Source organism: Thermanaeromonas sp. C210 (assembly GCF_013167955.1).
GTDB lineage: Bacteria > Bacillota > DSM-521 > Neomoorellales > Neomoorellaceae > UBA12545.
In genome coordinates this window covers 221,185-336,527 of the sequence record NZ_BLWF01000002.1, presented here as the reverse complement: position 1 = coordinate 336,527, position 115,343 = coordinate 221,185, and the positions used below count along the sequence as shown (strand labels likewise).

Here is a 115,343-nt window from a genome sequence, read left to right as displayed (position 1 = left end):
CTTCCCCCTCCACCACATCCGCGTTTAGAGCGTAGCCGCGCAGGTCCTTATCGCTCTCGAGGAGCTCTTGGAGCTTTTTCTTGAGTTGCGCGTCTTCTTGGCGGGCCATGTCCATCCCTTCCCCTTAGACGAATATACTCGGGTATTATTTTGCCTCCTCCGGCCCCTTTTTAGCACGAGGGGGCAGGAAAATCTTTTTCGGCGGCGAATAATACCACTACCGCAGAGTTGTATACCAGCTACCCCGGGGGTGCCCGCAAGGGCTGAGAAGTGCTGCGGCACTAACCCTTGGAACCTGATTCTGGGTAATACCAGCGGAGGGAAGTGGGGCAATAGGAACTGATCAAGAGGCCACCTGTTTCCCGGGGTGGTTTTTTTGTACGCAGGGGCCAAAATAAAAAGGAGGCGTGGTATACCAAATGACCCAATTAGAAGCTGCCCGGCAGGGAAAGATAACTCCCCAGATGGAGCGCGTAGCTGCTAAAGAAGGCGTGGACGTCGAAGTGATACGGCAGCGGGTGGCGGAAGGCACTGTGGTAATTCCTGCCAACCTCCACCATACCAACCTGGATCCCTGCGGCATCGGCCAAGGTTTGAGAACAAAAGTTAACGCCAATATCGGCACTTCTACGGCTTTTCCGGATATAGCGGAAGAGCTGCGGAAACTGGAGGCTGCCCTGGAAGCGGGGGCCGACGCGGTGATGGATTTGAGCACCGGCGGGGACATCAATGCCTGTCGTCGTCAGGTGCTGGCCCGCTCCCCGGCGGCGGTAGGCACCGTGCCCATTTACCAGGTTACGGTAGAAGCGCAGAAGCGTCACGGAAGTATGGTGGGCTTTACGGCCGATGAATTGTTTGACGTGATTGAAGCTCAAGCTGCGGATGGCGTGGATTTTATTACCGTGCACTGCGGCGTCACCCTGGAAGTGGTTGAGCGCTTGCGCCGGGAAGGGCGGGTGGCGGACATCGTAAGCCGGGGGGGTTCCTTCCTGGTGGGCTGGATGCTCCATCACGGGGAGGAAAACCCCCTTTACGTCCAGTTTGACCGGCTCCTGGACATTGCCCGGCGGTACGATGTGACCTTGAGCTTGGGCGACGGCCTGCGGCCCGGCTGCCTGGCCGATGCCACGGACCGGGCCCAGATCCAGGAACTGCTTGTCCTGGGCGAATTGGTGGACCGCGCGCGGGCCGCGGGGGTGCAGGCTATGGTAGAGGGACCCGGCCATGTACCGCTGAACCAGGTTGAAGCCAACATCTTGTTGCAGAAGCGCCTCTGCCGTGGAGCCCCCTTCTACGTTCTGGGGCCGATTGTAACCGACGTGGCCCCGGGTTATGATCATATCACCGCCGCCATAGGAGGAGCCATAGCAGCGGCCGCCGGGGCGGATTTCATTTGTTACGTCACCCCTTCCGAGCACTTAGGGCTTCCCACGGTAGAGGACGTGCGGGAAGGTGTTATAGCCGCCCGCATAGCCGGCCATGCCGCCGACCTGGTCAAGGGGGTCCCGGGGGCCTGGGAATGGGACCGGGCTATGGCCAGGGCCCGCAAGGCCCTGGACTGGGAAAAACAGATAGAGCTGGCTTTAGATCCTGTGAAGGCCCGGCGTTATCGGTCCGGGCGTAACGAAGCAGAGGCCGAGGCTTGCTCTATGTGCGGCGACTTTTGTGCCATGCGCATAGTAGGGGAATACCTGGGCAAGACTATGGAGAAGTGTTAGGGGAAGGCTTTGGGCCGGCCGGCGGCGGGCCACTTTAGGTCCCGGCCGCCGAACAGGCCAGCAGTACTTGGTCGGCTCCCGCCATGCCCACACGGGCCAGGCTGGCCACATTGTCCAGGGTTTGGTCTACGGTTTCGGCAATGAGGCCTGAAGGAGAGGCCGTCAGGCCCTGGAGGGTGAGGAGGGCGGTTTTCAAACCCGTTTCCACTCCTACCATAACCTTCAGGCTGCACGAGGGCTTGGCACCGTCGCAGATTATACCGCTTAAACTGCCGGCCAAGTTGCACAAAGTGCGCGTCACCGGGGTAGAATCGCTCCCCAAGAGCCAGAGGCTGGCGGCGGCGATTCCCCAGCTCCCTGCAAAGGCGCTCCCGCATACCCGGGAAAGGCGTCCCAGTTTGTTTTTGGCCCACAGGGTTACGGCGGCAGAAAGGGCCAGGGCCTGGAGCCCTCGGCCCTGCCCAGCCCTGAGCCCCTTGGCCACCAGCCATACGGGCAGCAGGCTGGTGATGCCCTGGTTTCCGCTACCCCCCAGGGTGGCCACCGGTAGGGGCACACCGGACATGCGGGCGTCTACGGCCGCGCAGGCCACGGCTTGGGCGGCCAGGCACACGCCTGCCCAGTTAAAATCGTGGCGGCCGGCGGTTGCAATTTGGCGGGCGATATGCAGGAGGCCCCGGCCTGTACCCAGGCCGCTGCCCTTACGCAAGCCGTGCCGGGCGATGGCCAGATTGGTCTTCGCTGCTTCCTGCAGGAAGGTTAACTTGCCGGGGTCCAGTTGGCTGGCCAGGTGGAAAAGTTCGGTAAAGGTAGTGTTTTCCCAGATACTTTTCGGGGGCTCTGGCCAATTAACGGGCTTAAGGTTATGATGGTTAAGACAGGGGCCTTCTAGGGCTACCAGATTGGTATGATGGTGGCGAATACAGGCCCGGGCCCTATGTACGTTATTCCTAACCTGGGCTTCGATATATAAGTCCTGGAGGGAAGAATCAAAGAAGGCCCTCGCGCGGCCGCTGCGGAACAACTCTTCGGCCTTCACAGCGTCGCGGGGGTCCAGGTCGGCAAAAAGGAGGAGTTCCTTTTGGGGGCTTAAGAAGGCTCCCAAAGCAGCGCTCATGGCCGGGCCTTTTAAAGAAGTATAGGGTAAGCCCACGGCAAGGGCATTGCGGTAGGTTTGGGGATCCAAGACTACTTTGATTTCATGGGGTGGGGCGCCCAGGGCGGCGGTGGCGTAGGCCACGGCTAGGGCGATGGCCGCCGGTTCGGTGCACCCGATGGCCAACTTTATTTCCTTCCGCAGTTCTTCCAGTAATAATTCCCCGCCCATCATATGTTACTCATCCTTTTCTTCAAAAATTAACTGTAACTTAATTATAACACGATAAATGATATAATGTCCATAATTAATCGGTCGTCAGGCTGGTGAAGTTCGAGTGGCAAGGGTGCGGCTCAAGAGAAATGAAGAAATGCGGGTTAAAGACGGTCACCCCTGGGTTTACAGGACGGAGATAGAGGAGATTTATGGCTCTTTTGAACCGGGCGATATAGTGGAAGTAGAGGATAACCGCGGCAGATTCTTAGGCCGGGGATACATAAACCCGGTCTCCATGATCACGGTTCGCCTGCTGACTTATCAACGCGACGAAGAAGTTGATGAAAGCTTCTGGCGGCGGCGCCTGTTGGCTGCCTGGAATTACCGCCAGCAGGTCCTTAAGGGGGCCGATACGGATTCTTACCGGGTGGTATTCGGCGAGGCAGATTTCCTGCCCGGTTTGATTGTAGATAAGTTCGGCCCTTATCTTGTGTTTCAGACCCTGGCCCTGGGGATCGACCGTTTCCGGGAAACGCTGGTTGAGCTCTTGGACGACATAATTAAGCCTGACGGGATTTATGAGCGCAACGATGCGGCGGTGCGGGAACTAGAGGGTCTGGAACTGCGCACCGGCTTCCTCAAGGGCCGTTTTGACCCCCTGGTGACCATTCGGGAAAACGGGATTAAGCTGTACGTGGATATGGCTCGGGGCCAGAAGACGGGCTATTTTCTCGACCAGCGGGAAAACAGGGCGGCCATAAGACCCCTCGTCGGAGGAGCACGCGTGTTAGACTGCTTCTGCCATACCGGAAGTTTCAGCCTTCACGCAGCCAGTTTTGGCGCGCGGGAAGTGCTGGGCCTGGATATTTCGGAAGAAGCCGTGGCTATGGCGCGGCGCAACGCCGCCCTAAACGGTTACGAGGGCATCTGCTCGTTTGAGGTGGCCAATGTATTCGATGCCTTAAGGGAAATGGACCGGTCCGGCGAGAGATATGATGTGGTTATTTTGGACCCGCCCGCCTTTGTCAAAAGCCGAAAAGCTTTAGAAGGAGCCGTCCGGGGCTATAAAGAAATCAACTTGAGGGCCATGAAGCTTTTGTCTCCCGGTGGATTCCTGGTGACCTGTTCTTGTTCTTACTATATGCCGGAGGACCTTTTCTGGGGGGTCGTTTTCAGCGCGGCCCGGGACGCCCGTCGCCGACTGCGCCTTGTGGCCCGGCGGGGCCAGGCGCCTGACCATCCCGTTCTTATGGGTTACGATGAGTCCCGTTACCTCAAATGCCTGTTCTTCCAGGTGTTATGAGGAAGTGGGGGCGTGAGCGGGGAAAGAGTATCATGGGGGTTCCTTTACCTGAGGAGCTTTACGCGGCGACATTCCTAGATAGGCCCAATCGCTTTACGGTAAGGGCCTGGTGCCGGGGAAGTGTGGTCCAGGCCTTCCTGGCCGACCCCGGAAGGCTGGTCGAGCTGTTGCAGCCGGGGGTGGAACTCTATCTCACCCGCCGGGAGGTCCCGGCACGCCGTACCCAGTTCGATGTAGTGCTGGCGCGCCACGGGGAGGTGCTGGTGGCCCTGGACAGCCGTCTGCCCAATAAGGTTTTTGCCCAGGCGGTTCGAAGCGGGGAGCTACCCGAATTTGAAGGCTATGACCGCCTGCAGCCGGAAGTTCGGGTGGGGGACAGCCGGTTGGATTTCCTGCTAACCGCCCCGGGGAAACCACCCTGCTACGTTGAAGTGAAATCCGTCACCCTGGTCATTGATGGGGAAGGGCGTTTTCCCGATGCGCCTACTACCAGGGGCAGCCGCCACTTGCAGGAGCTGATGGGGCTTAAGGCCCGAGGTTACCGGGCGGCGGTGGTCTTCCTCATTCAGCGGGAAGACGCCGGCAGGTTTGCTCCCAACGAGGGGACGGATCCCCTGTTTGCCCGCACTTTACAGCAGGCCGCCGGTCTGGGGGTGGAGGTGTGGGCCTACCGCTGCCGGGTGGACCTGAAGGAAATAAGACTGGGGCGGCGGGTAGAGGTTAATTTGTGAGGCGGCCGCTGTTTTCTTAACAATTTCTTGATAATTTCTTGATTGCTGTCCCATAAGGGCTTTCCATACTAACAACTGGGGGCAGGGAATAACCTGCCCGGAAAAATTGCGAAGGGGGTCAAGTATATGAAACGCCCATGGTGGATTGCCGTTCTCTTGGTGCTGCTGCTGGGTCTCTTCCTCACTCCAGCCTTTGCAGGAGATTCCGGCAGCAGCAGGCCCGGTTGGGGATTGCGACTGGGACGGGTACAGGAGGGTCTAGTGGCAACTGTCGCGGATATCCTGGGGTTGGACCGGGAGAAAGTTTTAGAGGAGCGTCATTCCGGCCGGTCCCTGGCGGAGATTGCCGAAACCCAGGGGGTCGATAAAGACCAGCTCGTGCAGAAAGTTTTGGAGGAACGCCAGGGGATTTTAGAGCAAATGGTCGCCGAAGGTCGCATTACCAGAGAGCAGGCTAATCTCTGCCTGGAAAATATGAAACGGCGCGTTGAGTATACTATTAACCGTACCTCTGTAGGGCCGCCCTCGTGGGCCGGGAAAGGCTCTGGTAACGGGCAGTCTGCGGCTAGAGGCAACGGCTTTGGCCAGGCCGGGATGGGCCGCGGCCTTGGACTGGGGAATGGAGGAAACAGCAGGTAATTGTAATTGGGCATATGGGAACAGGCGGGGGTTACCAGCCCCCGCTATACTTGTATAAAAAAGATGCGGGGTTTAACGGCCACTTTAAGGTCTGTGGAGCACCTGCTGCCTCAAGTAGCCTTGGAATCGTACTCCTGGGAGGGTTAAAATAGCAATTAGCCGGGGATTTTGCGTGGGATGAGAGAGGGCATACCAGGGAGGGCAGTTAAAAAGATGGGTGCGCCGTTAATTCTGGTAGTAGAAGACGAAGAAAAGATCAAGGACATGGTGGCCGGGTACCTGACCAGGGAAGGATTTCGAGTTCAAACGGCAGTTACAGGTCTTGAAGCCCTACAGCTTTTGGAACGGCATAAATTTGATCTGGTGGTCCTCGACTGGATGCTGCCAGGGCTAAGCGGTTTAGAAGTTTGCAAACAGGTGAGGCAAAAATCCGATGTCCCTATAATTATGCTAACCGCCAGGAGTGAAGAAGTGGATAAACTTCTGGGCCTAGAGCTGGGGGCGGATGATTATATAACCAAGCCTTTTAGCCTGCGAGAGCTGGTGGCACGCATAAAAGTGGTATTGAGGCGGAGCAAAGGGCAGGAAACATCCCGGCAGGAAGAACTAACCATTGGCGATCTTTACATAAATTTCACTACTCGGGAGGTAAGGATAGATCAACGCGAAATAGAACTAACTCCTACCGAATTTGCCCTTCTTTCGGTTATGGCTCGCCATCCGGGCCGGGTCTTTAGCCGCATGCAGCTATTAGATTTAGCTCTGGGGGAAGCTTTTTTAGGTTACGAGCGCTCAGTGGATACCCATATAAGCAATTTACGCAAGAAGATCGAAAAAGATCCCGGGAATCCCGAATACATACTTACCGTTTACGGGGTGGGCTATAAATTCAGGCCCAGGTGAGGTATGAGGCTGCACCTTAAAATTACCGCTGCTATGGTGGCCGTAGCTGTAGCAGCTATAGCTTTGGTAGCTGTCACTTCCAATAGAATTGCCGGTCGCTCCTTTAACACTTATTTAAACCGCCAGAAGGAACTCAGGGTGGGGGAATGGCAGTCTATTCTGCTTTCCTATTACCGCCAGAATGGAAGTTTGGAAGGTGTTCAGTCGTTATTCAGTTATCCCCGGCCCGGGTGGGGACGGGGTGGGCCAGGCTTTCCGGGACGGGGAGGCCTGGAAAGGATTGTAATCACAGATCAGGACGGAAGAGTAATCGGGGATTCGGAAGGAACCTCTCTGGGCCAAAGGTTAAGTCCGGCTGAACTAAAAAGGGCTGTTCCCTTAAGTTATGACCAGAGCACTATCGGCTATTTGTTAATAACTACCAGGTCCGGAACAGGAATCCGTTCCCTAGAACAGGAATTTCAAAACAGTGTGTTACTGGGCATCATCTTAAGCGGTTTATTAGCCTCCCTGCTGGCCATGGGCCTGGGATTATTTCTTGCCCGCCGGCTTACTTCGCCTCTGAGGGGATTGGTATCTGCCGCGCGAAAAATTGCCGGCCGCCAGTGGAAACACCGGGTGACCATTACCAGTCAAGACGAAATAGGAGAGCTGGCCGCAGCCTTTAACTCCATGGCTGAAAGCTTGGAGCGTTACGAAGATGCGCGCAAGAATCTGATGGCTGACATGGCCCATGAGTTGCGGACTCCATTGGCCATATTAAGGGGCAACTTAGAAGCAATACAGGAAGGAATATCTAAGCCTACGCCGGAACTCATGGCTTCCTTACACGATGAAGTCTTGAGGCTTTCCCGCCTGGTGAAAGATTTGCAGGAACTCAGCTTGGCGGAGATGGGAAAACTTAATCTCCACTTCCAGGAGGTCTCCCTGGAAGAGCTGCTGGAAAGGGTAACAACTACCTTTGCAGCTGAAGCTGCTGCCCGCGATATAAACTTCCAGGTCCAAATAGATAAGCCTCTGCCACTGATGAGTCTGGACCCCGACCGTATAACCCAGGTTTTTTTAAACCTGTTGTCCAATGCATTACGCTACACCCCTCCAGGAGGACTAGTTAGCCTGCAGGTGGAAAAAGAGAGAGATTTTCTTCACTTTCGGATTAGTGACACTGGGCCGGGTATAGATCCTGAGGATTTGCCCTATATCTTCGAGCGCTTCTACCGCTCTCGAGTTTCCCAATCACAGGCTGAAGGAGGGACAGGCCTTGGTTTGGCCATTGCCAGAGAGATTGTGGTGGCTCACGGGGGTCGTATATGGGCGGAGAGCGCACCCGGTCAGGGTAGCACCTTTCATTTTGTTTTGCCGCTTAAGACCGTTAAGTCACTCTGATTTCGTCAAAGTAGCTCTGGCGTGGAGCCTGGCTCACTCCGGGAACCTATGGTACCGGTGTTGCTGAACTGGTCCAGGCCACCAGTGCCTGGGAGGACCAGAAGGACCTGGTGGATACTTACATGAACCGCATGTCCTACATTGACGGGAAGACCGTTTATGGCTTGCCGTCGAAGGAGGTTTTCCAGGAAATCCTAAAAAGCGTGGATATTGCCCTAAGGAAGCTCTATCCTATCTGTCAGGGTTGTCCCAAGCTTTACGCAGTAACACCGGAAAAGTAAACAGGCAGCTTGACCGGCCGAGGCGAGCACCCGAGCTCGCCCTGTTGCTTTTTCTTCCGCAAAAAGCAATAATTTTATTGACATATGGTCATAATAGGAATACAATATAAATGAACTAATGACCATAACTCGAGTTGAGGGGGGCAAATACACGGTGAAAGTGGCTATAACAGCCCAAGAACCAAACTTGGACTCCACCGTAGAACCGCGCTTTGGCCGTTGCCCTTATTTTATTCTCATGGACACCGAAAAAAACGCTGTAGAGGCAATTGCCAATGATGGCGCTGGATCTGGAGGCGGGGCAGGTATCGCTGCTTCCCAGGCGTTGATCAATCGAGGCGTGAAGGCGGTAATCACTGGCCAGGTAGGTCCCAAGGCCATGCGAGTTCTCCAGGAAGCGGGGATCAGGGTTTACCATGCGACTTCAATGACTGTCCGCGCGGCCCTGGAACAATGGCAGCAAGGGAAGTTAACGGAGATTTCTTAAACTACCGAAAGGTTGGCTTAATAGCCGAGGGGGAGGTAAAAGAATTTGAAGATAGCAGTAGCAACTGAGGGGAATATGGTGGCCGAGCATTTTGGGCACTGTTCCCAGTATACTTTATTTGAAGTTGAGGACCAGAGGGTAATCAGTAAAACAGTTATCCCTAATCCCGGCCACCAACCGGGATTTTTACCGGGATATTTAGCTAATTTGGGCGTAAAATGTGTTATTGCCGGCGGGATGGGTGCCAGGGCGGTGGAGCTGTTTGCCGAACGCGGTATCCAGACCATTACCGGTGCCAGCGGTCCAGTAGATGAAGTAGTCCAGGCTTACTTGAGGGGTAACCTGCAAACCCGCGGCGGCGTTTGTGATCACGGACATCACGGATGTTAATTTAAAGGCGGGAGGAAGATGACCATGGCTGTACGGGTGGAGGCAGAAAAGTGCACGGGGTGTGGGAGCTGTGTGGATGTATGTCCCATGGCTGCCATTACGGTGGAAGAGGTGGCTGTGATTAATGAAGATGAGTGTGTGGAATGCGGTACCTGCGTAGAGGAATGCCCCAATGGAGCGCTAGTCTTGGAATAGAGAAGGTGGTGGACAGCCTGTGAGGGTGGCGGTGGCCAGCGGCAAGGGCGGTACGGGGAAGACGACCATAGCCGTCAACCTGGCCCTAGCCCTGGAAGGGAAGGTACCGGTTCGTTTTTTGGATTGCGATGTGGAGGAACCCAATGCCCACCTGTTTCTTAAGCCCAGCTTCGATCACGAACGAGTGGTCAGCATACCGGTGCCCGACGTAGAGGAAGCCAAATGTACGGTTTGCAAGAAGTGTGGGGAAGTCTGCGCCTTTAACGCCATAGCCGTGGCAGGGGGCAAGGTCGTCACCTTCCCCGAACTATGTCACGGCTGCGGTGCCTGTGCCCGGTTTTGCCCCTCGCAGGCTATCAGGGAGAGGTCTCACCGTATCGGCATACTGGCCACCGGCCGGGCAGGCTCTATAACCTTTGTACAAGGGAAGATGGACGTCGGTACACCGCTGGCCCCGCCGTTGATTAAAGCAGTAAAAAAGGAGATGGGAAGCGAGGAAGCGGTAATAATCGATGCTCCGCCGGGGACTTCCTGCCCCGTCGTAACTTCCGTGTACGGGAGCGATTTCTGTTTACTGGTAACGGAACCCACTCCTTTCGGGCTACACGATTTAAAACTGGCCGTGGGTATGGTCCGGGAATTAGGTATTCCGTGTGGGGTCATTGTCAACCGGGCCACTTTGGGTGACTTTCATGTGGAGCGCTATTGTTACGAGGAAGGGATCCCGGTACTTCTGAAAATCCCTTTCGACAGGCGTTATGCCGCCTGCTACTCCCAAGGGGATTGCCTGGTTAAAGTTTATCCAGAGTGGGTTCCGGTTTTTGCCGACCTTTGGCGACAGGTGAAAAGGATGGTGAAGCGGGGTGCAAGAGCTCTTGGTAATCAGCGGTAAGGGCGGAACCGGCAAGACCTCTCTGGCCGCAGCTTTTGCCGTTTTGGCCCGGGATAAAGTACTAGTAGACTGTGATGTGGACGCGGCAGACCTGCACCTCCTTCTCCGTCCCCAGATCCAGAGCAGTAACGAGTTTTGGGGGATGCCCAAGGCCTTCATCAATGCCGAGGATTGTAATAAGTGCGGGCTGTGCCAGGAAGCCTGCCGCTTTGGAGCTATTGAAGATTACCACGTTAATCCCCACCTATGCGAGGGTTGTGGTGTATGCAGCCGTCTGTGTCCGGCAGGGGCCGTCGTAATGCGCGATCATTTGGCCGGCCACTGGTATGTGGCCCACACCCCTTACGGCCCTATGGTCCACGCCCAGCTGGGAATTGCCGAGGATAATTCCGGCAAACTGGTTACCGTGGTACGCCAGGCGGGCCGCGAGCTGGCCCGGGAAAGGGGCCTGAATCTTATTATCATTGACGGGCCGCCCGGGATCGGCTGTCCGGTGATTGCGGCCCTGTCAGGGGTATCCTTGGCCCTGGTGGTCACCGAGCCCACGGTGGCCGGCCACCACGACCTGGAAAGAATAATGCAGTTGGCTGGCCACTTCCGAGTGCCGGTAGAGGTTTGTATCAACAAGTTTGATCTTGCCCCGGCAAAGAGTCGGGAAATAGAAGAGTACTGCCGGGCCCAGGGCGTGGAGGTTATAAGTAAAATCCCCTTTGATGAAGAGGTTGCCCGGGCCGTATCCAGGGGTGTGCCCCTGGTGCAGCCCAGGGGAGGTTCGCGGGGTGGCGCCGCCAGAGCCGTAAGGTCACTGTGGGAAAAGCTTGCTGAACGGCTGGACGTCCTCGCGAGGCGGCCGGGACATTAAGGGCCGGAGCCGGCATCCCCGGTAGGGGGAATCTTGGGGAAACACGAATTTTAGGGAGGGGGAAACATGGCAGTCGGGATGAGGGAGAATTTAGAACGCCTGCAGGAGCACGAACGCCGCCTTACTCCCCAGCGAAAGGCCGTTCTTCGGGCTTTCTTGGAGCTTTCCCAGGAACACCCGACTGCCGACGAAATATACCGGGCGGCCAAAAATCATTGTGCCACCCTGGGCCTGGCCACTGTTTATCGTACTCTGGACCTCTTCGTTCAACTGGGTATTATTCAAAAAGTGCCCTCGGTGGACGGTATTGCCCGCTACGAGGTAAATAGTCTTTCCCACAGCCATTTTCTCTGTCTAAAATGCGGCCGCACTTATGAACTCGAGGAAGAAGGAGTAAATTTGCCTGTTCCCCAGCGTCTCTCCACTTCCGGCTTTGAAATATTAAAGTGCTCCCTGGTAGTCGTGGGTTTTTGCCCTTCCTGCCGCAGAAGTATATAACTCGGGAAAGGAGGGTTGGCATGCCTGAATTCGAATATAAGTGCAGGGACTGCGGCGCATTGACTTTGTTTTATAAGCGGGAAGAAGCCACCAGGTGTCCGGTTTGCGGCAGCAGCGGACTGGTGAGGGTATTTTCCCCGCCGAATATAATTAAGGGCAGCGGGGGCACCGGTTCAAGGGGGTTGTGTTGCGGGAGGGAAGAGCGGCCGGATACCTGTATTCCCGGCAGCTGCTGCCGAGATTAGGAGACATACACCAACAAGGCCAAGAGGTGTGCTTTAAATGTATAACAACAGCGTTTTGGAACATTTTCTTAACCCTCATAATGTTGGTCGCCTGCCGGATGCCGACGGCACGGGTATGATAGGAGATCCTGATTGTGGCGATTACCTCAAGATTTATATTAAGGTCCGGGATGAGAAACTAATAGACGTGAAGTTTGAAATTTTCGGCTGCCCTGCAGCCATAGCTACCGCCAGCATACTGACTGATTTAGCCAAAGGGAAGAGCGTGGAAGAAGCTCTGAAAATAAGCGACCTGGACGTCATAAAGGCTTTGGGGGGTTTGCCTGACCGCAAAATTCACTGTTCCAGTTTAGGTGCGGAGGCCCTGCATAAAGCAATTGAGGATTACCTGGCCAAGAAGGAGTTTAGGCCGAGTTTAAAACAGGATGGTGAGAACCTTGGCGAAAGAAACGTGCGAAACCTGCAACCCTGAAAGCTGTACTTCCACCACTTGCGAGGCCAAGAAACCCCAGAAAATACCCTCCAATGAGATGAACCACATAAAACATGTAATCGCTATTATGAGCGGTAAAGGCGGGGTCGGCAAATCCTCGGTGACCGCCTTGCTGGCCGTGGCCCTGGCGAGGGAGAACTCCCGGGTGGGTATCCTGGATGCGGATATTACCGGCCCCAGTATTCCCAAAATGTTTAGTATTCGCCGGCCTCCTCAGGGAAGCGAGCTAGGTATGCTCCCTGCCGAAAGTTCGCTGGGCGTTAAGATCATGTCCCTGAACCTGTTGTTACCCCGGGAAGACGATCCCGTCATTTGGCGGGGACCTTTGATCGCCAGCGCCGTGAAGCAGTTTTGGACCGACGTATTTTGGGGTGAGCTGGACTATCTATTGGTCGATCTGCCGCCGGGTACCGGAGATGCGCCCCTTACGGTGCTCCAGTCCCTGCCCCTGGCCGGACTGGTGATTGTCACTTCCCCCCAGGAACTGGCCAACATGGTGGTCCGCAAGGCCATCAAGATGGTGTCCATGCTGGAAGTAAAGATACTGGGCCTGGTGGAGAACATGAGCTACATTCTGTGCCCGGGCTGCGGTAGAAAGTTTTACCCCTTCGGGCCGAGCCGCGCCGAAGAAGCGGCGGCCAGGGCGGGCATCCCCCTACTGGGAGTCCTACCCCTGGACCCGGATTTGACTGCCCTGTGCGACCGCGGGGAGATAGAGAATTATCACGGCATGCTATGGGAACGGGTGCGGGATTTTGCGGCTAAGATGCAGTTGTGACCTTGCCCGGATCTCGAACAAAGGAGGAGGCAAGGGTGGCGAAGGCCGTTGAAATAGTTACCCTGGTAGACAATGTGGTATTTAGGCGGGGGCTGTTGGCTGAGCACGGGCTGGCCTTTCTTATTCGCGCGGGAGGCCGGACCGTTTTATTCGATACGGGCGCCGGGACCGCGGTAGTGCATAATGCTTTGAGCCTGGGTATGGACCCCCGCGATATCAATGCAGCAGTCTTGAGCCACGGCCATGACGATCATACAGGAGGCTTAAAGAAGATTTGCGAGATTACCGGGCCTCAGCCGGTCTATGCCCATCCCGACGCCCTGGCGGCCAAATACCGGGTGAAGCCCGGGAAAGAGCCGCAGTATATAGGAATTCCCTGGTCGCGGGAAGAGTTGGAGAAAACCGGGGCCATGCTTCATTTACACAGGGAACCGGTGGCGTTGGCTGAAGGTGTCGTGGCCACCGGTGAGATTCCGCGCGTTTACGGTTTTGAGGCCTTGAGCCCGGAGTTTTGCGTTCTTGCGGGAGGAGAGTATGTTCAGGATAGGCTGTTGGACGACCAGGCCTTGGTTCTGGATACGCGGGAAGGATTGGTTGTGATTCTCGGTTGTGCTCATGCTGGCCTGATTAATACCCTGGAATACATTCTGCAACTTACGGGTTCCAGCCGGATATACGCCGTTATCGGTGGCACCCACCTAAAAGATGCCGACGCCGAACGCCTGGAGAAGACCGCCAAGGAGTTGTCCCGCTTCGATCTGCAGTATTTTATAGCCGGCCATTGCACGGGATTGGCCGCCGGTGCGGCCTTGTACCGGGCTTTAGGCGACAAGTTGCTCTTTAACGAGGTGGGCCGCGTGTTTAAAGTGGGGTAAGAAAACGCCGAGCCACTTTTTTCCCGGGGGGAGAAAAGGGATGAGACTTCTGGAAGATGTGAGGAAAAAGTTTATTGAGCTGGTCACCGCCCATGAATTATTAAAAGAAAGTATACAAGTCGTAGACGCCAGGCCTTTAAAGCCCGAAGAAGCAATTGGCCGGCCCGACCGCCAGGACTATCCGCTGCTAAAGGGCAAGGAAGTGATGCTCCAGGCACAGTTCCGGTCCGGCCGTGGGCAAGCCTTTACCGATATGCCGGGCAACTATGAGGGTACGATAAAAGAGGTACTGGAACTCCCGCTAAAAAGTAATTTTGCCAGGGCCGTCTTTGTGGCCACCCTCAACGCCGTAATGCGCCACTTAAACTTGATAGACAGGACGGTCCACTGCCGGGACCGGGAGCCGGAGGAGTGCGCCGGCCAACTGGTAACTTATATCCGAGAGCGTTTTGGAAATCCTCGCATTGCCTTTATCGGCCTCCAACCGGCTATGGTCGTTAAGCTGGCGGAATGTTTTCCCCTGCGGGTGGTTGATTTGGACCCGGAAAACGTGGGACAGCAAAAGGGTAGAGCCATCGTAGAAGATGTTTCCCGCACACCCGAAATTATAGAATGGGGCGATATTATAGTAGCCACCGGGACCACGGCGGTAAATGCCACCCTGGAACCTTTGCTGGGCAAAAAGCCGGTTGTCTTTTACGGGGTTACGATTGCCGGTATTGCCTACCTCTCCGGCCTTGAGCGCTACTGTTTTTGCGGCCACTGAATTTAACGCATAACATTATTGACATATGACCATAATAGGTGTATACTACAATTGAAACAAACATATGACCATAACAAAGGAGGGAGTGTCAATGCCGAGGGGTGACAGGACAGGTCCTTGGGGTCTGGGCCCTATGACCGGCAGAAGGGCCGGTTACTGCGCCGGCTTTCCCGTCCCAGGCTTTATGAACCCGGGTTGGTGGGGCGGCTTCCGCAGGTTCTGGGGGGGCCTGGGCCGGGGGTGGCGGCACATGTACTACGCCACGGGACTGCCCGGCTGGATGAGAGGCGGGTGGTGGGCCCCACCCTTTCCCGGTGCGGCCCCTTACCCGGAGGAGTTTCCTGAAGTGGAGGTACTGAAACAGCAGGCCAGCCTCCTGGAGCGGCAACTTCAGGCCATCAGGGCCCAGATAGAGGCTCTGCAGCAGAAAGGAAAACAGCAGGAAGAAAAAGGCGAATAACGTCTCCTACGGTGTATGGCCGGGTAGAACCCGGCCCTTTTTGCTTTTCTTTTGAGTTGGCCCTTAAGGGGATGGGGGATGGCCGGAAAATTAAGGATTTGGATAGGGGAAGCGCCCTTCGGCCCATTTTTTAAGCTCTGCCAGGAGGGCCTCCCGCGTGTTAAGAGAGGGCTCTTCCAGCACGCGCTCGAGGAGGTAATTTAGAGCCCTGCCCACTTGGGGTCCGGGGCTCAGATTCAAATGCTCCATGATGTCGTAGCCGTTAACGGCCAGGTCTTTAAGGCCGAAGGCCGGTTTTTGATTTTGTATTTCTGCCAGGCGCCGCCGGAAACGGTCTAGCTCCTCGGTTCCAGCGCCGGGAGCAGTGGCCAGGATGTCGGCCCGGCGCAGTTCCAGGAGGTCTTGGACCAGGTCCGGCCCGACCCGGCGCAAGAAGCGCCTCACCCCGGCGTCGGTGGTCGGGTAGGTGAACATGTGGTTGGTGATGAGACGAAGGAGCCGCTCCTGAAATTCGTTGCTGAAGCGCAGGCGTTTTAAGATGTCTTGGGCCAGGGAAGCGCTGAAGTCCTCATGGCCGTAGAAATGGACGGCATCTCCCACTTCCACCCGGCAGGCATACTTGCCGGTGTCGTGGAGCAGGGCGGCCCAGCGCAGGAGGGGTGAGGGGTTAATAATCCTGACGGCCTGCAAAATATGCTCAAAAACGTCTAACTGGTAGTGCCGGTTGCCCTGGAATACCCCCTTATTCCGGCTTACTTCGGGTAAGATGATGTCCAGCAGGCCGGTTTCCTGCATCTTGTCCAGGCATTCGTCGGGATTGGGACCCAACAGGATTTTGGTCAGCTCGTCCCGTATGCGCTCGGCAGATACCCGGAGTATTTTGCGGCGGCTTGTACTTATGGCCTTCAGGGTTGCTTCGTCCCAAGATACCTCTGCTCCGGCAGCTCCCGCCCGGGCCATAAGGTAAAAGGCCCGCAGCATCCTTAAAGGGTCCTCTTCAAAGCGCTCCTCGGCATCCCCCACCGCTTTTATTTCCAGCTTTTTAGCTGACAGCAGGGTAATGACCCCGTAGGGATCGACCCATTTTTCCCTCAGGGGATCATAGGCCAGAGCATTGACGGTAAAATCCCGCCGCGACAGGTCTTCCTCGAGGTTTACCCCGAGCTCGATCTTTTCGGGCTTGCGTTTTGTTGTGTAGCCTTTTTCCCGGCGAAAAGTGGTGATTTCAAGGGGCTGCCCCTCCAGTAGCACCGTTACCGTCCCGAACTCGAGACCGGAAGGGAAAGCCGGGTCGAAAAGGGCCATTACCTGGTCGGGCATGGCGCTGGTGGCAATGTCCCAATCCTTGGGTTTTAGTCCGAGCCAGAAATCGCGCAGGGAACCGCCCACCAGCCAGGCCTGGTGGCCGCCTTTCTGTAGTATCTCCAGTGCGTGGTAGACAAAGGGCGGAACATTCATTTTTCAGGCTCCTCGCCAAGATTTCATCTGGAGCTAATAGGGGCTAATAACATTATAATTTGCTGCCGGCCGTGGGCACAACCGGCCGGAGCCAGCGAATTGCCCATGGGTTCCGTGCCGGGTTCCCTTCCGGCTGGCGTTTAGCAAGACCCGGGTCCTGCTTCAGCAGGGCATAAATGGGCCGCGGCAGGCATAAGGTTATCTAGGTGAATGCAAACTATTTGCATCTTGGCTCTTCTATGTTATAATTTAAATGCAAATGATTTGCATATACCGGGGTGACATAGTTTGCTCAGAGCCCGACTTAAGCAGTCCCTTGCCGAGAGGGGTTACAGGCTTACGCGCCAGCGGGCTGCGATTTTGGAAGTTTTAGCGGGTACGGGAGAGCACCTTACGGCGGAAGAGGTTCACCGCCGGGTACGATTCCTGTGCCCCGATCTCAACCTGGCCACGGTTTACCGCAACCTCAACCTGATGGCCCGGCAAAAAATCATCGGCAAGGTGGATTTCGGCGACGGGCGTGCTCGCTTTGAGGCGAGGGCCGATCACCACCACCACCTGTTCTGCCTCAAATGCGGCCGCGTTATAGAAATCCCCGATTGTCCAGTGAGCCTGGACGAAGTTGTCGCTCGGGAACACAACTTCAGGGTTATCGGACACCAATTCGAGGCCTACGGCTACTGCGCGGATTGCGAAGGCAGAGAAAATGGAGGATCCCCAGTATGAGCCACCTCCATCTTCCTGACGGAGTCATACCCCCGCTGTGGATTATATTGGGCTTCGTCGTGACGGCCATCCTGCTGGCGCCGGCGGTTTGGGAGTTGCGCGGAGAGGAGGCCAGAGTTCAGGTTCCGCGGGTAGGCATCACCAGCGCCTTTATGCTGCTGGCTATGGGCGTACCCCTCGGCCTTCTTCCCCTTCACCTGAACCTCGCGGTACTGGCGGGGATTCTCCTGGGACCCCGGGCAGGGCTGCTGGCAGTTTTTATAGTGAATCTTATCCTGGCCCTTATGGGGCACGGGGGAATCACCGTGGTGGGCCTCAACACTCTGGTAGTGGGTAGCGAGGCGGTGCTGGGTTATTACCTGTTTTCCGTCTTCAAGAGGAAAATAAGGGCCGGTGCAGCTGCGGCTGCCGCCACGGTGGTGGCCCTGGTGTTTTCCCTGTCCCTGATGATCGGACTGGTAGGCCTAACTCAAGTGGATCCGGCCACCCTGGTCTACCACGATAGCCACGAGACGGAGCACCCGGCGGCGGGCCATCAACATGAAGGATTCCCGGCCCTCTCTTTGAGCCAGTTTGCCCAGATCGTTTTTTCCCTGGGCTCCGCGGGCATAGCCGCGGAAGCGGCGGTGACCTCTCTGGTAGTGGGTTATTTATTAAAGGTCAGGCCAGGCCTTATCTTTGAACAAAAATCCGCAGATAGCCAGGTTGAGGATGGGAAATCTTAACGAGGTGACCTTTAATGCACCTGGCCGATATGGACTACCTGGCCTTCCGGGGCGAAAGCCTGTGGCACAGGGCTTCGGCCCCGTCCAAGATATTTTTTACCCTGGCCGTAATTGCCGGCGTAGTAGCTGCGCAAAGTCCCGTGCTGCTGGCTTCAATCCTGGTTTTACAGCTCGGCTTGTTGCAGACGGCCGGAGTTCCCCTGCGCCGTTTCGGCCACCTGTTGTTTTACCCGGCCTTTTTTGCGGGTCTTTTTGCCCTGAGTTGCCCGGCTAGTTCATGGGCGGCAATATTCACGGTCGTTATTAAATCTCTCACGGCGGCCAGTTCGCTGCTGCTACTGGCGGCGACCACCGGTGCCCCGGTTGTCTTTGGGTGCTTGCGGTTGTTTCTGCCGGCGGTGATAGCCGATGCCCTTTTTCTTACTTACCGTTCTTTCTTCATCTTGTCCGGCCGGTTGGGCAATTTCCTTACCGCCCTAAAGGTGAAGGGAGGCTATTCCCCGGCCAAGATCCTCCTTAACCTCCGCAGTGCTGCTGGCGCCCTGGGAGTGCTGTTGATCTATTCCCTGGAAGCTAGTGAACGCATGGATAAGGTCCTTGCCTTACGGGGTTATCGCGCCGGGATTTTCTTAAGCGGTAGTTGGTACCGGCCCACCAAGTACGACCTGGGGCCGGCCCTGGCCGGTCTGGCAGTCCTCATAGGGGTAGTGATGTTATGAACCAAGTGGTTAAGGTGAAATGCCTGCGCCATGTGTATCCGGATAAAACTGAAGTGCGGCTGTGCGGGCTGGAATTCGTGGTCCGCGCCGGCGAGAAAGTTGTGATCCTGGGGCCCAACGGGTCCGGCAAGACCACTCTGCTGGCTCATATCATAGGGCTGCTCAAGGCGGTGGAGGGGGAGATAAGCGTACTGGGTGCGGACCCGGCGAAGAACTTTGCAACCCTGCGGAAGCGGATGGGGGTGGTCTTGCAAAATGCCGATGAGCAGATTATCGGCCCGACGGTATGGGATGATGTAGCCCTGGCCCCCCGAAACCACGGCTTAAGTACGCAGGAAGTCAGCCAGAGGGTGGAAAGCATCCTCCGCGAGGTTGGTATCTTCCACCTCAAAGACAAAGTCCCCCATTACCTGAGCGGCGGAGAGAAAAAGAAGGTGGCACTGGCCGGGGCCATGGTGATGGGTCCGGAACTCCTTGTTCTGGATGAACCCTTTGACGGTCTGGACCCCAGGTCAAAAAAGGAGATTATCGGCCTGCTCTGGAAATTTAACCGGCAATTCGGCACCACCATAGTGATGACCGACCACGATGTGAACCTCATCCCGCTAATTGCCGATCGGGTGTACGTGATAAGTGACGGTATGATAAGATTTCACGGCACGCCCCGGGAACTCTTCAGCCGCCCGGACCTGCTGAGGCAAGCCAATCTGGAACCCCCTGTCTTGGCGGAACTTTTTGCCGGCCTGGCCAGGGAAGGCGTGCAGGTAGAGGTGCCCTTGACCCTGGAAGAAGCGCGCCAACAGCTTTGGTCGTTGCTGAAGGCTCCCTTCGGTTATGGCCGGCGGGGGGATGGGGGAGAAGAAAAAGTGGTGGGCATAGGCGGTTAAGGAGCTTTACTCCCAGAGTTATCCCCACTTTTCGCTGACTAAGCCTGCTTAGGCTTTGGAAGCGAGCGACTAAACTGAGCGGCAGTCAAACTTAACGAGGCCCGAAGCGAAGGCGGGGGCGAGGACAGGACGTCCGAGACCGGCCCTATCGACAGGGATGCCGGCTGACGAGGGAACCCCGCCTGAAGTTTTGGGGCCGAGTGATAGTTTGGCCCGCGAGAGTTTCTGGAGGCGAGCGCAAGCCAAGCAGGCCTGAACTCAAGAGTAAGGATAACTCAGGCTTTACTGCCTGTTGACGCTCAGGGGAGATTGGCATATAATTTAGACAGATCTAGCAAAGGGGAGTAGCTCTTAGGCCTTAAGGCCTAACGGCCAAGGCGTCAGGACGCTCGGCGGAGAGCCGCCTTGGTCCCAAGGGGGATTACTTGGGAGCAAGACCTTTGTTTGGTGTTACTTGAGGCACTGAACAAAGGTCTTTTTATTTGGGATACTAATACGGTAAAGGAGGCGGTGCCATCCCTCACATCTTAAGCTGGACGCCACCATGTGGACTATGAGCGGGGCAAGAGTAACCCGGTCAAACATGGCCAACGCGAAGATACGAGATCTTTCTTTATGACCATTTTTATGCCATGGCGAGGGGGAGCTAAATTGTCAAAAAAGCCCTGGTATGCTATGAGCATGGACGAGATCTGCCAGGAATTAGCGACCGACCTTACCCGGGGATTATCCCCAGAGGAAGCCGGGAGCCGTCTCGCAACCTACGGCCCCAATTCCCTAAAAGAACCCCCACCCCGCAGTCTTTTTTCCATGTTCATGGGCCAGATCAAGGAAATACTTGTGTTGATTCTCCTCGGCGCTGCGGTCGTATCAGGCCTTCTGGGGGAATGGATGGACTCCATCGTTATCCTGGTTATTGTCGTGCTGAATGCCGTCCTGGGGGTGTACCAGGAGCACAAGGCGGAGCAGGCCCTTAAAGCATTAAAAGAGATGACCAAACCGTCGGCCAAGGTGCTCCGGGGCGGCAGGGTAATTCAGGTGGATGTTGCCAGCCTGGTCCCCGGCGATGTGGTGCTGCTGGATGCCGGTGATTTTGTCCCGGCCGATGGCAGGTTGGTGGAAGTGGCCTCCCTGGGAGTCAACGAGGCGGCTTTAACCGGAGAGTCGGTGCCGGTGGAGAAGGAAGTCACCGTCCTCGAAGAAGGCGAAGTTCCCCTGGGAGACCAGAAAAACATGGTCTTTATGGGGACTACGGTCACCGGCGGCCGCGGCAAGGCCCTGGTGGTGGCCACCGGCATGAACACCCAGCTGGGCCGTATTGCTCAGCTGCTCCAGGAAACGCCCCCTGAACCGACCCCCTTGCAACGGCGGCTGGCCGAGCTGGGTAAAATTTTAGGAATGGCTGCGGGGGCTATTGTGGCCCTGGTTTTCCTCGCCGGGCTGTGGCGGGGCGGCGACGTGTTAGAGATGTTTATGATAGCCATTAGCCTGGCCGTGGCCGCGGTCCCGGAGGGTTTACCCGCCGTGGTGACCATTGTCCTGGCCCTGGGCGTGACCAGGATGAGCCGGCGGCGTGCGGTTATCAGGAAGCTCCCGGCGGTGGAGATCCTGGGCACCGTCACGGTTATTTGCTCTGACAAGACGGGCACCCTTACCAAAAACGAAATGACCGTCACCCGTATATATACCGCCGGCGACCTGTGGCAGGTCACCGGCGTGGGCTACCAGCCGGAAGGACGCTTTATAACCCCCGGCGGCGAGGAACGCAATCCCCTGACCGATGAGAACATGAGAATAATGCTTTTGGGCGGGTTGCTGAATAATGACGCGCGGCTCCAGGAGGGCGACAAAGGGTACCAGATAATAGGTGATCCCACCGAAGGCGCTCTGGTAGTCGCGGCAGCCAAAGCAGGTTTGGCTAGGGAAGAGGTGGACAAGACCTACCCGCGGCTGGGAGAAATCCCCTTTGATTCGGGCCGGAAAATGATGACCACCTTCCATCCCCTGGAGGGAGAAGTCTGCTCCTTTACCAAGGGAGCTCCCGACGTCCTGCTGGCCCGCTGCGCTACCATGATGATCGGCGGGAAAATAGAACCCCTAACCGACGAAACCCGAGCCCGTCTCCTGGATGTAAACTCCGAACTGGCTTCCCAGGGACAGCGGGTCCTAGCCCTGGCCTTCCGCCGTTGGCCGGAGATGCCCGCCGATCTTTCCTCCGAAACCGTCGAGAAGGATCTGACCTTTGTCGGGTTCTTCGCCATGATCGATCCTGCCAGGCCCGAGGTCAAGGAGGCAGTGGCCGTCAGCCGCGGAGCCGGCATTCGCCCGGTAATGATTACTGGAGACCACCCGCAAACCGCATTGGCCATCGCCCGGGAACTGGGCATATGGCAGGAGGGCGACGGCCTCCTGACCGGCTCGGACCTGAGGACCATGGACGAAGCCCAGCTCAAAGAGGCCGCTCCCCATACGTCCGTTTATGCCCGGGTATCGCCAGAGGATAAGCTGCGCATTGTGGAGGCCTTAAAGGAACACAACCATATAGTAGCCATGACGGGCGACGGCGTTAACGATGCCCCGGCCCTTAAACGGGCCGACATAGGCGTGGCCATGGGGATTACCGGCACGGAAGTAGCCAAAGAGGCCTCGGATATGGTGTTGCTGGATGATAACTTTGCCACCATCGTCAATGCGGTGGAAGAAGGGCGGACCATTTACGACAACATCCGCCGGGCCATCCATTACCTGCTTTCCTGTAATGCCGGTGAGATAGTAGTCATCTTCACTTCCATATTGCTGGGATTGCGCAGTCCCCTTACGGCCCTCCAGATCTTATGGGTTAACCTGGTAACGGACGGGCTACCAGCCCTGGCTTTGGGCCTGGAGCCGCCCGAAAGGGGCGTCATGAAGAGGCCGCCCCGCAAACCGGGTGAAAGCGTGTTTGCCGGAGGCATGGGCACAAAAATTCTGTGGCAGGGCGCCCTGATTGGGCTACTGTCCCTGGCCTCTTACTGGCTGGCCCTCAGGGAGGGACGGACCCTGCAGGAAGCCCATACCATGGCCTTTGTAACGCTGGCCGTGTCGCAACTGGTCCATTCCTTTAACGTCCGGAGCATGACCCAGTCCCTGTTTACTATCGGCTTAACTACCAACCGGAATCTGGTATATGCTTTCTTGGCCTCCCTTTCCCTCCAACTGGCCGTGATATTTGTGCCCTTCCTCAGGAACGTTTTTGAAACCGCAATGCTCCGGCCGGGTGACTGGGTGGTTGTCGCAGCCTTAAGCGTTGTCCCCCTGGTGGCGGTGGAAGCGAGCAAGCTCTTGGGCAAGCTCCTTATGAAGCCGCAAGAAGGAGCTCATATTCAGTAGTTCCCAGGTCCAGACTTTTACGAGAAGGAATTTTTGCATTCCCGGCGAATTAATATTTTGTTAAACGGCCCGGCGAGGAGCCGGGCGCCCGGCCGGAGGACCCACGGAGGTCGGGCCGCAAGTGCTCTAAAGGCGAGGAAAATAAGGACTAACCGGAACCATGGAGGTTCCCTGTGAAGAGGCGAAGGGAGCTTCCATGGTTTTTTATTTGCCGGAAAGGAGTGTGTTTAAAGCCATGCACCGTCCTCAGAGCGACTGGGAAAGAGCGGTGGAATTTCACGGTCACACCTGCCCGGGGCTGGCCGCAGGCTACCGGGCGGCCCAAATTGCCTTGCGGGAGCTCAAGGCGGAGCGCGCCCAGGATGAAGAGCTTGTGGCAGTGGTGGAAACCGATGCCTGTGGAGTGGACGCCGTACAGGTATTAACGGGATGTACCCTGGGGAAGGGCAACCTGCTTTACCGGGACTACGGCAAGCACGTTTTCACCTTTATCTGCCGGGACAGCGGCCGGGCGGTCCGCATAGCCGTAAAGGCTTCGGCCTGGCGGCAGGACGAAGCCTACCGGGAGTTGAGAAAAAGGGTGTTGAGTCAAGAAGCAGGCGAAGAGGAGAAGGCCCTTTTCCAGCACTACCAGGAGGAGCGCACGCGGTACATCTTAGAGGCGCCGGAGGAAGAGATTTGCACCGTACGAAAGCTAAAGTTGGAACCTCCTCCCAAGGCCCGGCTCTTTGACTCGGTAATCTGTTCGGTGTGCGGCGAGCCGGTGGCCGAGGTGCGGGCCCGGGTGAGGGAAGGGCGGCCGGTCTGTATCCCATGCGCCGAACATTACAGCCGTGGGTGGCGAGGCAAAAACAAGGAGACATAGCTAGGGCGGTGGAAGGGAGAGGGAGATGATAATGATAAAAAAAGTCTGGCATTTGGTTGTGGCCGCCGCAGGTCTTCTACTGCTTTTTTTGACAGCGGGGTGCGGAGCGCAGAAGGCAGAAAATCAGGCCGTATATACGGTAGCAGATAGCACAGGGGATTGGGGTTTCCCCACGCCTTACGGCCATTACCCTCGGGGTCCGGGTTATGTGCGCATGAGCTTAGTTTTTGATACATTGGTGTGGAAAGACGCCCAGGGTTTCGTCCCGGCCCTGGCCAGGGAGTGGAGATACGACCCTCAGGAAAATGCTTATATTTTTCGCTTGGCGGAAAATGTTACCTGGCATGACGGACGGCCTTTTACCGCTAAGGATGTAGTTTTCACCATCGATTACACCCGCCGGCACCCCTACCAGTGGGTAGATACTTCGATTATACAGAAAGCAGAGGCCCTGGATAATTACACGGTTAAGCTGAGTCTAAGCCAGCCCTATGCTCCTTTTTTGAGCGACATAGCGGGGACCCTGCCGATTTTACCGGCCCACATCTGGCAGAATGTGGAGGAACCGGAGAAATTTCAAGATAAGCAGGCGGCCATCGGCACGGGACCTTTCAAACTGGTCGATTACAACCGGGAGCAGGGTACTTACCTGTATGAGGCTTACGACCAGTACTACCGGGGAAAGCCTGCAATACAAAAGCTCCGGTTTGTGAAAGTGGCCGAGGAAGTAGCCGGCGCCGCCCTTGAGAAAAAGCAGGTAAACGCAACTTCTGTACCCCCTGAAGTGGTGGATGATCTGCGTAAAGAGGGCTTTAAGGTTCTAACCGGTAGCCACGACTGGGTGGCCAAGCTCATGATCAATCATAGGAAAGAGCCTTTGTCCTCGAGGGAATTCCGCCAGGCTCTAGCCCTGGCCATTGACAGAAAGCAGCTGGTGGAAGTGGCCCTGCGGGGGCATGGTCTACCCGGCAGCCCCGGCCTTATACCGCCGGATAGTTCCTGGTATAACCCTGGTGCCGAACAGTACGGGTATAATCCTGCGCGAGCGCAAGAGCTTTTAGCCGGCCTGGGTTATACCCGGCGGGGGGATTATCTTACCCGGGACGGGCAGGTTTTAGAGTTAGAGCTCCTGTTCAGGGGCACGGGGAGCAGCATGGCCGAACAGCGGGCGGCCGAGCTCGTAAAAGAACAATTGGAGCGTATAGGTATAAAGATAAACTTGCAGAGCTTAGAGGCCAAGACCCTGGACAACAGGGTTAAAGAGTGGAAGTTCGATCTGGCTTTAAGCGGCCACGGCGGCCTGGGAGGCGACCCGCGCATCTTGAACAGGGTTACCCTGGAACAGGGGATAAATAGCGCAAGATACACCAACAATGAGGAATTATCCGCCGTATTGGCCCGGCAGCTGCTAGAAATGGACTTAGAAAAAAGGCGGCAACTGGTCAACCGGGCACAGGAACTTTATGCTAGGGAGATGCCGGCCTTGCCCCTATATTATCCCACCAGTTACTGGGCCCATGATGGCCTGGTGGGCCTGTATTATACCTGGGGCGGGGTGGGTTCAGGCGTGCCTATACCTTTGAACAAGTTGGCCTTTGTAAGGTAATGCCTCCAAGAGGCGGGAACGGCAGCTACTAACCCGGAAGAAGGGGGCGGGGCCCAAATAGAATAATGGGTAAAGCAGCCAACTATGCGGTAGCCTTCTTTCTCATATTGGCCCTCAATTTTGTACTGCCGCGTCTTATGCCGGGGGATCCTTTGACGGCCATATACGGCGGTGAAGCCCTGGTGGCTATGACGCCGGAATTAAAGGCCGAGCTGGTCCGACGTTTTGCCCTCGACCGTTCCCTGGGCCACCAATTTGCGGCCTATATGGGGGCCCTTTTACGAGGCGACCTGGGTTATTCGTATTACTACCGCGCGCCGGTAATGTCGGTGGTCTTGCGGTATCTTCCTTGGACCTTATTGCTGGCTGCGCTGGCCTTAATCTTTTCTACTTTGGCCGGATTCATACTGGGTGTAGAAGCAGGTTTTAGGCGCGGCCGGCGAGTAGATAATTTCTTGTTAACCGCTTTGATGTTTTTAAGCGGCCTGCCCGACTTTTTTGTAGGGGTTTTGTTCCTGCTTTCGTTCGGCGTGGTCTGGGGCCTGTTTCCTTTGGGCGGGGGTTTGACGCCCTATGGCGGCTTTACCGGCCTTTCCTTGGTGCTGGATATCTTGCACCATATGGTCTTGCCCCTGGCAACCCTCGTGGTGGTGCGGCTGGTCGGTACCTTTTTGTTAACCCGCAGCAGCATGATCATGACCTTAGGCGCGGCCTTCATCCTCACAGCACGGGCCAAGGGCTGTACAGACGGCCGGGTGCGCTATTATCACGCCGGCCGCCACTCCCTTTTGCCGGTAGTCAGCGCTGCCGGGCTTCACTTCTCCCATTTGATCAGCGGCACCCTTTTTGTGGAGGTTGTCTTCTCTTATCCTGGGCTGGGGTCCCTGCTTTATAATGCCCTTCTGGTGCGGGATTACCCCGTTATCCAGGGAGTTCTATTGGTGATTACCGCGGTGGTAATGGCGGTTAATTTGATGCTGGACTTACTTTATCGGAAGCTTGACCCGAGGATAACTTATGCACGTTAACTACTGGCAAGAAATAAAAGAAAACCGGCTGGGACGGGCGGGGTTATGGCTTTTCTTGGTTATCGCCCTGGGGGGTGCCCTGGCGCCCTTTTGGACCCCATATCCGCCGGAAGCCCGGGTGGGGGCTGCCTTTAGCCCTCCTTCGTTGCAGCACTGGTTGGGGACCAACGATGTAGGCCAGGATGTCTGGTCGTGCCTGCTCTATGGAGCTCGGACTTCCCTGGTAGTGGGGTGCACAGCAGCGTTGCTGGCCGGGATAATAAGCGTTGTGGTGGGCACTTCCGCGGCCCTGGCGGGCGGTCTTTATGACAACCTCTGTATGCGGGTAGTGGATGCCTTTCTGGTTATTCCTCCCGTCCTGGTGGCCATACTCGTGGGGGCCTATCTTAAGCCTAATCTTTTCATTTTAATCCTCTTGCTGGCAGCTTTTCTTTGGCCCGGCGGGGCCAGGATAATAAGGGCCGAGGCCTTATCCTTAAAAGAGAAAAAGTCGGTGGCCGCGGCTCGGACCTTCGGCGCAGGCTCCTTTTATATCCTGGTCCGTCACCTAGTTCCGGACCTGGGCCCCGTTTTGCTGGCCGTCATGATACAGGATGCCCGGCGGGCCATCTTTATGGAAGCGGGTCTTTCCTTTTTAGGGGTGTGCGACCCCACCCTCCTCAGCTGGGGCAAAATGATGCAGCAGGCCTTAAAGTTTACTTATTTGGAGGCCTGGAAGTGGTGGCTTATACCCCCGGGTGTAGCCCTCTCTTTGACGGTTACGGCCCTGACCCTGATAGGTTATGCCCTGGAGGGTGTTTTGAATCCCCGCCTGCGAGGAGAAAGGTAAAATGCTAGTCGTTAAAGATTTGCATGTATCCTTCGGCGAATCTACGGTGCTTACGGGTATTAACCTGGAGATGAAAAAGGGGGAGGTTTTAGCCCTGGTGGGGGAATCCGGGGCAGGTAAGACTACCCTGGGGCTGGCTATAATGGGGCTTTCGCCGGGCAAGTGCAGGGGGCAGATTTTGTTTAAAGGCCGGGATCTACTCCGTTTGCCCGGTGAGGAACGGCGGCGCCTCCGCGGAAAAGAGATAGCCATGGTGTTCCAAAACGTAGAGGATGCCCTCCACCCCCTCCATCCGGTCATGGAGCAGGTCGCGGAAGCCGTTCTCGTGCACAGACCCAAAGACAGAAAGGCCGCCCAAGGGAGGGCGGCTGATCTCTTTGAGTTAGTTGGGTTAAGGCCGAACCGGTGGCGCGCCTTTCCCCACCAGTTAAGCGGCGGGGAAAAACAGCGGGCTTTGATAGCCCTGGCCCTGGCCAATGATCCGGAGGTATTGATTTTAGATGAACCCACCGCCTCCCTGGATGCCTTAACGCGGGGGGAAATCATAGGTCTTCTCAAAAGGCTGGTGGAGGATAAAGCCGTTTTGCTGATCACCCACGACCTGTCTACGGCGGCCAAATTGGCTACCCGGGTGGCGGTTTTGTATGGCGGTCGGATAGTAGAGCTGGGTCCTACCCGAAGTCTGTTTACCTTCCCGCGCCACCCCTACACCCGGGGGCTTTGGCGTTCTTATCCCAACATGACCACGGTTAAGGATCTACAGGGAATCCCCGGGCCGCCCTTTAGGCCTGTGGCCGGGTGCCCTTTCCATCCCCGTTGCACCCAGCGGCTGGTCCTCTGTTCCCGGGAGGCCCCGGAGCTAAAAGAAGTGGAAGACCGCCTTCTGGCCTGTCACCGGGGAGGAGTGGTGCCTCTGCTGCAGGTAAAAGGCCTCGCCAAATCCTTTAACGGCGTGCGGGCCGTACAGGACGTGGATTTGACCCTGTACGAGGGAGAAACCCTGGCCCTGGTGGGCGAAAGCGGGTCGGGGAAGACCACCCTGGCCCTGGCCATTATGGGCCTGCTGCGGCCGGATAAGGGCGAGGTGTGGTTGGAAGGCCAAAAGGTCTTGCAAAGGGACCGGGAGTTTTACCGGCGAGTGCAGATGATCTTTCAAAATCCCCGGGAGTCCTTAAGCCACCGCCTGAACGTCCTGCAGTTGGTAAAGGAGCCCCTGGACGTGCAGGATTGGGGCAGGGACGAGGAAAAGGTGGAACGCGTAAAGGAGGTCCTGGAAGACGTCGAGCTACCTACCCAAGAAGTCTTCCTGCACAAATATCCCCACGAGCTCAGCGGGGGAGAGGTCCAGAGGGTGGCCATAGCCCGGGCTTTGGTTCTAGACCCCAAGCTCTTAATCGCCGACGAACCCACTTCCGCCCTGGATGCCAGTGTGCAGGCCAAAATACTAAGACTTTTGCTGAACTTGCAGGAGAAGAGGGGACTGGCCCTGCTCCTCATCACCCATGATATCGCCCTGGCGAGAAAAGTTAGCGACCGGCTGGCGGTGATGAAAGAAGGTTTGGTGGTAGAACAGGGGCCGAGCAGCGAGGTCATAGCGAATCCCCAACATCCTTACACCCGGACACTTTTACGGCTGGCGGCCGACCTGACGGATAGAATTCCTTCCCGGGCGGCGGCCGGGACAGTATGGGAAGCGTAAAAGGTTATTCCGGCGCATCCCAAGTTTTTTGCTGGAAAGGCCGAAAGGCCTGCTTGGCTTGCGGTCGCTCGCTAAAAGTCTGAGCAGGCCACCCCGGAGCCAATATTATTTTTGACGGGGCTCCAACAGGAGCCGGTACAGACCGGATGCTTTTTCTACTTTTGCCGAGTAACCCTGGCTTTCGGCCAGGCGGCTCACGTTTTCCTTAGATGTTTCATTGTCGGTGAGGACCAGAAGGGGCTGGCCGGGATGCTGCTCCATAGCCTTCTTGGTTCTTACCACCGGTATGGGGCAGGATAAGCCGCGCACATCGATTTCTATCATACTGACAAAACCTCCTTTTTCGCCAATTCTTTTAAGGAACCGGGAATATGGTCTATAAGCTTCGCTACCGGCGTGGCCGGCGTGACGCCGGCCATTTTGCCGGCCAGCCTGTTGATACGGGCGCTTAAGAATGCTGCTTCCGCAGGCTCCCACCCGGCGCCCGTCAAGGCAACTACCATGCCGGTTATAGTGTCCCCTGTCCCGCCTATGCACTCCAGTTCGGGAACATTAGGTTCCTCTATCCTGGCCACTACCCTCCCCTCGGTTACAAGGTAATCTATGGCCCCTTTCACCAAGAGGATCCTGGCGGCTCCTCCGTGGCTATAAGCCTTCTTTGCCAGATCGGGTACATCCTGAACTCCGCTGTTGAAAAGGTGGCGGCTCACATAGGCAGGATGGGAAGCCTCCGGATCGGCCAGAAAAGCCATTTCACTGGGATCGGGAGTAAAAACATCGAATTGGGGTGCCACTCCGGCTGCCTTGGCCGCATACATGGCCCCGGCGTCGGCAATTAGCCAAGGCCGGGGTTGGCACCTCTCCAGCACCTCGCAGAGCTTTTGCATCAATCTTACTATGGGGAGGCAGTAGTGGAGGGCAAGAATCTGGGGCTTAAGATTCTTCACTTCTTCTACTAAATATTGATACAGGAGCCTGGTGCCCTGACCCCTGCCAATATCTCCGGCCAGAAGGGCGTGAGGGGGCTCTAAACCCAAAGCGCTTGTTACGGCGAGGGCCGAGCTGATCATGGCTCCTGTGCCCTGCCCGCAAGGGAAAGTGAAATCTTTGACCCGCAGCGAATCTCCGGCCCTGACTACTTTACCGTGGATAAGGCCGAGGTTTTCGGCAGGAAGGGTGCCCGCTATGAGAATCAAGTGGGCCTTCCCCCTTTCCATATGGCCAGGGCCTCCTCCCAGGCCCTATCCAGCATCAAAGCACAGAGGGTAAAACCTTTATGCCGCGGTCGCTCAACTTCATCCAGTTTGCGCCCTACTAATTGAGCATAAAGGTAAGGAACGTCCGGGCAGCCCCCGCCGGAAATATTGACGATGATCCCGGTGTTTTGGGCGAAGACCAGCTTCATATTGCCTGCTTTCACCATCACGTCTTGAGGGAAAAATACTACCTTAACGATCTGGAGCAGCTCGGCCGCTCCTTTAAGGGGATAAATACCCAGATAGGCTACCTTACCTTCCAAAGCCCGCGCCAGGGCCGTTTGCTCTATAAGCTGCACCTCCAGGGCCAAATCGCATCCCTGGCGCAAGCCCGGCGGGGGCGCCACCAGCTTGCATTCATGGCCTTCCTTTTTAAGTGTCCTTTCCCCCTTCAAGGCCTCTTCCACTGAGGGGAAAATAATTATTCCTCGGGTGTCAGGGAGTTCATGCGCTGCCTTGCCGGCACGGCCGGTCCTTTTAAAGAGCAACTCTCTTTATCCCCCTTATCCTTTTACTCTACCTTTTCCCGCATGAGCAGGCCTACGGCCAGGGCAAAGGCTAGCCCGATCAGTACGGCCACCGGACCCAGGGGACTTGGGCCTTGGGGGCTGGAAGCCAGGCCGAAATTATGGGCAAAGGCCGCTCCGGCTATAATACCCCAGAGGGTAATACCGGCGTCCGTATCTCCCTCCGCCGCCAGTATGGTCTGGCGCAGGGGACATCCACCCATGAGAGTAGCCGTAAGTCCGGCCAGAGTCATGCCCAGGAAGTTCCACAAGTGGCTATTGTGGGAGATGGGCTGGTTAACAAAACCCACGTGGATCTTGCCGAACAAAAGATTGATAATTAGAGCCCCTACGAAGAAAGCGGCTATACCGCTGAAAAGATAAGTATCTTTGACCAGGAAGAGGTCACGCCATCCCCCTACAAAGCACATGCGGGTCCTCTGGGCCAGGACCCCGAAGAGCAAGCCCGCTACCAGCGAGAGGATTAGCGGGGCTGTAGCTGCTCCCGGCCCTTCTTTGCTGGCCAGTATAAATTGAGGTTTAAAGATGGCCAGCAGCAGCAGGCCCAACATAAAGATTGGCATTATCCAGCCGGCAGCGACATGGGTAGGAGTAGAGCGGCCCAGGTTGAAGCCGTTTTTCAATAAATGGATTCCCACCAGAACTCCTACTACCACCCCGGCTATGCCGGTTAGTCCATTTAAGTCTCCTCCTGCCAGCCTCAACACCGCCCTAACCGGACACCCCAGGAAGACCATAGCGCCTACCATAAAGAAGACACCCAGGAAAAAGCGCACGAGAGGCGCGGAGCCTCCCCGGGCCCGGAATTCCCCGAAGACCAGGGCAGATATGAATCCCCCCAGGGCCATACCCATAATTTCCGGCCGCAAGTATTGCACCGTCGCCGCCCGGTGCAATCCTAAAGCGCCGGTTATGTCTCGGTAAAAACAAGCCAGGCAAATACCCATGTTTGCCGGGTTCCCGGCCACGGACATCAGTGCTGCTACAGCTCCTAAAACAAGTCCTGCGACGATCATTAAATATTTACGCGAAAGGCTACCGGTCATGGCCACACCTCCTGTTGTTTTTTCTCGTCTTTGCCCGGATACCGGTTCAACTATCTTTATTCTGGCTTCCCACCACGATTCCTTCATACTTAACATTCCAATTAGTTATAGTGTTCACATGTCGGGCTCCCTTACCGGAGGGCGGGCCCGAAAAAGTTGGGAAGTAAAGGCAGCGCAAATACCAGCGTCCTTGAGGAGAGAAAGTTATAACAAAAATTAATAAGGGGACTCATAGTCAGCATGGAGACCGGCCGGTCCCTTCAAGGCTCTGCTGTTTGCCTTTATCTGCTTTTAGAACGGCAAACCATCAGGATTTTAAAGAGGCTTCGCCGGAAGGGGATAAGTAATATACCCGGGCTGACGGCTGGCTGCCGGGAGGCCCGTAATAAAAATAGACCAGGGTAGGCTGACGGGCCGGGGCGTCCTCCGGCCGGCAGGGGAAAAGTTCTATATACCCGTGGCGCCGCAGCTCCGCCGAAGTCAGGCCGGCCAGTTCCGGGAGGTGCTGTCTCCGGAAGGCGGGGTCGGCGATCTTATCCATCCAGTCGGAACGCTGTCTTTCGGTGAGGGGAGAAGGCGGGGCCCAGGGGGGCCAGCGCCGGCTGCGGTCGTGGCGGCAGAGGTCGAATTTTAACAGGTGATAAAAAAGGCTTAGATCCATTCCGGTCCGGTAACCCGCGGCGAAGGCGGCCAGGTGGTTATATAAATCCACCCGGCTGTGGCCCCGGCGGTGAAGGCCCTTGGCTTCCCACCACCCGGCCAGGGCTTCATAGAAGGCAAAAGGACTGGCAAAACAAGTTGCCTCGAGGTACTTTATAGCATGGTCGGCCAGGTGGCTGTTCCAGTATTTTTCTACAAGATCGGCTATGCGGTGCAGGCGCAACATTTCCTCGTAAGGCAGGTCGCGGCTGGCCAAAACTTCGTAGGGAGGCTCGTCCAAAAAGATATATCCGTAAGCGGCAGCTTCCCGGCGCAGGGCGGTACCCTTCAAAAGCTTGAGAAAGCCCAGCTGAATCTCCTGGGGATGGAGGGAGTATACGGCGTTGAAGCTGTGGGCGAAGGAAGCATAGTTTTCCTCCGGCAAACCGGCGATGAGGTCCAGGTGCAGGCGGATATTGCCGTAAGACAGCAGCCGCCTGACGTTGCGGGCCAACCGTTCCCAGCTCTGGTAGCGGTGGCAGAGGCGGTTGACGCGGGTGTTGACGGTCTGGACGCCGATTTCCAGCTGAAAAAGGCCGGGAGGCACCCGGGAAAGGAAGTCCAGCATATCTTCGTCCAGGCGATCGCCGGCGATTTCGAAATAAAATCTGGCCTGGGGCCGTAAGGAAACGAGAAATTCCCAGATGGCAAGGGCCATTTGTTTATTGGCGTTGAAGGTCCGGTCTACGAATTTTATTTCCCGTACCCCGGCCTTAAGGAGCCGGGTTATATCTTCCTTTATGCGGTCTAGTGAAAAGTAGCGCACTCCTCGGGTGGTCGAGGAAAGGCAAAAACTACAGGCGAAGGGGCAACCCCGTGAGCCTTCATAATAAACAATGCGGTCGGCCAAAGACGACAGGACGGGCTCGTCATAAGGGGAGGGAAGGGGGTCCAGGTTTTCCATAAGGGGAGCAGAGGGGTTTAGCCGTATCGCCCGACCGGTACGGTAAGCCAGGCCCGGTACGCGAGCCAGCAGGGAAGGATCCAGGAGGGAATCCCTGTCCCTTTCCCGTTCTCTTTCCGCCAGCAGGGTCAAAAACCGGTTCCAGGGAACCTCCCCTTCACCCCGGATGACCAGGTCTACCTGGGGATAGGCCTCCATAAAGGCTTCGGTTTCAAAGGATACTTCCGGGCCGCCGCAGATAATCAGCAGTTCCGGTTTAACCTTTTTTAAAAGGGCGGCCACTTCCATGGTGGGCTTCAGGTTCCATATATAACAAGAAAAGGCTACTATATCCGGGTTTTGCCGGTAAATCTCAGCGGCTATATTATGGGGCCGGTCGTTTATCGTAAATTCTGCTATATCCTGGCGAAAGGGGAAGGCGCGGCCCACGGCTCCGAGGTAGCGGAGGGCCAGGGAAGAGTGGATGTATTTGGCATTGAGGGTGACCAGCAGGAGGCGCATACTAACCTTCCTCACAAACTCCTTACGGCCTGTAAGAGAACCCTGCCCGGTGAGGGGCAGCGGCTCCCTGCCGAGAGACGGTCTGGGGCACCGAAGGCCCGCGCCGCCCTTAGGGGAACCTGAGGTGCAATTTCTCAAGTCGGGAGCGGCCCGACATGGGCGGGAACAGGCTTAATCAATTTCTATTGTTTCCAGGTTTTCCAGACACTCCTGGACCAGACCTTCCACGTCCAGTTTTTCCTCTGCTTTTTCCACTTTCTCCAGGCGGGGTTTGGTGGCCGGATGGCGGGGAACGAAGAGGGTACAGCAGTCCTCGTAGGGCTGGATGGAAATCTCGTAGGTGCCTATTTGCCTGGCCAATTCCATGATTTCAGTTTTGTCCCAGGAGATGACCGGACGCAATACCGGCAGTTCCACTACTCTATTGATTACGGCTATGCTCTCCAGGGTTTGGCTGGCCACCTGGCCGAGACTTTCGCCCGTGAGGAGGGCCAGGGCCCCTTCACGGTGGGCTACCTTCTCCGCAATGCGGAACATCATCCGCCGCATAACGGTGACATAGAATTCCTCCGGGCAGTTCTGGCGAATGGCCTTCTGAACCTCGGTAAAATGGGCTACGACGAGGCGAAAGCCGCTAGCATAGCGGGCCAGGATGCGACCGAGCTCGATGACTTTCTCCTTGGACCTCTCGCTGGTAAAGGGGAAGCTGTGAAAGTGCAATCCGGTGAGCTCCAGACCTCTCTTTAATCCCAGCCACCCCGCCACCGGGCTGTCCAGGCCGCCGGATAAAAGGAGAACCCCCCTGCCGGTTATCCCGACCGGAAGGCCGCCCGGGCCGGGAATAATTTGGGAATATATGTAAGCCCCGTCGTTACGGATTTCCAGGTGAACCACCCGGTCGGGGTTATGCACGTCCACCTTCTGGCCGGTTCGGGCCAGGAGATACCCCCCCACGAGGTGATTGATCTCCGGCGACTTATAAGGGAAGCCTTTGTTTGAGCGCTTGGTCTCAACTTTAAAAGTGTAGCCGGGAGTGTTCTCCAGAACATATAAGGCCCTTTCCCGGATGGCGGCTATATCCAGGGGCGCTTCTACCACTGGACTAAAGGATACCACGCCGAACACGCGCCGGAGCCTTTCCTTTACTTCTTCCAGATCGTCCTTGAGCTCTATAAAAACCCGGCCAAAGGTCTTGCGGATTTTACGCGGAGGAAGGCCGGCCAGGGCGGTGTCTATATTGGTCAAGAGCCTCTGCTCAAAATCCGACCGGTTTTTGCCCTTCAAGCTGATTTCGCCATAACGAACCAGCACCGTCGAATACACGAGGGCGAGCAACTCCTTTCGTTCCTGTGACCTGCTTTACAGCCTGCGCAGTTCGGCCACACATTCACAGATGGCCCGCGCCGCTTCTTCTACTTCTTCGTCAGTGTTAAGGCGGGAAAAACTGATGCGGATGGACCCGTCTATACGATCTTTGGGCAGGCCCAGGGCTTGAAGGACGTGACTGGAGTTTTGGCGGCGGGAATGGCACGCTGAGCCGGTGGAAACGTAAATACCCTTTTCCTCCAGCATATGCACCAGGACCTCCGCCTTAAGCCCGGGAAAGGAAACGTTTAAAATATGCGGAGCGCCGGAGGTCGGCTCGGGACCGTTTATATAAGCATCGGGTATTCCGGTAAGGAGGCGTTCGGCCAGCTGCATTTTGAGCCGCCTCATCTTTTCTATGCTCTGCGGAAGAGATTTGCGGGCCAGGGAAGCGGCCACTCCGAAACCGGCTATGCCCGGCACGTTTTCGGTACCCGCCCGCAGCCCCCGTTCCTGATCGCCTCCTACCAGGAGGGGCAGCATATTGAGATTCCGGCGCAGGTACAAGGCGCCCACACCCTTGGGGCCGTGAATCTTGTGGGCACTTAAAGAAAGGGCGGCGATATTGAGCTTCTTAAGATTGAGCTGTACTTTACCGTAACCCTGGATGTGGTCAACGTGAAACAGGACCGGGCCCTTGGTCGCCAGTATCCGGGCGACTTCTTCCAGGGGCTGCACGGTACCCAATTCGTTGTTTACACTCATGATGCTGACCAGAATGGTATCATCCCGCAAAGAATCCTCCAGGGCCTCCAGCCGCACCGCCCCCCGGGAATCCACGGGAAGATAAGTAACACTGAAGCCTTCCCTTTCGAGCCCCCTGCACGCCTCCAGTACGGAGGCGTGCTCCACCTCAGTGGTAATAATATGGCGGCCCCGCCTCCGCAGAGAGTAGGCCAGCCCACGCAAGGCCCAGTTGTTGGCTTCCGTACCGCCGGAAGTAAAATAGATCTCCTCCGCCTCGACCCCCAAGAGTTCAGCCACCTCCTGGCGGGCCCGGCGCAGGATCCGTTCCGCCGCTACTCCCATTCCGTGGAGGGAGGAAGGGTTGCCGTAAACAGACACCAGGGCCTCCTTCACGGCTTCCACTACCTCCGGCAGGGCTACCGTGGTAGCGCTGTTATCGAGGTAGACGGTTTTCCCTTTGGTTTCCTTCATAGTCATATCTTTAGTATACTACTTCTAATTCTTTTTAGCCACCGGCCTCCATCCCATCCCCTTTAATCTTCACCTGGCCTAAAGGCCGGGTGCAACCCGGGTCCAGCTTAAATAAACCAGTGTAGGAGGATGTTTCAATCCTCACCCGGCCTAAAGGCCGGGTGCAACTTTACGTCGTCTGATAGGTTGGCCGGAGATTTAGGAGTTTCAATCCTCACCCGGCCTAAAGGCCGGGTGCAACTAAAGGGAGCATGGTGGAGTGGGACAGCGGTGGTGACGTTTCAATCCTCACCCGGCCTAAAGGCCGGGTGCAACACTTTAGACAAAAAACAAAAGAATGGGCAGAAGAGTTTCAATCCTCACCCGGCCTAAAGGCCGGGTGCAACGGCTTATGGAGGAGCGTCCCAAGCCTGGGCGGGCAGGTTTCAATCCTCACCCGGCCTAAAGGCCGGGTGCAACCATACCGCCTAGCCCAGGCTATGGGCGTTGATGTAGATGTTTCAATCCTCACCCGGCCTAAAGGCCGGGTGCAACGGGGAGAAAGGGGTAGTGTCATTGTGACAAGGGAAGTTTCAATCCTCACCCGGCCTAAAGGCCGGGTGCAACCGCTTGCACCGTCAACCCTTGCCCGGTGCCGTGTTGGCGCGTACCTTGCGCGAACCTGGCAATTCCGTGTGTTTTTGATCCCGCGAAAACGCGTCCGTTTGGCTTGAAAGCCATGAAAATCCTCCATCGCGAAAGTCCCGGGTTTTAAGACCTCACTAGGGGTTCGCGTAGGTACCAAACTATAATATTAACGGGCTTTCAAAATCCACGTATCGGTCCCGGCCATAAACCTTGACGGAACCTTCCCTGCCGCCGTGCAGTACGTAGATGCGGAGGCTGTCCTGTTTTTCATTCATTACTTTGCGGAGCTGGTGGATGAGCTCCTCAAGTTGTGCCGGTGTTACGCGGCACTCAAAGAGGGAGTACTGGACCCGCTGGCCGAAATTTTTACATATGGTGGCCACCTTGCGTAGGCGAGCCTGGCCCTCTTTGGTCTCCATATTTACATCGTAGGCCACTACTATATCTATCCGCCTCATCGGGCAACGAACGGCGCGTATTCGGCCGCATCTCCGCGAAGATGACGCGCCAGAAGGCGCGCTTGAACGTGAGGTAGAAGCCCTAAAGGGACTTTTTGCCCTAGCAGAGGATGGGCCACTTCCTCTTGTTTGCGTTTCTGGTAAGCTTCGAGGAAGAGTTGACGGGCCCCTTCGGTAAGATAGATGGCGCCTCCAGGGCGTTCTATGAAATCCTTGGGTGTTATCTGGCGGCGATTTAAGAGGGTGAGCACCAACCGGTCGGCGAAAAAGGAACGGAATTCTTCCATCAAATCTAAGGCCAGGGCCGGGCGTCCGGGACGCAGGGCATGGAGATATCCTATTTGGGGATCGAGACCCACACTTTCACATGCCGATATACACTCATTGGCCAGCAGAGTGTACGCGAAGGATAATAGGGCATTGACCGGGTCCCGGGGTGGCCTTTTGCTCCGGACTTCGAACTTAAAGGATGGCTCCTCGACGAGGATCAGAGACTTCAAGGCTGAAAAATATACAACGGCGGCCCGTCCTTCTATACCTCGTATCTCATCGAGGTCTTCGGAATTGTTTACCTCCTTTAAGGCTGTATCCAGCTCGCGGGCGCACGGTTCAAGCTGGGGCGCTAAACCTGGGTTATCGCGCATGCCCCGCAGCACCACATGGCGGGCATTTCTGATTTTGCCGGCCACAAACCGGCGGCCGAGGGCTGTACGCCGGTCTTCGTCTTGGTAGGCCTCGTGCTGTGCCCGGCGCAAGAGAACGTTTCCGGATACCGGCCCGGCAAGACGGGCCCGAAACTGGCCGTTCTGATCTAACCATACGACGCTTCGGCCGTCTTCGGCGAACCGGTGGATGAGAAAGGGACTGAGGGAGACATTGCCGAACACTACCAGACCGCCAAGGTGGTGCAACGGCAGCTGGAGGCGGGGAACCCGGTCGATTTCTACTTTAAGGGTGTCGTGGTCCAGGTGGAGGTAGGCGCCTTGGGACTGAACGTACAGGGTGTTCAGAAGTTGAAATATCACTTCCATTCACGCTCCAACCAGGTAGGGAGATTTTGCAGGACGCGGGGCATACAGATGTCCACCAGGGAACAGTCCCGGCAGCGGCCGTCCGCCACCGGCGGGGGCAGGGCGGCTTCCTGTAACAATTGTCGCACCGCCTTGGCCACCTTTTCTACTTGGGAGCGGAGTTCAGGGGTGAAGCGGACTTCCCGCCTGCGGCGGGAGCCATGGTGGTAGAGGGCACCCCGCATGACGGACCGGCCCGTCATTTCCTCCAGGCATATGCCTTGGGCACACAGCTGCACCTCGTCGGCCCGCCGGGCCCGTCGGGGACCGGCCTTATACTCCACCGGGTAGGGAGTCCCATCGGGGAGGAATTCCACTACGTCTGCCCTGCCGATTAATCCCAGGCGGTCGGACCACAGGGGGACGGCCCGCTCGATGCGAACGCCCTCTTCCACCTCCCGGTCGGGGATATCCACATTTTCGTGCACCCGGCGTCCCCGCAGGGTAAAAAGATTTTCCTCCCACACCTGCTCTAAGTGGATTAATGCGCATTGGCGCGGGCAAAAGACGTAATGTTGCAAAGCGCTAACAGGAATGTATTCCGCGTCTTGCCAACCCATGGGTTTACACCAGCCTGATAAGGGTGACGCCGCCCAACCCCAGGTCTTCCAGGGTTCCTTCAGGGGGAGTCTCGATCGCATAGTCCGCGAAGGAGCGGGGAATCTCTACCCCCTCCTTCCGCCTTACTTTTATAAGGTCAAACAGCTTGTGGGTCGGAGCATTGCCTTTCCTGTCCTCGTGGCGGAAAACAAAGATCCCGCGCACGTGCATTTCCCCCCTGGAGGCCGAACGGTCCAGCTCGAAAAGGTTACTAAGGGCCTCCCAGAAAGCCTCCAGGTCCTCTTGCGAGACCCCCGTACCTTCGGCTAGGAAGGGGTTATAGAAACCGTGGCTCCGGTATAGGCCGTAGGGAATGATGGGCTTTCTCCCCATCTCGGTTTCTCCGGTTTCCATACGCTCTTCGGTAGTCCTGGCCTTGCGGGTAATAGAGATGTCTAATGGTAGCACAGGGTCAATGGAACGGGCGAAGGTCAACTGCACGGGGCCGCGTACCTGGCCGGCGTTTAGGTCCCCGGTAGAGAGAACCGCACCAAACATGCGAATGTCGTAATAGCGCTTACACAACTCCTGGCGCACTTCCTCGTTGGGCACCCGGCTTTCGGCAATGCCCTTGGCTTCACCGGCCTGCCGGATTAAGGTATTCAGAGCCACCCTGCTCTGGATAAAGATGGGGATATTCTTCGTAACCTGTAGGTAGTCCCGTACTTTTCTTTTTAAAGCAACATCGCTGGCCAGGCCGTGCATGGTTTCCGGATCTACCCGCGGCAGGTTGCCTGCATCGGGGTCACCATTGGGGTTGCCATCCCGAACGTCGAAAAGGAAAACGAAATCATACCGTTTCTGGGGATCACAGATGAGGGAAAGCCCATTATTAACCGTCATTTTTAGTTTCCTCCTTCCTCACTAGGGGTACCTGTTTTACCTTTACTTCGGCCCGCGCGGAAATAGGCCCGCTGGTGGTAAAAGCCGAGGGCAAACTCCGCCTGCTGGGGTAAATTCAGAGTTCGGGGAAAGCCCCCGGCTTCGTCGAGGCGGGAAAGGATTTCTTCTACCAGGACGTTGATTTCCCGCCCGCCTTCCGGCAGGTGGGCCGTGGTGCTGAGGCGTAAAAGATTACCGAAGACCGAAGCTGGTGCGGTGGAAGCCGCCCCGTAGAAGCGGCCCACGAGGGTAGTCTTAAGTTTAAAGTTGGCCGCCCGCTGCTGGGCTTCCTCCAGTACGGCCAGCAACCGCCCGCAAAGGTAGGGCGGGGACCCATGGCCGGCATCAAGTTTTTGCATTTTAACAGCCTCCTCCCTTCCGTAGAACAGCACCAACTTTAGCAGGGCGGTAAGGTAGTAAATCTGTTGAAGCCGTTCCCAGTCCTCATCCGGTCGTTCCCTCCCTCCTCTAATCCAAAGGGCTTTCAGGCGCGGTACGGCCCGGGCCAGAAGTTCGGCCGAGGGTTTATACCCCAGATAGGCACACCGCAGTAAACCCCGGGGTAAATTGGGGTCAGGGGACCGCAACGCCTCCGTCATGGCGGCGATAGACACAGGCCGTAGTTCGTCGGCCCTAGGGGATACTAAGGTAAGGGCTTGTAGAAAACGGCGGAGGTTTTCCTTCAAAGCATCAAGGGAAACCGTAAACCACTCCCTGAGGGCAACGCGCCCCACATTGGGCGAGAGTACTCCTAGATAGAAGGAATAGGCATCGAGATTGAGGCCGGCCGTGGCAGGTGCCCAGGGCAGTTCCAGCAGGCGGCTCACCTGGACCAGGTCAGGAGGGGGCGCGGTCTTTTGCTGGGCCTTTTCCTCCGCCATAGGGCTCGCCAGCACGGCCAGGAGGTCGTCAAGGTTCAGGGACCGGCTTTCCAGTTCTAAGGAAGCTGGGGCTTTAAGCCAGAAGACGGCGATCTGGTTGGCCAGGCTGTCGGCCCTATTTTTGTCCCTGAACAAGTCCCTCCGGTGACGGGGGCTGCCGGACAGGTAATTGAAGGCCCTGGAGGCAGTATCCCCGCATGTAAAGCAGAGCCCTAGATGGATGTACTTGAAAGCCTCCCTGCCCGCGAAGTAGGAAACAAAGGCATCGGCGTTAAAGGAGTGCAGGGGTGCGGCGCTGAGGAGTTTGATTTTTAACGGTATCCTTGCCACCAGTGTTTCCGCAGTGCCGCACACAGAACACTCGCCTTTTACCGGGCGGCCTTGCGAGTCCAGCTGGGCGCTACGTTCCTGGGCTTCGGCTACCCAGAAAGCCTTGGTCTCGGGATGCTCGAACAAGTGACGCCCGGCAAGGGGGCCTTCCTCAGGCATAAAGGAGACCCAGTCCTTGGATTGGACCTTTTCAAACCGCGGGTCCTTTTCTACCAAACCCTTTTCCAGAACCTCGGCCACCCAGCCGGCCGCCTGGTGGAGAGCCCCATCCTTTATCAAGGGTGAAGCCATAAACTTCTTAAGCAATTCTTGAAATGCCCGGTGTTTTTCCCCGGCTCGCTTATCGGAACCCTTTTTTTGCCTGGAGACCCCCAGGGCATAAGCCCCTTCATCGACCAGGGGGTGTGCTCGTATGGCCGAAGTTCTCCCGTCGAAGGGACGGGGCAGGTACAATTCGACCTCCTCCAGCCATATCTTCAAGGGCGGGCCGGGCCAGATGTGTACTACCCAGCGTATCGGCTCCGTATAGTTGTAAAAGCCGACGGGCGGCAGTTTTCTTTGGGCTTCCAGTTCACGTCCGAGTTCGACCAATTCTTTAAACATATTCCTCGCCCTCCAGGCGGCATAGCTCTTGGTATTTCTCTACCGGTACTTTAAGCCACCCGTTTTCCAGGCGGGCCTGGAAAAACAGGGCCCGATGATGGCCAGCGGCCCGGCGTGGCCCCTGGGGGCCGTGACGGATAAATTGCATCTCAGGTCGCGACGGATCCTCTACAAAGGCTATGTCCAAGAGCATATTACCCAGTTCCATATTCAAGGGCTGGGGACGGTCGTCTTCCCCTGCCGGGGCAAAGTGGGCCGCAAACTCCCGGGTTCCCAGGTAAGGCCGGTGATGGCACTGGCCCTTTTCTATGCGGCGGTTGAATTGGTCGCGGTACTTGTACACGGGGTCTGTGGCCCACGGTTTCAGAACCATCTCGGCGCGTATCAGATAAGCCACGTCCTCTAGAATTAGGCTTGAGCGCTGCATACGCTGGTCTTCCACAAAAAGGGGACGATTTCCCTGCCGTTGGGAGATTTCGTTACGCAAGATTACGGTCGGGGAACCCATTTTCAGTACGCCGATGGCCCGAACCCGGTAGCGGAACTCGGGCTTCCAAAAGATTGCTTCCAACACTCCCCGGGCAGCCGAAGGAGTCATGACGGGGTAGCTTACCCTCTCTACCTTGAATTCCGGCCGGGTAAAACAGGCATATTCCCCCCAGACTTTAACCGTCACCAATCCCCTATGTTCCACTATATAGATCCTCCTTCCGTGGAATTTTCGCCCAGCCGCGGCGCCCGAGGGCCGGGGACCCTATCTCCCATCCTTGAAAGGGGGAAAGTATTTTTCTATACGATAAGATCATTCGGGTCGTACAAGGGACCTACCAGACCCAAGCGTTCGTCGTATCGTCCAATCCAGCGGTAGAAGCCTTCCCCCAGGGGATCAAGGAGGCCTTGTTTCTTAAACGTGGTCGCTTCATAGCGGAAAATACTGACCACATAAGGCTGCAGTTTTCTCCAGGTGTCACGGCCGGGATACCTGAGCCAATCCCTCAAGTGTTTTTCCGCTTCGCCGTAGGGCACTACTACCGCTACCGTTTCCTCTTCGATCAGGCGATAACGGCGGGCTACTTCCGGGTAGTCCAAGGCGAAGCGATATTCCTGAATTCCCTTTTCGTCCAGGTTGACGTCCTGGAACAGCCTCTGAAAATATTGCCGGTAAAGGTCTGGGTCATGGAGACTTTCAGCCGGCCGCTCCCTTAAAAGGAGGCGGGCTTTTTCTAGGCCGGTTTTGTAGGCGCCACGGGGTGTTCTACCTTCGGCGGGTTCAAAGACAACGGTAAGTCCCGCTGCCAGCCGCCCCTCGCGGTTGCACCTCCCGGCCGCCTGGACTATTCGGTCCAGGGGACCCACCGCCCGGTAGACCACGGGGAAATCCAAGTCCACTCCGGCTTCTACTACTTGGGTGCTGATGAGCCGAACCGGCTTCCCCTTCTGTAACCTTAGAGCCACTTCGGCCAGTACTTTTTTCCTGTGGGCACCGCAAAGAAGGGTGGACAGGTGAAATACGTCGGGCAGATCGTCCAGCATCTTAAGGAGATGGAGGGCGTCAAGGCGTGAATTGAGAATCACCAGTACTTGCCGAAGATCTCGGATTTCTCTCGCCAGAGATTCCCAAGAAATAGGCTCCTGGCGCAGCTCGTAATTTACTCTTCTCAACTGCTCAAAGTGTTCCCGGTACTGCGGTACTATCTCCCGCACTTCCATACAGCTAAATTCGTTGAGGTAAGGGGTTTCGTCAAAAGCCGGTTGGGTGGCGGTAGAGAGCACCAGGGTGACGCCGCAGTCTTCGACAAGGGCCCTCAATACGTCCAAGGTAGGCCGCAGGATTTCCGGGGGCAGGGCCTGCACCTCATCCAACAGGATCACGCTCCGGGCCAAATTGTGGAGTTTACGTGCCCTGGCGGGGCTGTCGGTAAAAAGGCTCTCGAAGAGTTGTACGGTGGTTGTAACGATTACGGGCGCGTCCCAGTTCTCAGCGGCCAGGCGGAAGCGCATGGTTGCGGAGTCTTGTTCCTCATTTTCAGACGGGACCACCTGGCTGTGGTGTTCCAAGACGGCTTCATCCCCCAATATCTTCCGGTAAACTTCCGCCGTTTGTTCGATGATGCTCGTATAAGGAATGGCTACAACGATTCGGCGCTTACCGTGCAACACTGCATGCTTTAAAGCGAAGGCCAGGCCGCTCCTGGTCTTTCCTCCGCCGGTGGGTACTGTGAGGCGCCAGACCCCCGGCGGTCCCTCGGCCGCACGCAGGCAGGCCTCGTATACTTCCATGCGTACGGCATCGGTGAGAGATTTAGTTTTCCTGGCGGCGATAAAAGCTTGTTGCTTTTCGATGAATCTGGACCAGAGCTGGTGAAGATCCGGCCATCCCTTTCTACTTGCAGCCAAATCCGGGGCGAAATGTTCTTCGGTGTCCAGGTAGTCGGCGTCCACCAGGGCGGAAAAGAGGAGGCGTATGAATAGCTCGCGCCGAGTGCCTTCCCCAGGGAGTGGGGGCAGGGGCGGAGGTTTGGGAAGGGAAGCCAGGGCTTCCCTCATGATGTCCACCGCGCTGCCGTTTTTCTGGAGGAACTCTTCGGCATCTTGGCCCAGGCGGCCTGCTGCCGGAAGGCCGGCATGGTGGCCGTATACGGGCATGGCTATATCCTTCCACAATTCTGGATTTTGGACGACTTTAAAAAGGAGTTGGTAGAGCATGGCTGCTCCCCATATGGCATGGGGTACCGGCGGGTGATTTTGCCCTTCATGCCGGGCTTGCAAATAGGTTTGGAAGGCGGGATTAAATTTACCCAGGTCGTGGAAAAGGCCAGCCCACGCCGCATAAGCTCCGCCTCCGAAAGGATCGGCGAAGGCTTTGGCCAGCTCGGCAACCTTCGTGAGGTGGGAAGGGAGATGGTGCCATTTGTCCTGCTGGTTAGGTGTGTGGGCGTAACACGGGAGATTAAGGGCCATACACATCCTCCTCACATCCATAAATTCTACATATTTCCGTTTTTTCCTACTCGCAACATCCCCTTTCTCCACCGTAACTTCCGGGACCAAAGGCCGCCGCCTAACATATGGATAAAGTAATAAGGCCCTTTTAAGGAGGGTTATGCCGTGGAACAGGTAAGGAAGGTCTTGGCCCGTTACGGGAGTGAACTATTGGAGCTTCCCCGGGTGGTGGGAGTAGGAATGGGATACAAAGCGGTGCGGGGAGAGGTGACCAAAAGGCCGGCCGTAGTGGTACTGGTAAGCGAGAAATTGCCAGTTACCCGGCTTAAGAGGGATGAGCGGATTCCCCGGGCGCTGGGCAGGGCGGAAACAGACGTCCTTGAAGTAGGGGAACTCAGGCTGTTGACAGGCCGCACAGAGTATAAACGGCCTGCCCAGCCCGGAATGAGCATTGGCCACTTCAAGATCACCGCCGGTACCTTCGGGGCGGTGGTAAAGGACCGGCAGACCAAGGAGCTCCTTATTCTTTCTAACAACCATGTGCTGGCCAACATCAGCAACGGTCGCGACGGCCGGGCTTCTCCGGGGGATCCCATCTTCCAGCCGGGGCCTTACGACGGCGGGAGCCAGGAGCAGATCATCGGGTACCTGGAGCGTTTCATCCCCCTGTACCCGGAGGTCGAAGAGGTGACCTGCAGCAAGGCCTTGCGGGCCGAGCGCCTGGTCAACGATCTGCTCCGCCTGGTCCGACCCGATTACCGGTTCCAGTTGCAAAAGCTGGTCCAAACTTCCAATGTAGTAGATGCCGCCGTGGCCCGGCCGGTAGACCCCCAGGCGGTAACCGATGAAATTCTGGGACTGGGCAAGGTTAAGGGCGTGCGAGAGCCCCAGATAGGAATGGCAGTGGTGAAGAGCGGGCGCTCCAGCGGGATTACCCGTTCGACTGTCAAAGTCCTCCAGGCTACGGTCAAGGTCATCCTGGACGAGGGGCTTAAAGGGGTGTTTGTAGATCAGTTCATCACCGGCCCCATGGCCCAACCGGGGGACAGCGGTTCCCTGATCCTGGATCAAGAGAATTATGCAGTCGGCCTGCTCTTTGCCGGTTCGGACAAGAGCACGGTGGGGAACCGTATTACCACCGTATTAGACCAACTTAACGTGGAATTTTGACTACATGGTCAGCTGACCACCGGGGAGATCGACGATCTTCATGACCTTTTCTTCCTCGCCCGTCAAGGCGTTAAAATACAGGAGGTAGCGTTCGTTGTCCAGGGAAGTTGTTACTTCGTAAGTAAGGATTTCCCGCCCGCCTGCCGTGGGTATGAGGGCGAGCCTTATGCCCTCTACCTTGAGGTGGGGCTGGACCTTCGCCCTGATGTCCTCTACGCCGACCGCAGGTTCTGGCAGGTTGCGCTGGTGATGGGCCATATAGTAGGGGGTGGCATCGAAGCCTATGATTTCCCCGTTGTCCAGGGCGACCTTCACCTTAACTTGGTCAGGGTAGAGGATGACCCCCTTTTCCCGGACGGCAAAGGTTATAAGCTGGGTGTTGCCCTGCCGCAAGGTATAGGTGGGTACCACTGCCGGAAAACCGTGGGCTTTCAGGAAGCTCACGGCGCGCTCGGCGGCTGCCTGGGCGTCCAGAGTGGCATTGTTGACGGGCCGGGGATTAAGGAAGGAGATGATGTGCCCTCCTTGCTGGCTCACATCTACCCGGCTCACGATGCCCGGCCTTTTATCGTCGACCAGGGAGATACCGAAGCAGGGTATCCGTCCGTTGACGGGGCTCACCACGGTAACTCGGCAAGGGGTACCGCTGGCGGACCCGGCAAAGGCCAGGGCATTTCTCTCCGCCTGGGGCTGGTCGATGGCCGTCCCGGTCAAACCGAGGGGCCTGGCCTTCTCCAGGTGATCGGAAAAGGGGCCGTCGTAATTCAGGCTGGGCAGGGTCTGCATATGGCGGTCGGTGTTGATGAACCCTTCCAGGCCCTGTGGTGTCGCTTGGGCAGGGACGGCTTCACCCAGGGCCATGGTCCGGGGGAGGGGGGGCATGCGGACGGAATAAAAGCTGCTCCACCGCAGGGCTTTACTTGCGACCTTGCTTTCGGTGTTATGGAGGTCGGCGGCCAGGCGGCCCATTTCCTGGCGCAGGCGGTTCAAATTTTGGATTTCTTCCTCGGAAAGGGACTGGCCGCGAGCTACCTTCTGGGCCAGGTAGTTACAATAATCTGCAGCCTGCGAGAGGAATTTGCGGGTAGCGGTCAGATTTATGCCGGGGGTGGGTAATTGGGTCAGGGCGGCCTGGGCAAAAGAAGCTTGGTTCCAGGCTTGGGTGAGGAGGGCCGCCTGCTGGGCGGGTGTGCTGCATACCAGGGATTTGCCCATACTCACTTCGGCCTGCTCTACCTGGCTCAAGAGGTTATAGAAATCCCGCTGGCCGCCGGCTTCTACCGCATGGGCCAGGGCCAGGCGGTTGGCCCTCTCCCAGAGTCCCCAGCCTAGAGCCGCCAGGAGGAGGAGAGACAAGGCAAGGGTACTCCATCTCCGCTTCATGATAATCAGGACCTCCTTTAAGTCTAGTCGTTTCTCCTTCGAGGTCACCGGCCGGGACGGAAGGGCAGGGACCGACCGGGCTCAGAGCGCAAAGACATGACTGCCGATCTGGGTAACTATGGTGCGGGTCCAGATCCAGGGACCGACCGGCTTGGCCGGATTCCAGAAAAAGAGGGCGCCGTAAGTAGGATCCCAGCCGTTCAGGGCGTCGATGGCTGCGCTGGTGGCAGTGGTCAGGTCGGTTCCCTGCCAGATCAAGCCGTTTTGTACGCTCTCAAAGGCCCAGGGCTCATAAATAACACCGCTGATGGTGTTGGGGAACAGGGGAGACCGTACCCGATTGAGGACCACGGCTCCTACCGCCACCTGTCCTTCGTATGGTTCTCCGCTGGCCTCGGCGGCAATGAGCCGGGCGAGGAGGTTGATTTCATCACTGGTCCCTACGGGGACACCGGCCTGGGTGGGCAACGTCCGACCGAGGGGGAGATACTGCCAGGCCCAGAGGGTTCCGGCGAGGAGCAAAAGGGCCACGAGAGCGGGCCAGATATAGCTCCAAGGTTTGCGCATTTCACGGAACATTCTCCTGGTCCCTCCACCTTGGCAAGAAATCTTCATCCTATATTTTGGCTAGGAACGGTGGAAACTATCCCCCCTCGGACATAAAAAATCGGGCGCTCAGCGGTGGCGCCCGGAAGTCGGCAAACTAGACTTTTCTTCGGGAGGTTTAGTCTCCGTAGTTTCCTTTTCTTTCGGCTTGCCCTCCTTCATGCTCATCAGAAGGTTAAGGAGAGTATTGACCAGGGCCGCGTTTTTAGCTGGGCTGGCGGCGCCGGCCACGGCCGCTAGGGACGCGGCCAGCTCGGCCGGATTGGGACCGCCTTCAGGGGCACCTGGGGCTTGCAGGACGGAGTTCAAGGCTTCCTGCAGCGCCGTACGTCCCTTTCCCTGGGCGGCCGGGGCACTTCCTTGCACGAGGCTTAGAATACCCATAAGGTCTATCAAACCCAAGACAGCCACCAGCTCGTTGGTGCTCATGTTCTGCAGCTGGTGGGTCTTCAGCCACGACAGCACCTGCACTAAAGTCAAATCGGTGTCTTCCACTATCCTACCTCCTCACCTGGCATTTTAACTTCCCAATCAAAGTATATGCCGGGCCGGGGGAACTGACGCCAGGCACCAATCTTTGCCGCAGCACATATTGTGAACCAAACAGAGTTTGGGGCGAGGAGGTAGAAGGATGACGGAAGAACTGGTAAGTGCCGATTTCCTAGCCTTGATCCGTAGTTTAAAACCCTACCTGGGGCCCCGCGGGGTACAATGTACGGAGCTGGCCGAAACCATATTAGACCTTTTGAATACCGAACAAGCCCGGAAGGCCCAGAGCGCTTTTTTGGCTTTAAGGGAAGAAAAACCGCAGTTTTCGGCCCTTAAACTCCTTCAAGGAAGGGCCAATGACCCCGAAAGCGGGCCTTGCGAAGAAAAGGATCCCTTCATCCTGTTCTTGATTCTAATTCTTCTGCTGCTATCAACCGGCGCCCTTTACAAGAAATGAGGGCCGTTTTACGGCCCTCATTTCTCAGCTTGCTGCCTTAACATCGCCCTTGTTTTCGCTCTCCGACTTCGCCTTTTCTTTATAGTCCTTGCTCCGGTAGTCCGTGGTGTGGAAGCCGGAGCCTTTATAAATTACGCTGATGTTGCCGGTGATCACCCGGTGGACGGGACTGCCGCAGGTTGGGCAAGATTCCAGAGCAGGAGCTGTAATCCGCTGTTCAGTTTCAAAGGTACCGCACTGAGGGCATTTATAGACGTATATGGGCATGGACCTTCACCTCCGAGCGTTACCGCGCTGTTATTCCCCGTCTAGGGTTTCCCTAGAAAATTTATACGCCAGGGGCCCTTTCTTTGTCAAGGTTTGGCCTAAAGTCCCAAAGGCTTGATATACCGGCCCCTTCGGCAGGGCCGCGGATAAAAAAGATTGACGCCAGTTGAGGGGGGGGCCTATAATCAAGGGGGAATTAAAGTGAGAGGAAGGGCTACGGGGCAGTGCAGAGATCGTGGCGCATTCTGGCGCTATTGATAATAGTGTTGTTAGGAGCCGCCGCCTCCCTGGGATCGGTGGCGGCACGGGTGCGGCTGGAAGCCGCCAACCGGACGGTTACGGTGGCCGTGGACTACCGGGAAGTGGCCAAGTTGGCCCGGTGGACAGGCCGGACGGAAAAGGAGGTCTTGGGCCTCCTCAGGGAGAAAGGGGTAAACGCCGTCCTCTTTAAAGAAGACACGGTCAAAGAGTTAAATCCCCAGCGTCTACGCGTCTACAGCGGCGACGAGGCAGCCTGGCTTTTTCCCCGGTATCGAGATCACTTCCGGGCCGAGTTCCTTTATTTTTTCCTTCGGGACCCGGCCGTGCTGGAACAAATCAAAGGGCAGTTGGAGTATAAACTCCCGGCGACGCCGGAGGTTATTCGTACCCCTGATTTCGTGGCCGTGGGCATACCCTTTATGCCCCAGGAAGAACTGGACGAATTGGGCCTGGGATTTCCCCAGGACAAGTTAAGGGAAGTTGCGGACCAGGGTTTCCTCCTGGTGTTACAGGTTAAGAGCTGGCCGGAAGCCACGGCGGCGGCCTTGCGTAAGGTATGGGATCCCCTGCAGCCCTTTAGGCCTTACCTGGCGGCGGTTCTTTTTAACGACAAGGTACTCCCCGGCTATCCGGAATCCTTGCCCGTCCTGGCAGAGGAGATAAGGGAGCTGGGTGTCCCGGTGGGATTAATCGAATTCAACGAGCAACAGGGGCTAAGGACCCTGGCTCTCCTGCTGGACAAGAAGGCCCTTCGCCTCCACGCCATTCCTCCGGAGAAAATGTCTTCTATTTCCCCGGCGGAGGGAGTGGAGCGCTTTACCCTGGCTGCGGCGGAGAGGAACGTCCGCCTGCTGTTCGTGCGCCTATTCTTCCGTCCGGATTCCTCCGACTGGCTGGGGGACAACTTGAATTACCTGGAGGACCTGCAGGTCTCCCTGGCCAGGGAAGGTTTGGTTATCGGCCAGGCCGAGCCCTTTTCTTCCTTCAGGTCCTGGGGGTTGCTGTGGTTCCTTGCCGGTGTGGGCGTAATTGCCGGCGGGATCCTCCTGATGGAAGGCCTGGGTTTCGGGCGCCTGGGCTGGTCGTTGGGTATTTTGGTTTGCCTGGGATGGCTGGCGGCTGTTGTTTTGGGCTACGGCCTTTTCCTGCGCAAGGTTATGGCCCTGGGAGCTGCCGTGGTATTCCCCACCCTGGCCCTGTGGGGTGCCCTGGTCGGCGAGCGATCATCCGGCCTGATATCCGCCATAAAGGTTATTCTACGGAGCACTTTAGTGTCCTTCCTGGGAGGGCTGCTTATTGCGGGCCTTCTGAGCGATACCGGCTTTATGCTCCAGTTGGACCAGTTTTCGGGCGTGAAGGTGGCCTTTGTACTACCCCTCCTTATTTTCGGCGTGGCGGCTATATATAAAGAGGAAAAAAGCAATTTTTCTTCTACAGTCAAGGGGTGGCTGCAGCAGAATATTACCGTGCTCATGCTGCTGGTCCTTGCCGCGGCGGCGGCCGTATTCGTAATCTATCTCAGCCGCAGCGGTAACGAGAGCATAGGCCTGCTGCCCCTGGAAGGGGAGTTGCGTTCCCTGCTGGAGAGGGCTCTGGGGGTAAGGCCCCGGCTCAAGGAATTCCTCCTGGGCTATCCCGCCTTTTTGTGGGCGGTAATGCTCCCGTACCAGCACCGGTTCCTCCCCTTATGGCTTTTGGCCCTTACGGGCCAGATATCGGTGGTGAATACCCTCTGCCATATCCACACCCCCCTGATAGTATCCCTGGTGCGCATTGTTAACGGTTTGTGGCTCGGCCTGCTGGTGGGGGCGGCGACCTTAGTTGTTGCTTACAGCTTTAAGGCCTTCTCATCCAGGCTGTCGGGCGGTTCGGGGAGGTAAGGAAGCAGTGGTGCGCGTGATGGTTTCCGGCTATTATGGTTTCGGTAACGCCGGGGACGAGGCCATTCTCTACAGTATGGTCCAGGCCCTCCGCGGGCTACACCCCGACGTAGAGATCGTTGTCCTGTCCTCTAATCCCCCTGCTACAGAGAAATGGTTGCCCGTAAAGGCCGTTAACCGCTGGCGGCCGGGGGAAATCGCCCGTGCTCTGTCCGGGGTGAACTTGTTTATCAGCGGGGGAGGCAGCCTTTTGCAGGATGTGACCGGGGCTAAAAGCCTCCTTTATTATTTGGGAGTCCTGGAAATGGCCCGCTTCCTTCGGCGGCCCCGCATGATTTATGCCCAGGGGTTGGGACCCTTACGGCATAACTGGTCCCGCCGCCTGACGGCGAGGGTTCTGGATAAGGTTCAGCTTATTACCCTGCGCGACAGCGAATCCAGGGCCCTCCTGCAGAGTATGGGAGTGCGCCGCCCTTCCGTCAGGGTGACGGCCGACCCCGTGCTTGGCTTGGACCCGAGTTCTTTGGACCTAAAATCCGGACGCCATAAACTCGTCCAGCTCGGCCTGGAAGAAGGGCGGAGGCCCCTGGCAGGAATAGCGGTACGCCCGTGGGAGGGGCTGGGGGTAACCCTGGAGGCGCTGGCGCGATTGGGCGACGACCTGATCGCCCAGGGGTGGGACGTGGTATTCCTTCCTTTTCATTTTCCCCGGGATGTCGAGGCCGGACGCCAGGTCCAGCGGCTCATGCAGGGACGGGCCGTTGTTGTCAAGGAGCGCTTGACCCTAGAAGAGCTAGTCGGCGCCGTAAGCTGCCTGGATTTGCTGGTGGGAATGCGGCTGCACGCCCTCATTTTGGCTGCCGTGTTGGGGATACCCTTCCTCGGCCTCTCTTATGATCCCAAAGTGGAGGCCTTCTGCCGGCAGGTGGAACAGCCCTACTTAAAGCTTCCCCTGCTGGAATATGAAGAGTTGGGAAGCAGGGTGAAAAGGATTCTCTACGAAGGACGTTACCTCAAGGAGAGCCTGGAGCGGGCGGTGGCCGAACTGCGGCCCCTGGCCCGCTGCAACGCAGAGCTGGCCCTGAGACTCGCCTTGGGCGGTGAAATATAGGTGGCCGGTGAGGTGAGGGTAGGAGCTGTAGCCCGCCTCGCGCGGGCCGCAGGTATCGTTCTGGTGCTGAACCTCCTGAGCCGGGTTCTGGGTTTTGTGCGGGATGCGGCCATTGCCGCCCAATTCGGTGCGGGCCCGGCCACCGACGCCTACATGGTGGCCTACACCATTCCTTATTTCCTGCAGACTATCCTGGGCATGGCTTTTCTCACCGTTATGGTTCCCACCTTGACGGCCTACCTGGTGCGGGGCGAAAGGGAAGAGGGCTGGCGGGTAGCCAGCGCCCTGGGGAGCTGGACGGCTTTATCCTTAACTACCCTGGCCCTTTTGGGGATGGCCGCCGCTTCGCTGCTGGTGCCGGTGCTGGCCCCGGGCTTTCCACCTGAGGTAGAGGGGCTGGCGGCCCGGCTAACCCGGATAATGTTTCTCTCCCTTCCCTTTATGGGCACGGGTATGATGATAAGCGGTATTCTCAACGCGGGCAATTACTTTACGTCCCCCGCCCTGGCGCCGGCCCTGAGTAACCTGATTATCATAGCAACGGCCCTGTTTTTCGGTTCGCGCTACGGCATCGAGGGCCTGGCCGTGGGAACGGTGGTAAGTTTTGTCGCCTTCTTGGCCGTTCAACTCCCCGACCTTCACCGCATGGGATTTCGCTACACCTGGAGGCTGGACTACCATCATCCGATAGTACGGAAAGTGAGCTTATACCTGCTTCCCGTAATTTTCAGCCTCGCCGTTAACCAGCTTTACCTGGCTACCAACCGCTTTTTCGCCTCGCACCTGGCTCCGGGCAGCATTACGGCCCTGGATGTAGGTATCCGCCTGGTGAATCTTCCTCTGGGTGTATTTGTGTCCGCCGTCTCTACGGCGGTGTTCCCCGCCCTATCGGAGGAGGCGGCGCGGGGAAGGCGGGAGGCTATGGCCCATCTCACCCAGAAGGGGCTGTCCCTGGTGACCCTCGCCGTGGTGCCCGCCGCGGCGGGGTTAATTATCCTGCGGGAGCCCCTGGTGCGCGTCGTCTTTGAGCGCGGGGCCTTCGGTTCGGCTGCTACCCTCATGACGGCCGAAGTTGTGTACTATGCCTCATGGGGCCTCCTGGCCCAGGCGGCACAGCCCATCCTGATGCGTTCCTTTTATGCCCTGGAGGACGTCCGGACCCCGGCCCTGGCCGGCGTAATCTCGGTGGGGCTCAATGCGGGTTTCAGCGCGGTCCTGGTCCGCCACCTGGGGCATGGAGGCCTGGCCCTGTCCAACTCCCTGGCGGCCACCTTTTACGCTTTGACCCTCTATTATTTTCTAAAGGGCCGCCTGCCGGAGCTCAACCCATCGTTCCTCCTGCGGAGCATAGGGCTCACCTTGTTGGCGGCGGGGGGCATGGGCTTGGCCACCTGGCAGGGCGGCCGCTGGCTGGGCCTGTTTAATCCCCTCCAGGGCCTCTGGGAGTTGGCGGGGAGAGTCCTTGCCGTCACCGCAGGGTCGGCCGGCATCTTCCTGGTCCTGGCCTGGTTTTTAGGGGTAGAGGAAGTCACATGGGTCAAGGCTATGTTGCTTAAGGGCCGCAGGCAGGAGTAAAAAATCGTTGAAGGGCAGGAAGTGGAGCAGAATTAGCGAATATAGAATCTATTAGCCCCTTTGGCGGCTTGTACTCAGGAGCTGAGGAGGATGTCTTGGCTGGATATTACGGCCATCCAGGAGATTTTACCTCACCGCTATCCTTTTCTGCTGGTGGACCGGTTGGAGGAGATCGAGGCTGGCCGGCGGGCGGTGGGTCTGAAAAATGTCAGCGCCAACGAATGGTTTTTTAGCGGGCACTTCCCCGGGTACCCGGTCATGCCCGGGGTGCTCATCATAGAAGCCCTGGCCCAGGTGGGAGCGGCAGCCATCTTAAGCCAGCCCGAGTGGCGGGGGAAAATTGTGTTTTTCGGGGGCATGGATAAGGTCCGCTTCCGCCGCCAGGTCGTACCGGGGGATGTTCTGCGGCTGGAAGCGGAAGTTATCAAAGTCAAAGGCAAGATAGGCAAAGCTCGGGGACGGGCCTGGGTAGGAGAAGAGCTGGCGGCGGAAGGCGAGCTCATCTTTGCCATAGGTGTTTGAGGGAGGCTTGGGAAGTGAGTGTCTGGGCCATTGCGCTGGCCTTTAGTCTTAGTGTGCTGTTAACGCCCATCCTTAGAGGAGTCGCGCCCCGGATCGGGGCTCTTGACCGTCCTGATCCGCGTAAAGTCCACAACAAAGTAATGCCTCGGTTGGGAGGAGTGGCCATCTTCGCGGGTTTCGTGGCGGCGTATCTGGCAGGGGGTATGTATTACCCCTCCTTTCAGGGATTACTATGGGGAGCAAGCCTCATTCTGGTGGTGGGGCTGGTGGATGATATACGGGGATTGAGTCCCCGGTGGAAACTGGCTGGCCAGGTGGCAGCCGCCCTGGTGGTGGCCCTTTTTGGGGCCAGGGTGGAATTCTTAACCAATCCCTTCGACGGGTTTCTTTTCTTAGGGAAGCTGGCCATTCCGGTGACGGTATTCTGGCTGGTAAGCGTCACCAATGCCCTCAATTTGGTGGACGGCCTGGACGGCCTGGCCGCCGGCACGGCCCTGATCGCCTCGGTGACCATGGCGGTGGTGGCCTGGTTGGAGGGCGAAACCCGGGTGGCCTTTTTAGCCCTGGCCCTGGCGGCCTCCATCCTGGGCTTCTTGCCCTATAACTTCTACCCGGCCAGCATCTTTATGGGGGATAGCGGTTCCATGTTTCTAGGCCTTACCCTGGCCACCCTGGCCGTGCTGGGCCTGACCAAGAGCGCCACGGTTATTTCCCTGTTTATCCCGGTGCTTATTTTGGGAATACCTATTCTGGATACCTTCTTTGCCATTGTCCGCCGGTTCCTAAACCGCCGCCCCATTTTTCAGCCCGATAAAGGCCATCTCCATCACTGTTTGATGGCCTACGGTCTTACGCAAAAACAGGCCGTGCTGGCCATTTATTTGGTCAATTTATGCTTGGGTGCCAGTGCGGTGCTGCTGACTCGCTTGACGACCGATCAAGGGGTGATCATTTTAATCCTCCTGTCCGTCGCCGTGGTGTGGGCCAGCAACCGCCTGGGAGTAACGAGTTATCGCCTGAAGCCTGGTAAAGGAGAAGAACATAATGCCTTTCACTCTTAAGGCATTTTCATAAGGGAACTCCTGATGGAGGATCGGGGCACCGACTTTACGGTCGGTGCTTTTTTGTCGCATTTCTTACCTCCAGGCGGGGATACTACACTTGAGTTTGGGAGCACAGGAGGAGATAGAATTGCGGGACCTCTTAATCGAGGGCTTGGCCATTCTTGTTTTTGTAGGGGCGGGCATCGGAGTCTTAATATACTTGAGTAATCGCGAGTTGTTGTAAGTCTTAATACGGGAGGCAAGTAACATGATGGTGGTGGCGACCATCGAGGTTGTGTTGCAGACCTTTTTGGCCTTCGTAGCCATTCTAATCTATACCCGCATTTTAGGCAAGCAACAGGTGGGCCAGCTTACCTTTTTCGAATATGTAAACGGCATCACCTTCGGAAGCATTGCGGCCGTTCTGGCCACGGATTTAAGTCCTAACAGTACATGGGTGCATTTCCTGGGCCTCACCCTATTTGCCGCCCTGACCTGGGCAGCAGGTTATATATCCCTAGTGAGCAGGCCCGCCCGCAAAATCATTTCGGGTGAACCCACGGTGGTCATTCACAACGGGAAGATACTTGAACAAAATATGCGCAAGATGCGCTATAATGTTGATGAATTGTCCATGCAGCTGCGGGAGAAAAATGTCTTTGATATTGCGGATGTAGAGTATGCCATTTTGGAACCCGACGGTAATTTGAGCGTCCTTTTGAAGTCCCAGAAGAGGCCCCTCACTCCGGCCGACCTTTCCCTTCCTACGGCCTACGAAGGTGTGCCTACGGAAATCATCGTGGACGGGGAGATCCTCTTTGAAAACCTCAAGCAGAATCACCTCGATGAAAAGTGGCTGCTGGAGCAGCTGCAAGCCCAAGGAGTTCGAGATGTAAGTCAAGTAGACTATGCCGTTCTGCGCAGCAACGGCTCCCTCTATGTCAACCTCAAGCAAGACAATCTGACCAATCCGGTGGACATCACCGATGCACCCGAAAGTCCTGTAGAAGTTGATAAGTGAGGAGGGAACTGCACGATGATTAAGTTCGGCACCGATGGCTGGCGGGCCATTACGGCGGACGAATTTACCTTTGCCAATGTCCGACGGGTAGCCCAGGCCGTGGCGGACTACCTTCTGGAAACCACTGCTAACCGCCAGGTGATCATCGGCTACGACCACCGTTTTTTGGCCGAGCATTTTGCGTCTGTCGCCGCAGAAGTTCTGGCCGGCAACGGCTTTACCGTCCTCTTGCCCGAAAAGGCCTTGCCTACGCCGGTCACTGCTTATGCCATTAAGGCCCACGGCGCAGCCGGAGCCCTGATGTTTACCGCCAGCCACAATCCGCCGGAGTATAACGGTGTTAAGTTCATTCCCGCCTACGCCGGCCCTGCCACACCCGATATTACCGGGGCCATCGAAAAGAGGCTTGGGGCGCCATCTACCATCCGGCGGAAGGAACTGGCGGCGGCCCGGCGAGAGGATCTGGTGCGCAGCTTGGACCCTCAGGAGAGCTATTTTAACCACCTCCTATCCCTGGTGGACGTCCGGGCCATACGGCAGGCCCGGGTGAAGGTGATAGTCGACCCCCTCTATGGTGCGGGGATAGGCTACCTGGAAACCCTGCTGGGCTCCCTGGGGTGTGAGGTTAAGGTGATCCACAATTGGCGGGACCCCCTCTTCGGCGGTAAACTGCCCGATCCCAGTGCGCGGGTACTGGAGGAATTGGCGGCCCGGGTAAAGGAGGAAGGCGCCCACTTGGGTTTGGCCCTCGACGGGGATGCCGACCGCTTCGGGGTGGTTGATGCCGACGGCACTTATATTACCGCCAACCAGGTGCTGTTTCTGGTTTTGGCCCACCTGGTGGAAGGGAAGGGGTTGAAGGGGCCGGTGGCCCGTACGGTAGCTACTACCCATCTCCTAGACCGTCTGGCCGGGGCCCATGGGCTGGAAGTAGAGGAAACCCCGGTAGGCTTTAAATATATCGGCCAGGCTTTATTACATAAAGGGTGTATCCTGGGAGGTGAGGAAAGCGGGGGCCTTAGCATCCGGGGGCACATCCCGGAGAAGGACGGCATCCTGGCCGCAGCCCTGGTGACGGAAGCGAGGGCCCGGTACGGCCGCCCCTTGAAGGAAGTGCTGGCGGCATTGATGGATAAACACGGCCCCCTTTTCAGCGAACGCCTGGACCTCCCCGTGACGCCGGCAACTAAAGAGCGGGTGCTGAAGGAGCTCGGCTCTTTTGAGCCGAAGGAGCTCGGCGGCCACCCCGTTGTGAGCCGCTCAACTATGGATGGCCTTAAGGTCGTAATGGCCGACGGCAGCTGGGCCTTGCTACGGCCTTCGGGCACGGAACCGCTTTTTAGGCTGTATGTGGAGGCCCCGAGTAATGAGAGCCTCCACCGCCTCCAAGAGGAAATCCGGCGAACTTTTAGGATTTGAAATATCTTAGGTTCTAAAATATCGGGCGTATTCCTCGGGCGCCAGTTCCTGGTAGCAGGTGGGGCAGAGGACGCCCTTGGAGGGGACCTCGACGGGGGTTTCCCCTAAAATGCGGCTTATTAAACTAGTGGAGGCTCCACAGCGCAGGCAGGCATCAGGGGCCGGTTCCACCCTCGTTCACCACCTCTCTCACCTAAAGTATGTGTAGCTTGGGCAGGGGCATACCTCCGCGGTAGTGGGAACTCCTGGAGCAGCAGGGCCCGTTTCCTCATAAGATAAACCAGGAGGGATGCCCCGTGGCCTTTGTTCTACTTTTTGGCATTGCCGTGGCCGCCTTCATTATGTTAGTCTACCCCTTGTTAGGGAGAGGTTCCCCGGAAAAAGGAAAAGGGATCTGCCTACTGCTTATAGTGCAGAACTTAGAGGAATGTATTGAAGGAATTATGCGGGAGATACTGTGGCGGAGCTCCCTTATGGGGCAGCGGTTAGAACTGCTGGTAATAGACAGGGGCTCTACGGACGACACCAGGGCCATTCTGAGCCGGTTCGCCCATCCCTACCCCGCCTGCACGGTGATTTTGTCTCCCGACGGGAGGCCGGACTGGGAACCACCAGAGGTGGTAGGCGGCGGGGGCAGGGTAGTACTGTGGGACCTGACGGGGCAGCCTTGCTGCCATGGCAAGGAAGTGGGATATCATTTTAGGCAATTGTTGGATAAAAATATTAGTTCTGCCAGCAGGGAAACGGGTGGCTGACAGCGAATTTTTTATGTGTTCATGTATGTGACCTGTAGGGAAGTAGGTAAGCCGAACAATGAGCAATCTTCCCAACGGACCGTTTCGTATCGTTTGGGCCATGATGGGGACGGCTTGTCTTTTTTTTGCCCTTTCTACCTCTAAGCCTCCTGCCTCCCCTTGGGGTTTAGCCCTGGCAGCCCTTCAAGTCCAGCTGGCTTTCTGGTCCCCGTCTTGCTGGCAGCAATGCCGCTGGGGCCGTTGGGCCGTTTACGGCGCCGGTATAGTGCTGGCGGCATGGTGGATTTACAGTGAGGGTGCCCGGACGGTCGCTTATCCCGAGGCGCTTTTTTTAGCGCCTATGGTGGCCGTTTTGGGTGACCAGCGTCGAGAGGGCCTGTTCTTGATCGGGGCTGCGCTCATTACCGGAATTTTTTTGGGACCGGCGGCGGAACCCCACGATATCCACCGGTTCTGGCCGGAACTGGCGGGCTGGACCATCTTAAGTTTGGCCTGGTGGTTTATCGTGGGCCACCTCTGGGAAAGGCACAGGCTGGCCGTCCGGCAAGAAGAATTGCTGCGACGCCTAAGGCAGGAGTACGATGAAACCCGGGCTAGGCTCGCCGAGGCGGAATATTTGGCCGTGACCGATCATCTTACGCGGCTGTTCAACCAGCGGTATTTTGACCACATGTTAGAAAAGCTGACCCAGGAACCCCATAAATTATCTTCTCTGTCCGTCCTTATGGTCGACCTCGACCATTTCAAAGAGGTAAACGACAAATACGGACATATGGTAGGCAATCAGGTCTTAAGGGAAGTAAGCGAGTTACTCAAGCACCAGGTCCGGGCAAAGGATGTGGTGGCCCGTTACGGAGGAGAAGAGTTCGCCTTGATCCTCCCCGGCGCGGACTGCGGCCACGCCCAGCAGGTGGCGGAGCGCATTCGCAAGGCCATAGAGGAGCACGTTTTTGCCCGGGATAAGGGTGTAGAAGTCCGCCTGACGGTGAGCATTGGTATAGCTTCCTGGCCCCATGATGCCCGGGACAAAACAGAGCTTTTGAGCCGGGCCGACGCGGCCCTCTATATGGCCAAAAGGGCAGGCCGCAATAGCATTTGCGCCTATACCCTGGCCCAAGGATTAAGCTTTAACGGAAGTTTATAACGCGAGTTAAAAAACAGGGGTGTTCTGATTAAGGCCCCATGGCACAGGGTGTTTTTTGCTGGCAGGGGTATTTGTACATTGTCCACGATGGAGGGAGAGGGCGGTTGGGCTTGACCCACCGTCCCCCTTTAGACCGGCGCTTTTGGGAGCTTAAGGGCTACCATTTTATGGACCTTGTCTCGCCGTGTCTCAATTTGGGCACGGCTTTCTTTGTGCTGAAGCACCTGGAGGAGCGCTGGGCGGCGGTCGGGTACAGCCTTTCCAGGGTGGATGCGGTGCTGAAGGAAGTGTCCCGGCGATGTAAGGTTACCCTGGCCCGGCGCCCCGCTCCCGCGGGCCAACCCCTGCCGCCGGAGGAAGAGGCCCGCCTCGCAGGCCGGATCTTGTCCGGGCGCATCCTCCTGCTGGAGGAAGTGGGCCGCGCCCTGGCGGAGAACGGTGTACGGGTGACCGCAGAGCTGGCCGACCTCCTCCATTATCTTTATCTCCAAGGGGAATGCGAACTGCGGCCGGCGGTAGGATTCGATGCCCAGGGCGTCCCCAAATGTAACCGCTGCGGCCAGGGGGACAAGCTGTACCGGTCGAGTTGCGGAGCCTGCGGCAGCACCCACTGCTACGTGTGCGAGGGCTGTCTGGAACTGGGGGAGGCCCGCACCTGCCGCGCCCTCTATGCCCGACCGGGGGCGGAAAGGGCCGGCATGTTTCCCTGCCGTACGGTGAGCCCCGTCCTTCCTTTTTCGTTGACACGGGCCCAGGAGGAGGCAGCCCTTCAGGCGAGGACCTTTGTTGAAGAAGGGAAGTGCCCTCGATGCCTCATCTGGGCCGCCTGCGGCGCCGGCAAGACGGAGGTGGCCTACGGGGCCCTGGCCGCGGCCCTCAGCCGCGGTAAGGAAGTGCTTTACACCTGCCCCCGCCGGGAAACCACTAAAGAGATATACCGGAGGCTCCAGCAGGCCTTCCCGGGGGTAGAGATGACCATCCTTCACGGTGAAAGCGGCTCCAAGTATGCGCCGGCCCAGCTGGTGGCGGCCACCACTCACCAGGTGTTGCGGTGCTACCGGCGCTTTGATCTCATCATTTTGGACGAAGTGGATGCCTTCCCCCTGGCCGGAGATGGGCGACTTTATTACGGATTGGAGCGCAGCCTCAGGCCCGGCGGTCAGATTCTTTATATGACGGCCACGCCCCCACCGGAGCTGGCCGCCCAGGCCAGGCGGAGGCGGCTACCCGTCATCTATCTGCCGGCCCGCCCCCACGGATACCCCCTGCCCGAGCCCCAAATTATTTTGGCCAGGGGCCTCAGGCGGCCCATGGGCAGATTGCCGCGGCCGGTAGTAGAATGTCTTCGTTTGAGCCTTAACGGGGATGGGGCCTCCCTTTTGATCTTTGTACCCGCGGTAGACCTGGTGGCCCAGGTTGTGGACTGGCTGCTGGAGTGCCGGGAATTCGAGGGCCTGGGGGATTGGGTGAGGGGTTGCCATGCCGCCCTGCCGGAGCGGGAAACGGTGCTGGCGGCCTTTCGCCGGGGGGAATTTCCCGTCATGGTTACCACCACCCTTCTGGAGAGGGGTATTACCCTTCCCCGCCTGAACGTCATGGTCCTCTTCGCCCACCACCGGCGGATTTTCGACCAGAATACCCTGGTGCAGATTGCGGGCCGGGCGGGAAGGACGTCTTCCTTTCCCCAGGGGAAAGTGTGGCTTGTGGCCGACAGGATCACTCCCGAAATGGCCGAGGCCTGCCGCATTATCCGCTCTTTCAACCGCCTGGCCTTCCAGAGGGGTTACCTGCGGGCGGTGGAAAGGAGGCAGTAAACGGGTACGGTGGGATGGAAGGATTGGCTCTTTGTCCGGGACAAGGAGTGTTTTATCTGCCGGAGGCCCGGAGCCTTAGGATACCTCTGCCCGTCTTGCAGCCGGACCCTTAAAACGTGGGAGCAGGAATTTCGGCCCTGCCGGCGTTGCGGCCGGCTTCTTTGCAAGGAGTACGCGGGGGAACTTTGCCCCCAATGTGGGGAAAAGCTACCTCCCTTTCGCCTGGCGCGGGCCGTCGGCCCCTACCGGGGAGAACTGCGGCGGGCCATCCTGGAGTTCAAATACCGGGGCCGGCGTTCCCTGGCTTTGCCCCTGGGATATCTTTTAAGCCGGGTAGTGGCGGAAGAGCCCCTTTACGGCCGCCCACGGGCGGTTATACCCGTACCCTTAAGCTCCCAGCGCCTTAAGGAGCGCGCCTTTAACCAGTCCGCCCTTCTTGCCCGGGAATTGAGCCGCCTTTTGGGGATCAAACTCCTCGAGGAGGTATTGGTAAAGGTGCGCCATACGCCGCCCCAGGCCGGCTTAGATCGCCTTGCCCGTCTCCAGAATCTACAGAGGAGTTTTGAGGTAGTCGAATCCTCCAGGATAGTAGGACTCGATGTGCTGTTGGTGGACGATGTCTTGACCACCGGAATTACGGCGGCCGCCTGTACGGTCGCCCTCCTGGAGGGTGGGGCCCGTTCCGTGGCGGTGGTGACGGTGGCTACCAGCCTTTTTTAGGGGCCGTTCGACAAGTCAGGGTATATATTTTGGCCTTATCCGACATATTTCTTCCTAATCCACACCGAAGTCCACAGCAGAAAGGCAATATCGGCAGGTTATTAACAGACTTATCCACTTTATCCACAGGGAAAGGGGTGCAGTCCGAGTGTGGAAGAAGGTGTTTTCGACAAGACAGCGTCTGACAAGGGGCCCGCGGTGAGGGGATGGCCTTCGACGGTTCTTATCTTCCCGGGGTCGCTGGCCACCCGGTGTCGATAGCCAGGCCCGGGTGAGGGAGGTAATGGGGCCCCGCTTATTAGCGGGGCCCTTAAAGGGGGCCTTCCAACCTGTATAAGCCTGTGGCCGGGCCCGGGTGGAGAACCCAGCCAGGGCACTAATGGGAGGTAACGGAAAAGGCGAAAAGAGCGTGCGGTAGAATCACGGGTTCGGCGTTTGCGAGGCGTGCTGTCTCTCGGGTCGTTTATCGACAAAGCTCAGGAGGACGGTGCTGAGTACCGCGACTACAAGGGCGGCATAGGTTTCCGTAAAATCGGGGTGCAGGGGATAGCGGCCGAACTGGGACTTATAGAACACCCAGAAGAAGCCGGCAAGGGCGGTGACGATCATCCCATAGACGGCTCCTTGGGGCGAAGTCCTGCGCCAGTAAATGGCAAACAGAAGGATGACGAAGAGGGAACCGCGGATGGTATAGGCAAAATAGACCATATCCAGGATACGGGTGCTGCCGTACATTAAAAGGGCCAGAAGGAGGCAAAGGAGGCCGGCCGCGCCGGTGCTCAGCCGCGACACCAATAGTAATTGTTGGTCGCCTGCTGCCGGGCGCCACAGGCGCTGGTAGAGGTCTTTAGTAAACATGGTACCGGCAGCGAGGATAATGGGGGCCACTGTGGAAAGGATGGCGGCCATTATGGAGGCCAGGACAATGCCGCCGACTACTGGGTGCAAATGCATCATCAAGGTGGGCAGGGCCAGCTTGGCGTTGGCCAATTCCGGGAAACGTACTTTGGCGGCCATTCCTAACAGAGCGGTAAGAATACCGAAGGGCGCTACGAGAAGGGCCGTAATCAAAGCCCCCTGTTGTGCGACCCGGACGTCCTTGGCCGCCAGTATCGGTTGGATGCCGGCCTGGGCCGTACAGGCTCCCAAAATAGAAGCAATAATCCAGGATGAGATGGCAGACCAGCCGATGCCGGTCCAGCTGAAGTAAGGATGGGCGGGTAAATGGCTCTTGAGGGAGGCCAGACCGCCTATGTCGCCCAGGACGAAGGCTACGGCCAGGACGGCTCCCCCATACATGGCGATGAGGTGCAGTAGATTGGTGTACCCGACGGCCGTCATGCCCCCGGCCAGGGTATAGACGATAAACCCGAGGCCGAGGATGATGACCGACGCGTGATAGCTAAGGCCGAGGACGGAGACGCCTAAAGTCCCGGCGGCGATGACTTGGGCGGTTCCCACGGCGATCATGACGAAAATGAGCAATACGCTGGCTACGGTACGGGCCCGGAGGCCCAGGAACTTTTCTACGATTCCGGGTACCGTTACGGTATCGAGGCTGCGGTAAAATTTGGCGAAGAACAGGGCCAGGACCATGACCCCGATGCCGTTGGCTATGGTATACCAGGCCCCGGAAAGCCCGGCGATAAACCCATACTCTGCAATGCCCGTGGTGGAAGTACCGCCCAGCCATTCGCCGACCCCCACGACCACCACCATCAAGACACCCAGCCCGGCCCCGTGAAAGGAAGTGGCACTGCGGGTTTTTGTCTTGGCTAAGAAACCGACGGCTAGGGTTATGGCGAAATAAGCCAGGATAATCAATAATTGTAAGGACATAAGATCGTTGCCCTCCTGCTGTTGAAAATAGGCGGATTAAGGAGTAACGGGAGGCCTGAAGAGGCCTCCCGTTACCAGGACGGTAGGCATTTTATTCGACCGGCACTTCTATATCCAGTAGGGGGGCGTACTGCTGGCAGCCGAAGACATCGGAGTCTCCGGGGCTTCCGCTAGGACGCCGGCGGTAGATGGTAAACTTAATGGCGTAGGCAGGGTCGAATTCGACGAAGTCGGCAATTCTTTCCCGTTCGATGCCGTAAAGCTTGCAGATAGTTTCCGGGGTCAGGACCCCGCTCTTTTTCACCAGCTCGTACTTTTCCTTTTCCCGGAAAATAATGTCAAAGGTAATCTTATCGGTACCGGCATTTTTACTGCGGATGGTCTTGGCCAGGTCGGCCAGTTTTGCAGTAGGCATTAGCAGTACCTCCTTACTTTCCCGCTTCGGTGAGATAAGTGGGGAATAATTCTAGCGGATCATCCAGGCGAACAATGTGGTTCATGGTCCACATATAGGCCGGGGATGCGGGCAGCACCTCATCGAGCACAAAGGCCACGCCACCGGCCGTTCCCTTGACTTCCGGCAGGCGGGCGTAGAACATTTGCCGGGTTCCGATCATGGTCACCTCTTCGGCCATGGCCTTGGTGGGGGCGATGCCCTGGACTACGACGCAGAGTTCGTGGGAACGGATTTCTTTCACCGGTTCCAGCTCTCCCATGACGCCGTTGCGGCCGAAAACATGATAATGCAGCTCATAACCTTCGTCGCCGAAGCGTTCTCGCACCTGGGCCCGCGCCCACTCGATAACTTTGTCGATGTTCTTGATGGTGTAAGGATCGCGGATGCCGGCAATACCGACGTAGCGCTCGCCCACCTTTCCGGAACCCTCCAGCTTTACCCACCATTCCGGGGAAGGGACGAACTTCGGCCCGGTAATCCGGCAGGTTTTCTCATCGTATTGCTCATACCGGCAGTTACTCATATCCAGCATGCCGCCCAGGACGTATTCATAGTAGGGGTTGGATCTTTCGTACATGGCGTGACCGGCCACCGAAGCTACGGTGCACCGCTGCTGCGGGTGCATGGCCGTGACCAGGACTTCCTTTTCGGTAATGGTACCGATGACCGTCTCCTTGCCGCCGTAGGGCTCGGCGCAGAAGGAAGCGCACTCCAACACCTTGCCCAGGTAGTAGGCCAGATCCTCGGGGAAGCCCGCGCGGATGGCCGGGGCGGCAAAAATGACGCAGTCGCTGGAGCGTCCGCCGATAATGACGTCGGCCCCCATGTCCAGGAGCTTAATATAGGGGTGTACTCCGGCCATGGCGACGATGCGGTCGGTTTTCTCCAGATCCGCCCTGGTGAGGTTGGGACGGCCGTCGAGGCCCTTAATGACCTCGCCCTTATCCATTTTTCGGGCCAGGTAGTCCTTGCTCACCTCGGAATAGAAATAGCCAATCTTAAACTTGGGAAGGTTGTGTTTGTCGGCCAGCTCCTTGATAATATTGACATAGAGGTCCACGCGGCTGTTGGTGCCGGTGTCGCCCGCCGAGCCGATGATCATGGGTACCCCCAGCCTGCGGGCCGCCAGCAGCATGTGCTCCAGGTCATGTCTTTGCCATTCCAGGGGACTGGTGGAAGTGTCCGAGCCCAGGGGACCGGGGCCTATGTCGTCGCTCCCCGAGTCCGCCAGGATGAAATCGGGCTTGGTCTCCACACCCAGATAAAAACTCTCTGTCTTGATGGGGGCAAACCCCAGGTGGCCGTTGGGGCACAGGAAGCGAAGCGGTTTTTTTACCATGCCTACTCCCTCCAGGATGTTATCACGTGTTATAACCTCATGAAATAAATATTCTACATGAGTTCCGGTTTTCCTTCTGCTTGAGAAATAAAAAATAGTTTTTTTCTCCGGGCGTTTGCCGGCCGGCGGCTGACAAGACCTGTGTTGATTTCGACCCCTGCCCTGTGTTAATCTTGTTATGACATAGAAGATGCGAGGTTTGGAGGTTGTGTTTGTGTCGCGGAATGTACCCCTGGCAACGGGAGAGGGGCAGCTATCGCCCGAAAAGTCCAAACCCCTTTATCAACAATTGAAAGAAGTACTCGCGGAACAGATTAAGAACGGTATACTCAAGCCGGAGCAGCGCCTGCCTTCGGAAAAGGAACTGTGCGCCATGTATAACGTCAGCCGGATTACGGTGCGCCAGGCCCTGGCGGAACTGGCAAGGGAAGGGCTGATCTATCGCAGCCACGGCAAGGGCACCTTTGTGGCCCGGCCCCGCATTCACCAGGAGCTGGTGAGGGTGACGCCCTTTGAGGAAACCCTGCGTAGCAAGGGTTTGGAGCCTTCCACCGAATATCTGGGCAGCAGCCTTATAGCGGCGGATTATCACCTGGCTACGGTACTGGCTATTCCCATTGCCACCCAGGTGACGCGGCTGGAACTTTTGGGGTTAGGCAATAATGAACCCATGGTTTATTACGTTTCTTACTTTGCCGGCGAGCTTGGGGAGAAATTATCCGATTTAGCCCGCGAGCTTTCCCGGCAGAGGGTTGCCTTTTCTACCCTTGACCTATATAAAAAGGCAGGGCTACCCTCACCGTCCATGCTCACCCAGTCCTTTGAGGCCGTGGCCGCCGGGAGGGAACAGGCCCGAATACTGGGGGTTAAACAGGGAGAGCCCCTCCTCCTGGTAACTTCCCTGGTTTACACGGCCGCAGGGCGCCCGGTGGAATACAAGCGGGCCGCCTATCGGGGGGATAAGTATAGCTTCTATATAACCCGGCCGGTCAACGGCGGAGAGGGTTATGACGGGTACTAACAACTTGGCGAAAAGAACGACAGCTGTTTTTGAAAGGCGTTGCTAGGAGCCTCCGGTGAATCCTTTCATGCGGAGGCTTCTTCATTATTTATATAGGGGCCTACCCGTACTGTGGATTTGACAATTAATAAAATCGTTTGAAACCAGCAGGAAAAACTCCATCGACATAGAATAGTTATATCAGGTTATAACCAAATTAGAAAGGGGGTATGACCTTTATGGAAAGCGTCCGCATAGGTATTACTACCGGATGGGAGGAGGGCAATGTGGTCCCCGGCTGGTCCCTGATCTATACGGTAAAGGCCTGCGTAGAAGTAGTGGAAAGGGCCGGCGGCATTCCCCTCCTTCTGCCGGTGGTGGGCGATGTTGCAATTCGCCGCAAGATGTTAGAGAATATTGACGCACTGATTGCTGCAGGTGAGGTTTTAAGTGTTAAGCGCAATGTTTTGCAAGGGCCTGCCAAAGATTTGGAAAGCCAGAATCCCCTGCGTTTTGCCAACGAGAGGGATTATCTGCTGGGCGCTTTGGAGCGAAATATGCCCGTGCTGGGTATTTGCCGCGGGCACCAGGTTTTGAACGTCCTTTGCGGGGGCACCATGTACCTGGACGACATTCACCTCCGGCCGGAAAATAAGGGTGTGGTACATCACCAGGGAAGCAGGCCGCCGGGAGAGACTGCTCACAGGATAGCAATGGACGGCATCCTGGCCAGGCTTACCGGTGAAAAGGAGGCTATGGTCAATAGTTTTCACCGTCAGGCGGTTAAGGAGCCACCCCCGGGGTTTACAGCCGTTGCCTGGGCGCCGGACGGCGTCATTGAAGCCATGGCCAGCCTGGAGCATGACTTTGTGGTGGGGGTGCAATTTCACCCCGAGGTTTTGCCGGAGTCTTTATGGTTAGAATTGTTTAAAGGATTGATAAATGCAGGAGCAAGGTACAGACAAAGGCGAGAAAGGGCTTAAAGAACGGGGAATGAATTTTGCACTCTGCAAAGGGAGGGTTATGATAAATGCCGGTCCAAATGGTGGGGCCTTTTCCCCTTGAGGTCTTCTGGCTAATTGAGCTGCTCCTTGTTATTGCCCTGGTTTTCATAGGGTTTAAAAGGCCGATTTACGAGGCTATGGCTATTGCCTTTGCCTTCACGATCGTAATGACCGGCCGCTACGATTTGTTCTGGTCGGGCCTTCTGGGCCCTACCACAAGCGGCCTCTTCTACATCATTGTAGGCTTCCTGGTGTTTGCCCATATATTGGGCAAAACAAGAGTGGTGGAGAAATTAATTAATATAATCTTGGCGGTTATCGGCGGTCTGCCCGGGGGTGCCGGTTATGTAGCCCTTTTCGGCAGCTGTGCCCTGGCCACCATGACAGGGACGGGACCGGGCAACGTGGCGGCCACCGGCGTTTTCACCATCCCCGCCATGATCCGGAGCGGCTTTCCCCGCCACCTGGCAGCAACGGTAGAAATGGCTGCCAGTATGCTGGGCAACCAGGTGGGCCCCGGGCTTAATTTGGTGGCCTTTGCCATACTTTCAACTCTGTACCCGGACAAGTACTCCCTATCCACCTTCTGGCTGGGTCTATATATCGTTTTCGGCTGGCTACTCCTCCAGCGCTGGCTCACCCTGCTGGCTTTTTGCAAGTATTACAAGGTGCAGCCTGTCCCTAAAGAGGAGAGGCCCGACCTCCGTACGGCCATCAAGGAAGGCTGGAGTGCCCTTCTGATTCCTGTTTTTATCTTGGGGCCGATTATTATCGATTCCCTGTTCAAGGACGCTCTGGTGGCCCGCTACGGCCCGGATGGTGCCAAGGCCTTTTCCGCTTCGGTGTTGCTCATGGCGGCGGGTTTTTGCACCTTTTACGCCCTCTTGATAGGCCGCAAGGAGATACCGGGGGGATTCAATTTTAGAGGTGTTTTCGCCATGTTCCGGGACAGCCTGAAAGGGGTAGTGCCGGTTTCAGCTACTATTTACCTGGCCTACGCCATTGCCCTGGTGTTCCAGAAAGTAGAAATGAGCGAAGCAATTCAGACGTGGTTCCTCGGTTTGGGTCTGGGCAAAGTAGGTTGGGCCTTCTGGATAGTGCTCTTTACCTGTTTCTTAGGCATGGTCTTGCCCGGCTCCTCCCAGGTGGCCATCCTGGGCTCGGCCATTATCTCCACCGGCGCGGCGGTGGGCATAGATCCTTTCCTGGTGGCCGTCGTTATGCCGGCCATAACTGGTGTAATGGAAGGTGTGACGCCGCCCCTGGCCCTGGCCATGTATACGGCAATGGGTATTGCCCGGTCGAAATTCTGGGAAACAGCAAAGTTAACTTATGTATGGGTTTTAGCCCATGGTGTAGTTACGTTCTTACTCCTCGTAGGCTTGTTACCCATCTTTATCAATTAGTTGCCCTCTGGGGAGGTGCCTGCTGCTGATGAAAAAAGCCATAATAAATCTGTTTAACAACCTTTTTGGCGGGTTGGTTCTGGTCGCCGTCCTCATCGGCGCGGTGGTAGCCTTTATGTTCGTGGCGGGTTTCGTGGCGGGCGGCCAGACGGGTGCCTGGATGGCGGTGACGGGTAAAAAGCTGCTAGACTACGCCATAAAGATAGCCGCCGTGGGCGTGTTATTCGGTTTGTTTAGCTTTTATACAGGGGGAACCCATGAATTAACCCTGAGCAATGAGCGGGAAAGCGAAACCGACTAGGCGGCCCGGAGGGGATAAAGGAGTCTTCGGCCCCGCCCCCTTTCTTGTTGGGGCAATTCCTTCTGGACCTGTCCCCCAGGGAGGAAGCGCCGGCCGGAGCTCCGTGCGTTGGGGCTCAGGTTAATTTTGGATCTAGTGCCGTACCTTCTACCTTCCACCTTTCTTTTTGCGGGGCAGGGCAACCGGCCCTGAAGAATACTGATCCCACTTCGGTTCGCGAAGGCCTTTCCGGCCAAAGGTGGAGACCTCTTTGCGCTACCGTTTGACTTTGGGCGATCCGTGTGATAGAATAAAACCACTTCAGGGTTGTTAAGGGACCTTGGGGTGCAAGAAATTGTTAGGAGGAAGGTTTTACAGAATGAAGATGATCGGCAAGGTCAAATGGTTTAGCGCCCAGAAGGGGTACGGTTTCATCGAAAGGGAGGATGGCACGGACGTGTTCGTCCACTATTCGGCCATCCAGGAAGAGGGTTTCAAAAGCCTAACGGCAGGCGAGGAAGTGGAGTTTGATATAGTAGAAGGACCCCGCGGTCCCCAGGCAGCCAATGTGGTAAAACTCTAGGCGACAGGCCCCGGCTTTAGGTCGGGGCTTTTTAGTCCTGTGGCAGGAGATAGAAGAGGCGCAGGGAAATAATATAACTAGAATAATATGCAAGGCAAGGGGTGTTCCGTCGGTGCGGATTATCGTTCGGGGAAAGAATTTACAAGTTACAGATGCCTTGCGCCGTTATGCGGAAAAACGGTTGAATAAGCTAGAAAAATTTCTGGGGGAGAATGTTGAGGTTCAGGTCAACATGTCGGTGGCCAGAGATAGACATATTGTAGAAGTGACGGCCGCCCTGGACGGGTACTTACTGCGTGGTGAAGAGGCCACCGGCGATATGTACAGTTCCATAGACCTGGTCCTGGAAAAACTGGAAAAGCAGATGGAAAAATATAAAACGAAATTAGCCCGCAGAGTAAAAAACAACACCTTCAAGGAATGGGCGGAGGCCAATCCAGCGCGGGAGGAGGTTCATGAGGCGGACGACGAGCCCAAAATTGTGCGCACCAAGCGCTTTCCGGTAAAGCCCATGCCCGTGGAAGAGGCCATTTTGCAGATGAACCTCCTGGGACACAACTTTTTTGTCTTTGCCAATGCGGAAACCGAACAGGTTAATGTCCTCTACCGCCGCAAAGACGGCAATTATGGGCTAATTGAACCAGAATTATAAAGTAAAGTAGCTTTTTGGTTAACTAAGGAGAAACTGGTACCGTTATGGCCGGTTTCTCTATTTTTTATGGGGATTCCTTTGGCCGGAAGGGAAATATTCCTGAAAAGCGAATTAGTACTAGAGATTCTTCCAATACATGCGAAAAGGGTGAGCAGCCGAATTGACAGACAAGAAAGGCAAAGATGCAGTCGACGCGGCAGAGTACGAACGAGTCATATGTCAAGTAAAAGGTGTCCTTTCGGCTCGCCTGGTAACCGGCCCCGAGGGCTCGATAGAAGAAATCCACGTCCTGGCTTCGCCTGAGCGCAACCCCAAACAGGTGGTGCGGGATATTGAAACAGCCGTCCTGGTCCAACTGGGCACCCCCCTGGATCATAAAAAGATCAGCGTGGCACAGCTAGAAGAGCAAGGGAGCCAGTGGCCAGATGTCCTCAAGGAACCATCCGGCCCCCACGTAGTGTCCTGCGGACGCTTAAGGTTACGTAGTTTAGACTTTTCTTTTCGAGGTTTACATGCCCGAGTAAAGATAGAGGTGGAGATAGAAAAGGGAGGAGAAGCCCGTCTTTACGAAGGCCATGCTTCGGGAACCAACTGGCCGGGCCGTGGATGTTTTCTGGTTGCCCATGCTACTTTGGAAGCGGTGGGGAAACACCTGGGGCAAAACCATGCTCTAATTCTGGAAGATCTGCGCCAACTAGAGGCGGCCGGTTCCCAGGCCATATTGGTGGTTGTTGGCCTAATGAGTACCGCCTGCCGGGAACGCCTGGCCGGGGTAGCCTTTCTGGACGAGGCTCCGGATGAGTTTCAAGCCACGGCCAAAGCGGTTTTCCGGGCCCTGGCGTGCCGTTTCTGCTTGTACAGGAGCTGATTTCCGCGCCTAGGGGGTGTGATTGCGCTGCCGGTACCGTCGTGCTAAAATAGGAAGGGAAAGCAGTGGGGGTTGTCGAGGGGGTGGTACATCCCCCTCGACTTATTAGGGGGGATATTTCCCATGTTTGGGTTTTTGCGCAATATACTGGACGATAATGCCCGGGAACTGAAGAAGCTTACTCGCCAGGTACAGGCCATCAACGCTCTGGAGCCGGAAGTAAGCGCGTTAAGCGACGCCGAACTGCAGGCCAAAACAGGGGAGTTTCGCCGTCGCCTAGACAGGGGTGCAACCCTGGATGAGCTCCTGTCCGAGGCTTTTGCCGTAGTGCGGGAGGCTTCCAAAAGGGTCCTGGGTTTGCGCCACTTCGATGTCCAGCTCATGGGGGGCATTGTGCTCCATCAGGGTCGCATTGCGGAGATGAAGACCGGTGAGGGCAAAACCCTGGTGGCCACCCTGCCGGCTTATTTAAACGCCCTGGCCGGCAGGGGTGTGCACATTGTTACGGTAAACGATTACCTGGCCCGCCGGGACAGCGAGTGGATGGGCAAAATCTATCGCTTCTTAGGCTTGACTGTGGGGCTCATTGTGCATGGCCTGGATCCGGCAGAACGACGCCGGGCCTATGCGGCGGACATCACCTATGGGACTAACAACGAGTTCGGTTTTGACTATCTGCGGGATAATATGGCCTTGCATCCGGAGCATGTGGTCCAACGGGACCTTTACTATGCTATAGTGGACGAAGTGGACAGCATCCTTATCGATGAGGCGCGGACGCCCCTCATTATTTCCGGCGAGGCGGAAAAGCCGACGGAAATGTATTACACGGTGGCCCGGATTATACCCCGCCTGAAGCCGGAAGAGGATTACCGGGTGGATGAGAAGGCTAAAGTGGCCACCTTGACGGAAGCGGGGGTGGCCAAGGTTGAGAAAATGCTGGGCATTGATAATCTTTACGATGACGCCAATATAGAGCTGGCCCATCATGTGCAGCAGGCCCTCAAAGCCCATACCCTCATGAAGAGGGACCGGGATTACGTGGTTAAAGATGGACAGGTCATTATTGTGGATGAATTTACAGGCCGTCTTATGTTCGGTCGGCGCTACAGCGAAGGACTTCACCAGGCCATTGAGGCCAAGGAAGGGGTTAAGATCGAGCGAGAAACCCAGACCCTGGCCACCATCACTTTCCAAAACTATTTCCGCATGTACGAGAAGCTGGCCGGCATGACGGGCACCGCAGCTACGGAGGAAGAAGAGTTCCGCAAGATCTACGGCCTGGACGTGGTGGTCATTCCCACCCACAAGCCCATGATCCGTGTAGATTATCCCGACGTTATTTACCGCACGGAGAAGGGCAAGTTTCAGGCGGTAGTAGAGGAGATCGTCGAACGGCATGCTAAGGGGCAGCCGGTCCTGGTGGGCACCATCTCCATTGAAAAGTCGGAGCGCCTGAGCGAAATGTTGAAGAAACGGGGGATACCCCACCAGGTCCTTAATGCCAAGTATCACGAAAAGGAAGCCGAAATTATAGCCCAGGCCGGCCGCCTGGGGGCGGTGACCATTGCCACCAACATGGCGGGCCGTGGTACGGATATCATGCTGGGGGGCAACCCGGAGTTTCTGGCCAAGGAGAGGATGCGCAAGGCCGGTTATCCCCCGGAGATTATTGCCGAGGCCACAGGTTTCGGGCCGGTTTCCTCCCCTGAAGTGGAGGAGGCGCGGCAGGTGTACCGGCAGTTTCTGGCCGAAGCCAGGGAAGAAACCGAGGCGGAGCACCAGAAGGTGGTGGCCCTGGGAGGCCTGCACATTATCGGCACCGAGCGTCATGAGTCCCGGCGGATAGACAATCAGCTGCGCGGCCGGGCCGGCCGTCAGGGAGATCCGGGCTCCAGCCGTTTCTATATTTCCCTAGAGGATGATCTCATGCGCCTCTTCGGGGCGGAAAACATTACCGGCCTGCTGGACCGGCTGGGGATGGACGACAGTACGCCCATCGACCACCCCCTGGTTTCCCGCTCCATTGAGACGGCCCAGAAAAAGGTGGAGGCCCATAACTTCGACCTGCGCAAGCACGTCCTGGAATACGACGATGTATTGAACCAGCAGCGGGAGATCATTTACCGCCAGCGGCGGCAGGTCCTTACGGGCGACGACCTATCCTCCATCATCGAGGACATGATAACCACGGTAGTGGACCGTACCATCGAGCGCTTTGCCGGGGACAGTAAATACCCGGAGGAGTGGGACTGGGAAGGCTTCCTGGAGTACGCCGGAAGACTTTTCCTGCCGGGTGTGGAGCCCGCCCTGGCGGACGAACTCAGGAAAATGGAAAAAGATGAGGTATATGCCTTTTTGCGGGATAAGGCCCTGGAGCTGTACCGCCGGCGGGAAAAGGAGCTGGGCAAGGAGACGCTCCGGGAGCTGGAAAGGCTGGTTCTCCTGAAGGTGGTGGATGCCAAATGGATGGACCACCTGGATGCCATGGACCAGCTTCGGCATGGTATCGGCCTGCGCGCTTACGGCCAGCGGGATCCCTTGATCGAGTATAAATTTGAAGCCTACCAGATGTTCCAAGAGATGGTCGCCTCTATCCAGGAAGAAGTGGTGCGCTACCTGTACCACGTGCGGGTTGCCCTTCCGGAGGAGAGGCGGCCGCGGCGGGTTGTCGAGAACCGTTACCGGGAAGAAGGGCCGCGGCAACCTGTGAGGCGCGAACAGAAAATCGGCCGTAACGACCCCTGCCCGTGCGGCAGCGGGAAAAAATATAAGAAGTGCTGCGGCCTTTCGGCTTGAGGCCGCAAGGCGACTGAAAGCATTTTATTAGGGAAAGGATGGGAAAGGCGTGCTGGAAGATTTAAAACCCCGCTTTGAGAGCCTAAAGGAACGTTTAGAAGAATTGAGGGTTTCTCTTTGACCTGGCGGCGGCCCAGGAAGAGATAGAGCGGCTGGAAGAAGAAATGGGCAGCCCTGTCTTTTGGGAAGACCGCGAGCGGGCCGAAGCGGTGACCAGGCGGGTTACGGCTTTAAGGGAAAAGGTGGACCGGGTCGAGAACCTGGCGGCCAAGCTGGGGCAGATCCATGAGCTCTGGGAGCTGGCCCTGGCCGAAAAGGATGATTCCCTAGAAGAAGAAATAAGTAAAGAACTGGCAGAGATGGAAGGCAAAGTGGAGGAAGTGGCCGTAGGGACCCTCCTGTCCGGCCCGTACGACCGCAATAATGCCATTTTATCCCTTCACCCAGGGGCCGGGGGCACCGAATCCCAGGATTGGGCGGCCATGCTCCTCCGGATGTATACGCGCTGGGCCGAGGAACAAGGTTTTAACGTGGAACTCCTCGATTACCTGGAGGGCGAAGAGGCGGGGATTAAGAGCGCCACCCTACTGGTAAAAGGGGAGAATGCCTACGGCTACCTTAAAGCGGAAAAGGGGATCCACCGCCTGGTGCGCATTTCCCCCTTCGATGCTGCCGGCCGGAGGCACACCTCCTTTGCCTCCGTAGACGTAATCCCCGAAGTAGAGTTTGAGGACGACATCGAGATAAAACCGGAAGACCTTAAGATCGATACCTTTCGGTCCCAGGGAGCCGGCGGACAGTACGTAAATAAGACGGACTCGGCCGTGCGGATTACCCACCTCCCCACGGGGATTGTAGTTACGTGTCAGAATGAGCGTTCCCAACATGCTAACCGCCTAGCGGCCATGAAAATTCTAAAAGCCAAGCTGTTGGAAAGGAAGATGAAGGAGCAGGAGGAAGAGCTGGCCCGCCTCCGGGGCGAGCAGAGGGAAATAGCCTGGGGCAACCAGATCCGCTCTTACGTCTTCCACCCCTATAGCCTGGTAAAGGACCACCGGACAGGGGTGGAGGTGGGCAATGTGCAGGCCGTCATGGACGGGTGGCTGGATCCCTTTATCCAGGCCTACCTGCGGAAATATGCAAGCCCAAGGGCTTAGGGGCCGGAAAAAGAGAACCGGCTCCTTTTTTGTTCCCTTCCTCTGGCTAAATCGCGCTAGGCTAAAAAGTGGGTTAAATCTGAGTTACCTCCCCTTTCTGGGGCAAAGGCCTGCCCTGGCTCGCAAGCGAGCGAACAAGCCTTCGCGGCTGCCAAACTTCACGAAGCCGAAAGCGGAGGCGGGGCCGAGGCCATGAACGGCCGAGGCCGGCAACTGAGACAGGATGTCGAATTTGCCGGGAACCCCGCCGGAGCTTGAGGTTGAGTGACAGTTTGGCCCGCGAGGGTTTCTGGAGCGAGCGAAAGCCAGGCAGGCCTAGGCTAAAAAGCGGGGATGCGTCAGGTACTAAATCCTTGACAGCTTCCCTCCCGTGGATTAATATGGAATTAGTATTTTTGGGTTTTTTGGGGAATATTTTATTTACCTTTTGGGTATTTTGGGATCAAGATTCCATCCTGCAGGAAGGGGAGGATAGCCGTGAATCTGCCCAGTAACTGGGAGGGGGCCAAGAAGCTGGTGACGGAAAAGGCCCTCCAGGAAGCCTTCAAGTACATCGAGCGCAATCCGGAAGAAAATTTCCCCCGGCTGCTGAACTTCGCCCGCCTCATAGCCCGGAAGAAGGAGCACAAGGACCAGATCGACAGGCTCTTGCAGGCCTACCGGGAAAACGAAGCCGTCAGTACTTACGTTAACAGGCTCTTTACGCAACTGCATCCCAATGTGAAAAAGCGCATGGTCTACAACTGGTTTGTTAATGCCATGCTTTTGGGCATTCCCCGCCAGCAGCAGGTGGAAGAGGAGACGGGGATACATATCCCCAACTTCTTCTTGGTAGACCCTACCAGCGCCTGCAACCTGCGCTGTTACGGGTGCTGGGCGGGTAAGTATGCCCAGCACGATACCCTGGACCTGCCCTTGATGGACCGCCTCTGCCGGGAAGCTAAAGAGGTGGGTATTTACTGGCTGGCCATGTCGGGCGGGGAACCCTTCCTGTGGCCTCACTTATTCGAGCTGGCCGAACGCCACCCGGATATGGCCTTCATGATTTACACCAACGGAACCCTCATCGATGACCGAGTGGCCGACCGGATTGTGGAGGTGGGCAACATCTCCCCCGCCATCAGCATGGAGGGCTGGCGAGAACGAACCGACGGGCGCCGGGGACGGGGAGTCTTCGACCGCATAGTGGCCGCCATGGACCGGCTGCGGGAGAGGGGAGCGGTCTTCGGCGTCTCCATCACCATAACGAGACAAAACGTAGAAGAGATTACCAGCGACGAGTTCATCGACTTTTTGATCGAGCGCGGTGTGGCCTACGGCTGGACGTTCCATTATATACCTATCGGGAGGGACCCGGATCTTTCCCTGGTAATCACCCCCGAGCAGCGCGCGTATCTGGCGGAGCGCATCCCTTATATACGCACCCACAAGCCCATCCAGATCGCCGACTTCTGGAACGACGGTGAGTTAACCCTGGGCTGCATTGCCGGCGGCCGCCGTTACTTCCACATTACCGCCAGCGGAGCGGTGGAACCCTGCGCCTTTGTCCACTTTGCCGTGGACAATATCAAGGAAAAGAGCCTGAAGGAAATCCTGGCCTCTCCCCTGTTTAAGGCTTACCAGAAACGCCAACCCTTTAGCGACAACCTTTTGCGGCCCTGCCCCATCATCGATGTGCCTGTGGCCCTGCGCCAGATTGTGGCGGAAACCGGAGCCAAACCTACCCATGAGGGGGCCGAAGCGGTTTTGAGCGGCAGCATAGCCTCTTTTCTGGATGCCCACTCGGCCAGGTGGGCCCAGGTGGCCGACGGCATCTGGCAGGAGAGACACCCCGAATTAGGGAGTAAAGAATTGACAGCCGGCAAATAGGAATGGTATCCTGGTCGGGGGAAGGATTCCGACGTCACTAGGGGAGAGGACACCACCATGCTTACCCGGCGGCGACTAGAGTTCCTGAACCGGATAAAGAAGCTCTATCAGGAAACCCTGGCTCCCGTCCACTACGTCACCGTGGCGGAAAATCTCCGGGTCAGCAAGTGGACGGCCTATGACTTGCTGCGCGAGCTGGAAAAGGAAGGTTTTCTGGAGCGGGAATACGTGGTGAGCAGCGGGGATAAGCTGCGGGGTCGCTCTATGATCATGTTTGTGCCTACGGAGAAGGCCTACAAGGTGACGGACGGAGAAGCTGGCGGGGGGGGTACCCCGTGCGGCGAGTGGCAGGAAGTGAGGGAGCGGCTCCTCAACATCTTCAGGAGCTGGTCGCCTCGGGAGGTAAAAGGGGCACTTCCGGAGCTGATCCAGGAGCTCCAGGGTAAGGAACACCGCTTGATTGCAGGAGCGTATACTTTGACCGTGCTGCTCATTTACCTGAGATCCCTGGGAGAGAAGGGGCTGGCTTACATACGAGCCGCCCTGGAGAAGGTAGCCCGGCCCGAATGGGGTCTGGCCCTGGTTACCGGGACCGTCCTGGGCATGGCGGCCAAAGACCCACCCCAGGTGCCCTTTGTCACCCAGGTGACGCGTTATATACACCACCTCCAGGAGGAGATGGAACACTTCACCCTGCGGGAAAAAAAGCTTTTGGCCGATTTTATGCGGGAGGCCCTGAAACAGAATTAAGAAGGTGATTTTAGCGGCCTGGGATCCACACCCCAGGCTGTTTTGTTGGAGTTTCCGGCAAAGGCCGGTAGTTGACTATTATAAACCCAGGGTGTGCCGTAAACTAAATAGGCAGGAGTTTGACGCCCGATGTCGAAGAAACTGGAACGGGAAATACGTTCATATATAGGGATAACGGCGGGCTGTTTTTTGACGGGGTTGGGCCTCGTTCTTTTTTTGGTGCCCAATAAAATAGCCGCCGGCGGAGTTAGCGGCCTGGCCACGGTCCTCTATCATATTATCGGGGTCCCCGTAGGGCTGACCATGCTGGTCCTCAACGTACCCCTTTTTATGGCCGGGCTCAAAGTCCTGGGCCTGCGTTTCGGGGTCAAAACCCTTTACGGCACCGTGGCCCTTTCCCTCCTTACCGACGCTTTAAGCCTCGTGTTGCGTCCAGCTACCTTTGACTCTCTTTTGGCCGCCATTTACGGTGGTATCCTTACCGGGGTAGGGTTGGGGGTCGTTTTTCGTTCCGGGGGTAGTACCGGGGGCACCGATCTGGCGGCCCTTCTTTTCCGGCGGTTTACCTCCTTGAGCGCCGGGATGGGTTTGTTGGTGGTGGATGCCCTGGTTATCGCCCTGGCGGGAATAGTGTTCGGCATGGAACTCGCCCTTTATGCCCTTCTGGCCCTTTTTCTTGCCAGCCGGGCCATCGATACCGTGCAGGAAGGTGGTGGATTTGCCAAGGCAGCCGTCATTATTTCGGATCACAGTGCGGAAATCGCCCGCCGGATTTTGACCGACCTGGACCGGGGAGCCACGGGGATCTGCGGGCGTGGAGTCTATACCAACCGGGGGCGCGAACTGCTTCTGGTAGTCGTCCAGCGGGCCGAAGTGACCAGGCTGAAGAACCTGGTGGCCGAAGTAGACCCCCGGGCCTTTGTAATCGTGAGCAATGTACATGAAGTTCTAGGGGAAGGCTTTCGCGAATGGAGGGACAATTGAATTGGACTGGCTGCACGACTTAGAAGAAAAAGCCCGCCTCATCCGGAGGGATATTGTTACCATGATAGGGGTGGCCGGTTCGGGCCATCCCGGCGGCTCCCTATCGGCGGTGGAAATCGTGACCGCCCTTTACTTCCACATCATGCGGCTAGATCCCCAGAACCCCGACTGGCCGGACCGGGACCGCTTCATCCTGTCCAAGGGACATGCGGCCCCCCTCCTTTATGCAGTCCTCGCCCACAGGGGCTATTTCCCCCGGGAAGAGCTTTTTACCTTAAGGAAGCTGGGCAGCCGGCTACAGGGGCATCCCGACCGCAAGTCCCTGCCGGGGGTGGAAATGTCCACCGGCTCCCTGGGCCAGGGGTTGTCCGTAGCCAACGGCATCGCCCTGGCGGGCCGTCTAGACGGGCGCTCCTATCGGGTTTATGTGTTGTTGGGGGATGGGGAGCTGGAGGAAGGTATGGTCTGGGAAGCGGCTATGGCGGCAGCCCACTATAAGCTGGACCGGGTTACCGCCTTCGTCGACCACAACGGGCTCCAAATCGACGGTCCTATAAGGGAAGTTTTGTCGCCGGAACCCATTGCCGCCAAGTTCCAGGCCTTCGGGTGGGAAGTTTTAACCATTGACGGTCACGATTTCGGCCAGATAATCCGGGCCGTGGAAGAAGCTAAAGGGATTAAAGGCCGGCCCACGGCCATTGTGGCCGAAACTGTGAAGGGCAAAGGAGTGGGCTTCATGGAGCATCAGGTGGGTTGGCACGGTGTGGCTCCCAAGCCGGAGGAAGTCGAACGGGCCCTCAATGAACTGGAAAGGGGGGAGGGCCGTGGCTAAATTGGCTACCAGGGAAGCCTACGGCCGGGCCCTGGTGGAGCTGGGCCGGCAAGACGAGCGGGTGGTGGTTCTGGACGCCGATCTTTCCAAATCCACCAAGACCGAATACTTTGCCCGCGAATTTCCCCACCGGTTCTTTAATATGGGCATTGCCGAGCAGAACTTAATGGGCACCGCCGCGGGATTGGCCCTCTGCGGCAAGATTCCTTTTGCCAGCAGTTTTGCCATCTTTGCTACGGGGCGGGCCTTCGAGCAGGTGCGCAATTCCATAGCCTACCCCCGGCTAAATGTAAAAATTGCCGCCAGCCATGCCGGGATCACCGTGGGGGAGGACGGCGCCTCCCACCAGTCGGTGGAGGACATCGCCCTTATGCGGGCCCTTCCCAACATGACGGTGATCGTGCCGGCCGACGGGGTGGAAACCCGTCAGGCCGTTTTCGCCGCCGCCCGGCATGAGGGGCCGGTGTATATTCGCCTGGGCCGTATGAGCGTTCCGATCATCTACGATGAGGACTACCGGTTCCAGGTGGGGAAGGCCCACCGCCTGCGCCGCGGCAGGGATGCCACCATCCTGGCCTGCGGCTATATGGTAGCCCTGGCCCTGGAAGCCGCCCGGCGTCTGGAGGCCGAAGGCCTCTCGGTGGGAGTCTTGAACGTGAGCACTATTAAACCCCTGGATCGGGAGGCCGTGGTAGAGGCGGCCCGGGAGACCGGTGCCCTGGTTACGGCCGAGGAGCACAGCATTATAGGCGGTTTGGGCAGCGCCGTGGCCGAGGTCCTGGCGGAAGAATACCCGGTTCCCCTGCGGAGGGTTGGCCTGCGGGATACCTTCGGGGAGTCCGGTTCCCCGGAAGATCTTTTACGTCGATATGGCCTGTCGGTGCCAGACATAGAAAAAAATGTCAGGGAAGTTCTGTTACAAAAGTAGACCTCCGAAGAGGAATTTTGCTGGTAATGTCGAAAACAACCCTACGGGGTTGTTTCTTTCTGTCTTCTTTGGGGGTAGGTGAAGGGTTGGTCCAGTTTTTCAACGTAACCAAAGTCTACAACCAGAACATATATGCCCTGAAGGATGTCAGCGTAAAAATCGATAAAGGTGAGTTTGTGTTTCTGGTGGGGCCCAGCGGGGCAGGAAAAACAACTTTTATTCGTTTGCTGTTCCGCGAGGAGCTGCCTACCAAGGGTCAAATCATTGTGGCGGGCCGCAGCATAACGCGCCTCCGCCCCCGCGAAATACCCATGCTTCGCCGTAATATTGGCGTTATCTTTCAGGATTTTCGCCTTCTGCCGGACCGTACCGTCTTCGAGAATGTGGCCTTTGCCTTGCAGGTGGTCGAAGCGCCTCCCCGGGAGATCAAGGCCAGGGTGGAGGAGGTCCTGGCCCAGGTAGGGTTGCTGGGCAAGGCCCATCTTTTTCCCCACCAGCTTTCGGGCGGTGAACAGCAGCGGACGGCCATTGCTCGGGCCATTGTCAACCGTCCCCGCATCCTCATGGCGGACGAGCCCACCGGGAACCTGGATCCCGCCACCTCCCGGGAGATCATGGCTTTACTCCTGGAAATCAACCGCCTGGGCACCACCGTCATCATGGCCACCCATGCCTGGGATATAGTCAACACGCTAAAACGGCGGGTCATCGCCCTGGACAAGGGCCGGCTGGTGCGCGACGACAGGGAAGGGGTTTACGGTTATGAAGCTTAGGACCTTCGGGCTGTTCCTGCGGCAGGCCGCCCTTTCCCTGTGGCGCAATGCCTGGATGAGCTTGGCGGCAGCCATCAGCGTGGCGGTGACCCTTTTTATCTTAGGTACCTTCATCCTCCTCATCCTCAACATTAACTTTATCGCCACTACTTTGCAGTCTAACGTGGAAATTGCCGCCTTTTTAGAAGTAGATGTTCCGCGCTCAGAGGCCCTGGCTTTACAGGAGCGCCTTAAGAATTTCCCAGGAGTAACCGATGTAGTGTTGGTGACCAAAGAGGAAGGCCTTAAGACCCTGGCCCAGCAGTTCGGGAGCGAAGAAGAACTCCTGAAGGCCACAGGGGGAGTGAACCCCCTGCCCGATTATCTGCGCGTCAAGGTGCAGGACCCGGCCCAGATCGGCGAAATCGCCCAAGCCATCCACAGCATGCCGGGGGTAGAAGAGGTCAACTACGGTCAGGCGGTGGTGGAAAGGCTGCTGGCGGTGGTGCGCTGGGTGCGCTACCTGGGGGCCGGCATAGTGGTTCTCCTCGGTGTCGGTAGCCTCCTGCTTCTCATGATCACCATTCGCTTGGCGGTTTACGCCCGGCGCCGGGAGATCAACATCATGAAATACGTGGGGGCTACCGACTGGTTTATCCGTTGGCCTTTTCTGCTGGAGGGCTTCTTTTTGGGCCTCACAGGGGGAGCTCTGGCAGCGGCTGCCGTGGCGGCCGGGTATTCGTCCCTCGTGAACAAAATTAGTCTAAGCCTGGTGTTTGTCCCCCTTCTGCGGGAGGGGTGGATCTTGTGGTATAGCGGTTTGGGCTTGACAGCCGGTGGGGCGGCTATAGGGGCGGCGGGAAGCCTTTTGGCCGTCCACCGCTTCTTGAAGGTTTAGCGGTCTGGGTTGCAGTATAATAAGGGAGGGTATGCCTTGCGTTCGCGAACGTTGGCCGGCATTATAGCCCTGTTTTTTCTCCTCGGCGTATCTCCTGCGGCCGGCAGCGGTTCTGATTTAGATGACCTGCGGCAGCAGCAGAAGGAACTGGAATCCAAGATCAAACAACAGAACCGGCTTCTGGAGAACAAGAAAAGCGAAGGAGAGGAGCTCCTGCAACAGCTTGAGGAGCTGGAGGCCGAGATAAAGGCCAAGGAACAGGAAATCCAGAGGCTGGAGGCGGAACTAGAGGCAGCCCAGGCGCGTGTGGATCGAGCTGCGGAAGAACTGGCGCGGGCAGAGGCCATGCAGCAGGAGCGCATCGATCTTTTCTGCCGGCGGCTCAAGGAAATCTATCAGAACGGTCAGGTAAGCTATCTGGAAGTCCTGCTCCAGTCCACGAGCTTTAATGATTTCGTGGTGCGCATGGAGTTGCTGGGTAAAATTGCCGAGAACGATATGCGCCTTGTAGAAGAGATCAAGGCGGAGATGGAGCGGATTGCCGCCCAGAAGGCGGCCCTGGAAGCGGAGCGGGACGCCCTGGCCAAGCTGAAGCGCCAGGCCGACGGGGAGCGGGCCGTGCTGGCCTCGCGCCAGGCCGAAAAACAGCGGCTCCTGGCCCGGGTGGAAGAGGAGAAGAAGAGGGTAGCCCAGGCCCTGGACGAATTGGAGGCTTTGTCCCGTCAGATTGCGGCCAAGATCCGGGCCATCCAGGCACAGAACAGGCGGCAGCTAGGTCCCCGGGGCACCAGCGATCTCTTATGGCCGCTGCGCGGATATACCAGCATCTCTTCACCCTTCGGCTGGCGCATTCACCCCCTGCTGAAGACCCAGCGGTTCCACAGCGGCATTGATATACCGGCTCCCATGGGAACCGAGGTGCTGGCCGCTGAAGACGGGCAGGTCATTTCCACCGGTTTCTTGGGAGCTTACGGGAATCACATAATCATTGATCACGGGGGCGGGTTCTCCACCATGTATGCCCACCTCTCTGCCATCCTAGTGAGGGAGGGACAGGAGGTAAAGCGGGGGCAGGTAATCGGGCGAGTGGGTTCCACCGGGTGGAGCACGGGACCCCACCTGCACTTCGAAACCCAGTTGCGAGGGGAGCCTACCAATCCGCTCCAGTATTATTGATACTAAAAGACGAGGCGCTCACATATGATGGACTAGCAGGTGCAAACTAAGTTATCAGGTAGGCGGTGGCAGGCTTGCGGAAAACCTGGCGTCGAGTTGTTTATGGCCTCCTGGCCCTTTGCGTATTGGTGACCGCAGGATTGGTCGTGGCGGTGGCGGCCCACTACCAGAGGGTCCAGGAGGCAGTACGGGTTTACAGTCTGGTACGGTGGCAGTCTTTAAACCCCGTTCCGGTGGACAAATTGCTGGAGGGGGCCATCAAGGGTATGGTGGAAGCCCTTGATGACCCTTATTCTTCTTATTTGCCCCCTGACGTGTACCGGCGGTTAGAAGAACATGTACAGGGTACCTACGGCGGAGTGGGCTTACTTATTACCCTGGAGGAGGAAGACAGGCGCTTAGTGGTGGTTTCCCCTTTCAAAGGCAGTCCTGCCTGGCGGGCGGGTATAAAGAGCGGGGATTATATCCTGGCCATCGACGACCGCGACACGGCGGGTATGGACCTGGATACCGCCGCCAGCCTTATGCAGGGCGAACCTGGAACCCGCGTCCAACTCACGGTCCTCACTCCGGGGGCGGCGGAGCCGCGCAAGATTACCCTGGTACGGGAAAACATTAAAATACCTACCGTGGATGGTCGGATGCTTCCGGCCTACCCTGGAATCGGTTACATCAGCCTCAGCATGATCAACGAACAGACGGGGAGAGACCTGGGACAGCTACTGGGAGAGCTGCGGGGGCAGGGCTTGCGGGGCCTGGTGCTGGACCTGCGCAACAACCCCGGGGGATCCCTGCACGGCGCGGTGGAAGTGGCGTCCTACTTTGTGCCCCGGGGGCCGGTGGTCTACATTGTGGACCAGAAAAGGACCGAGGCCCTGGAGGCCACGGGACACAATATTCAGGTGCCCCTGGTGGTGCTGATAAACAAGGGCAGTGCCAGCGCGGCGGAAATAATAGCCGGGGCCATAAAAGACACCGGGTCGGGAGTTCTGGTAGGGGAGACTAGCTTCGGCAAAGGGGTAGTGCAGACCCTTTTCGAGTTGAAGGGAGGTGCGGCGGTTAAGCTCACCACCCATAAATACTTGACGCCGGCAAAAAGGGATATAGATAAAACCGGGATAACACCCGACTACCAGGTGCCCCTTGATCCCCAGGTGGAGCAAGAAGTCCTGGCCAACCCTCCCGACCTGGAGCGGGATGCCCAGTTAAAGAAGGCGGTGGAAATTCTGCAGGCAAAGCTGGCCGAGCGCCCGGCGGCTTGAGGGAGACCTTTTTTCGGGTTATTAAGGGCCGGCGGACATGCGAAAAGGCCCCGGGCGAGCGGCAGGGGGGCGAGTTTTTAGGTGGCTTGGCCGCCAACGAGGTATTTTAGTAGGGAGCAGGATGAAGCGTTGATACCTTTACAGGACATTATTCCCTTTATCCTTCATGCGCAGCTGAGTCTGCTGTTAAATCCTCTTTTCTGGCTGCTGGTGCTCCTGGTGGGCTACCAGTATCGGCGGGTGACGCGGCTGAAACAGGAGCTCTTTGGCGTGGGCGGGGAACCCGTCTGGCAGTACACCCTTCTGGCTACCTTTCACGGCCTCCTGGGGGGCCTGGGAGGTAGCTTCGTTATGGTGCTGGTGGGTGTTTCGCTGAGTAACATAGGAATTAGTTATTTATGGGGCCTGGCCCTAATCCTCATGCTTTTGAGCCCCCGCTTCCTCTGTTTTTCCTATGCGGGGGGCATTGTCTCCCTGGTCAGCCTGATTTTTGGTTGGCCCCAGGTAGATGTTCCTCACCTCATGGGCCTGATAGCCGTGTTACACATGGTGGAGGCGGTCCTCATCCGTATAAGCGGGCACTTGGGCGCTGTTCCCGTATACACCGAGCACCGGGGGCAGGTGGTGGGAGCCTTCAACATGCAGAAGTTCTGGCCTATCCCCATTGCCGCCCTGGCTCTGGTATCCCTGCCGCCGTGGCTGCAGGCGGGCGGGGTAGTACCCATGCCTGATTGGTGGCCCCTGATCCGGCCGGCGGCCATGCCCGATCCTGAAGAGGCCCTGTTTGTAGTGCTGCCGGTAGCGGCGGGGTTGGGATACGGCGACGTGGCCATTACCACTTCCCCGGAACAAAAGAGCAGGGTGTCGGCCCGCCACCTGGCCTTCTACAGTCTCATACTGCTGGGCTTGGCCATCCTGGCTTCTTATGTCCGCCCCCTGGCCTGGCTGGCGGCCCTCTTTGCCCCTCTGGGCCACGAGTGCACCATATGGTTGGGGCGCCGGGCGGAAGCAAAAGGGCAGGCCTTTTACGTTTTTACCGAGAGCGGTGCCAGAATACTCGATGTTACCAAGAACAGCGCCGCCGCCCGGCTCGGGCTCAGGAGCGGCGACATTATTCTAGAGGTCAACGGTTTTCCGGTGACGGGCCGTGCGAGCCTGGCCGAGGCCGTGAGCGCAGGGGGAGGCAGGTTGGAGGTGCGGTTCTACCAAAGGGAAAGCGGGCAGGAACGGGTGGCCCTAACTTATAAAGGGCCCGATGAACCTCTAGGGACTATTTTGGTACCGGAGCCCGGGGATAAGCCCCAGGTAGAACTCTCCACCCGCGGCTGGCTCTATCGGTGGTGGCGGCAACACAAGGGTTAACTACCCGGAAAGTTGCCGCCACTACTCTTTGTGGTATAATACAGGGCAAGGGGGGGAAGGAATGGCTCGTTTCGTCCTGAAGGCTGATTTTGAGCCTAAGGGAGACCAGCCCAAGGCCATTGCGGCCCTGGTGGAGGGGCTTAAAAAGGGTTATCGCCACCAAACCCTGTTGGGAGCTACGGGCACGGGGAAAACCTATACCATGGCCCAGGTTATCCAGGCGGTACAGCGTCCCACCCTGGTGCTGGCTCCTAATAAGACCCTGGCGGCCCAGCTGTGCGGGGAATTCAAGGAGTTCTTCCCCCATAACGCGGTAGAGTATTTTGTGAGCTATTACGATTACTACCAGCCGGAGGCCTATGTACCGGAAACCGATACTTATATTGAGAAGGATAGCTCCATCAATGACGAGATAGATAAGCTGCGCCACTCGGCCACTGCCGCCCTGTTCGAGCGGAGAGACGTTATTATCGTGGCCAGCGTGTCCTGTATTTACGGCCTGGGTTCTCCCGAGGACTACAGCAAGCTCATGGTATCCCTGCGGGAGGGCCAGGAATACGATCGGGATGCCATTATCCGCAAACTGGTGGATATCCAGTACACCCGCAATGATTACGAACTGCGGCGGGGTACCTTCCGCGTCCACGGCGACGTCCTGGAAATATTCCCGGCTTCCTTTGATGCCAAGGCCATTCGCGTCGAGTTCTTCGGAGACGAAGTGGAACGCCTGCTGGAGATAGACACCCTGACGGGCGAAATCCTCGGGCGGCGTTACCACGTGGCCATCTTCCCCGCCAGCCACTATGTGGTGGAAGAGGCCAAGATGGAGCGGGCCCTGGCCAGTATTGAGGCCGAGCTGGAAGAGCGCCTTAAGGAGCTGAGGGACGCCGGGAAGCTCCTGGAGGCCCAGCGCCTGGAACAGCGCACCCGCTTTGATCTGGAGATGATGCGGGAAGTCGGGTTCTGTAAAGGGATCGAGAACTACTCGCGCCACCTCACCGGCCGGGCTCCGGGAGAACCGCCTTACACCCTGCTGGATTACTTTCCGCCCGATTTCCTGCTTTTCATTGACGAATCCCATATCGCCGTGCCCCAGATCGGGGGCATGTACGAGGGCGACTATTCCCGCAAGAAAACGTTAGTAGAATACGGCTTCCGCCTGCCCTCGGCCCTGGACAACCGGCCCTTGACCTTTGCCGAATTCATGGACCGCGTGAACCAGGTTATCTACGTATCGGCCACGCCGGGGCCCTTTGAGCTGGAGCACTCCCAGCAGGTCGTGGAGCAGATCATCCGGCCCACCGGGCTGGTGGACCCGGAAGTCATCGTCCGGCCGGTGGCGGGTCAGATGGACGACCTCCTGGGAGAGATCAGGAAGAGGGTGGCCAAGAACCAGCGGGTGCTGATAACCACCCTTACCAAGAGGATGGCCGAGGCCCTGACCGACTACCTGCAGGAAATGGGCATCAAGGTGCGCTACCTCCATTCGGATATCAACGCCATTGAGCGCATGGAAATCGTCCGGGACCTGCGCCTGGGGGTCTTCGACGTCCTGGTGGGCATCAACCTGCTGCGGGAAGGGTTGGACCTGCCGGAGGTGTCCCTGGTGGCCATCCTGGACGCCGACAAGGAAGGGTTCCTGCGCTCGGAACGCTCCCTCATCCAGACCATCGGGCGGGCCGCCCGCAATGCCGAGGGTCAAGTCATAATGTATGCCGATACCATTACGGAATCCATGCGCCGGGCCATTGATGAGACCAACCGGCGCCGCAAGATCCAGATGGAGTACAATCGGAAGCACGGCATCACCCCCCGGACGGTGGTCAAACCTGTGCGGGATGTCATCGAGGCCACCCGGGCGGCCGAAGAGCCGGCCACCTACCGGGCCAAACCGCCTCAAAAGAAGATGAACCGTAGAGAGCTGCGCTCCCTCATAAAGCGCCTGGAGAAGGAAATGCGGGAAGCGGCCCGGCGCCTCGAATTCGAGCGGGCGGCTGAACTGCGGGACGCCATCCTGGAGCTAAAGGAGCAGGCAGGCTAGCACCGGGGGCGGGCCGGGGCCGCCCGTCCGCAAGGGGACCGGGAACCGGTAAGGTCTTTGAGGGAGGGCATAGGGTAGGGATCTGGTATATGCCTAAAGAAAAGATCGTAGTCAAAGGTGCACGAGCCCACAATTTAAAGAATATCGATATAGAAATTCCCCGGGATAAGCTGGTGGTCATTACGGGGTTATCCGGGTCAGGGAAGTCCTCCCTGGCCTTTGATACCATTTACGCCGAGGGACAGCGCCGCTACGTGGAATCCCTATCGGCCTATGCCCGCCAGTTTTTGGGGCAGCTGGATAAGCCGGATGTGGACTACATCGAGGGCCTGTCGCCGGCTATTGCCATCGATCAGAAGACGGCCAGCCATAACCCCCGCTCTACCGTGGCCACGGTAACGGAAATCTACGATTACCTGCGCCTCCTTTTTGCGCGGGTGGGCCGGGTCCACTGCCCCCGGTGCGGACGGGCCATCGCTCCCCAGACGGTATCCCAGATGGTAGACCGCCTGCTGGCTTATCCCCAGGACACCCGGCTGCAGATCCTGGCGCCGGTGGTCCGGGGCCGCAAGGGAGAGTACCGCTCCCTTCTAGAGGAGATCCGCCGGAACGGCTACGTCCGGGTGCGGGTCGACGGTGAGCTGCGGGAGACCTCGGAAGAGATCAGGCTGGACAAGAACAAAAAGCATACCATAGAGGTTGTGGTGGACCGCCTTAAGATCCGGCCGGGCATTGAAAGGCGTTTGGCCGACTCCCTGGAAACCGCCCTTAAACTGGCGGATGACGTAGCCCTGGTGGAGGTGGAGGGCGGCGAAGACCTCCTCTTCAGCGCCAAGTTTGCCTGTCCCGACTGCGGTTTCAGCCTGCCGGAAGTGGCGCCGCGGCTGTTTTCCTTCAACAGCCCCTACGGGGCCTGCCCTGTATGCACGGGCCTGGGCACCAGCATGGAAGTGGACCCGGCCCTGGTTATACCCGACCCTACCCTCACGTTGAGGGAGGGGGCCATTGCTCCCTGGGGCCGCGGGGCCAACGGCTACCTCCAGATGCTGGAGTGCGTAGCCGAGCATTACGGCTTCAGTCTGGATGAGCCGGTGCGCAACCTGAAGCCGGAACATGTCCAGGTCCTCCTTTACGGCAGCGGGCGGGAGAGGATCCGCTTTCGCTACACGAACCGCTTCGGTGAGCACCGCAGCTACGAGGCCTCCTTCGAGGGCGTTATACCCAACCTGGAGAGGAGGTACCAGGAGACCGAGTCCGAATGGTCGCGAGCGGAGATCGAGGAGTTCATGAGCAAGAAACCCTGTCCCGCCTGCCAGGGAGCCCGGCTGAAGCCCGAGGCCCTGGCGGTACGCGTGGGGGGTAAGAATATTTATGAGGTAACCCGGCTTTCGGTGGCCGAGGCCCGGGAGTTCTTCGACGGGCTGGACCTCACCGAGCGGGAGCGGATAATCGCCCGGCAGATTCTAAAGGAGATCCGGTCCCGCCTGCAGTTCTTGATAGATGTGGGCCTCGACTACCTCACCCTGGACCGGCCGACCTCCACCCTCTCGGGAGGGGAGGCCCAGCGTATTCGCTTGGCCACCCAGATCGGGTCCCAGCTGGTGGGCGTGCTGTACATTTTGGACGAGCCCAGCATAGGGCTGCACCAGCGGGACAACGCGCGCCTCATAGCCACCCTGAAACACCTGCGCGACCTGGGCAACACGGTTATTGTCGTGGAGCACGATGAGGAAACCATGCGGGAAGCCGACTTTATCATCGATATCGGGCCCGGCGCCGGCGCCCACGGAGGCCAGGTGGTGGTGGCCGGGCCCTTAAACGAGGTCATGGCCTGTCCCCATTCTTTGACCGGCCAGTACTTGAGCGGCCAGCGCCGCATCCCCGTCCCGGCCGTCAGGAGGAAGCCGACGGAGAAGTGGCTGGAAATTTTGGGGGCGAGGGAACACAACCTCAAGGACATCGATGTCCGTTTTCCCCTGGGGACCTTTATCTGTGTGACCGGGGTGTCCGGGTCGGGGAAGAGCACCTTGGTGAACGAAATTTTGTATGCCGCCCTGGCCCAAAAGCTCAACGGCGCCCGGACGGCGCCCGGACGGTTCAGGGAGATCAGGGGAATCGAGCACCTGGACAAAGTTATTGCCGTGGACCAGGCGCCCATCGGCCGTACGCCCCGTTCAAACCCGGCTACCTACACCGGCGCCATGGACGATATCCGCAGTTTATTTGCCGCCACCCCCGAGGCCCGAGCCCGGGGCTACAAGCCGGGTCGCTTCAGCTTTAACCTTAAAGGCGGCCGCTGTGAGGCCTGCCGCGGCGACGGTATCATCAAGATTGAGATGCACTTCTTACCCGACGTGTACGTACCCTGTGAGGTGTGCAAGGGTAAGCGCTATAGCCGGGAAACCCTTGAAGTCAAATACAAAGGCAAGTCCATTGCCGATGTCCTGGATATGACCGTGGACGAGGCCGTCGAATTCTTTTCCGCCATTCCCCGCCTGCACCGGCGCCTCAGCACCCTCCAGGACGTGGGGCTGGGCTATATTAAACTGGGCCAGCCGGCCACTACTTTGTCCGGGGGAGAGGCCCAGCGGGTTAAGCTGGCCACGGAACTCGCCCGGCGGAGCAATGGCCGGACCCTGTACATACTGGATGAGCCCACCACGGGCCTCCACATGGCCGATGTCCACCGCCTGCTCACGGTGCTGCAGCGGCTGGTGGATGCGGGCAACACCGTGGTGGTGATTGAGCACAATCTGGATGTGATCAAGTCCGCCGACTACGTCATCGACCTGGGACCGGAAGGCGGGGACCGCGGCGGCTGGGTGGTGGCGGCCGGAACGCCGGAGGAGATCTGCCAGGTCCCTGCTTCCTACACGGGCCAGTTTCTCCAACCTGTGCTGGAGCGGGACCGGCCCTTCAACAACGAAATACGCCATGCGGGCTAAACCGCGGGGGAGGCCTGCTTTATTGCCCCCCCTTTTCTTCTCTGCTATAATGTTCCCAAGGTGTGCGGGGGCCTCTAAAGGGCGGGGGTTGGATGCCTACCCTTCAGTTCGGATTTAGAGTGGGAGGTTGTCGCCCCATGACAACGTACTGGAACAGCGCGGGTAAAGCTCATACCGCGGCCACGGTTAAACTGGCCGTAGAGAGGGCGCGGGAGCTGGGGATCAAACATATAGTGGTGGCCTCGGTTACGGGCTATGCCGCGGAGATGCTATTGAAGTATCCCGATCTGGAGAGGATATGCGTTACCCACCAGGCGGGCTTCAGCCGGCCCGGCGAGATGGAGATGCCCGCGGAGGTGCGGCGACGGCTGGAGGAGGGCGGTATGAAGGTCCTCACTACCACCCACCTCATGGCCGGTCTGGACCGGGCCTTGCGGCTGAAATTCCAGGGGTTGTACCCCTCAGAAATCGTGGCCAACACTCTGCGCCTTTTCGGACAGGGAACGAAGGTGGCAGTGGAGGTTGCCGGTATGGCCCTGGATGCCGGCCTTATACCCTACGGCGTGGATGTGGTCTCCCTCGGCGGGAGCAGCGAGGGCCTGGACACTGCCCTGGTGGTGCGTCCGGCCCATTCCCAGCATTTCTGGGAAACCAAGGTCAAGGAGATCATCTGCAAGCCACGGGAGTTCTAGGGTGCCATGCAGCTGGAGGAGAAGCTGGCCTGTCTGCCGGACCACCCGGGCGTCTACCTCATGAGGGATGCCAGCGGCAAAATCATCTATGTGGGCAAAGCGGCTTCCCTCAAGAGCCGGGTCCGTTCCTATTTTCACGGTCAGCGGCCGCCGCGGGTGGAGGCCCTGGTGCGCCAGATTGCCGACCTGGAGTACATCCTTACTGACAACGAAGTAGAGGCCCTTATTCTAGAATGCAACTTAATTAAAGAGCACCGGCCGCGCTATAACGTTAATCTCAAGGACGACAAGACCTATCCCTATCTTAAAATTACCGTGCAGGAAGAGTTCCCCCGCCTCCAGGTAACCAGACGGGTGGTGCGGGACGGTTCCCGCTACTTCGGCCCCTATACCCGGGTAGGGGCCTTGAAAGAGACCTTGAAGCTCCTGGGGCATCTCTTTCCCGTCCGGACCTGCCGCGATACCCCCTTGAAATCCAAGGGCCGTCCCTGCCTGAACGCCCACATCGGACGGTGCCTGGCCCCGTGTACCGGCCGGGTCAGTGCGGAAGAGTACCGACAGGCCGTCACCAACATGGTCCTGTTTCTAGAAGGAAAACAGGAAGACGTGGTCCGGGCCCTGCGTTCGGAAATGGAGGAGGCGGCCGCCAGGCTGGAATTCGAAAGGGCGGCCCGGCTGCGGGATAGGCTCAAGGCGGTGCAAGAGGTCCTAGAGCAGCAAAAGGTGGTAAGCCACGATTTCGACGACCGCGACGCCATCGCCCTGGCCCGGGAACAGGGGGAAGCCGTGGGGATGCTCTTCTTCATCCGGCAGGGAAAGATCATCGGACGGGAGCACTTTTTCCTGGAGGGCCAGGAAGGGCTGAAAACGGAAGAAGTCATGGCCGCCCTGGTAAAACAATACTACAGCCGGGGAGGAGAAATCCCGCCGGAGATTCTCCTGCACGATCCCGTGGAGGACCAGGAAACCATTGAAGCCTGGCTTTCCCGCCAGCGCGGCCGCAAGGTAAGGCTCAAGGTGCCTCGCCGCGGCGAGAAGGCTAAACTCCTGGCCATGGTCTATGAGAATGCCCGGACCGTCCTGCAGGAGCACCTCCTGGCCCGGGAAAGGAGGGAAGCCGGCGCCGCAGCAGCCCTGGAGGAGCTTAAAGGATTCCTGGCCCTGCCTGCGCTGCCCCACCGGATGGAGGCTTACGACATTTCTAATCTACAGGGCAGCGAAGTGGTGGGGTCCATGGTGGTCTTTGAAAAGGGACAGCCGCAGCCTGCTGCCTACCGCCGCTTCCGCATCAAAAACGTCAAGGGGCCCAACGATTTTGCCTCTCTCCAGGAGGTGCTGGAGCGGCGGTTCCGGCGGCTGAAGGAAGGAGATCCCAAATTTTCCGTACGGCCCGACCTCGTCCTCATCGACGGGGGCCGGGGTCAGCTCAACGCAGCCCGGGAGGTAATGCGGCGCCTGGGGGTAGGGGACATTCCCACCTTCAGCCTGGCCAAGGGTGAGGAGCTCCTCTACCGGGAGGAAGAAGCCCCCCCCCTGGAACTGCCGCGGGATAGCGCAGCCTTACGCCTCCTGCAGCGCCTCCGGGATGAAGCCCACCGCTTCGCCATTACCTTCCACCGCCAGCGGCGCTTAAAGGGGGCCACGGCCTCGGCCCTGGACGACATCCCGGGCGTGGGTCCCAAGCGCAAGCGGAACCTCTTGCGCCATTTCGGTTCCCTGGAGAACATCCGGCGGGCGAGTGTAGAGGAACTGGCGAGGGTAGAAGGGATGAACCGGGCGGTGGCGCTGAAAATCAAGGAAGCCCTGGATTGACCTGTTCCCCCAGGAACCCCGACGAGGGCGGCCGGGGCGTCCGGCCCACCAGATGCGGTACCCTGCGCGGGGTCACCGTCTTTGCTCTTTTGCTCGAAGGGAAGGAGAAGAACCGTTGCCTGAGATTCGCCTAGTTGCCCTGGACCTTGACGGCACCCTCCTGGACAGCCGGTCTGACCTGGAACCCCGGGCGAAAGAAGCTGTTCGCCGGGTGCAGGAAAAAGGGGTGGGCGTTACCCTGGCCACCGGCCGCATGTTCCGTTCCGCCCTGCCCTTTGCTCAGGAGCTGGGCCTCTCCCTGCCCTTGATCGTATATAACGGCGCCCTCATAAAGGATCCCCTGTCGGGGAAAGTATTCTGGCAGAGGCTGCTGCCCCTCGAGGTAGCCAGAAGCCTGGTCCTGAAGGCCCGGGCTTATAATCTGGCCTTTAATATTTATATAGACGACGAGCTCCTGGTAGAGGATGTGCGGTCGGAAAACATCTTGTATTCCCAGCAGGCCCGGGTGCCCCTTAATAGAGTAGACGATATGTTGAAGGTTCTTAAGACGGAGCCCATTAAATTTGTCGCCGTGCACCACGGGCCCGAATTAGACCGGCTGGAGGAGGAGGTGAGGCGGGATCTGGGAGACAGGGTATATATAACGCGCTCTTTTCCCCACTACCTGGAGATCATCAACCCCGAGGCCAGCAAGGCCAAGGGGCTGGCCCTCCTGGCGGCGAGCCGGGGGATATCCCCCCGGGAAGTCATGGTAATCGGCGACAGCTTCAACGATGTGGATATGTTTCGCTTTGCCGGCCTGGCGGTGGCCATGGGCAACGCCCCGCCTGGCGTCCGGGCGCATGCCGACTACGTTACGGGCACCAACGACGAAGGCGGCGTGGCCGAAGCTCTCACTCGGTTTATACTGGAGAGATAACCATGCAGGGAAAACGAAATTTGCGCCTGGTCATCGTTACCGGCCTGTCGGGGGCGGGCAAGACGCAGGCTATTCGCTTCTTGGAGGATCTGGGGTTTTTCTGCATTGATAATCTTCCCCCTTCCCTGATACCGGGCCTGGTGGAGCTGCTGAATAAGCAGAGTCCGCCTTCAGGGGAAAACAAGAAGGTAGCCCTGGTCATGGACATCCGGGGCGGCGCTTTCTTCGAGGGATTGGAGGAGGCCTTGGGCTACCTGGACAGTCAAGGCTTCCCCTACGAGATCTTATTTTTAGAAGCTTCGGATGATATCCTGGTGCGGCGGTACAAGGAAACCCGGCGACGCCATCCCCTGGCGGGAGAGAGCATACTGGAGGGGATCCTGGAGGAGCGCCGCCGGCTGCAGGAGATCAAGGGCCGGGCTAGCAAAATCATCGATACCTCTGAGCTAACCCCCCGCCAGTTAAAGGAACAGATCATGGAACTCTTTGGCGGGGAACGGGAGCAGCTCACCATCACTGTCGAATCCTTCGGCTACAAATACGGCATACCCCTGGACGCTGATCTGGTGCTGGATGTGCGGTTCCTGCCCAATCCCTACTATGTTCCGGCCCTGCGGCCCTTCACCGGTCACGACCGCTGTGTGGCGGATTTCGTCCTGGATTCCCCCGTTACCTCGGAGTTCATAGCCAGGTTCATGGACTTAATGCATTTCCTTATTCCCCATTACGTCAAGGAAGGTAAATCCCACCTGGTCATCGCCATCGGCTGTACCGGCGGACAGCACCGCTCCGTGACTTTGGCCAACACAATCGGGGAGTTGCTTAAAGGACCCAACAGGAAAGTTATTGTTAAGCACCGGGACGTCATGCACCATTCAGCCGGCCACCGCAGGAGGTGAGGCCCTTGGGAAGCCTTAAATGGCTGTACCCGGGTTTAAAAGTCAAACGCTGGCTGCTGCTGGCGGTCCTGGGCTTTTTTTTACTGGTTTCGGGGCTGGCGGTAGCCCTGGGGGTCACCCTTTTGGGGTCGGCCGAGCGCAGCGTCCGCTGGCTCATCGACCATACCCTGGGGTTTTGGGGTCCGCCGATCTTAAGCGGTATGCTGGTGGCTGCGGCCGGACTGGTCATGATGCTCTTCGGCTTGGAGCAGCTCACCCGCTCCGTTCTCCACGTCCTCTGGCCCCGGGATAAGAGCCCCTGGGAAGTTTTTTACCGTCGGCGCCTCTTGGAAGGAGGCCCCAGGATTGTGGCCATCGGCGGGGGGACGGGCCTCGGCGTGCTGCTCCGGGGGTTAAAAAATTATACCCGCAACCTGACGGCGGTGGTCACAGTGGCCGATGATGGGGGGAGTTCGGGGCGCTTGCGGGCGGAATTGGACATTCCGCCTCCCGGGGACGTGCGCAACTGCCTGGTGGCCCTGGCCGACACAGAAGTGCTGATGGAAGAGCTTTTTAATTACCGGTTCCGCAAGGGTGAGGGGCTGGCGGGTCACAGCCTGGGCAACCTCCTCCTGGCCGCCATGACGGACATGGCGGGGGATTTTGTCAAAGCAGTGAGCGAGCTGGGCAGGGTTCTGGCGGTGGGGGGGAGGGTGCTTCCCTCCACCCTAAGCCGGGTCACCCTGGGGGCCGAGCGCGAGGATGGGACTTTAGTCTGGGGAGAAAGCCGTATCCCCGTCCCCGGCCAGCGTATCAAGAGGGTGTTCTTACATCCGGCCGACTGCCGGCCGCCTGAGGAGGCCGTGGAAGCTATTGAACACGCCGATGCCATCGTCATCGGCCCCGGCAGCCTGTACACCAGTGTCCTCCCCAACCTCCTGGTGCGAGGCCTGGCGGAAGCCTTGCGCCGCACCCGAGCCCCGGTATTTTATATAAGCAATGTCATGACCCAGCCGGGAGAGACGGAGGGGTACACGGTGGCCGACCATCTCCGCGCCATCCAGGCCCACTGTGGTCCCGGGATCATCGACTGCGTAATCGCCCACAGCGGCCCAGTTTCCTGGGCCGCCAGGCGCCGCTACCGGGAAAAGGGCGCCCAACCGGTGGCCGTGGATGCCGCCGCGGTGGCGAAGCTGGGGGTGGAATTGCGCAAGGCCTGGCTCATCGACGAGACCCATGTGGTGCGCCACCATCCCGACCGCCTGGCCCGGGTGATCATGGAGGAGATCTATAAGCGGCGGGCCTGGAAGTCGCCGGGGCGGTTTTACTTTATGCTGCGGAAGAAGCTGGACGGGCCTTCCGTCCATGCCCGGGAATAAAGGCAAAGGTGGAAGGGAGAATTGCGGGAAAACCAGCTTTCATTTTCGGCTCGCGTTAAAGAGGAGCTGGTCCGGGTCCAGTCCAGGCAGGACTGCTGTCGCATGGCGGAATTAGCCGCCCTCTGGCACTTTTCGCGCGGGACCCGGGATGTTTCACTCCGTGGTCAAGATGTCCTTTTGACCACGGAGAGCGCTGCCCTCATGCGGAAGGCCTACTCCCTGGCTAAAGAAGGGGGGCTTAAGGTTCGCGTAGCAAGGGACAAGCAAAAAAGCTCGCGCCGGCCCCACATCTATTATCTCGTAAACTTAGAACCGGAAGGGGAAAAAATACTGGAGGAAAGGGAGCGGTCCCTGCACCCCTGCTGCCGGGCGGCCTATCTGCGGGGGGCCTTTTTGGCCGCCGGCTCGGTGGCCAACCCGGAGCTGGCTCACCACCTGGAGCTGGTGGTAGAAGCCCGCGACCTCCGTTTCCTCCGGGGGCTGTTGCGGGCGATGGACCTCCAGCCGGGCGTGAACCGGCGTAACCGGGGGCTGGCCCTGTACTTCAAGGACAGCCAGCAGATCATAAAGATCTTAAGCCTCATGGGCGCCCATGCGGCCGTCCTGACCTACGAAAACGTGCTGGTGTATAAAAACATGCGCAACCATGTCAACCGGCTGGTGAACTGCGAAACGGCCAATTTGAGCAAGGCCATCGAGGCGGGGATGCGCCAGGTGGAAAACATCCGGTTTTTGGAAGATAGGATAGGCCTGGCCAACCTGCCCCAGGCCCTCCGGGAAGTGGCCGAGCTGAGGCTGCGCTACCCCGAAGCTACTTTAAAGGAGCTGGGGGAAATGTTGAGCCCCCGGGTGGGCAAATCGGGAGTTAACCATCGCCTGCGCCGCCTGGAGGCCCTGGCCGAGAATCTTAAAGCCGAGGGGAATACCGATGCGTCGGCTCCAGAGTTTCCCAGTAGAAAATACTAATTCCATGGCCTGCTGGCGCCGGGTGGCACCCTTGTGGAGGGTGGCCTGGAACTTCGCCCTAATCCAGTTCAGCCGCTACCTGCCCTTTCTGCGGCTTAAGAATTTCCTCCTCCGGCTGGCAGGGGTTAGAGTGGCTTCCTCCGCCTCGGTAGGGTTGATGGCCATGTTCGACGTGTTAAGGCCCGACCTGATCAGCATAGGGGAGAACACCATTATCGGCTACAATGCGACCATCCTGTGCCATGAATTCCTGCCCCAAGAGTACCGCTTGGGGAAGGTGGAAATAGGCTCCTGGGTGCTGATCGGAGCTAACGCGACGATACTGCCCGGCGTGCGCATAGGCGACGGCGCCCTGGTAGGTGCGGGTGCGGTAGTAACGCAGGATGTGCCCCCGGGAGCCGTAGTGGGCGGAGTACCCGCCCGGCCCCTCAGGGGGGATGCGGCATGAAGGGTAGAGGCCTCCTGGCCTGGTGCCGCGAGTTGTTGTGGGAGAATCCCCACCAGCCGTGGTTCTTAAAGACCCTCCTGGGCATCAACTTTTTAGGCTCCTTATACGGTTACTACTGGTACCGGGAGCAGCTGGCCGCCACTCCCCGGATCTGGTGGGTCTTTACCCCTGACAGCCCCCTTTCGACTTCCCTCTTTACCCTGGCCCTGGCGCTGGCCCTGAAGGGGAAGGAAAACCCCTTCTTGAGGCTATTGGCGGCTGCGGGAGTGATCAAATACGGCCTGTGGGCGGCGGTTGTTATAACCGATTACTGGTTAAAAGGCGGCCCGGTGGAACCCCTGGAGGCCATGCTTTTCCTGAGCCACCTGGGCATGGCGCTGGAAGGATTTATTTTCGTACACCACTGGCCGGCCGGCTTCCGGCAGGTCCTCGGGATCGGGATTTGGTTGGGTCTGAATGATTATGTGGACTACGCCCTGGGGTGGCACCCCTACCTCTTCCGGCCGGACCAGGAGGTGCTGGCGGCCGTAACCGCCGTAGCCTTAAGCAGCCTATTAATTCTTTGTTTTTCATGCAGGAAAATGGCCGCCGACCAAGAATATTAATATTGTATTAAGGAGAGGGGTTAAAGCACGGGGAAAAGTCACGGAAGGAAAGGCGTGGAAAGGCATGCGGGCCGGTATGGGGCTTCACCTGGAACAGACCCAAAAGCTGGTAATGACGCCCGAACTGCGCCAGGCTATCGTTATTTTGCAGCTTTCCACCCTGGAGCTGATCGACTATATTCAGCAGGAACTAGAAGAGAACCCCATCCTCGAGCTCCGGGAGGAAGAACACCTGGTAGCAGAAGATAGGGAAGAGGCGGACGATTTCGATTTTGAGTGGACAGAGTACTTTGCCGACGGGAGCGACCTGGGCTATGTCCCCCTTCCCCGGGAAGATAGGGAGGAAGCCCGCCAGGAAAACTACCCGGCCGCCGAAGGCCAGAGCCTGCACGACTACTTGCTGTTACAGCTGAAACTGGCGGTGAGGTGCGGCAACGAGCTAAAGATAGGCTTTTTCTTAATCGGCAATATTGATCAGAATGGGTATTTGAAAATTTCCATTAAGGAGGCGGCCGAGTGCCTTAAGGTCCATCCGGGAGAAGTATGGCGGGTGCTGGAGGTCATCCACAGGTTCGACCCGCCGGGAGTGGGGGCGCGGGATCTGGTGGAGTGCCTGCTGCTGCAACTGCGCCAGTACCGGGACGTACCCGCCGGCACGGAAAAAATCATCCGCCATTTTTTGCCCGACGTGGCCGAGGGCAGGTTGGCCAAAATCGCCCGGCGCCTGGGCTTAAGCCTCTCCCAGGTACAGGCGGCCGTGGATTTTATCCGGCGGCTGGATCCCAAACCTGGCCGCACCTTCGGCAGCAACAGGGACGTCCGTTATATTATCCCCGATGCCATCGTAGAACGGGTGGGCAGCGAGTACGTAGTGCTGATCAATGACGTGGCCGCTCCCCGCCTGAGGATAAATCCCCATTACAAGGCCCTCCTGCACCAGGATTGCTGTGATTCCCGGACGCGCAAGTTCATTGAGGATAGGCTAAATGCGGCGGCCTGGATCATCCGGAGCGTAGAACAGCGGCGCTTGACCCTGTACCGGGTGATAAGCTGCATTGTAGAAGAGCAGCGGGAGTTCATGGAAAAGGGGATAAAATACCTTAAGCCCCTGACCATGCGCCAGGTGGCCGACAAGCTGGGCCTGCACGAATCCACGGTGAGCCGGGCTACGGCTAACAAATACGTGCAGACTCCCCAGGGCCTCTTCGAGTTGAAATTCTTTTTCGCCAGCGGCGTGGGCAAGAGGGACGGTTCGGCGGCGGCCGAAAGCATCAAAAAGCTGATTGCCGAAGCCGTGGGACGCGAAGATCCCTCCTCGCCCCTGACGGACCAGCAGTTGACCGATATCTTGCGGCAGCAGGGGATACGGATCTCCCGACGAACGGTGGCCAAGTACCGGGACGAGGCGGGTATTCCGGCGGCCGGCAAGCGCAGGCGTTACGACTAAGGCGTCATGACTAGAGGGTTGTCTTGTCGGGGGGGTGACCCGGGGGGTCACCCTAAATTTCGTTCTGGCAAAAAGGATTCTCGGCTTGTATGTTGAATACAAGAAGGAGATTGTTCCCAGGGACGCAATCATATTTTAGAATAACCAAAGACATAATAGATTGGAGAAGGGGGATACATAAATGCCAGTCAGGATTGCCATTAACGGTTTCGGCCGCATAGGCCGCCTGGTCATGCGCGCTTCCCTGAAGAACCCGGAGGTACAGGTTGTAGCCGTCAACGACCTGGCCGACGCCAAAACCAATGCCCACCTTTTGAAGTACGATTCCGTTCACGGAGCTCTGGATGTTCCGGTAGAGGCCCGCGATGACGAGATAGTGGTGGCCGGTCGCGCAATAAAGGTTCTGTCGGAAAGGGAACCGGCGAAGCTCCCGTGGAAGGAGCTGGGAGTAGACATCGTGGTGGAGTCCACCGGGGTGTTTACCGATGCCACCAAGGCGGCGGCCCACCTCCAGGCGGGCGCCAAGAAAGTCATCATCAGTGCTCCGGCCAAGAACGAAGATATTACCGTTGTCATGGGCGTGAACGAGGACAAATACGATCCCGCCAGACACCATGTGGTGTCCAACGCCTCCTGTACCACCAACTGCCTGGCTCCGGTGGTCAAGGTGCTGCACCGGCACTTCAAAATACTGCGGGGCCTGATGACCACCGTCCACTCCTACACCAACGATCAGCGTATTCTCGATCTGGTGCATAAGGATCTGCGCCGGGCCCGGGCCGCCGGCATGTCCATCATTCCCACTACCACCGGCGCGGCGAAAGCCATCGGCCTGGTATTGCCGGAATTAAAGGGCAAGCTCCACGGGTTTGCCATGCGCGTGCCCACGCCCAACGTTTCGGTAGTGGATCTCGTGGCCGATGTGGAAAAGAGCACCACGGTGGAAGAGGTAAATGCGGCTTTTAAGGCGGCGGCCGAAGGGGAACTGAAGGGTATTTTGGGCTACAGCGAGGAGCCCCTGGTTTCCCGCGACTTTAACGGGGACGCCCGTTCTTCCATTGTAGACGCCCCCTCCACCATGGTGATGGAAGGCACTATGGTTAAGGTCATCGCCTGGTACGACAACGAATGGGCCTACTCCAACCGGGTCATCGATCTGGCCGCCTACATGGCCTCCAAAGGGCTCTAGGAGCCCGAGGGATACCCATAATCCTCATTTAAGAGGCGGTCGCCGGGGAAAGGCGGCCGCTTTGATTGACCAGTTACAGGAGGTGGAGAGTGTGAACAAGCTCACCCTTAAGGACCTGGACGTGGCCGGCAAGCGGGTATTGGTGCGGGTCGATTTCAATGTCCCCCTGGACGGCGGTCAGGTGGCGGACGACACCCGTATCCGGGCGGCCCTGCCTACCATCCGGTATCTTGTTGATAAGGGGGCCAAAATCATCCTGGTATCCCATTTGGGGCGGCCCAAGGGCAAGGTGAACGAGGCCCTGCGCATGGACCCGGTGGCCCGGCGCCTCGAGGAGCTCCTTGGCCGGCCGGTAAAAAAGGTGGATGAATGCATTGGCCCCGAGGTAGAAAGGGCCGTAGCGGCTTTGGAGCCGGGGGAAGTCCTGCTGCTGGAGAACATCCGGTTTTATCCTGAGGAGGAGAAAAACGACCCGGAATTCGCCCGGAAACTGGCGGCCCTGGCGGATATTTATATTAACGACGCCTTCGGCGCCGCCCACCGCGCCCATGCTTCCACCGAAGGAGTGGCCCGTTATCTGCCCGCCGCGGCCGGCTTCCTTATGGAGAAGGAAATCGAGATCATGGGCAAGGCCCTGGCCGACCCCGAACGGCCCTTTGTGGCGGTCATCGGGGGGGCCAAGGTTTCGGATAAAATCGGCGTGATCCGCAATTTGCTGGGCAAAGTGGACACCCTGATCATCGGCGGCGGTATGGCCAACACGTTCCTCAAAGCCAGGGGTTGTAAGATGGGCAAGTCCCTGGTAGAAGAGGATAAGGTATCCCTGGCAGCAGAGCTCCTGGCCGAAGCGGAGAAAAGGAAAGTCAACGTACTCCTTCCCCAGGACCTGGTGGCGGCCCAAGAAGTGGCGCCGGGAGCGGCCCACCGGGTGGTTGAGGCCGACGAAGGGGTACCCGACGGGTGGGCGGCCGTGGATATCGGCCCGGAAACCCGGCGCGCCTTTGCCGAAGCCTTACAGGGTGCCCGGACGGTGGTGTGGAATGGACCCATGGGCGTGTTCGAGATGGAGCCCTTTGCGGCGGGCACCGAGGCCGTCGCCAGGGCCGTAGCTGTGGTCCGGGGCACGACCATTGTGGGCGGTGGTGATTCCGTGGCCGCGGTAGAGAAGATGGGCGTGGCGGATAAGATTACCCATATATCCACCGGTGGAGGAGCTTCCCTGGAATTCCTGGAAGGCCGGCAACTGCCTGGGGTTGCGGCCCTGCAGGACAGGTCTTAACGTCGGCCCGATTTTCGTGGTACCAGCCCTTCGCCGATCGGCCGGAAGGCCGACGAAAGGGAAGGGATACGCAAGAAAGAAGGGGTGATTTCCTTGCGCCGGCCCATTATTGCGGGTAACTGGAAAATGCACAAGACTTCCGCCGAAGCGCGGCGCCTGATAACGGATCTGAAGCAGCTGGTGGGCGGGGCCCAGGTAGAAGTGGTGGTCTGCCCGCCCTTCACCGCCCTGGCCGCGGCCGTGGCCGCTGCGGCAGGGTCTAATATCAGCGTTGGCGCCCAGGATATCTTTTGGGAAGACGAGGGCGCCTATACCGGCGAGATCTCGGGCCCCATGTTAAAGGAACTGGGATGTCGGTATTGTATTATCGGTCATTCTGAGCGGCGGCAGTATTTCGGCGAGACCAACGCCACCGTTAAGAAAAAGGTGCAGGCGGCCTTTCGGTCCGAACTCACACCCATTGTATGCGTGGGCGAAACCCTGGCCGAGCGGGAGGCGGGGCAGACCTTGGAAGTATGCCGGCGCCAGGTGGAAGAAGGACTGGGGGACCTCACCCCGGAGCAGGTGGCCCGCCTGGTAGTGGCCTACGAGCCGGTCTGGGCTATAGGCACGGGCAAGAACGCCACGGGCGAGGATGCCCAGGAAGCCATAGGGTACATCCGGGAGCGGTTGGCTGCCATGTACGGACGGGAGGCGGCCGACAAATGCCGCATCCAGTACGGGGGCAGTGTAAAACCGGAAAACATAGCGGAATTTATGGCCCGGCCAGACATAGATGGTGCCCTGGTGGGAGGGGCCAGCCTGGACCCGATCTCTTTTGCCGCCATTGTGAATACCGCTGCGGAGGACTGAGATGAACAAACCGTTGATGCTTATAATCCTCGACGGGTGGGGGGTTAGCGAGGAGCAAGAGGGAAATGCCGTGGCCCTAGCCCGCCTGCCTAACTTCCGGCGTTTGTGGCATGAATTCCCCCATACCTTCCTGGCCGCTTCGGGCGAAGCCGTGGGACTCCCTAAAGGGCAGATGGGTAACTCGGAAGTGGGACACCTCAACATAGGTGCCGGTCGCATTGTTTATCAAGAGCTGACCCGCATCAGCCGGGCTATCCGCGATGGTTCATTTTTTAGGAACAGTGTTTTGCTGGAAGCCTTGGAACAGGTTAAAAAACGGAGGGGAGCTCTGCACCTTCTAGGTCTCCTTTCCGACGGAGGCGTCCACAGCCACCTGGAGCACCTCTACGCCCTTCTAGAGTTTGCCGCGCGCCAAGGCGTGGACAGGGTGTACATACATGCCTTCCTGGACGGCCGGGATGTGCCGCCGGCGTGTGCAGGCCAGTACATAGAGGCCGTAGAAGAGGAATGCCGGCGGCACGGGCGGGGAGCCATCGCCACCATCATGGGCCGCTACTATGCCATGGACCGGGACCGCAGGTGGGAGCGGACGGAAAAGGCCTACCGTGCGCTGGTGGCCGGGGAGGGCCACGGGTTTGCGAGCGCCGGGGAGGCCTTAGAGGCCTCCTACCGGCGGAATATTACCGATGAGTTTGTGGAACCCTCGGTGATTATGCGGGACGGTCGCCCCCTGGCCACCGTAAACGACGGGGATGCGGTCATTTTCTATAACTTCCGGGCTGACCGGGCCCGCCAGCTCACCAGGGCCTTTGTGGACGATGATTTCCCCTATTTTGAGCGGCCCGGGGGCAAACTCGACATTAGTTTTGTCTGTTTCACCCAGTACGACGCCACCATCCCGGCACCGGTAGCCTTTCCGCCCCAGGATTTAAAGGATACCCTGGGCGAGGTAGTGAGCCGGGCGGGCTTGAAACAGTTGCGCATTGCCGAGACGGAAAAGTACGCCCACGTTACCTTCTTTTTTAACGGCGGGGTGGAGGAGCCCTTCCCCAACGAGGACCGCGTTCTGGTCCCCTCCCCCAAAGTGGCCACATACGACCAGAAGCCTGAGATGAGCGCCTACGAAGTCACCGTGGAAGTCCTCAAGAGGCTTGATACTTATGATTTTATTGTCCTTAATTTTGCCAATCCGGATATGGTAGGACATACCGGGGATCTTCAGGCGGCCATCCGGGCCCTGGAGGCGGTGGATGAGTGCCTCGGCCGCCTGGCCGAGGCCATGACGTCCCGCCGGGCACCCCTCATCATCACTGCCGACCACGGCAATGCGGAGGAAATGGTGGAACCCAACGGAGAACCCCATACGGCCCACACCAGCAACCCGGTTCCCTTCATCCTGGTGGACGAGCGCTACCGGCAGGCCAGGCTGGGGGAGGGCTCCCTCCAGGACGTGGCTCCCACCGTATTGGCCCTCCTGGGTCTGGACCAACCGGAGGCCATGACGGGCCGCAATTTGATTTTAGAAGCAGAAAAGGCGGAGGTGTTACCATGACCATTATTAACGATATTTATGCCCGGGAAATTTTGGATTCCCGGGGCAATCCCACCGTGGAGGTGGAGGTGGTCCTGGAAGGCGGGGCCCGGGGCAGGGCGGCCGTCCCTTCGGGGGCCTCTACCGGAGCCTATGAAGCGGTGGAATTAAGGGATAATGACCAACAGCGCTACCTTGGTAAAGGCGTGCAGGAAGCGGTGGGCAACGTCAACTCCGTCATCGCCCCGGAAATTGTAGGGATGGACGCCCTGGATCAGCGCGCCGTCGACCAGCAGCTCATCGAGCTGGACGGCACCCCCAACAAGGGCAAACTGGGGGCCAACGCCATCCTGGGCGTGTCACTGGCGGTGGCCAAGGCGGCAGCCGCCGCCCTGGATCTTCCCCTCTACCGCTACCTGGGAGGGGTTAACGCCCATACCCTTCCGGTTCCCATGATGAACATCCTCAACGGCGGAAAGCATGCCGACAATAACGTGGACATTCAAGAGTTCATGATCATGCCGGCGGGCGCGGAAAACTTCGCCGAAGCCCTGCGCATGGGCGCAGAAATCTTCCATTACCTCAAGGCGGTCCTCAAGGCCAAGGGGCTCAATACGGCCGTGGGCGACGAAGGGGGCTTCGCCCCTAATTTGAGCTCCAACGTCGAGGCCATTGAGGTGATCCTGGAAGCCATCGGCCGGGCCGGATACCGGCCGGGCGAGGATGTCTTCCTGGCCCTGGACGTCGCCGCCACCGAGCTCTACCGGGACGGCCTGTACCACTTCGCCGGGGAGGGAGTAACCCGTACCCGGGAAGAAATGGTAGAATTCTATGCCTCCCTGGTGGAGAAATATCCCATCATTTCCCTGGAGGACGGCCTGGCCGAGGACGATTGGGAAGGCTGGCAGGCGTTAACCCAAAGGTTGGGGGATAGGGTGCAGCTGGTCGGCGACGATCTCTTTGTGACCAACACCCAGAGGCTGCGTCGGGGAATTGAGATGGGAGTGGCCAACTCCATCCTCATTAAGGTCAACCAGATCGGCACCCTGACGGAAACCCTGGAGGCTATTGAAATGGCCAAGCGGGCCGGCTATACGGCCATCGTTTCCCACCGTTCGGGTGAGACGGAGGATACCACCATCGCCGATATTGTGGTGGCGACCAATGCCGGACAGATCAAGACCGGCGCTCCTTCCCGAACCGACAGGGTGGCCAAGTATAACCAGCTCCTACGCATCGAAGAGGAGCTGGACCTGGCGGCGACCTATGCCGGGCCGGGGGCTTTTTACAACATAAAGAAGTAGCGGATAGCGGTCTACGCTTTAAATGAAATAAAGCGAGGCTTAAAGGGGCGGCAGCGGCGAAAGCCTCTTTAAGCCTTGTCTCCTTCCACCCCATGTGCTAAAATAAAGGCATTGCCGGCGGAAATGTGCTATACTATTTCCCGCCCACCGGGAGGTGAGAGGATGTTGCGGACTATAGTGTTGGTACTTCAGATTCTGGTTGCGCTGGCCTTAATTGCATCCGTCTTGCTTCAATCGGGCCGCAGCGCCGGGGTTTCGGGCGCCATTGCCGGCGGAGCGGAGAGCATCTTCGGCAAGAAAAAGGGACTGGATGAATTTTTGGCCAAAATATCAGCCGGTCTGGCGGCGGCCTTTATGCTGTTTACCTTACTTCTATCTATGGTTTAAGCTGCAATTCTTGAGGGGGTGAGGGCTTTGGACTTGGTTTTAGCAGCACCACTGGCAGGAATTTTGGCTTTGGCCTTCGCTTATTACTTAACCCGTCGCATCGGCCAGGCTAACCCCGGCACACCGCGGATGCAGGAAATAGCTGGTGCCATCCATGAAGGAGCCATGGCCTTCTTGATGAGGGAATACCACACCCTGGTGTTTTTTGTTTTGGGCATGGCAGCTCTAATCGTTATTACCGGCGTGACGACCGAGGGCGCCGAAAGCATGCAGCCGGCGACCGCTGTCGCCTATGTTCTGGGCACCCTATGTTCCATCGGTGCCGGTTACGTGGGCATGAATGTGGCTACCAAGGCCAACGTCCGTACGGCCAATGCGGCCCGCAAGAGTCTGAACGCGGCTTTAGGTATCGCTTTTTCCGGCGGGTCAGTTATGGGTATGTGCGTGGTGGGCCTGGGTTTACTGGGTTTAGGAATTGTTAACATCCTTTTTGACAACCCGAATATTGTCAATGGCTTTGCCCTGGGGGCCAGTTCCATCGCCCTCTTTGCCCGCGTAGGTGGAGGCATTTATACTAAAGCAGCCGACGTAGGCGCCGACCTGGTGGGCAAGGTAGAGGCAGGAATTCCGGAAGATGACCCCCGCAACCCGGCGGTAATTGCCGATAACGTGGGGGATAACGTAGGTGACGTGGCCGGCATGGGAGCTGATTTATTTGAATCCTATGTGGGCTCCGTTATTTCCGGTATCGCCCTGGGGGCCGCCCTGGGTATCCCTAATGGGACCATAGTCCCCCTCATGGTGGCGGCCGTCGGAATCGTGTCTTCCATTGTCGGCACCTTCTTTGTCCGCACCGGAGAGGGCGGCAACCCGCAAAAAGCCTTAAACACCGGAACTATGGTAGCCAGCGTCCTGGCCGTTGTCGGTACTTATTTCGCAACTACCGGTCTCTTACCTCCCCGCACAGGGATGGGGGTGTTTCTGGCCACGGTAGCGGGCCTGGTGGCGGGGGTGCTCATCGGGCGGATCACCGAATACTATACTTCCGGTGACTATGAGCCGGTAAAGGAAATTGCAAAAGCCTCTCAGACGGGTACGGCCACCAACATAATTTCCGGTCTAAGCGTCGGCATGATTAGCACCGCCTTGCCTATCATAGTCATCGTGATAGCCATTCTGGCCGCTTTCAAATTTGCCGGTCTTTACGGCATAGCCATGACAGCGGTAGGCATGCTGTCCACCACCGCCACTACTGTGGCGGTAGATGCCTACGGACCTATTGCCGATAACGCCGGCGGTATAGCCGAAATGGCCGAGCTGGAACCGAATGTGCGCAGGATTACCGATACCTTGGATGCCGTAGGTAATACCACCGCGGCCATCGGTAAAGGCTTTGCCATCGGCTCCGCGGCACTGACGGCTCTGGCCCTGCTTTCCGCCTACACTACAGCGGCTAAGATCACCTCTATAGATCTGACCAGCCCTAAAGTGATAGCCGGTCTTTTCATCGGCGGTATGCTGCCCTTCCTTTTTGCCGCTTTGACCATGAAGGCCGTGGGCCGGGCCGCCTTCGACATGATAGAGGAAGTGCGGCGCCAGTTTAAGACCATCCCCGGCCTTATGGAAGGTCAGGCCCGGCCCGATTACGCCCGCTGCGTGGCCATCAGTACGGGTGCGGCCTTGAGGGAAATGCTGGTACCCGGTCTTCTGGCAGTGGTTGTTCCCTTGGCCGTAGGCCTCCTTCCCGGCCTGGGCAAGGAAGCCCTGGGGGGGCTGTTGGCGGGCTCCCTTGTCTCGGGTTTTCTGCTGGCGGTAATGATGGCCAATGCCGGCGGTGCCTGGGATAACGCTAAGAAATTTATCGAAAGCGGCCAATTCGGCGGGAAGGGTTCCCCCGCCCATGCGGCTGCCGTGAATGGGGATACCGTGGGGGATCCCTTCAAGGATACTTCGGGCCCCTCGATGAATATCTTGATTAAGTTGATGACCATCGTTGCCTTGGTATTTGCCCCCCTCTTTATGTAAAATACCGGAACAGCCGGAGTGATAGGAATTGCAGCGAGAACAAGCCCTCGAACTTCTACAGAAACACATCAGTACCCCCAATCTCCTCAAACACTGCCTGGCGGTAGAGGCGGTCATGAGGGCCTTGGCCCGGCACCTGGGGGAAGACGAAGACAAATGGGGTCTGGCCGGGCTTCTCCACGATATCGACTATGAGGCAACTAAAGACGATCCCCACCGCCACAGCCTGGTGGGGGGAGACATGCTGGAGCAGGAAGGGATGGAACCGGAAATCGTCTACGCCGTCAAGGCCCATAACGAGATCCACGGCCTGCCTCGGGAAGACCGGTTGAGTCAAGCCCTTTACGCCACCGATCCCCTGACCGGGCTGATTGTGGCTGCGGCCCTCATCCGGCCGGAGAAAAAACTGGCTCCCGTGGATGTACCTTTTCTCCTGAACCGCTACCAGGAGAAATCCTTCGCCCGGGGGGCTAAACGCGAACAGATCGCCGCCTGCCGGGAGCTGGGACTATCCCTGGAAGAGTTCTTGCGCATAGGCCTGGAAGCCATGAAGGGCATAGCCGGTGAATTAGGGCTATGAAGCCCTTTCCTCCAATACGAGAAGGCCCCAGGAAGAAATGCCTGGGGCCTTTCTGATTCCCGGGGGAAGCTAACGGGCCGGGCGGCTGTCCCCCGCCGTAACGCTGGCGCCAGGGACTGGGTTAACGGGAAATAAATAGAAACCTCCCAGGGTAGGAAAGTGGTAATCGAACAAGGCGGCCGGTAATACTATAATTTAGTAGTTGCCTGAAAGAAGGTGGGACGGAGTGGTAGGAGCCCCTCGTCTTACCAACATCTTCAGCCGGCTGGAGCCCGGGAGGGACGGAGAAGATGAGAGTCTCCTTGTAATCGAAGCCACCGGACCTTTCCCCTTCCGGCTGGCCCAACCAGAACCCTTCTTGTGCCAGGTTCAGGCCGAGGCGGCGGTAAATATGTACACGGGCCCTCTGGCTGTAAGAGACGGGATTATCAGGGAAGTTCTGGTGGAGGAACCTGCGGCGGGGAAGGTTAACTTTAAGGTGATGCTGGAAACGGAGACGGAGGTGTTCACTACCCTGGAGGAAGGACCGCCGGCCCGGGTCGTCCTGCACTTCAGCCGGGAGCCCCTGAAGAAATTTTACCGGGGCAAGCGCATTGTAGTGGATCCCGGCCACGGGGGTGGGGACGGCGGCTTCCGGGGGCCGGTGGACCTGTGGGAGAAGGATGTCGTCTGGACCACGTCCCAGGAGTTTTCCCGGGCGTTGGAGCGCCTGGGGGCAGAAGTAGTCATAACCCGGGGCCCGGAGGAAAACCCCTCCTGGCAGGAGCGCTGTGGAAAAGTAACGGCCGATACCGCTCTTTTTATCAGCCTGCATACCCACGGTACGGAAGACCGCAGGGTTAGGGGGGCCGCGGTCTTGTATAACCCCCAGGCCGAAGGCGGCGCGGGCCTGGCCCGGCTTGTCCTGGAGGAGATCATGGCCAAGACCAAGATCCCAGGTCGCGGCGTAAGGCCCTGCCCGGACCTGGCCGTCCTGGGCGGCAAGCAGGGCCTCCTGGTGGAAACGGTCACTATTACCAACTGGGTGGACGAAGGCATTTTGCGTAATCCCTATTTTCACCGCAAGTTGGCCCTGGCTACCATTCACAGTTTCTTTCAATTTGTAAAAAAAGGGGTAAGCTAGGCCATGAGGGGACCCAAGAGGGCGCCGGCCATAAGGTTTGCGGCCAAAATACCCATCCGCACCCATGTCCTGACGGAAAAGGACGATATTGTAGAGGTGGCAAGGCGCTACACGGAGGGAATAGCCAACCGGGGCGATGTCATTGCCCTGGCGGAAAGCGCAGTAGCCATTACCCAGGGCCGGGCCGTTTTGCCGGAAACCGTTCGACCGGGAAGGCTGGCTCGCTTCCTCTGCCGCTTTCCCACCAAGAGCGGGAGCTTGGCCACTCCGGTGGCCATGCAGCTGGCCATTGATGAAGTAGGCCGGGCGCGCATTCTGGCCGGTTGCGCTGCCGCGGCGGTAGGGAAAATCCTGGGCAAGAAGGGTCTTTTCTATATAGTAGCGGGCAGGGAGCTGGCGTTGATAGACGATGTGGCTGGCACCATGTATCCTTACGAACGCCATGTGGTGCTGGGGCCCAAGGACCCGGCCAAGGTGGTGAAGGACATCAAGAAGGCTACGGGAGCAGAAGCAGTCATAGCCGATGTGAACGACCTGGGCTGCGTCGACATTATCGGTATAAGCAATAAATTGTATGCCGATGCCGTAAAGGACGCCCTGCGGGACAATCCCTTCGGGAATGAAGACGAACAGACCCCTATTGTAGTACTTAAACGGGCGGGGCGGGGACGGCTCCCTTCTACCACCTGTCTTCCCGGGCCGGGATCTGGTAAAATTACCACCAAGGGAGGTGAAGGCCTAGCCTAGGCCGAGCGGACAGTGGTTCATGTGGAAGCAGAAAAGGTTCTGGATTTTATGCGGCATAAATCGTACCGTCCTATGACCCTAGAAGAACTGGGGGAAACACTAGGGATAGAGTACCATGCCCTGCAGGAACTGTTGCACGAACTGGAAACCGAAGGGAGGGTAGTGCGCACCCGGAAGAATAAATACGGGGTACCGGAGAAGATGGGCCTGGCGGCAGGCAAACTGCAAGTGTCTCCCAGGGGATTTGCCTTCCTGCTGCCTCTGGAAAGGGAGCAAGAGGACATATACATCAGCCCGGGCAACCTAAACGGGGCCATGCACCAGGATCTGGTCTTGGCTCGGCTGCTGCCCGACCAGGGGACCCGGCGGCGGGAGGGGGAAGTCATCCGCGTCCTCAAACGGGCCAATTCCCGGGTAGTAGGCACCTACGAGCGTAACCGGCGGGTGGCCTTTGTGGTACCGGACGATCCCCACCTGCAGCAGGACATCTTTATTCCCCTGGAAGAGAGCAAGGGGGCCAGACACCGGGATAAGGTGGTGGTGGAGATCACGCGCTGGCCGGCAGCGCGCCGGAATCCCGAGGGAAGGATTATCGAAGTTTTGGGCCCGGCAGGCGCGCCGGGGGTGGACGTCCTCTCCATCATCAAGAAGTACAACCTGGACCCGGATTTCCCCCCGGCCGTCAAACGCGAGGCGAAAAAGATCAGGGAAGAAATTGCAGCCGCCGACCTGGAAGGCCGGCGAGACCTGCGGGATTGGCGGCTGGTCACCATCGATGGGGCTGATGCTAAAGACCTGGATGATGCGGTTTCCATCGAGCGGATGCCCGACGGTAATTTCCTCTTGGGAGTACACATAGCGGACGTGAGTTATTATGTGAAGGAAGGCGGGGCCCTGGACAAGGAGGCCTTCCGCCGGGGGACAAGCGTCTACATGGTCGACCGGGTTATTCCCATGCTGCCCCCCCGCCTATCCAACGGCATCTGCAGCTTGAATGCCGGTGCCGACCGCCTGGCCATGTCTGTGGTCATGGAAGTTTCTCCCCAGGGGAAGGTCGTCGACTACGAAATCTTCCCTTCCGTCATCCGCGTCCGGGAGCGCATGACTTACGATGCCGTCCGGCGTATCTTAGTGGACCGGGATCCTGACCTCATGGCCCGCTACCGGGACCTGGTGGAAGACTTTCGCCTTATGGAGGCCCTCTGCTTAATTTTATACGAGAAAAGAATGAAGAGGGGGGCCATCGACTTTGATTTCCCTGAGGCTAAGGTCGTCCTAGATGAGAACGGCAGGCCCGTAGAGATTATCCGGGTGGAGCGCAGTATAGCCGAAAGGATTATCGAGGAATTCATGGTCCTGGCCAACGAAGTGGTCGCCCGGCACCTCCACTTCCTGGAGATACCCCTCATCTATCGGGTGCATGAGGAGCCGGCTCCGGATAAGCTCGATGAATTGAACCGCTTTTTGGGGCCGCTGGGGTACCGGGTGCGCAGGGACGCAGAGGGCCGCATCCATCCTAAAGTATTGCAGCGCATCGTAACGGAAATGCGGGGCCGGCCGGAGGAAAGGGTTATCAATACCGTTATTTTGCGGTCCCTTATGCGGGCGCGTTACGCTCCAGGGGCTTTAGGCCATTTCGGTCTGGCCTCCCAGTACTACTGCCATTTTACTTCGCCGATACGCCGCTATCCGGACCTGGTGGTCCACCGGATCCTGCGGGAAGTTCTGGCCAAGGGGAAGATCCATCCTCGGCGCCTGGAAAAGATGAAGGAGCTGGTGGCCAGGGCGGCAGCCCAGGCGTCGGAACAGGAAAGGATCGCTGAAGAGGCGGAGAGGGAGTCCCTTCTTCTGAAAATGGTGGAGTATATGAAGGAGCGGATAGGGGAAGTTCATCCCGGCACCATCAGCGGAGTAGTACCTTACGGTTTCTTTGTGGAGCTGGAGAATACCGTAGAAGGGCTGGTCCACGTCTCTACCCTGACAGATGACTATTACTATTACCAGGAGGACCAGATGGCCCTGGTGGGAGTCCATACCCGCAAATCCTTCAGGATCGGCCAGAGGGTTCAGGTCCAGGTGATCCGCGTCAGTGTAGAGGCGCGGCAGGTGGATTTGGAACTGGTGTAAGGCAAGGGTCTAGGGGGACCCCCAGTGGACTAGGGCTAAGGGAAAATCCTATTGGGCTGCGAACTGATGGGACAAGCTCTAATATGTATCTAAGTAGGCTAAGCATGCTATTCGAGATGTAAATATACCCGGGCCATATTTTCCTGGCCCGGGTTTTTCTTCGTGCGCCCGGCATGGGCGTTGGCTATATGGTGTAAGTCCTGAACGACGAAGGTAGCAGTAGACGTTAGCTTAAGGCAAGGGTGTCCGTCGTGAGGCGGAATCCGAAGGAAGCCGGCGGCAAACCTCCGGTCCGACGAACAGGAACCGCATAGGAGGCTAGCAGCAGTTGGATGAGCTTGCGAAACAAAGCGAAGTCCTTGCTACGGAAGACTGCTGAGAGTATATGCGGTGGGTGGAAGGAGGGAAAGTCAACGTCCTTACCCGGCGAGGCCTGCCAGGCGCGCCAGGTAATCTGGTAACCCGCACTGGAAGGTGCGAATGAACTGGCAGGAGTCAGCAGAGGTCATAGTACCCCCTTTTAGGCGTCAAAGAGGGGGAAGGACCGAACATAAGGACAGGGAGGCTTTCTATTAGTTCGAGGGGAGGGCGAAGACAGATGGATAGGGTACTTTCGGCTAATAGATACGCGCAGCACCCTTGAAGCCCTAGATGAGTGGATAAGGCGACGGCTCAGGATGTGTATGCTGCGGCAGTGGAGAAAACCCTGCACCAGGAGACGCAACTTAGTAGCGTTAGGAATACCTGAGGACTGGGCAGCACTTATAAGCGGGTCACGGAAAGGGTACTGGCGGTTGGTCAATACTCCCCAGGTGAATAAAGCCCTTGGCCTTAAGTTCTGGAGAGACCAAGGGCTGACGAGTTTAGTTGAGCGGTACTTAGCACTTCGTAGTGCCTTATGAAGCCGTATACCGAACGGTACGTACGGTGGTGTGTGTGTGGGGGGGTGACGGGGGTTAGTCGCCCCCTCCTACCCGATACGCTCACGTAGATAAAGCTGAAGAAGCCAACGAAGCCAGTTCTGGAGTTAATGCAGAAGCCAGCGATGAAACGGGTAATTCGAAGCGGGAGATTGGCGAAGTAGAGAAGTCCAGCAGGGCCAGTAAAAAGAAAGCTACACCAAAAGCATCAAAGGTAAGCGTCAAATACTACCCACCTTGTTGGGTTGCGGTAGTAAGCATAAAAGAACCCCTACCGAATCATCTAAGGGGTAGGGGCTAAAACAAGCTTAATTATTCATCCGGCAAACGGGGGGCAG

The 115,343-nt window shown here is 57.8% G+C and carries 109 protein-coding genes, 1 pseudogene, 1 CRISPR repeat array and 1 riboswitch (1 of these 112 running past the window's edge); of the genes and pseudogenes, 84 read left to right on the top strand and 26 right to left on the bottom strand.

Annotated features, from left to right (window positions below; all coding sequences use genetic code 11):
* On the bottom strand, nucleotides 1-109 hold the 5' end (the start) of the coding sequence (locus TAMC210_RS05735; protein ID WP_173297838.1) for a BON domain-containing protein. Its footprint begins 386 nt before the window's first position; 109 of the gene's 495 nt are visible here — the first part of the coding sequence; it begins with the start codon at nucleotides 107-109; the stop codon falls past the left edge of the window.
* 127 nt (nucleotides 110-236) lie between these two features.
* Nucleotides 237-340, top strand: a riboswitch (TPP riboswitch).
* Nucleotides 341-419: 79 nt separating this feature from the next.
* On the opposite strand from TAMC210_RS05735, the gene thiC reads away from it, so the two are divergent.
* Nucleotides 420-1,718, top strand: a complete 1,299-nt coding sequence (gene thiC, locus TAMC210_RS05730) for a phosphomethylpyrimidine synthase ThiC (protein ID WP_173297837.1) — start codon at nucleotides 420-422, stop codon at nucleotides 1,716-1,718.
* A 34-nt stretch (nucleotides 1,719-1,752) separates the two neighbouring features.
* Here the strand turns inward: thiC and TAMC210_RS05725 are convergent, their stop codons facing one another.
* Nucleotides 1,753-3,048, bottom strand: a complete 1,296-nt coding sequence (locus TAMC210_RS05725; protein WP_173297836.1) for an L-serine ammonia-lyase, iron-sulfur-dependent, subunit alpha — start codon at nucleotides 3,046-3,048, stop codon at nucleotides 1,753-1,755.
* A 103-nt stretch (nucleotides 3,049-3,151) separates the two neighbouring features.
* Here TAMC210_RS05725 and TAMC210_RS05720 point away from each other — a divergent pair, with 103 nt between their 5' ends.
* From TAMC210_RS05720 to TAMC210_RS05635, 18 genes and pseudogenes are all read left to right on the top strand, one after another.
* Nucleotides 3,152-4,333 (top strand): class I SAM-dependent rRNA methyltransferase, encoded by a 1,182-nt coding sequence (locus tag TAMC210_RS05720; RefSeq protein WP_173297835.1) that lies wholly within the window; start codon nucleotides 3,152-3,154, stop codon nucleotides 4,331-4,333.
* 32 nt (nucleotides 4,334-4,365) lie between these two features.
* The gene (gene sfsA / locus TAMC210_RS05715) at nucleotides 4,366-5,064 is read left to right on the top strand and encodes a DNA/RNA nuclease SfsA (RefSeq protein ID WP_173297834.1); all 699 of its coding nucleotides are present in this window, start codon (nucleotides 4,366-4,368) and stop codon (nucleotides 5,062-5,064) included.
* A gap of 126 nt (nucleotides 5,065-5,190) precedes the next feature.
* On the top strand, nucleotides 5,191-5,703 hold the full coding sequence (locus tag TAMC210_RS05710) for a hypothetical protein (protein WP_173297833.1): 513 nt from the start codon (nucleotides 5,191-5,193) through the stop codon (nucleotides 5,701-5,703).
* Nucleotides 5,704-5,916: 213 nt separating this feature from the next.
* On the top strand, nucleotides 5,917-6,606 hold the full coding sequence (locus TAMC210_RS05705) for a response regulator transcription factor (RefSeq protein WP_173297832.1): 690 nt from the start codon (nucleotides 5,917-5,919) through the stop codon (nucleotides 6,604-6,606).
* Between the two features lie 3 nt (nucleotides 6,607-6,609).
* Nucleotides 6,610-7,992, top strand: a complete 1,383-nt coding sequence (locus tag TAMC210_RS05700; protein WP_173297831.1) for a sensor histidine kinase — start codon at nucleotides 6,610-6,612, stop codon at nucleotides 7,990-7,992.
* Nucleotides 7,993-8,042: 50 nt separating this feature from the next.
* Nucleotides 8,043-8,273, top strand: a pseudogene (locus TAMC210_RS05695) (cobaltochelatase subunit CobN); the annotation flags it as partial.
* A gap of 154 nt (nucleotides 8,274-8,427) precedes the next feature.
* A complete protein-coding gene (locus tag TAMC210_RS05690) occupies nucleotides 8,428-8,760 on the top strand; it encodes a NifB/NifX family molybdenum-iron cluster-binding protein (RefSeq protein WP_173297830.1) in 333 nt (110 codons plus the stop codon).
* 45 nt (nucleotides 8,761-8,805) lie between these two features.
* Entirely contained in the window at nucleotides 8,806-9,150 is a 345-nt protein-coding gene (locus TAMC210_RS05685; RefSeq protein WP_217267281.1) for a NifB/NifX family molybdenum-iron cluster-binding protein, read from the top strand.
* A gap of 24 nt (nucleotides 9,151-9,174) precedes the next feature.
* Entirely contained in the window at nucleotides 9,175-9,345 is a 171-nt protein-coding gene (locus tag TAMC210_RS05680) for a 4Fe-4S binding protein (protein WP_173297829.1), read from the top strand.
* A gap of 19 nt (nucleotides 9,346-9,364) precedes the next feature.
* Nucleotides 9,365-10,237, top strand: a complete 873-nt coding sequence (locus TAMC210_RS05675) for an ATP-binding protein (protein ID WP_173297828.1) — start codon at nucleotides 9,365-9,367, stop codon at nucleotides 10,235-10,237.
* Complete coding sequence (locus tag TAMC210_RS05670; RefSeq protein WP_173297827.1) at nucleotides 10,209-11,099, top strand: ATP-binding protein; 891 nt, start codon at nucleotides 10,209-10,211, stop codon at nucleotides 11,097-11,099. Before TAMC210_RS05675 ends, TAMC210_RS05670 begins: the two co-directional genes overlap by 29 nt.
* A 66-nt stretch (nucleotides 11,100-11,165) precedes the next feature.
* The gene (locus TAMC210_RS05665; protein WP_173297826.1) at nucleotides 11,166-11,597 is read left to right on the top strand and encodes a Fur family transcriptional regulator; all 432 of its coding nucleotides are present in this window, start codon (nucleotides 11,166-11,168) and stop codon (nucleotides 11,595-11,597) included.
* Nucleotides 11,598-11,617: 20 nt separating this feature from the next.
* Nucleotides 11,618-11,842 carry an FmdB family zinc ribbon protein gene (locus tag TAMC210_RS13915; RefSeq protein WP_173297825.1) on the top strand — a complete coding sequence of 75 codons (225 nt, stop codon included), beginning with the start codon at nucleotides 11,618-11,620 and terminating at the stop codon, nucleotides 11,840-11,842.
* A 37-nt stretch (nucleotides 11,843-11,879) separates the two neighbouring features.
* On the top strand, nucleotides 11,880-12,314 hold the full coding sequence (locus tag TAMC210_RS05655) for an iron-sulfur cluster assembly scaffold protein (protein WP_173297824.1): 435 nt from the start codon (nucleotides 11,880-11,882) through the stop codon (nucleotides 12,312-12,314).
* A complete protein-coding gene (locus tag TAMC210_RS05650; RefSeq protein WP_217267280.1) occupies nucleotides 12,280-13,113 on the top strand; it encodes an Mrp/NBP35 family ATP-binding protein in 834 nt (277 codons plus the stop codon). Before TAMC210_RS05655 ends, TAMC210_RS05650 begins: the two co-directional genes overlap by 35 nt.
* Nucleotides 13,114-13,148: 35 nt before the next feature.
* Nucleotides 13,149-13,988 (top strand): MBL fold metallo-hydrolase, encoded by an 840-nt coding sequence (locus TAMC210_RS05645; protein ID WP_173297822.1) that lies wholly within the window; start codon nucleotides 13,149-13,151, stop codon nucleotides 13,986-13,988.
* 40 nt (nucleotides 13,989-14,028) lie between these two features.
* The gene (locus TAMC210_RS05640) at nucleotides 14,029-14,754 is read left to right on the top strand and encodes a Rossmann-like domain-containing protein (RefSeq protein WP_173297821.1); all 726 of its coding nucleotides are present in this window, start codon (nucleotides 14,029-14,031) and stop codon (nucleotides 14,752-14,754) included.
* A 64-nt stretch (nucleotides 14,755-14,818) separates the two neighbouring features.
* Complete coding sequence (locus TAMC210_RS05635) at nucleotides 14,819-15,214, top strand: DUF5320 domain-containing protein (RefSeq protein WP_308791914.1); 396 nt, start codon at nucleotides 14,819-14,821, stop codon at nucleotides 15,212-15,214.
* A gap of 90 nt (nucleotides 15,215-15,304) precedes the next feature.
* Here TAMC210_RS05635 and TAMC210_RS05630 read toward each other — a convergent pair whose 3' ends face one another.
* Nucleotides 15,305-16,672: a CCA tRNA nucleotidyltransferase gene (locus TAMC210_RS05630; protein ID WP_173297819.1), complete on the bottom strand. Its 1,368-nt coding sequence runs from the start codon at nucleotides 16,670-16,672 to the stop codon at nucleotides 15,305-15,307.
* Between the two features lie 288 nt (nucleotides 16,673-16,960).
* Here TAMC210_RS05630 and TAMC210_RS05625 point away from each other — a divergent pair, with 288 nt between their 5' ends.
* The 10 genes from TAMC210_RS05625 (at nucleotide 16,961) to TAMC210_RS05580 (ending at nucleotide 29,125) form a co-directional block, all read left to right on the top strand.
* On the top strand, nucleotides 16,961-17,398 hold the full coding sequence (locus TAMC210_RS05625) for a Fur family transcriptional regulator (RefSeq protein WP_173297818.1): 438 nt from the start codon (nucleotides 16,961-16,963) through the stop codon (nucleotides 17,396-17,398).
* Nucleotides 17,395-18,123: an energy-coupling factor ABC transporter permease gene (locus TAMC210_RS05620; protein WP_173297817.1), complete on the top strand. Its 729-nt coding sequence runs from the start codon at nucleotides 17,395-17,397 to the stop codon at nucleotides 18,121-18,123. Before TAMC210_RS05625 ends, TAMC210_RS05620 begins: the two co-directional genes overlap by 4 nt.
* Before the next feature lie 14 nt (nucleotides 18,124-18,137).
* On the top strand, nucleotides 18,138-18,842 hold the full coding sequence (locus TAMC210_RS05615; protein WP_173297816.1) for an energy-coupling factor transporter transmembrane component T family protein: 705 nt from the start codon (nucleotides 18,138-18,140) through the stop codon (nucleotides 18,840-18,842).
* Entirely contained in the window at nucleotides 18,839-19,729 is an 891-nt protein-coding gene (locus tag TAMC210_RS05610; protein WP_173297815.1) for an energy-coupling factor ABC transporter ATP-binding protein, read from the top strand. Before TAMC210_RS05615 ends, TAMC210_RS05610 begins: the two co-directional genes overlap by 4 nt.
* Before the next feature lie 627 nt (nucleotides 19,730-20,356).
* On the top strand, nucleotides 20,357-23,098 hold the full coding sequence (locus TAMC210_RS05605; RefSeq protein WP_217267312.1) for a cation-translocating P-type ATPase: 2,742 nt from the start codon (nucleotides 20,357-20,359) through the stop codon (nucleotides 23,096-23,098).
* A 223-nt stretch (nucleotides 23,099-23,321) separates the two neighbouring features.
* A complete protein-coding gene (locus tag TAMC210_RS05600; RefSeq protein WP_254388529.1) occupies nucleotides 23,322-23,963 on the top strand; it encodes an FmdE family protein in 642 nt (213 codons plus the stop codon).
* Nucleotides 23,964-23,994: 31 nt separating this feature from the next.
* Nucleotides 23,995-25,569 carry an ABC transporter substrate-binding protein gene (locus TAMC210_RS05595; RefSeq protein WP_173297813.1) on the top strand — a complete coding sequence of 525 codons (1,575 nt, stop codon included), beginning with the start codon at nucleotides 23,995-23,997 and terminating at the stop codon, nucleotides 25,567-25,569.
* Between the two features lie 65 nt (nucleotides 25,570-25,634).
* Nucleotides 25,635-26,597 carry an ABC transporter permease gene (locus TAMC210_RS05590; RefSeq protein ID WP_173297812.1) on the top strand — a complete coding sequence of 321 codons (963 nt, stop codon included), beginning with the start codon at nucleotides 25,635-25,637 and terminating at the stop codon, nucleotides 26,595-26,597.
* Nucleotides 26,587-27,426, top strand: coding sequence for an ABC transporter permease (locus tag TAMC210_RS05585; RefSeq protein WP_173297811.1), 840 nt, complete (start codon nucleotides 26,587-26,589; stop codon nucleotides 27,424-27,426). The genes TAMC210_RS05590 and TAMC210_RS05585 overlap by 11 nt, the downstream gene beginning before the upstream one ends.
* Nucleotide 27,427: 1 nt before the next feature.
* Nucleotides 27,428-29,125, top strand: coding sequence for a dipeptide ABC transporter ATP-binding protein (locus TAMC210_RS05580; protein WP_173297810.1), 1,698 nt, complete (start codon nucleotides 27,428-27,430; stop codon nucleotides 29,123-29,125).
* Nucleotides 29,126-29,230: 105 nt separating this feature from the next.
* On the opposite strand, the gene TAMC210_RS05575 is transcribed toward TAMC210_RS05580, so the two are convergent.
* The 14 genes from TAMC210_RS05575 to cas3 all read right to left on the bottom strand — a co-directional run bounded on the left by TAMC210_RS05575 (nucleotide 29,231) and on the right by cas3 (nucleotide 44,993).
* Entirely contained in the window at nucleotides 29,231-29,449 is a 219-nt protein-coding gene (locus TAMC210_RS05575; protein WP_173297809.1) for a sulfurtransferase TusA family protein, read from the bottom strand.
* Nucleotides 29,446-30,342 (bottom strand): NAD(P)H-hydrate dehydratase, encoded by an 897-nt coding sequence (locus TAMC210_RS05570; RefSeq protein ID WP_254388528.1) that lies wholly within the window; start codon nucleotides 30,340-30,342, stop codon nucleotides 29,446-29,448. The genes TAMC210_RS05575 and TAMC210_RS05570 overlap by 4 nt, the downstream gene beginning before the upstream one ends.
* On the bottom strand, nucleotides 30,318-30,869 hold the full coding sequence (locus TAMC210_RS05565) for a DUF3343 domain-containing protein (protein WP_173297808.1): 552 nt from the start codon (nucleotides 30,867-30,869) through the stop codon (nucleotides 30,318-30,320). The genes TAMC210_RS05570 and TAMC210_RS05565 overlap by 25 nt, the downstream gene beginning before the upstream one ends.
* A 23-nt stretch (nucleotides 30,870-30,892) precedes the next feature.
* Entirely contained in the window at nucleotides 30,893-31,954 is a 1,062-nt protein-coding gene (yedE, locus tag TAMC210_RS05560; protein WP_173297807.1) for a YedE family putative selenium transporter, read from the bottom strand.
* 307 nt (nucleotides 31,955-32,261) lie between these two features.
* Complete coding sequence (locus TAMC210_RS05555; RefSeq protein WP_173297806.1) at nucleotides 32,262-34,073, bottom strand: B12-binding domain-containing radical SAM protein; 1,812 nt, start codon at nucleotides 34,071-34,073, stop codon at nucleotides 32,262-32,264.
* A gap of 156 nt (nucleotides 34,074-34,229) precedes the next feature.
* Nucleotides 34,230-35,381 (bottom strand): tRNA uracil 4-sulfurtransferase ThiI, encoded by a 1,152-nt coding sequence (gene thiI / locus TAMC210_RS05550; RefSeq protein ID WP_173297805.1) that lies wholly within the window; start codon nucleotides 35,379-35,381, stop codon nucleotides 34,230-34,232.
* Nucleotides 35,382-35,417: 36 nt separating this feature from the next.
* The gene (locus tag TAMC210_RS05545) at nucleotides 35,418-36,587 is read right to left on the bottom strand and encodes a cysteine desulfurase family protein (RefSeq protein ID WP_254388527.1); all 1,170 of its coding nucleotides are present in this window, start codon (nucleotides 36,585-36,587) and stop codon (nucleotides 35,418-35,420) included.
* A 53-nt stretch (nucleotides 36,588-36,640) separates the two neighbouring features.
* Nucleotides 36,641-37,187: direct repeats of the CRISPR family, unit length 37 nt; unit sequence GTTTCAATCCTCACCCGGCCTAAAGGCCGGGTGCAAC.
* 179 nt (nucleotides 37,188-37,366) lie between these two features.
* Nucleotides 37,367-37,666, bottom strand: coding sequence for a CRISPR-associated endonuclease Cas2 (gene cas2, locus TAMC210_RS05540; RefSeq protein WP_173297804.1), 300 nt, complete (start codon nucleotides 37,664-37,666; stop codon nucleotides 37,367-37,369).
* Entirely contained in the window at nucleotides 37,663-38,697 is a 1,035-nt protein-coding gene (cas1c, locus tag TAMC210_RS05535) for a type I-C CRISPR-associated endonuclease Cas1c (RefSeq protein WP_173297803.1), read from the bottom strand. The genes cas2 and cas1c overlap by 4 nt, the downstream gene beginning before the upstream one ends.
* Nucleotides 38,688-39,296, bottom strand: a complete 609-nt coding sequence (gene cas4 / locus TAMC210_RS05530) for a CRISPR-associated protein Cas4 (RefSeq protein WP_173297802.1) — start codon at nucleotides 39,294-39,296, stop codon at nucleotides 38,688-38,690. Before cas4 ends, cas1c begins: the two co-directional genes overlap by 10 nt.
* A gap of 4 nt (nucleotides 39,297-39,300) precedes the next feature.
* Nucleotides 39,301-40,179 carry a type I-C CRISPR-associated protein Cas7/Csd2 gene (gene cas7c / locus TAMC210_RS05525; RefSeq protein ID WP_173297801.1) on the bottom strand — a complete coding sequence of 293 codons (879 nt, stop codon included), beginning with the start codon at nucleotides 40,177-40,179 and terminating at the stop codon, nucleotides 39,301-39,303.
* 2 nt (nucleotides 40,180-40,181) lie between these two features.
* Entirely contained in the window at nucleotides 40,182-42,032 is a 1,851-nt protein-coding gene (cas8c, locus tag TAMC210_RS05520; protein WP_173297800.1) for a type I-C CRISPR-associated protein Cas8c/Csd1, read from the bottom strand.
* Nucleotides 42,025-42,726, bottom strand: a complete 702-nt coding sequence (cas5c, locus tag TAMC210_RS05515; RefSeq protein WP_173297799.1) for a type I-C CRISPR-associated protein Cas5c — start codon at nucleotides 42,724-42,726, stop codon at nucleotides 42,025-42,027. The genes cas8c and cas5c overlap by 8 nt, the downstream gene beginning before the upstream one ends.
* Nucleotides 42,727-42,821: 95 nt before the next feature.
* The gene (gene cas3, locus TAMC210_RS05510; RefSeq protein ID WP_173297798.1) at nucleotides 42,822-44,993 is read right to left on the bottom strand and encodes a CRISPR-associated helicase Cas3'; all 2,172 of its coding nucleotides are present in this window, start codon (nucleotides 44,991-44,993) and stop codon (nucleotides 42,822-42,824) included.
* A 147-nt stretch (nucleotides 44,994-45,140) separates the two neighbouring features.
* On the opposite strand from cas3, the gene TAMC210_RS05505 reads away from it, so the two are divergent.
* On the top strand, nucleotides 45,141-46,145 hold the full coding sequence (locus tag TAMC210_RS05505; RefSeq protein ID WP_173297797.1) for a hypothetical protein: 1,005 nt from the start codon (nucleotides 45,141-45,143) through the stop codon (nucleotides 46,143-46,145).
* Here the strand turns inward: TAMC210_RS05505 and ypeB are convergent, their stop codons facing one another.
* The 3 genes from ypeB to TAMC210_RS05490 form a co-directional block, all read right to left on the bottom strand.
* Complete coding sequence (gene ypeB / locus TAMC210_RS05500) at nucleotides 46,146-47,528, bottom strand: germination protein YpeB (protein WP_173297796.1); 1,383 nt, start codon at nucleotides 47,526-47,528, stop codon at nucleotides 46,146-46,148. It abuts the gene before it with no gap.
* Between the two features lie 81 nt (nucleotides 47,529-47,609).
* Nucleotides 47,610-48,095, bottom strand: coding sequence for a cell wall hydrolase (locus tag TAMC210_RS05495; RefSeq protein ID WP_254388525.1), 486 nt, complete (start codon nucleotides 48,093-48,095; stop codon nucleotides 47,610-47,612).
* Nucleotides 48,096-48,203: 108 nt separating this feature from the next.
* The gene (locus TAMC210_RS05490) at nucleotides 48,204-48,629 is read right to left on the bottom strand and encodes a hypothetical protein (RefSeq protein WP_173297794.1); all 426 of its coding nucleotides are present in this window, start codon (nucleotides 48,627-48,629) and stop codon (nucleotides 48,204-48,206) included.
* A 136-nt stretch (nucleotides 48,630-48,765) separates the two neighbouring features.
* Between TAMC210_RS05490 and TAMC210_RS05485 the strand changes: the two genes are divergently transcribed.
* On the top strand, nucleotides 48,766-49,080 hold the full coding sequence (locus TAMC210_RS05485) for a hypothetical protein (protein WP_173297793.1): 315 nt from the start codon (nucleotides 48,766-48,768) through the stop codon (nucleotides 49,078-49,080).
* Between the two features lie 24 nt (nucleotides 49,081-49,104).
* Here TAMC210_RS05485 and TAMC210_RS05480 read toward each other — a convergent pair whose 3' ends face one another.
* A complete protein-coding gene (locus tag TAMC210_RS05480) occupies nucleotides 49,105-49,347 on the bottom strand; it encodes an FmdB family zinc ribbon protein (RefSeq protein WP_173297792.1) in 243 nt (80 codons plus the stop codon).
* Between the two features lie 224 nt (nucleotides 49,348-49,571).
* Here TAMC210_RS05480 and TAMC210_RS05475 point away from each other — a divergent pair, with 224 nt between their 5' ends.
* The 7 genes from TAMC210_RS05475 (at nucleotide 49,572) to TAMC210_RS05445 (ending at nucleotide 58,179) form a co-directional block, all read left to right on the top strand.
* Nucleotides 49,572-51,488: a DUF5693 family protein gene (locus TAMC210_RS05475; protein WP_173297791.1), complete on the top strand. Its 1,917-nt coding sequence runs from the start codon at nucleotides 49,572-49,574 to the stop codon at nucleotides 51,486-51,488.
* Between the two features lie 7 nt (nucleotides 51,489-51,495).
* Nucleotides 51,496-52,599: a polysaccharide pyruvyl transferase CsaB gene (csaB, locus tag TAMC210_RS05470; protein WP_173297790.1), complete on the top strand. Its 1,104-nt coding sequence runs from the start codon at nucleotides 51,496-51,498 to the stop codon at nucleotides 52,597-52,599.
* 12 nt (nucleotides 52,600-52,611) lie between these two features.
* Nucleotides 52,612-54,174 carry a murein biosynthesis integral membrane protein MurJ gene (murJ, locus tag TAMC210_RS05465; RefSeq protein WP_173297789.1) on the top strand — a complete coding sequence of 521 codons (1,563 nt, stop codon included), beginning with the start codon at nucleotides 52,612-52,614 and terminating at the stop codon, nucleotides 54,172-54,174.
* Between the two features lie 90 nt (nucleotides 54,175-54,264).
* Nucleotides 54,265-54,696, top strand: coding sequence for a 3-hydroxyacyl-ACP dehydratase FabZ (fabZ, locus tag TAMC210_RS05460; protein ID WP_173297788.1), 432 nt, complete (start codon nucleotides 54,265-54,267; stop codon nucleotides 54,694-54,696).
* 14 nt (nucleotides 54,697-54,710) lie between these two features.
* Complete coding sequence (locus tag TAMC210_RS05455; RefSeq protein ID WP_173297787.1) at nucleotides 54,711-55,757, top strand: glycosyltransferase family 4 protein; 1,047 nt, start codon at nucleotides 54,711-54,713, stop codon at nucleotides 55,755-55,757.
* A gap of 250 nt (nucleotides 55,758-56,007) precedes the next feature.
* Nucleotides 56,008-56,760, top strand: a complete 753-nt coding sequence (locus tag TAMC210_RS05450) for a DUF421 domain-containing protein (protein WP_173297786.1) — start codon at nucleotides 56,008-56,010, stop codon at nucleotides 56,758-56,760.
* A gap of 15 nt (nucleotides 56,761-56,775) precedes the next feature.
* Nucleotides 56,776-58,179, top strand: coding sequence for a phosphoglucomutase/phosphomannomutase family protein (locus TAMC210_RS05445; RefSeq protein ID WP_173297785.1), 1,404 nt, complete (start codon nucleotides 56,776-56,778; stop codon nucleotides 58,177-58,179).
* 6 nt (nucleotides 58,180-58,185) lie between these two features.
* Here the strand turns inward: TAMC210_RS05445 and TAMC210_RS05440 are convergent, their stop codons facing one another.
* Nucleotides 58,186-58,350: a hypothetical protein gene (locus tag TAMC210_RS05440; protein WP_173297784.1), complete on the bottom strand. Its 165-nt coding sequence runs from the start codon at nucleotides 58,348-58,350 to the stop codon at nucleotides 58,186-58,188.
* Nucleotides 58,351-58,475: 125 nt separating this feature from the next.
* Here TAMC210_RS05440 and TAMC210_RS05435 point away from each other — a divergent pair, with 125 nt between their 5' ends.
* The 4 genes from TAMC210_RS05435 to TAMC210_RS05420 all read left to right on the top strand — a co-directional run bounded on the left by TAMC210_RS05435 (nucleotide 58,476) and on the right by TAMC210_RS05420 (nucleotide 62,612).
* Complete coding sequence (locus TAMC210_RS05435) at nucleotides 58,476-58,934, top strand: glycosyltransferase (RefSeq protein ID WP_173297783.1); 459 nt, start codon at nucleotides 58,476-58,478, stop codon at nucleotides 58,932-58,934.
* A 58-nt stretch (nucleotides 58,935-58,992) separates the two neighbouring features.
* Nucleotides 58,993-60,078: a GGDEF domain-containing protein gene (locus TAMC210_RS05430; protein ID WP_173297782.1), complete on the top strand. Its 1,086-nt coding sequence runs from the start codon at nucleotides 58,993-58,995 to the stop codon at nucleotides 60,076-60,078.
* A gap of 104 nt (nucleotides 60,079-60,182) precedes the next feature.
* On the top strand, nucleotides 60,183-61,892 hold the full coding sequence (locus TAMC210_RS05425) for a helicase-related protein (protein WP_173297781.1): 1,710 nt from the start codon (nucleotides 60,183-60,185) through the stop codon (nucleotides 61,890-61,892).
* A gap of 9 nt (nucleotides 61,893-61,901) precedes the next feature.
* Nucleotides 61,902-62,612, top strand: a complete 711-nt coding sequence (locus tag TAMC210_RS05420) for a ComF family protein (RefSeq protein ID WP_173297780.1) — start codon at nucleotides 61,902-61,904, stop codon at nucleotides 62,610-62,612.
* A 420-nt stretch (nucleotides 62,613-63,032) separates the two neighbouring features.
* Here the strand turns inward: TAMC210_RS05420 and TAMC210_RS05415 are convergent, their stop codons facing one another.
* From TAMC210_RS05415 to TAMC210_RS05405, 3 genes are all read right to left on the bottom strand, one after another.
* Nucleotides 63,033-64,451 carry a sodium:solute symporter family protein gene (locus TAMC210_RS05415; RefSeq protein WP_173297779.1) on the bottom strand — a complete coding sequence of 473 codons (1,419 nt, stop codon included), beginning with the start codon at nucleotides 64,449-64,451 and terminating at the stop codon, nucleotides 63,033-63,035.
* A gap of 91 nt (nucleotides 64,452-64,542) precedes the next feature.
* On the bottom strand, nucleotides 64,543-64,866 hold the full coding sequence (locus TAMC210_RS05410) for a DUF4387 domain-containing protein (protein ID WP_173297778.1): 324 nt from the start codon (nucleotides 64,864-64,866) through the stop codon (nucleotides 64,543-64,545).
* Between the two features lie 13 nt (nucleotides 64,867-64,879).
* Entirely contained in the window at nucleotides 64,880-66,247 is a 1,368-nt protein-coding gene (locus tag TAMC210_RS05405; protein ID WP_173297777.1) for an acyclic terpene utilization AtuA family protein, read from the bottom strand.
* Nucleotides 66,248-66,461: 214 nt separating this feature from the next.
* On the opposite strand from TAMC210_RS05405, the gene TAMC210_RS05400 reads away from it, so the two are divergent.
* The 42 genes from TAMC210_RS05400 to TAMC210_RS13910 all read left to right on the top strand — a co-directional run bounded on the left by TAMC210_RS05400 (nucleotide 66,462) and on the right by TAMC210_RS13910 (nucleotide 114,987).
* Nucleotides 66,462-67,268: a GntR family transcriptional regulator gene (locus TAMC210_RS05400; RefSeq protein ID WP_173297776.1), complete on the top strand. Its 807-nt coding sequence runs from the start codon at nucleotides 66,462-66,464 to the stop codon at nucleotides 67,266-67,268.
* A 218-nt stretch (nucleotides 67,269-67,486) separates the two neighbouring features.
* Complete coding sequence (locus TAMC210_RS05395; RefSeq protein WP_173297775.1) at nucleotides 67,487-68,230, top strand: gamma-glutamyl-gamma-aminobutyrate hydrolase family protein; 744 nt, start codon at nucleotides 67,487-67,489, stop codon at nucleotides 68,228-68,230.
* Between the two features lie 47 nt (nucleotides 68,231-68,277).
* Entirely contained in the window at nucleotides 68,278-69,657 is a 1,380-nt protein-coding gene (locus TAMC210_RS05390; protein WP_173297774.1) for a TRAP transporter large permease subunit, read from the top strand.
* Nucleotides 69,658-69,685: 28 nt separating this feature from the next.
* Complete coding sequence (locus tag TAMC210_RS05385; RefSeq protein ID WP_173297773.1) at nucleotides 69,686-69,958, top strand: hypothetical protein; 273 nt, start codon at nucleotides 69,686-69,688, stop codon at nucleotides 69,956-69,958.
* A gap of 364 nt (nucleotides 69,959-70,322) precedes the next feature.
* Nucleotides 70,323-70,520 carry a cold shock domain-containing protein gene (locus TAMC210_RS05380; RefSeq protein ID WP_173298150.1) on the top strand — a complete coding sequence of 66 codons (198 nt, stop codon included), beginning with the start codon at nucleotides 70,323-70,325 and terminating at the stop codon, nucleotides 70,518-70,520.
* 112 nt (nucleotides 70,521-70,632) lie between these two features.
* Complete coding sequence (gene hpf / locus TAMC210_RS05375; protein ID WP_173297772.1) at nucleotides 70,633-71,172, top strand: ribosome hibernation-promoting factor, HPF/YfiA family; 540 nt, start codon at nucleotides 70,633-70,635, stop codon at nucleotides 71,170-71,172.
* 160 nt (nucleotides 71,173-71,332) lie between these two features.
* Complete coding sequence (locus TAMC210_RS05370) at nucleotides 71,333-72,040, top strand: hypothetical protein (protein WP_173297771.1); 708 nt, start codon at nucleotides 71,333-71,335, stop codon at nucleotides 72,038-72,040.
* A 123-nt stretch (nucleotides 72,041-72,163) separates the two neighbouring features.
* Nucleotides 72,164-74,839: a preprotein translocase subunit SecA gene (secA, locus tag TAMC210_RS05365; protein WP_173297770.1), complete on the top strand. Its 2,676-nt coding sequence runs from the start codon at nucleotides 72,164-72,166 to the stop codon at nucleotides 74,837-74,839.
* A 49-nt stretch (nucleotides 74,840-74,888) separates the two neighbouring features.
* A protein-coding gene (gene prfB, locus TAMC210_RS05360; protein ID WP_373996438.1) for a peptide chain release factor 2 occupies nucleotides 74,889-75,996 on the top strand; the annotation gives its coding sequence in 2 pieces (ribosomal slippage) (nucleotides 74,889-74,945 and nucleotides 74,947-75,996; 1,107 coding nt in all).
* Between the two features lie 483 nt (nucleotides 75,997-76,479).
* A complete protein-coding gene (locus tag TAMC210_RS05355) occupies nucleotides 76,480-77,865 on the top strand; it encodes a radical SAM protein (protein ID WP_373996441.1) in 1,386 nt (461 codons plus the stop codon).
* 57 nt (nucleotides 77,866-77,922) lie between these two features.
* Nucleotides 77,923-78,615, top strand: coding sequence for a hypothetical protein (locus TAMC210_RS05350; RefSeq protein ID WP_173297767.1), 693 nt, complete (start codon nucleotides 77,923-77,925; stop codon nucleotides 78,613-78,615).
* Nucleotides 78,616-78,744: 129 nt separating this feature from the next.
* Complete coding sequence (locus TAMC210_RS05345) at nucleotides 78,745-79,599, top strand: YitT family protein (RefSeq protein WP_173297766.1); 855 nt, start codon at nucleotides 78,745-78,747, stop codon at nucleotides 79,597-79,599.
* Nucleotides 79,595-80,431: a transketolase gene (locus tag TAMC210_RS05340; RefSeq protein WP_173298149.1), complete on the top strand. Its 837-nt coding sequence runs from the start codon at nucleotides 79,595-79,597 to the stop codon at nucleotides 80,429-80,431. The genes TAMC210_RS05345 and TAMC210_RS05340 overlap by 5 nt, the downstream gene beginning before the upstream one ends.
* Nucleotides 80,424-81,359, top strand: coding sequence for a transketolase family protein (locus TAMC210_RS05335; protein WP_254388524.1), 936 nt, complete (start codon nucleotides 80,424-80,426; stop codon nucleotides 81,357-81,359). The genes TAMC210_RS05340 and TAMC210_RS05335 overlap by 8 nt, the downstream gene beginning before the upstream one ends.
* 86 nt (nucleotides 81,360-81,445) lie before the next feature.
* Nucleotides 81,446-82,132 carry a cell division ATP-binding protein FtsE gene (gene ftsE / locus TAMC210_RS05330; RefSeq protein ID WP_173298148.1) on the top strand — a complete coding sequence of 229 codons (687 nt, stop codon included), beginning with the start codon at nucleotides 81,446-81,448 and terminating at the stop codon, nucleotides 82,130-82,132.
* Nucleotides 82,122-83,009: a permease-like cell division protein FtsX gene (gene ftsX / locus TAMC210_RS05325; RefSeq protein ID WP_173297764.1), complete on the top strand. Its 888-nt coding sequence runs from the start codon at nucleotides 82,122-82,124 to the stop codon at nucleotides 83,007-83,009. The genes ftsE and ftsX overlap by 11 nt, the downstream gene beginning before the upstream one ends.
* 36 nt (nucleotides 83,010-83,045) lie before the next feature.
* Nucleotides 83,046-84,185 carry a murein hydrolase activator EnvC family protein gene (locus TAMC210_RS05320; RefSeq protein WP_173297763.1) on the top strand — a complete coding sequence of 380 codons (1,140 nt, stop codon included), beginning with the start codon at nucleotides 83,046-83,048 and terminating at the stop codon, nucleotides 84,183-84,185.
* Nucleotides 84,186-84,259: 74 nt separating this feature from the next.
* Complete coding sequence (locus tag TAMC210_RS05315; protein WP_173297762.1) at nucleotides 84,260-85,447, top strand: S41 family peptidase; 1,188 nt, start codon at nucleotides 84,260-84,262, stop codon at nucleotides 85,445-85,447.
* Between the two features lie 81 nt (nucleotides 85,448-85,528).
* Complete coding sequence (locus TAMC210_RS05310) at nucleotides 85,529-86,809, top strand: PDZ domain-containing protein (RefSeq protein WP_173297761.1); 1,281 nt, start codon at nucleotides 85,529-85,531, stop codon at nucleotides 86,807-86,809.
* 61 nt (nucleotides 86,810-86,870) lie between these two features.
* Nucleotides 86,871-88,850, top strand: coding sequence for an excinuclease ABC subunit UvrB (gene uvrB, locus TAMC210_RS05305; RefSeq protein ID WP_173297760.1), 1,980 nt, complete (start codon nucleotides 86,871-86,873; stop codon nucleotides 88,848-88,850).
* Between the two features lie 89 nt (nucleotides 88,851-88,939).
* A complete protein-coding gene (gene uvrA / locus TAMC210_RS05300) occupies nucleotides 88,940-91,795 on the top strand; it encodes an excinuclease ABC subunit UvrA (protein ID WP_173297759.1) in 2,856 nt (951 codons plus the stop codon).
* 137 nt (nucleotides 91,796-91,932) lie between these two features.
* The gene (locus TAMC210_RS05295) at nucleotides 91,933-92,487 is read left to right on the top strand and encodes a pyruvate kinase alpha/beta domain-containing protein (RefSeq protein ID WP_173297758.1); all 555 of its coding nucleotides are present in this window, start codon (nucleotides 91,933-91,935) and stop codon (nucleotides 92,485-92,487) included.
* Between the two features lie 6 nt (nucleotides 92,488-92,493).
* Nucleotides 92,494-94,299, top strand: coding sequence for an excinuclease ABC subunit UvrC (gene uvrC, locus TAMC210_RS05290; protein ID WP_173297757.1), 1,806 nt, complete (start codon nucleotides 92,494-92,496; stop codon nucleotides 94,297-94,299).
* 115 nt (nucleotides 94,300-94,414) lie between these two features.
* A complete protein-coding gene (locus TAMC210_RS05285) occupies nucleotides 94,415-95,218 on the top strand; it encodes a Cof-type HAD-IIB family hydrolase (protein WP_173297756.1) in 804 nt (267 codons plus the stop codon).
* A gap of 2 nt (nucleotides 95,219-95,220) precedes the next feature.
* Nucleotides 95,221-96,117, top strand: coding sequence for an RNase adapter RapZ (gene rapZ, locus TAMC210_RS05280; RefSeq protein WP_173297755.1), 897 nt, complete (start codon nucleotides 95,221-95,223; stop codon nucleotides 96,115-96,117).
* Nucleotides 96,118-96,122: 5 nt separating this feature from the next.
* Nucleotides 96,123-97,475: a gluconeogenesis factor YvcK family protein gene (locus TAMC210_RS05275; protein ID WP_254388523.1), complete on the top strand. Its 1,353-nt coding sequence runs from the start codon at nucleotides 96,123-96,125 to the stop codon at nucleotides 97,473-97,475.
* A gap of 21 nt (nucleotides 97,476-97,496) precedes the next feature.
* Nucleotides 97,497-98,441: a DNA-binding protein WhiA gene (gene whiA, locus TAMC210_RS05270; RefSeq protein ID WP_173297754.1), complete on the top strand. Its 945-nt coding sequence runs from the start codon at nucleotides 97,497-97,499 to the stop codon at nucleotides 98,439-98,441.
* Nucleotides 98,404-98,889 carry an acyltransferase gene (locus tag TAMC210_RS13790; protein WP_173297753.1) on the top strand — a complete coding sequence of 162 codons (486 nt, stop codon included), beginning with the start codon at nucleotides 98,404-98,406 and terminating at the stop codon, nucleotides 98,887-98,889. Before whiA ends, TAMC210_RS13790 begins: the two co-directional genes overlap by 38 nt.
* Entirely contained in the window at nucleotides 98,886-99,494 is a 609-nt protein-coding gene (locus tag TAMC210_RS05260; RefSeq protein ID WP_173297752.1) for a DUF1405 domain-containing protein, read from the top strand. Before TAMC210_RS13790 ends, TAMC210_RS05260 begins: the two co-directional genes overlap by 4 nt.
* A gap of 64 nt (nucleotides 99,495-99,558) precedes the next feature.
* Entirely contained in the window at nucleotides 99,559-100,941 is a 1,383-nt protein-coding gene (gene rpoN / locus TAMC210_RS05255) for an RNA polymerase factor sigma-54 (protein ID WP_173297751.1), read from the top strand.
* Between the two features lie 181 nt (nucleotides 100,942-101,122).
* A complete protein-coding gene (locus TAMC210_RS05250) occupies nucleotides 101,123-102,130 on the top strand; it encodes an ArsJ-associated glyceraldehyde-3-phosphate dehydrogenase (protein ID WP_173297750.1) in 1,008 nt (335 codons plus the stop codon).
* A 91-nt stretch (nucleotides 102,131-102,221) separates the two neighbouring features.
* Entirely contained in the window at nucleotides 102,222-103,409 is a 1,188-nt protein-coding gene (locus TAMC210_RS13485) for a phosphoglycerate kinase (protein ID WP_173297749.1), read from the top strand.
* 93 nt (nucleotides 103,410-103,502) lie between these two features.
* The gene (gene tpiA, locus TAMC210_RS13480) at nucleotides 103,503-104,261 is read left to right on the top strand and encodes a triose-phosphate isomerase (protein WP_173297748.1); all 759 of its coding nucleotides are present in this window, start codon (nucleotides 103,503-103,505) and stop codon (nucleotides 104,259-104,261) included.
* Nucleotide 104,262: 1 nt separating this feature from the next.
* A complete protein-coding gene (gpmI, locus tag TAMC210_RS05235) occupies nucleotides 104,263-105,813 on the top strand; it encodes a 2,3-bisphosphoglycerate-independent phosphoglycerate mutase (RefSeq protein WP_173297747.1) in 1,551 nt (516 codons plus the stop codon).
* The gene (gene eno / locus TAMC210_RS05230; protein ID WP_173297746.1) at nucleotides 105,810-107,096 is read left to right on the top strand and encodes a phosphopyruvate hydratase; all 1,287 of its coding nucleotides are present in this window, start codon (nucleotides 105,810-105,812) and stop codon (nucleotides 107,094-107,096) included. The genes gpmI and eno overlap by 4 nt, the downstream gene beginning before the upstream one ends.
* A 162-nt stretch (nucleotides 107,097-107,258) precedes the next feature.
* Nucleotides 107,259-107,483 (top strand): preprotein translocase subunit SecG, encoded by a 225-nt coding sequence (gene secG, locus TAMC210_RS05225; protein ID WP_173297745.1) that lies wholly within the window; start codon nucleotides 107,259-107,261, stop codon nucleotides 107,481-107,483.
* A gap of 33 nt (nucleotides 107,484-107,516) precedes the next feature.
* Nucleotides 107,517-109,508 (top strand): sodium-translocating pyrophosphatase, encoded by a 1,992-nt coding sequence (locus TAMC210_RS05220; RefSeq protein ID WP_173298146.1) that lies wholly within the window; start codon nucleotides 107,517-107,519, stop codon nucleotides 109,506-109,508.
* 28 nt (nucleotides 109,509-109,536) lie between these two features.
* Entirely contained in the window at nucleotides 109,537-110,088 is a 552-nt protein-coding gene (locus tag TAMC210_RS05215; protein WP_173297744.1) for an HDIG domain-containing metalloprotein, read from the top strand.
* A 226-nt stretch (nucleotides 110,089-110,314) separates the two neighbouring features.
* Nucleotides 110,315-111,211: an N-acetylmuramoyl-L-alanine amidase gene (locus TAMC210_RS05210; RefSeq protein WP_173297743.1), complete on the top strand. Its 897-nt coding sequence runs from the start codon at nucleotides 110,315-110,317 to the stop codon at nucleotides 111,209-111,211.
* A gap of 3 nt (nucleotides 111,212-111,214) precedes the next feature.
* On the top strand, nucleotides 111,215-111,958 hold the full coding sequence (locus TAMC210_RS05205; protein WP_173297742.1) for a coenzyme F420-0:L-glutamate ligase: 744 nt from the start codon (nucleotides 111,215-111,217) through the stop codon (nucleotides 111,956-111,958).
* 21 nt (nucleotides 111,959-111,979) lie between these two features.
* Entirely contained in the window at nucleotides 111,980-114,085 is a 2,106-nt protein-coding gene (gene rnr / locus TAMC210_RS05200) for a ribonuclease R (protein ID WP_173297741.1), read from the top strand.
* Nucleotides 114,086-114,687: 602 nt separating this feature from the next.
* A complete protein-coding gene (locus TAMC210_RS13910; protein WP_173298145.1) occupies nucleotides 114,688-114,987 on the top strand; it encodes a group II intron maturase-specific domain-containing protein in 300 nt (99 codons plus the stop codon).
* Nucleotides 114,988-115,068: 81 nt separating this feature from the next.
* Here TAMC210_RS13910 and TAMC210_RS05190 read toward each other — a convergent pair whose 3' ends face one another.
* A complete protein-coding gene (locus TAMC210_RS05190; RefSeq protein ID WP_173297740.1) occupies nucleotides 115,069-115,230 on the bottom strand; it encodes a hypothetical protein in 162 nt (53 codons plus the stop codon).
* Nucleotides 115,231-115,343: the final 113 nt, after the last annotated feature.

Coding starts and splice junctions, on each gene's coding strand:
- thiC (WP_173297837.1), top strand. CDS start 420: ATGACCCAATTAGAAGCTGCCCGGCAGGGAAAGATAACTCCCCAGATG.
- TAMC210_RS05725 (WP_173297836.1), bottom strand. CDS start 3,048: ATGATGGGCGGGGAATTATTACTGGAAGAACTGCGGAAGGAAATAAAG.
- sfsA (WP_173297834.1), top strand. CDS start 4,366: ATGGGGGTTCCTTTACCTGAGGAGCTTTACGCGGCGACATTCCTAGAT.
- TAMC210_RS05710 (WP_173297833.1), top strand. CDS start 5,191: ATGAAACGCCCATGGTGGATTGCCGTTCTCTTGGTGCTGCTGCTGGGT.
- TAMC210_RS05705 (WP_173297832.1), top strand. CDS start 5,917: ATGGGTGCGCCGTTAATTCTGGTAGTAGAAGACGAAGAAAAGATCAAG.
- TAMC210_RS05700 (WP_173297831.1), top strand. CDS start 6,610: ATGAGGCTGCACCTTAAAATTACCGCTGCTATGGTGGCCGTAGCTGTA.
- TAMC210_RS05680 (WP_173297829.1), top strand. CDS start 9,175: ATGGCTGTACGGGTGGAGGCAGAAAAGTGCACGGGGTGTGGGAGCTGT.
- TAMC210_RS05665 (WP_173297826.1), top strand. CDS start 11,166: ATGGCAGTCGGGATGAGGGAGAATTTAGAACGCCTGCAGGAGCACGAA.
- TAMC210_RS13915 (WP_173297825.1), top strand. CDS start 11,618: ATGCCTGAATTCGAATATAAGTGCAGGGACTGCGGCGCATTGACTTTG.
- TAMC210_RS05655 (WP_173297824.1), top strand. CDS start 11,880: ATGTATAACAACAGCGTTTTGGAACATTTTCTTAACCCTCATAATGTT.
- TAMC210_RS05640 (WP_173297821.1), top strand. CDS start 14,029: ATGAGACTTCTGGAAGATGTGAGGAAAAAGTTTATTGAGCTGGTCACC.
- TAMC210_RS05635 (WP_308791914.1), top strand. CDS start 14,819: ATGACCATAACAAAGGAGGGAGTGTCAATGCCGAGGGGTGACAGGACA.
- TAMC210_RS05630 (WP_173297819.1), bottom strand. CDS start 16,672: ATGAATGTTCCGCCCTTTGTCTACCACGCACTGGAGATACTACAGAAA.
- TAMC210_RS05620 (WP_173297817.1), top strand. CDS start 17,395: ATGAGCCACCTCCATCTTCCTGACGGAGTCATACCCCCGCTGTGGATT.
- TAMC210_RS05615 (WP_173297816.1), top strand. CDS start 18,138: ATGCACCTGGCCGATATGGACTACCTGGCCTTCCGGGGCGAAAGCCTG.
- TAMC210_RS05610 (WP_173297815.1), top strand. CDS start 18,839: ATGAACCAAGTGGTTAAGGTGAAATGCCTGCGCCATGTGTATCCGGAT.
- TAMC210_RS05605 (WP_217267312.1), top strand. CDS start 20,357: ATGCCATGGCGAGGGGGAGCTAAATTGTCAAAAAAGCCCTGGTATGCT.
- TAMC210_RS05595 (WP_173297813.1), top strand. CDS start 23,995: ATGATAAAAAAAGTCTGGCATTTGGTTGTGGCCGCCGCAGGTCTTCTA.
- TAMC210_RS05590 (WP_173297812.1), top strand. CDS start 25,635: ATGGGTAAAGCAGCCAACTATGCGGTAGCCTTCTTTCTCATATTGGCC.
- TAMC210_RS05585 (WP_173297811.1), top strand. CDS start 26,587: ATGCACGTTAACTACTGGCAAGAAATAAAAGAAAACCGGCTGGGACGG.
- TAMC210_RS05580 (WP_173297810.1), top strand. CDS start 27,428: ATGCTAGTCGTTAAAGATTTGCATGTATCCTTCGGCGAATCTACGGTG.
- TAMC210_RS05575 (WP_173297809.1), bottom strand. CDS start 29,449: ATGATAGAAATCGATGTGCGCGGCTTATCCTGCCCCATACCGGTGGTA.
- TAMC210_RS05570 (WP_254388528.1), bottom strand. CDS start 30,342: ATGGAAAGGGGGAAGGCCCACTTGATTCTCATAGCGGGCACCCTTCCT.
- yedE (WP_173297807.1), bottom strand. CDS start 31,954: ATGACCGGTAGCCTTTCGCGTAAATATTTAATGATCGTCGCAGGACTT.
- TAMC210_RS05545 (WP_254388527.1), bottom strand. CDS start 36,587: ATGACTATGAAGGAAACCAAAGGGAAAACCGTCTACCTCGATAACAGC.
- cas2 (WP_173297804.1), bottom strand. CDS start 37,666: ATGAGGCGGATAGATATAGTAGTGGCCTACGATGTAAATATGGAGACC.
- cas1c (WP_173297803.1), bottom strand. CDS start 38,697: ATGGAAGTGATATTTCAACTTCTGAACACCCTGTACGTTCAGTCCCAA.
- cas4 (WP_173297802.1), bottom strand. CDS start 39,296: ATGGGTTGGCAAGACGCGGAATACATTCCTGTTAGCGCTTTGCAACAT.
- cas7c (WP_173297801.1), bottom strand. CDS start 40,179: ATGACGGTTAATAATGGGCTTTCCCTCATCTGTGATCCCCAGAAACGG.
- cas8c (WP_173297800.1), bottom strand. CDS start 42,032: ATGTTTAAAGAATTGGTCGAACTCGGACGTGAACTGGAAGCCCAAAGA.
- cas3 (WP_173297798.1), bottom strand. CDS start 44,993: ATGGCCCTTAATCTCCCGTGTTACGCCCACACACCTAACCAGCAGGAC.
- ypeB (WP_173297796.1), bottom strand. CDS start 47,528: ATGAAGCGGAGATGGAGTACCCTTGCCTTGTCTCTCCTCCTCCTGGCG.
- TAMC210_RS05495 (WP_254388525.1), bottom strand. CDS start 48,095: ATGCGCAAACCTTGGAGCTATATCTGGCCCGCTCTCGTGGCCCTTTTG.
- TAMC210_RS05485 (WP_173297793.1), top strand. CDS start 48,766: ATGACGGAAGAACTGGTAAGTGCCGATTTCCTAGCCTTGATCCGTAGT.
- TAMC210_RS05480 (WP_173297792.1), bottom strand. CDS start 49,347: ATGCCCATATACGTCTATAAATGCCCTCAGTGCGGTACCTTTGAAACT.
- fabZ (WP_173297788.1), top strand. CDS start 54,265: ATGTCTTGGCTGGATATTACGGCCATCCAGGAGATTTTACCTCACCGC.
- TAMC210_RS05450 (WP_173297786.1), top strand. CDS start 56,008: ATGATGGTGGTGGCGACCATCGAGGTTGTGTTGCAGACCTTTTTGGCC.
- TAMC210_RS05445 (WP_173297785.1), top strand. CDS start 56,776: ATGATTAAGTTCGGCACCGATGGCTGGCGGGCCATTACGGCGGACGAA.
- TAMC210_RS05430 (WP_173297782.1), top strand. CDS start 58,993: ATGAGCAATCTTCCCAACGGACCGTTTCGTATCGTTTGGGCCATGATG.
- TAMC210_RS05415 (WP_173297779.1), bottom strand. CDS start 64,451: ATGTCCTTACAATTATTGATTATCCTGGCTTATTTCGCCATAACCCTA.
- TAMC210_RS05410 (WP_173297778.1), bottom strand. CDS start 64,866: ATGCCTACTGCAAAACTGGCCGACCTGGCCAAGACCATCCGCAGTAAA.
- TAMC210_RS05405 (WP_173297777.1), bottom strand. CDS start 66,247: ATGGTAAAAAAACCGCTTCGCTTCCTGTGCCCCAACGGCCACCTGGGG.
- TAMC210_RS05395 (WP_173297775.1), top strand. CDS start 67,487: ATGGAAAGCGTCCGCATAGGTATTACTACCGGATGGGAGGAGGGCAAT.
- TAMC210_RS05390 (WP_173297774.1), top strand. CDS start 68,278: ATGCCGGTCCAAATGGTGGGGCCTTTTCCCCTTGAGGTCTTCTGGCTA.
- TAMC210_RS05385 (WP_173297773.1), top strand. CDS start 69,686: ATGAAAAAAGCCATAATAAATCTGTTTAACAACCTTTTTGGCGGGTTG.
- TAMC210_RS05380 (WP_173298150.1), top strand. CDS start 70,323: ATGATCGGCAAGGTCAAATGGTTTAGCGCCCAGAAGGGGTACGGTTTC.
- secA (WP_173297770.1), top strand. CDS start 72,164: ATGTTTGGGTTTTTGCGCAATATACTGGACGATAATGCCCGGGAACTG.
- TAMC210_RS05350 (WP_173297767.1), top strand. CDS start 77,923: ATGCTTACCCGGCGGCGACTAGAGTTCCTGAACCGGATAAAGAAGCTC.
- TAMC210_RS05345 (WP_173297766.1), top strand. CDS start 78,745: ATGTCGAAGAAACTGGAACGGGAAATACGTTCATATATAGGGATAACG.
- ftsX (WP_173297764.1), top strand. CDS start 82,122: ATGAAGCTTAGGACCTTCGGGCTGTTCCTGCGGCAGGCCGCCCTTTCC.
- uvrB (WP_173297760.1), top strand. CDS start 86,871: ATGGCTCGTTTCGTCCTGAAGGCTGATTTTGAGCCTAAGGGAGACCAG.
- uvrA (WP_173297759.1), top strand. CDS start 88,940: ATGCCTAAAGAAAAGATCGTAGTCAAAGGTGCACGAGCCCACAATTTA.
- TAMC210_RS05295 (WP_173297758.1), top strand. CDS start 91,933: ATGACAACGTACTGGAACAGCGCGGGTAAAGCTCATACCGCGGCCACG.
- uvrC (WP_173297757.1), top strand. CDS start 92,494: ATGCAGCTGGAGGAGAAGCTGGCCTGTCTGCCGGACCACCCGGGCGTC.
- rapZ (WP_173297755.1), top strand. CDS start 95,221: ATGCAGGGAAAACGAAATTTGCGCCTGGTCATCGTTACCGGCCTGTCG.
- TAMC210_RS13790 (WP_173297753.1), top strand. CDS start 98,404: ATGCGTCGGCTCCAGAGTTTCCCAGTAGAAAATACTAATTCCATGGCC.
- TAMC210_RS05260 (WP_173297752.1), top strand. CDS start 98,886: ATGAAGGGTAGAGGCCTCCTGGCCTGGTGCCGCGAGTTGTTGTGGGAG.
- rpoN (WP_173297751.1), top strand. CDS start 99,559: ATGCGGGCCGGTATGGGGCTTCACCTGGAACAGACCCAAAAGCTGGTA.
- TAMC210_RS05250 (WP_173297750.1), top strand. CDS start 101,123: ATGCCAGTCAGGATTGCCATTAACGGTTTCGGCCGCATAGGCCGCCTG.
- gpmI (WP_173297747.1), top strand. CDS start 104,263: ATGAACAAACCGTTGATGCTTATAATCCTCGACGGGTGGGGGGTTAGC.
- eno (WP_173297746.1), top strand. CDS start 105,810: ATGACCATTATTAACGATATTTATGCCCGGGAAATTTTGGATTCCCGG.
- secG (WP_173297745.1), top strand. CDS start 107,259: ATGTTGCGGACTATAGTGTTGGTACTTCAGATTCTGGTTGCGCTGGCC.
- TAMC210_RS05205 (WP_173297742.1), top strand. CDS start 111,215: ATGAGGGGACCCAAGAGGGCGCCGGCCATAAGGTTTGCGGCCAAAATA.